The organism is Streptomyces sp. 4N509B (genome assembly GCF_052245655.1).
In the GTDB taxonomy this organism is placed as follows: Bacteria; Actinomycetota; Actinomycetes; order Streptomycetales; family Streptomycetaceae; genus Streptomyces.
Window position 1 is genome coordinate 399023 of the sequence record NZ_JBQQBZ010000001.1, and the last position, 88216, is coordinate 487238.

The 88216-nt window shown below is 72.1% G+C and carries 74 protein-coding genes and 3 tRNA genes (1 of these 77 only partly in view); 36 read left to right on the forward strand and 41 right to left on the reverse strand.

The features are described 5' to 3' along the window. From ACTWP5_RS01760 to ACTWP5_RS01780, 5 genes are all read right to left on the reverse strand, one after another. On the reverse strand, positions 1-1329 hold the 5' portion of the coding sequence (locus ACTWP5_RS01760) for an O-antigen ligase family protein (RefSeq protein ID WP_443218838.1). It extends 243 nt beyond the left edge of the window; the window shows 1329 of its 1572 coding nt (coding positions 1-1329); the start codon lies at positions 1327-1329; its stop codon lies off the left edge, out of view. A gap of 128 nt (positions 1330-1457) precedes the next feature. Continuing rightward, entirely contained in the window at positions 1458-3005 is a 1548-nt protein-coding gene (locus ACTWP5_RS01765) for an exopolysaccharide biosynthesis polyprenyl glycosylphosphotransferase (protein ID WP_443218839.1), read from the reverse strand. Beyond that, positions 3002-4282, reverse strand: coding sequence for a glycosyltransferase (locus tag ACTWP5_RS01770; RefSeq protein ID WP_443218840.1), 1281 nt, complete (start codon positions 4280-4282; stop codon positions 3002-3004). The genes ACTWP5_RS01765 and ACTWP5_RS01770 overlap by 4 nt, the downstream gene beginning before the upstream one ends. Positions 4283-4632: 350 nt before the next feature. Beyond that, positions 4633-5865: a DUF3344 domain-containing protein gene (locus tag ACTWP5_RS01775; RefSeq protein WP_443218841.1), complete on the reverse strand. Its 1233-nt coding sequence runs from the start codon at positions 5863-5865 to the stop codon at positions 4633-4635. A 286-nt stretch (positions 5866-6151) separates the two neighbouring features. Continuing rightward, positions 6152-6235, reverse strand: a tRNA-Leu gene (locus tag ACTWP5_RS01780). Between the two features lie 360 nt (positions 6236-6595). On the opposite strand from ACTWP5_RS01780, the gene ACTWP5_RS01785 reads away from it, so the two are divergent. The 6 genes from ACTWP5_RS01785 (at position 6596) to pknB (ending at position 14928) form a co-directional block, all read left to right on the forward strand. Beyond that, positions 6596-7462 (forward strand): FhaA domain-containing protein, encoded by an 867-nt coding sequence (locus ACTWP5_RS01785; RefSeq protein ID WP_443218842.1) that lies wholly within the window; start codon positions 6596-6598, stop codon positions 7460-7462. Positions 7463-7472: 10 nt separating this feature from the next. After that, entirely contained in the window at positions 7473-7985 is a 513-nt protein-coding gene (locus ACTWP5_RS01790) for an FHA domain-containing protein FhaB/FipA (RefSeq protein ID WP_443218843.1), read from the forward strand. Between the two features lie 133 nt (positions 7986-8118). Further along, positions 8119-9687, forward strand: a complete 1569-nt coding sequence (locus ACTWP5_RS01795) for a protein phosphatase 2C domain-containing protein (protein WP_443218844.1) — start codon at positions 8119-8121, stop codon at positions 9685-9687. A 43-nt stretch (positions 9688-9730) separates the two neighbouring features. Continuing rightward, on the forward strand, positions 9731-11137 hold the full coding sequence (locus tag ACTWP5_RS01800) for an FtsW/RodA/SpoVE family cell cycle protein (protein WP_443218845.1): 1407 nt from the start codon (positions 9731-9733) through the stop codon (positions 11135-11137). Further along, positions 11134-12618: a peptidoglycan D,D-transpeptidase FtsI family protein gene (locus ACTWP5_RS01805; RefSeq protein ID WP_443218846.1), complete on the forward strand. Its 1485-nt coding sequence runs from the start codon at positions 11134-11136 to the stop codon at positions 12616-12618. The genes ACTWP5_RS01800 and ACTWP5_RS01805 overlap by 4 nt, the downstream gene beginning before the upstream one ends. A 270-nt stretch (positions 12619-12888) precedes the next feature. Further along, positions 12889-14928 (forward strand): Stk1 family PASTA domain-containing Ser/Thr kinase, encoded by a 2040-nt coding sequence (gene pknB, locus ACTWP5_RS01810; RefSeq protein ID WP_443218847.1) that lies wholly within the window; start codon positions 12889-12891, stop codon positions 14926-14928. A gap of 63 nt (positions 14929-14991) precedes the next feature. Here pknB and ACTWP5_RS01815 read toward each other — a convergent pair whose 3' ends face one another. After that, the gene (locus ACTWP5_RS01815; protein WP_443218848.1) at positions 14992-15645 is read right to left on the reverse strand and encodes a DUF5324 family protein; all 654 of its coding nucleotides are present in this window, start codon (positions 15643-15645) and stop codon (positions 14992-14994) included. Between the two features lie 209 nt (positions 15646-15854). Here ACTWP5_RS01815 and ACTWP5_RS01820 point away from each other — a divergent pair, with 209 nt between their 5' ends. Continuing rightward, on the forward strand, positions 15855-16403 hold the full coding sequence (locus ACTWP5_RS01820; RefSeq protein WP_443218849.1) for a peptidylprolyl isomerase: 549 nt from the start codon (positions 15855-15857) through the stop codon (positions 16401-16403). 51 nt (positions 16404-16454) lie between these two features. Here the strand turns inward: ACTWP5_RS01820 and ACTWP5_RS01825 are convergent, their stop codons facing one another. Continuing rightward, positions 16455-17630, reverse strand: coding sequence for a glycosyltransferase family 39 protein (locus ACTWP5_RS01825; protein WP_443218850.1), 1176 nt, complete (start codon positions 17628-17630; stop codon positions 16455-16457). Positions 17631-17850: 220 nt separating this feature from the next. Between ACTWP5_RS01825 and ACTWP5_RS01830 the strand changes: the two genes are divergently transcribed. Next, on the forward strand, positions 17851-18735 hold the full coding sequence (locus ACTWP5_RS01830) for a rhomboid family intramembrane serine protease (RefSeq protein ID WP_443218851.1): 885 nt from the start codon (positions 17851-17853) through the stop codon (positions 18733-18735). A 317-nt stretch (positions 18736-19052) separates the two neighbouring features. On the opposite strand, the gene crgA is transcribed toward ACTWP5_RS01830, so the two are convergent. Further along, complete coding sequence (gene crgA / locus ACTWP5_RS01835) at positions 19053-19313, reverse strand: cell division protein CrgA (RefSeq protein WP_443218852.1); 261 nt, start codon at positions 19311-19313, stop codon at positions 19053-19055. Positions 19314-19532: 219 nt separating this feature from the next. Here crgA and ACTWP5_RS01840 point away from each other — a divergent pair, with 219 nt between their 5' ends. The 5 genes from ACTWP5_RS01840 to ACTWP5_RS01860 all read left to right on the forward strand — a co-directional run bounded on the left by ACTWP5_RS01840 (position 19533) and on the right by ACTWP5_RS01860 (position 23779). Then, positions 19533-19691 carry a hypothetical protein gene (locus ACTWP5_RS01840; RefSeq protein WP_443218853.1) on the forward strand — a complete coding sequence of 53 codons (159 nt, stop codon included), beginning with the start codon at positions 19533-19535 and terminating at the stop codon, positions 19689-19691. A 24-nt stretch (positions 19692-19715) separates the two neighbouring features. Next, complete coding sequence (locus ACTWP5_RS01845) at positions 19716-20396, forward strand: aminodeoxychorismate/anthranilate synthase component II (protein ID WP_443218854.1); 681 nt, start codon at positions 19716-19718, stop codon at positions 20394-20396. Then, complete coding sequence (locus tag ACTWP5_RS01850) at positions 20393-22111, forward strand: class E sortase (RefSeq protein WP_443218855.1); 1719 nt, start codon at positions 20393-20395, stop codon at positions 22109-22111. Before ACTWP5_RS01845 ends, ACTWP5_RS01850 begins: the two co-directional genes overlap by 4 nt. Positions 22112-22473: 362 nt before the next feature. Then, positions 22474-23133 (forward strand): class E sortase, encoded by a 660-nt coding sequence (locus tag ACTWP5_RS01855; protein WP_443218932.1) that lies wholly within the window; start codon positions 22474-22476, stop codon positions 23131-23133. A 46-nt stretch (positions 23134-23179) separates the two neighbouring features. Then, on the forward strand, positions 23180-23779 hold the full coding sequence (locus tag ACTWP5_RS01860) for a hypothetical protein (RefSeq protein ID WP_443218856.1): 600 nt from the start codon (positions 23180-23182) through the stop codon (positions 23777-23779). A gap of 51 nt (positions 23780-23830) precedes the next feature. On the opposite strand, the gene ACTWP5_RS01865 is transcribed toward ACTWP5_RS01860, so the two are convergent. From ACTWP5_RS01865 to ACTWP5_RS01880, 4 genes are all read right to left on the reverse strand, one after another. After that, positions 23831-24646 (reverse strand): FHA domain-containing protein, encoded by an 816-nt coding sequence (locus tag ACTWP5_RS01865; protein ID WP_443218857.1) that lies wholly within the window; start codon positions 24644-24646, stop codon positions 23831-23833. A 126-nt stretch (positions 24647-24772) separates the two neighbouring features. Next, positions 24773-26920, reverse strand: coding sequence for a protein kinase domain-containing protein (locus ACTWP5_RS01870; RefSeq protein WP_443218858.1), 2148 nt, complete (start codon positions 26918-26920; stop codon positions 24773-24775). Between the two features lie 83 nt (positions 26921-27003). Then, positions 27004-27810 carry an FHA domain-containing protein gene (locus ACTWP5_RS01875; RefSeq protein WP_443218859.1) on the reverse strand — a complete coding sequence of 269 codons (807 nt, stop codon included), beginning with the start codon at positions 27808-27810 and terminating at the stop codon, positions 27004-27006. A 306-nt stretch (positions 27811-28116) separates the two neighbouring features. Then, a tRNA-Ala gene (locus tag ACTWP5_RS01880) sits at positions 28117-28189 on the reverse strand. Between the two features lie 156 nt (positions 28190-28345). On the opposite strand from ACTWP5_RS01880, the gene ACTWP5_RS01885 reads away from it, so the two are divergent. Continuing rightward, positions 28346-28906 (forward strand): helix-turn-helix domain-containing protein, encoded by a 561-nt coding sequence (locus ACTWP5_RS01885; protein WP_443218933.1) that lies wholly within the window; start codon positions 28346-28348, stop codon positions 28904-28906. A gap of 153 nt (positions 28907-29059) precedes the next feature. Here the strand turns inward: ACTWP5_RS01885 and ACTWP5_RS01890 are convergent, their stop codons facing one another. The 10 genes from ACTWP5_RS01890 to dnaA form a co-directional block, all read right to left on the reverse strand. After that, entirely contained in the window at positions 29060-29209 is a 150-nt protein-coding gene (locus ACTWP5_RS01890) for a DLW-39 family protein (protein WP_443218860.1), read from the reverse strand. Positions 29210-29372: 163 nt separating this feature from the next. After that, positions 29373-29446 (reverse strand) — tRNA-Ile (locus ACTWP5_RS01895). Positions 29447-29494: 48 nt separating this feature from the next. Next, the gene (locus tag ACTWP5_RS01900; RefSeq protein ID WP_443218861.1) at positions 29495-30130 is read right to left on the reverse strand and encodes a DUF3566 domain-containing protein; all 636 of its coding nucleotides are present in this window, start codon (positions 30128-30130) and stop codon (positions 29495-29497) included. Between the two features lie 42 nt (positions 30131-30172). After that, complete coding sequence (gyrA, locus tag ACTWP5_RS01905) at positions 30173-32857, reverse strand: DNA gyrase subunit A (protein ID WP_443218862.1); 2685 nt, start codon at positions 32855-32857, stop codon at positions 30173-30175. A gap of 112 nt (positions 32858-32969) precedes the next feature. Further along, positions 32970-35102, reverse strand: coding sequence for a DNA topoisomerase (ATP-hydrolyzing) subunit B (gyrB, locus tag ACTWP5_RS01910; RefSeq protein ID WP_443218863.1), 2133 nt, complete (start codon positions 35100-35102; stop codon positions 32970-32972). 273 nt (positions 35103-35375) lie between these two features. After that, on the reverse strand, positions 35376-35996 hold the full coding sequence (locus ACTWP5_RS01915) for a DUF721 domain-containing protein (RefSeq protein WP_443218864.1): 621 nt from the start codon (positions 35994-35996) through the stop codon (positions 35376-35378). Then, the gene (gene recF / locus ACTWP5_RS01920; protein ID WP_443218865.1) at positions 35989-37122 is read right to left on the reverse strand and encodes a DNA replication/repair protein RecF; all 1134 of its coding nucleotides are present in this window, start codon (positions 37120-37122) and stop codon (positions 35989-35991) included. The genes ACTWP5_RS01915 and recF overlap by 8 nt, the downstream gene beginning before the upstream one ends. Positions 37123-37144: 22 nt before the next feature. Continuing rightward, positions 37145-38020 (reverse strand): phosphogluconate dehydrogenase (NAD(+)-dependent, decarboxylating), encoded by an 876-nt coding sequence (gene gnd / locus ACTWP5_RS01925; protein ID WP_443218866.1) that lies wholly within the window; start codon positions 38018-38020, stop codon positions 37145-37147. Positions 38021-38059: 39 nt separating this feature from the next. Continuing rightward, positions 38060-39199, reverse strand: a complete 1140-nt coding sequence (gene dnaN / locus ACTWP5_RS01930; RefSeq protein WP_443218867.1) for a DNA polymerase III subunit beta — start codon at positions 39197-39199, stop codon at positions 38060-38062. 1107 nt (positions 39200-40306) lie between these two features. Continuing rightward, positions 40307-42271 (reverse strand): chromosomal replication initiator protein DnaA, encoded by a 1965-nt coding sequence (gene dnaA / locus ACTWP5_RS01935; RefSeq protein ID WP_443218868.1) that lies wholly within the window; start codon positions 42269-42271, stop codon positions 40307-40309. A 402-nt stretch (positions 42272-42673) separates the two neighbouring features. On the opposite strand from dnaA, the gene rpmH reads away from it, so the two are divergent. From rpmH to ACTWP5_RS01980, 9 genes are all read left to right on the forward strand, one after another. Beyond that, positions 42674-42811: a 50S ribosomal protein L34 gene (gene rpmH / locus ACTWP5_RS01940; protein WP_443218869.1), complete on the forward strand. Its 138-nt coding sequence runs from the start codon at positions 42674-42676 to the stop codon at positions 42809-42811. A gap of 25 nt (positions 42812-42836) precedes the next feature. Next, complete coding sequence (rnpA, locus tag ACTWP5_RS01945; RefSeq protein ID WP_443218870.1) at positions 42837-43217, forward strand: ribonuclease P protein component; 381 nt, start codon at positions 42837-42839, stop codon at positions 43215-43217. Next, positions 43214-43501 (forward strand): membrane protein insertion efficiency factor YidD, encoded by a 288-nt coding sequence (gene yidD, locus ACTWP5_RS01950; protein ID WP_443218871.1) that lies wholly within the window; start codon positions 43214-43216, stop codon positions 43499-43501. The genes rnpA and yidD overlap by 4 nt, the downstream gene beginning before the upstream one ends. Before the next feature lie 12 nt (positions 43502-43513). Then, positions 43514-44674: a membrane protein insertase YidC gene (gene yidC / locus ACTWP5_RS01955; RefSeq protein WP_443218934.1), complete on the forward strand. Its 1161-nt coding sequence runs from the start codon at positions 43514-43516 to the stop codon at positions 44672-44674. 20 nt (positions 44675-44694) lie between these two features. Beyond that, positions 44695-45207 carry a Jag family protein gene (locus ACTWP5_RS01960; protein ID WP_443218872.1) on the forward strand — a complete coding sequence of 171 codons (513 nt, stop codon included), beginning with the start codon at positions 44695-44697 and terminating at the stop codon, positions 45205-45207. Further along, on the forward strand, positions 45204-45977 hold the full coding sequence (rsmG, locus tag ACTWP5_RS01965; protein WP_443218873.1) for a 16S rRNA (guanine(527)-N(7))-methyltransferase RsmG: 774 nt from the start codon (positions 45204-45206) through the stop codon (positions 45975-45977). The genes ACTWP5_RS01960 and rsmG overlap by 4 nt, the downstream gene beginning before the upstream one ends. Before the next feature lie 236 nt (positions 45978-46213). Then, entirely contained in the window at positions 46214-47308 is a 1095-nt protein-coding gene (locus ACTWP5_RS01970; RefSeq protein WP_443218874.1) for a ParA family protein, read from the forward strand. After that, on the forward strand, positions 47305-48423 hold the full coding sequence (locus tag ACTWP5_RS01975; protein WP_443218875.1) for a ParB/RepB/Spo0J family partition protein: 1119 nt from the start codon (positions 47305-47307) through the stop codon (positions 48421-48423). The genes ACTWP5_RS01970 and ACTWP5_RS01975 overlap by 4 nt, the downstream gene beginning before the upstream one ends. An 86-nt stretch (positions 48424-48509) precedes the next feature. After that, positions 48510-49133 carry a GNAT family N-acetyltransferase gene (locus ACTWP5_RS01980; protein WP_443218876.1) on the forward strand — a complete coding sequence of 208 codons (624 nt, stop codon included), beginning with the start codon at positions 48510-48512 and terminating at the stop codon, positions 49131-49133. Positions 49134-49216: 83 nt separating this feature from the next. Here ACTWP5_RS01980 and trxA read toward each other — a convergent pair whose 3' ends face one another. From trxA to ACTWP5_RS02015, 7 genes are all read right to left on the reverse strand, one after another. Beyond that, positions 49217-49546, reverse strand: coding sequence for a thioredoxin (gene trxA, locus ACTWP5_RS01985; RefSeq protein WP_443218877.1), 330 nt, complete (start codon positions 49544-49546; stop codon positions 49217-49219). Positions 49547-49630: 84 nt separating this feature from the next. Next, positions 49631-50620: a thioredoxin-disulfide reductase gene (gene trxB, locus ACTWP5_RS01990; RefSeq protein WP_443218878.1), complete on the reverse strand. Its 990-nt coding sequence runs from the start codon at positions 50618-50620 to the stop codon at positions 49631-49633. Positions 50621-50817: 197 nt separating this feature from the next. Then, positions 50818-51486 carry a hypothetical protein gene (locus ACTWP5_RS01995; RefSeq protein ID WP_443218879.1) on the reverse strand — a complete coding sequence of 223 codons (669 nt, stop codon included), beginning with the start codon at positions 51484-51486 and terminating at the stop codon, positions 50818-50820. A gap of 113 nt (positions 51487-51599) precedes the next feature. Continuing rightward, a complete protein-coding gene (gene sigM, locus ACTWP5_RS02000; RefSeq protein ID WP_443218880.1) occupies positions 51600-52343 on the reverse strand; it encodes an RNA polymerase sigma factor SigM in 744 nt (247 codons plus the stop codon). Between the two features lie 46 nt (positions 52344-52389). Next, positions 52390-53988 (reverse strand): serine/threonine protein kinase, encoded by a 1599-nt coding sequence (locus ACTWP5_RS02005; protein ID WP_443218881.1) that lies wholly within the window; start codon positions 53986-53988, stop codon positions 52390-52392. 200 nt (positions 53989-54188) lie between these two features. Continuing rightward, positions 54189-56462: a murein biosynthesis integral membrane protein MurJ gene (gene murJ, locus ACTWP5_RS02010; RefSeq protein ID WP_443218882.1), complete on the reverse strand. Its 2274-nt coding sequence runs from the start codon at positions 56460-56462 to the stop codon at positions 54189-54191. 37 nt (positions 56463-56499) lie between these two features. Then, positions 56500-58884: a DUF6049 family protein gene (locus tag ACTWP5_RS02015; protein WP_443218883.1), complete on the reverse strand. Its 2385-nt coding sequence runs from the start codon at positions 58882-58884 to the stop codon at positions 56500-56502. Between the two features lie 194 nt (positions 58885-59078). On the opposite strand from ACTWP5_RS02015, the gene ACTWP5_RS02020 reads away from it, so the two are divergent. After that, positions 59079-60569 carry a CCA tRNA nucleotidyltransferase gene (locus ACTWP5_RS02020; RefSeq protein WP_443218884.1) on the forward strand — a complete coding sequence of 497 codons (1491 nt, stop codon included), beginning with the start codon at positions 59079-59081 and terminating at the stop codon, positions 60567-60569. Between the two features lie 79 nt (positions 60570-60648). Here ACTWP5_RS02020 and ACTWP5_RS02025 read toward each other — a convergent pair whose 3' ends face one another. The 4 genes from ACTWP5_RS02025 to ACTWP5_RS02040 all read right to left on the reverse strand — a co-directional run bounded on the left by ACTWP5_RS02025 (position 60649) and on the right by ACTWP5_RS02040 (position 66945). Further along, a complete protein-coding gene (locus ACTWP5_RS02025; protein ID WP_443218885.1) occupies positions 60649-61968 on the reverse strand; it encodes an MFS transporter in 1320 nt (439 codons plus the stop codon). After that, a complete protein-coding gene (locus ACTWP5_RS02030; RefSeq protein ID WP_443218886.1) occupies positions 61965-63467 on the reverse strand; it encodes a glycosyltransferase family 87 protein in 1503 nt (500 codons plus the stop codon). Before ACTWP5_RS02030 ends, ACTWP5_RS02025 begins: the two co-directional genes overlap by 4 nt. Positions 63468-63715: 248 nt before the next feature. After that, a complete protein-coding gene (locus ACTWP5_RS02035) occupies positions 63716-64021 on the reverse strand; it encodes a hypothetical protein (protein ID WP_443218887.1) in 306 nt (101 codons plus the stop codon). Between the two features lie 182 nt (positions 64022-64203). Beyond that, positions 64204-66945: a transglycosylase domain-containing protein gene (locus ACTWP5_RS02040; protein WP_443218888.1), complete on the reverse strand. Its 2742-nt coding sequence runs from the start codon at positions 66943-66945 to the stop codon at positions 64204-64206. Positions 66946-67865: 920 nt separating this feature from the next. On the opposite strand from ACTWP5_RS02040, the gene ACTWP5_RS02045 reads away from it, so the two are divergent. Together ACTWP5_RS02045 and ACTWP5_RS02050 are read left to right on the forward strand one after the other, a co-directional pair. Further along, positions 67866-68510: a PadR family transcriptional regulator gene (locus ACTWP5_RS02045; protein WP_443218889.1), complete on the forward strand. Its 645-nt coding sequence runs from the start codon at positions 67866-67868 to the stop codon at positions 68508-68510. Positions 68511-68559: 49 nt separating this feature from the next. Then, positions 68560-69642, forward strand: a complete 1083-nt coding sequence (locus tag ACTWP5_RS02050; protein WP_443218890.1) for an inositol-3-phosphate synthase — start codon at positions 68560-68562, stop codon at positions 69640-69642. A 100-nt stretch (positions 69643-69742) separates the two neighbouring features. Here ACTWP5_RS02050 and ACTWP5_RS02055 read toward each other — a convergent pair whose 3' ends face one another. From ACTWP5_RS02055 to ACTWP5_RS02065, 3 genes are all read right to left on the reverse strand, one after another. Further along, complete coding sequence (locus ACTWP5_RS02055; RefSeq protein WP_443218891.1) at positions 69743-70774, reverse strand: alanine racemase; 1032 nt, start codon at positions 70772-70774, stop codon at positions 69743-69745. A 209-nt stretch (positions 70775-70983) separates the two neighbouring features. Then, a complete protein-coding gene (locus ACTWP5_RS02060; RefSeq protein ID WP_443218892.1) occupies positions 70984-72102 on the reverse strand; it encodes a lipid II:glycine glycyltransferase FemX in 1119 nt (372 codons plus the stop codon). Positions 72103-72429: 327 nt separating this feature from the next. Beyond that, on the reverse strand, positions 72430-72750 hold the full coding sequence (locus ACTWP5_RS02065) for a hypothetical protein (RefSeq protein WP_443218893.1): 321 nt from the start codon (positions 72748-72750) through the stop codon (positions 72430-72432). Between the two features lie 228 nt (positions 72751-72978). Between ACTWP5_RS02065 and rpsF the strand changes: the two genes are divergently transcribed. The 4 genes from rpsF (at position 72979) to rplI (ending at position 74759) form a co-directional block, all read left to right on the forward strand. Beyond that, positions 72979-73269: a 30S ribosomal protein S6 gene (rpsF, locus tag ACTWP5_RS02070; protein ID WP_443218894.1), complete on the forward strand. Its 291-nt coding sequence runs from the start codon at positions 72979-72981 to the stop codon at positions 73267-73269. 111 nt (positions 73270-73380) lie between these two features. Then, positions 73381-73953: a single-stranded DNA-binding protein gene (locus ACTWP5_RS02075; RefSeq protein ID WP_443218895.1), complete on the forward strand. Its 573-nt coding sequence runs from the start codon at positions 73381-73383 to the stop codon at positions 73951-73953. Positions 73954-74044: 91 nt separating this feature from the next. Further along, positions 74045-74281 (forward strand): 30S ribosomal protein S18, encoded by a 237-nt coding sequence (gene rpsR, locus ACTWP5_RS02080; RefSeq protein WP_241059930.1) that lies wholly within the window; start codon positions 74045-74047, stop codon positions 74279-74281. A gap of 28 nt (positions 74282-74309) precedes the next feature. Beyond that, positions 74310-74759, forward strand: a complete 450-nt coding sequence (rplI, locus tag ACTWP5_RS02085) for a 50S ribosomal protein L9 (protein ID WP_443218896.1) — start codon at positions 74310-74312, stop codon at positions 74757-74759. 117 nt (positions 74760-74876) lie between these two features. On the opposite strand, the gene ACTWP5_RS02090 is transcribed toward rplI, so the two are convergent. Continuing rightward, on the reverse strand, positions 74877-76250 hold the full coding sequence (locus ACTWP5_RS02090) for an MATE family efflux transporter (RefSeq protein WP_443218897.1): 1374 nt from the start codon (positions 76248-76250) through the stop codon (positions 74877-74879). A 716-nt stretch (positions 76251-76966) separates the two neighbouring features. On the opposite strand from ACTWP5_RS02090, the gene ACTWP5_RS02095 reads away from it, so the two are divergent. Then, positions 76967-79507, forward strand: a complete 2541-nt coding sequence (locus ACTWP5_RS02095; RefSeq protein WP_443218935.1) for a replicative DNA helicase — start codon at positions 76967-76969, stop codon at positions 79505-79507. Positions 79508-79589: 82 nt separating this feature from the next. On the opposite strand, the gene ACTWP5_RS02100 is transcribed toward ACTWP5_RS02095, so the two are convergent. After that, complete coding sequence (locus ACTWP5_RS02100) at positions 79590-80429, reverse strand: siderophore-interacting protein (RefSeq protein WP_443218898.1); 840 nt, start codon at positions 80427-80429, stop codon at positions 79590-79592. A gap of 165 nt (positions 80430-80594) precedes the next feature. Between ACTWP5_RS02100 and ACTWP5_RS02105 the strand changes: the two genes are divergently transcribed. Beyond that, entirely contained in the window at positions 80595-81050 is a 456-nt protein-coding gene (locus tag ACTWP5_RS02105) for a MarR family winged helix-turn-helix transcriptional regulator (protein WP_443218899.1), read from the forward strand. Positions 81051-81052: 2 nt separating this feature from the next. Beyond that, positions 81053-81844: a helix-turn-helix domain-containing protein gene (locus ACTWP5_RS02110; protein WP_443218900.1), complete on the forward strand. Its 792-nt coding sequence runs from the start codon at positions 81053-81055 to the stop codon at positions 81842-81844. On the opposite strand, the gene ACTWP5_RS02115 is transcribed toward ACTWP5_RS02110, so the two are convergent. The 3 genes from ACTWP5_RS02115 to ACTWP5_RS02125 all read right to left on the reverse strand — a co-directional run bounded on the left by ACTWP5_RS02115 (position 81831) and on the right by ACTWP5_RS02125 (position 84022). Then, a complete protein-coding gene (locus tag ACTWP5_RS02115; RefSeq protein WP_443218901.1) occupies positions 81831-82241 on the reverse strand; it encodes a VOC family protein in 411 nt (136 codons plus the stop codon). The genes ACTWP5_RS02110 and ACTWP5_RS02115 overlap by 14 nt on opposite strands. A 99-nt stretch (positions 82242-82340) precedes the next feature. Continuing rightward, positions 82341-83330 carry a GNAT family N-acetyltransferase gene (locus tag ACTWP5_RS02120; protein WP_443218902.1) on the reverse strand — a complete coding sequence of 330 codons (990 nt, stop codon included), beginning with the start codon at positions 83328-83330 and terminating at the stop codon, positions 82341-82343. Positions 83331-83335: 5 nt separating this feature from the next. Further along, a complete protein-coding gene (locus ACTWP5_RS02125) occupies positions 83336-84022 on the reverse strand; it encodes a DUF2269 domain-containing protein (protein ID WP_443218903.1) in 687 nt (228 codons plus the stop codon). A gap of 131 nt (positions 84023-84153) precedes the next feature. Here ACTWP5_RS02125 and ACTWP5_RS02130 point away from each other — a divergent pair, with 131 nt between their 5' ends. The 3 genes from ACTWP5_RS02130 to ACTWP5_RS02140 form a co-directional block, all read left to right on the forward strand. Next, the gene (locus ACTWP5_RS02130; protein ID WP_443218904.1) at positions 84154-85755 is read left to right on the forward strand and encodes a serine hydrolase domain-containing protein; all 1602 of its coding nucleotides are present in this window, start codon (positions 84154-84156) and stop codon (positions 85753-85755) included. A gap of 292 nt (positions 85756-86047) precedes the next feature. After that, entirely contained in the window at positions 86048-87253 is a 1206-nt protein-coding gene (locus ACTWP5_RS02135; protein WP_443218905.1) for a globin domain-containing protein, read from the forward strand. A 160-nt stretch (positions 87254-87413) separates the two neighbouring features. Continuing rightward, positions 87414-88216 (forward strand): pyridoxamine 5'-phosphate oxidase family protein (locus tag ACTWP5_RS02140; RefSeq protein ID WP_443218906.1); only part of this gene is annotated, 803 nt, incomplete at its 3' end.

Consider the following 88216-nt stretch of genomic DNA (forward strand, 5'->3'; position numbering starts at 1 on the left):
CAGTCGCAGTCGCAACCGCAACCGCAGCCGCTTGAGGCACAGCACGGCCACCGCCGCCCAGCAGCCGACGATGGTCGCCGCGCCGAGCAGTCCCTGCTCGCTGAGGAGCAGCAGGTACATGTTGTGGGGGGAGAGCAGTTCCTGGAGCTGGTACGCGCCGCCGGCTCCGCCCGTCTCCCCGCCGGCGGAGAGCGCCATCGTGGCGTGGCCGTCGCGGTGGGCGGCGAACTGCCTCGGCCCGACGCCGGTGAACGGCTCGTCCCGCCACATCGCGAACGCCGCCGACCACATGGCGTACCGGTCGGCGACGGACTGGTCCTGCACCGCGCCGCCCTTGTCCTCGTGCTGCTCCGTGTCGAAGCCGAACGCCTCGGTGAGGCTGTCGAAGCGCTCCCCGACCAGGCCGCCGCCCGCCCCGGAGCTCGCGGCGACCACCGCGCCACCCACCAGCAGCAGGCCGCCAGCGCACGCCGCGAGCGCCAAGCCCCGCCCACGACGCCCGCGCCGCCCGTCGCGCCCCGCCACGGCCGGCGGTTCCACCGGGCCCGACGGTCCGGTCAACGCCGAGGGCTTCCGTCCCCGTCCCCGTCCCCGCCCCTGCCACAGCCACCACGCGCTCACCACGCCGACGGCCCCCACCGCCGCCGCCGTCGCCAGCCACGCACCCCGGCTGAACGACACGGCCAACGGCACCAGCAACACCGCCGCCGCCCCCCACGCCGCCGGCCGGCACCACCGCGGCGCGCCACGCGGCGGCGCCAGCCCGAGCGCGAGCGCGGCGACGATCCCGTACGACACGACGGTGGCCATGCCCATGACGTGCTGCGCCCCGAAGGTCCCCACCGCCCGGACGTTCTGCCCCATGTACGAGGCGCCCGTCCCGGTCGCGTACTGCACCACGCCCACCGCCCCCTGCGCCAGCGCCAGGACCACCACGCACCCCAGCACCAGCCTCGCCTCCCGGTGCGAACGCAGCAGCAGCACCACCGCGAGCGGCACCAGCACGAACACCTGAGCGCAGCGCGCGAAGCCGGCGAGGCTGGCCACCGGATCGCCGGAGAGGGCGGTCACGACGGCCAACGCCACGCCGGGCGCGCCGAGCAGGAGCGCGGCCCGCGCGTCCAGCACCGGGCGCCCGCCACGCCGCCGCGCGACGACGACGACCACCGCGCAGCCCGCCACCAACACGGCGGAGGCCACGTCGGGGGCCCGGCCGGCAAAGCCGCCCGGCACGCACAGCGACGCCGCCACGGCCGCCACCACCAGGGCCGGCACACCCAGGCCCACCGGCACCCGCAAACAGGCCAGGGCCCGCGGCCCCGCCAGCACGCGTCGTCCCGCCCGCGCCCACAGCCCTGCCAACGCCCGCAGACCCACCAACGCCCGCAGAACTGCCCACCCCCGCAGCCCGCCCCGAAGGCCGGCCCGCCCCGGCAACGGCCACCTGCCGGCCACCCTCAACGCCCCCCGCAGCGAAGCCAGACGGCGGCGGTCCGCAGCAGGATGCGCAGGTCCTGCCAGAGCGACCAGCTGGCGATGTAGTGGTTGTCGAACCGGGTCCTGTCCTCGATGGACGTGTCGCCCCGCAGGCCGCTGACCTGCGCCAGCCCGGTCAGCCCGACCGGCGCCCTGTGCCGCTGCGCGTAGCCGGGGTAGGCCCGGGAGAAGCGCTCCACGAAGTGGGGCCGCTCGGGCCTCGGCCCGACCAGGCTCATGTCGCCGCGCACCACGTTCCACAGCTGCGGAAGTTCGTCGAGCGAGGTGCGGCGCAGCAGCCGCCCCACGGCCGACAGGCGCCGGTCCTCCGCGATGGTCCACCGCGTGGCGGCCTCGTGGTCGTCGGCGGGCCGCAGCGTGCGGAACTTCAGGATCGTGAAACGCCGCCCGTCCTGCCCCACGCGCTCCTGACGGAAGATCACCCCGGGCCCGTCGGCGAGCCGCACCGCGAGGGCGCAGCCGGCGAGCAGGGGCGCCGCGAGCAGCAGCACCGGCGCCGCGACGGCGACGTCGAGCGCCCGCTTCGCCATCCGCCGCAGCCGCAGCCGCAGCCGCCCGACACCCTGGCCGCCCGGCGGGTCGAGGCGGTGGCAGGCGAACCCCCACAGGTGGGCGGCGGCCCGGTGGCGGCGCGCGGCGGCCACGGCGCGGGCGACGACGGCGGCGCCCGGGTCCGTGTCGGCGTCCACCAGCCAGACGCGGCAGCCGCGTTCCCACAGCAGCCGGACGAGCCGGTCGCGCGGCGGGCAGGCGAGGACGACGTCGCGGACCCCGCCGTGCGCGACGGCGCGCGTCACGTCGCGGTGGGTGGTCAGGACCGGCAGCGGGGAGATCTCCGGCAGCCGGCTGGGGACGGGCCCGACGAGTCCGACCGGCCGCATTCCGTACTCGGGGTGCGCGGCGAGCGCGGCGGCGACGCGTTGCCCCGCCCGCCCGGTGCCGACGACGAGGGTGGGCCGCGGTCGACGGCGGGCCGCGCGGCGCCGCGCGTGGTAGACGACGGCGCGGCCGGCGCACGCCAGCGCCGCCTGGGCGGCGACGGCCGCCGCGAGCCGTGGCCAGGGCACCGCGGCCGACAGCACGGCGACGGCCAGGCACCAGGCGACGGCGGCGTGGCCGAGCAGGCGGGGCAGCTCGTCGAGGGCGGCCGAGGCCGGTCCGGGCCGATAGAGGAGTGCGGACGCGGCGGGGGAGAAGGCCAGCGCGAACAGCGCGATCCCGACGGCCGTGACCGTGGGCAACGGCGGGTCCGGCCGTGCCAGCGTCACGGCGGCGGCGAGGAGCGCGACGGCGTCGGCCGCGGCCAGCGCCAGCGCGGCACCGGCGCCGTGGTCGGGCCGGCGACGCGGATCACGCCGCCGCGCCCTCGGGGCGACGGGCGCCCGCGCGGGGACCCGGGGCGGCACGACCCGCGCCGTGACGGCCGGGCCGACGGTGCCCTCGGCGACGGCCCCGACCACGCGCTCCGCCGGTCCGGCCGCGCGCTCCGTCGTTCGGTCCGTACTCATGACGCCGTCGGCCTTCGCGACACCGTCCGCCCTCCGGCACCGCCGCGCACACCGCCGCGCACACCGTCCCGGACCTCGCCGAGTGCGTCACTCCCCGCCCGGCCCCCCCGGTCGCCCTCTCCCTCTCCCTTTCCCTCTCCCTCTCCCACGTCCACACCCAGCAGTTCGGCGTAGAGCCGGCAGCAGTCCGCCGCCACGCGCCGCACGTCGTGCGCCGCCCGCGCGTGCTCGCTCGCCTGCCGCGCCAGCACGCGGCGACGCTCCGCGTTCTCCAGCAGGCCGGCGAGCGCGCCGGCCAGCGCCCCCGCGTCGCCCGGCGGCACGAGGCAGTCGGCGGCGTGGCCCGGCGGCAGGCACTCCCGCCCGCCGCCGACGTCGGTCACCACCACCGGCCGACCCACCGCCATGGCCTCCAGGGGCGCCAGCGCCATGCCCTCCCACCGCGACGGCAGCACCACGAGGTCCGACGCCGCGTACCAGGGCCTGACGTCACTGGTGGGCCCGGCGAAGAGCACCCCGGGGACGCCCAGCCGGGTCGCCTGGCCACGCAGCCGCGACGCGTCGGGCCCGTCGCCGACGAACGCGAGCCGCGCCCCCGGCAGCCGCGCGGCCACCTCGGGCCAGGCCCGGAGCAGCACGTCCTGGCCCTTCTGCCGGCACAGCCGTCCCACGCACACGACCAGCGGGGCCCGTTGCGGCAGGCCGTGGACGGCGGCGAGGGCGGCCCGCGCCTGGCGGCGTTCGACGCCGTCGGCGGCGGGGAAGCCGTCGAGGTCCACGCCGCCGGGGATCACCGACCAGGCCGCGTCGATCCCCTCCCGCTCGCCGCGTGCCCGCTCACCCTCGCTGACGCAGACCACGCGGTCCGCCCACCGGGCGGCGTGGCGCTCCCAGGCGCGCGCGAGCCGCGCCGTGACGCCCTCGACCGCCTCGAAGGACCAGGCGTGCGGCTGGTAGACGGTGGGCAGCCGGCCCCGCACCGCGAGCCGCCCGGCGAGGCCGGCCTTGGCGCTGTGCAGGTGGACGAGGTCGGGGCGGGCCTCGCGGATGGCGCGGGCGGCGAAGAGCACCTCCCACGGCAGGTTCGGGCCGACCTCGCGGGCCGCGAGCCAGCACCGCACCCGCGCGCCCGCGGCGGTGGCGGCGCGCGCGAGGGTGCCGCCCGGCGGGCAGAGCACGACGGTCCTGATCCCGAGGGCCGCCTGTTCGCGCACCAGGTCGGCGACGGCGCGGGCGACGCCGCCCTCTCCGGGCTGTACCAGGTGCACGACGGTCACCGCCCGTGACCGTGACCGTGACAGCGACCGCGTCCCGCGCCCGACCGCCGGCACCTCCGGCCCCTCCGGCACCTCCGGCCGCTCCGGCAGCCTTCCGGCCGGACCGTCAACGGGGCGCCCCGCCGGCGCCGCCGCCGGCTCCTCGGGCACCTCCCGCGCCGTTGGCGCCTCCGGCACCGCCGACGCTCCTGGCGCCGTGGGCACGACCCACACCGTCGGCACCGCTGCCGCCGTGGACACCGCCGACACCATGGGCACTGCCGACACCATGGGCACCGCCGCCGTGGACGTGTCCGTGTCCGACACCGCAGACGGGTCCGCCGCCGAGGACCCCGCCGACAGCGCGGGCATCAGCGTCTCGCCCAGGACAGCGGCCGGGCCCGCGTCTCGGCCTCGGTCCGAAGGAGCGTCGCGCTCTCCTCGGATGCCTCGGCCTGGAGGAAGAGCGCGCCCACCTGGTACGTGTCGTCGCCGCTGGCGAAGCGCACCGCGAGCCGCCTCACCGGCCGGTCGGCCATCGCCTCCGACACGTCGAACACGTCGGCGTCGAAACCGAAGGTGTGGACGTGGGTCGGCTCCCTGCTCGGCTCCACGCCCGCCGCCTCGGCGGCCTGCCCGGAGATCGTGGAGTTCATCACGTCGTCGGAGGGGCTGGCGTCGTTCCCGAGCGCGACGGGGAGGGGCCGGCCGGCCGGGCCCGCGGCGGCTCCGTCGCCCGCCGTGCCGACCACGGTCGCGGAGTCCCCGGTCCGGCCCCGGTCCCCGCCGAACGCGACGACGCCGAGGCTCGCCCGCCCACCGGCCGCGGCCCGCAGCTCGTCGAAGGCGACCGTGGCCGCGTCGCCGGGACCGTCGAGCGACGCGAGGCCGTCCATGATCGCCAGCTCCCGCAGCGGCTCGTCCTCGTCCTCGTACGCGACCACCAGGGACCAGCCGCCCCAGCCGCCGGCCGGGGAGTTGCCCATCGCCACGTTGAGCTGCCCCACGGTGTACGAGCCGGACCCGGCGTGGCGCACGAGCTCGGTGACGTCGGCCGAGGCGGTGAAGCTCTCGTAGGCGCCGGTGTCGTGGTGTTCCACGGGCTCGTCGGCGAGCAGTTCCTTGTAGTTGCCGCGGGGTTCGGCGATCAGGACGCGCCCGCTGTCCGCGGGGGGTTTCTGTTCTCCGACGCGGATGTTGGCGCCCCAGTACAGCCGGGCGTACGCCACGCGGGCGCCGCTCGGCAGCTCCAGGTGGGCCTGGCTGGAGTTGTAGGTGTTCGGGTCGCTGTCGACGTCGACGTAGGCGGTGTCGTAGTCCGCCGCGCGCCCGCCCGAGCCCTGCTGCGCGCTGGCGCACGGAAGCACGCCGGGTCCCACGGCACGGCCGCAGGTGACGACGGTGTTCGCGGCGCTGACGATCCCCCCGTGGACGACGGCCCGGTACCGCTCGACGAACGCGTCCGATCCCGTCTCCGCCCTCGCCCCCGCTCCTGTCCCCGTCCCCGTCCCCGCTTCCCCTCCCACGTCGTCGGCGGCGACGGCTGTGGCGGGCGCCAGCATGCCCCCCAGGACGGCGACCACGAGCAGCCATAGAAAACGCATGGTTTCACCCTTCAGAACCCGGTTTCGACCTCCGGCAAGCGATGAAAACCATGACAGAAGAAAAAGGGGAAATCACGCAAAACGCGCTAAACACCCAACGCCAAAGAAAGACGTATCCCCTGATTTACATATCATTTGCCCCTCACGGACACCTCAGGCCCCGCCGGGCCCGGCTCCCCCACCCCCGCGACGGCCCCGCCGCCGCGCCCCGCGACCGGCCGCCCCCACTGCCCCCGGACAGCCGTCAGGCCCCGGCCAGAACTGGCCGGGGCCTGACGATCACGCGTGCGCGAGGGGGGAGTTGAACCCCCACGCCCTTTCGGGCACTGGAACCTGAATCCAGCGCGTCTGCCTATTCCGCCACCCGCGCGTGGGATGTCCGTGACCAACCCCACAGGTGGGGGAGGTCGTCGACACCAGAAGGCTAACACGCCCCGGGCCGTGCCCTCACCTGCGTTCTCGGCCGCCCCCACGCACCACACCACCCCCTCCCCTCCCCACCTCCACCCCAGCCTCACCCCCTGGCGTACTCATCCCCTCCCCACATGCGGGACACTGTTGGCAGGCTCCCCCTACGATCCCGTGGAGGGCGGAGAAGGGGCCGGACAGGGAGGACGGAGGAGCTCACCGCCGGGAACCACCTGATCGTCTCGCGCGTGGATACGATCAGTAAGCACGATCGCGCCAGCCGCGCCGGGACATCGGAGAGCAACGCAGAGGGAGGTGCACCATGGGCGTACTGAAGCGCTTCGAGCAGCGGCTGGAGGGCCTGGTCAACGGCACCTTCGCCAAGGTCTTCAAGTCCGAGGTGCAGCCGGTCGAGATCGCCGGCGCGCTCCAGCGCGAGTGCGACAACAACGCCACCATCTGGAACCGCGAACGCACCGTCGTCCCCAACGACTTCATCGTCGAGCTGAGCCCCAGCGACTACCAGCGCCTGGCCCCGTACGCCGCCCAGCTCGGCGACGAGCTCGCCAGCATGGTCCGCGAGTACGCCAAGCAGCAGCGCTACACCTTCATGGGTGAGATCAGGGTCCACCTCGCCCAGGGCGAGTCGCTCGACACCGGCCTCTACCGCGTCCGTAGCCGCACCCTCGCCGCCAGCTCCCCCGGCTCAGGCCCCGCCGCCCCGACGTACGGCGCCGCCGCGCCCCCGCCGCCGCCCTCGCAGCCTCCCCCGAGGCCGCCGGGCCCCGCCGGCCCCTCCGGTGCGCCCGGCCAGGGTGGATACGGGTACCCGCCGCGTCCCCCGCAGCCCGCCCCCGGTTACCCCGCCGCCGCCGGATCCCCGCCCTATGGGGCACGTCAGAACGCGCGCGTGCGCCGCTGGGTCGAGATCAACGGCACCCGCCACCAGATCTCGCGCGCCTCCCTGGTCATCGGCCGCAGCACCGAGGCTGACGTGCGCATCGACGACCCCGGGGTCTCCCGCAGACACTGCGAGATCCAGGCCACCCAGCCCGCCACGGTGCGTGACCTGGGATCGACGAACGGGATCGTGGTGGACGGGCAGCACACCAAACGCGCTACGCTCCGCGACGGCTCCCGGATCGTCGTCGGGAGCACCACCGTTATCTACCGCCAAGCCGAAGGGTAAGCGGGGGGCAATGTCTGAGCTGACCCTGACGGTCATGAGACTCGGCTTCCTGGCCGTGCTGTGGCTGTTCGTCATCGTGGCCGTCCAGGTCATCCGCAGCGACCTCTTCGGCACCCGCGTCACGCAACGCGCCGCCGTCCGCCGCCCGGAGCCGCAGCCGCCCCGACGCCAGCCCCGCCAGCAGCCCCCGCCGCAGGCCGGAGGGCGCGGCGGGCGGCAGCGCCGCGGCGCACCCACCAAGCTCGTCATCAGCGAGGGCTCGCTCGCGGGCACCACGATGGCCCTCGCCGGCCAGACGATCACCCTCGGCCGGGCCCACGACTCCACGATCGTCCTCGACGACGACTACGCCTCCGGCCGCCACGCCAGGATCTACCCCGACCGCGACGGGCAGTGGATCGTTGAAGACCTCGGCTCCACCAACGGCACCTACCTGGAACGGACGCGTCTGACCACCCCCACGCCCATTCCGCTCGGCACGCCGATCCGCATCGGCAAGACCGTCATCGAGCTGCGGAAGTAGGTCGGACCATGACGCCCAGGCGACTGACCCAGCCGACGCGGTCAGAACGGCCACCGCAGGCGGCGCGGCCGAAGCGGCCGACGCGGCGGGTCCGTGCGGCCACCGGAGCCACCGGAGAACGGGGAAGGCGCGCATGAGCCTGTCACTGAGATTCGCCGCCGGCTCCCACACCGGGATGATCCGCGACCACAACGAGGACTCCGGGTACGCCGGTCCCCGCCTGCTCGCCATCGCGGACGGCATGGGAGGCCAGGCCGCCGGCGAGGTCGCCAGCTCCGAGGTCATCTACACCCTCGTCCCGCTCGACGACGACATCCCCGGCTCCGACGTCCTCACCTCCCTCGGCGACTCCGTGCAGCGCGCCAACGAGCGGCTGCGCTCGATGGTCGCCGAGGAGCCCCGCCTGGACGGCATGGGCACCACCCTCACCGCCCTGCTGTGGACCGGTCAGCGCCTGGGTCTTGCCCACGTCGGCGACTCGCGGGCGTATCTCCTGCGCGACGGCGAGCTCACCCAGATCACCCAGGACCACACGTGGGTCCAGCGGCTGGTGGACGAGGGCCGGATCACCGAGGAGGAGGCCACCACCCACCCGCAGCGCTCCCTCCTCATGCGGGCCCTCGGCAGCGCCGACCACATCGAGGCCGACCTCTCCATCCGCGAGGTCCGCCCCCACGACCGGTACCTGCTCTGCTCCGACGGCCTGTCCGGCGTCGTCAGCCACGAGACGCTCCGCGACACCCTCGCCGCGTTCCAGCCCCCCGAGGAGACGATCAGGGAGCTGATCGAGCTGGCCCTGCGCGGCGGCGGCCCGGACAACGTCACCTGCATCGTCGCCGACGTCCTCGACATCGACGCCCAGGAGGGCGACACCCTCGCCCGCCAGCTCTACGACCGCCCCCAGGTCGTCGGCGCCGTCGCCGACTCGCAGGCCCTGCGCAGCGGCGGCGAGCCGGGCTCGCCGACCCCCGCGTCGCGCGCGGCGAGCCTCGGCAGGCCGGCCGCGCCACCACCGCTGGACCCGCCCACGGGCGTCTTCGGCACCGCCTTCACCGACGGGGACTTCGTCGCCACCCGCGAACGCCGCCGCCCGTGGAAGCTGGCCGCCGTCATCGGCCTGTCCCTGGCGGTGCTCGGCGCCGGCCTGTTCGCCGCGTACCGCTGGACCCAGACGCAGTACTACATCGCGCCCAACGGCACGCACGTCGCGCTCTACCGCGGCCTGAGCCAGGACCTCGGCCCGATCAGCCTCTCCAGCATCGAACGGGACTACCCGAACATCGAGCTGGAGCACCTCCCCGCCTTCCAGCGCAACCGCGTCGAGGAGACGATCTCCCCCTCCAGCCTGGAGGACGCCGAGCGCACCCTCGCCGACCTGGGCCGCCAGGCCGAGACGTGCCGCCTGCTGGCCGAGCACAGCGAGGCGCAGGAGCAGGACCAGGGCGCCGAGGGCGGCCAGGGCGACGCCGAGGGGGGGACCAGCGAGGACACCCCGCCCGGCGGCGCCGAGCAGAGCAACGAGCCGGAGACCCAGCAGACGGAGGACCCCAACTCCCCCTCCGACCCCGAGACCCCCGACGAGAGCGGCGAGGGCGACCGGGACCGGCCCACCGAGGAGCCGGACGCCGAGACCGACCCCGGCTCGACGACACCACCGCTCGACCCGGACCAACGGGAGATGGCCAAACAGTGCGGGACCTGAGTGACGCCGCGATGACCCGACAGCAGACGACGAGCACGAGCCCATGAGCGCCCCGACCGGCAACACCACCGTCTCCACCGGCGGCCTCCCGAGCCGTCGCAACACCGAGCTCGCCCTGCTCGTCTTCGCCGTCCTCGTCCCCGTGCTGGCCTACGCCAACGTGGGCCTCGCCCGGGACGAGGAGCTCCCCGCCGGCATGCTCGGGTACGGGCTGGGCATGGGCCTCATGGCGGGCGTCGCCCACCTCGTCGTGCGCCGCTTCGCGCCGTACGCCGACCCGCTGATGCTGCCCATCGCCACCCTGCTGAACGGCCTGGGCCTCGTCCTCATCTGGCGGCTCGACCAGGAGCCGACGATCACCACGCCCGAGCTCGGGGGCCCCGCCGCCACGGACCAGCTGATCTGGTCCACGATCGGCGTCGCCCTCTTCCTCGGCGTCCTCGTCTTCCTCAAGGACCACCGCATCCTCCAGCGGTACACGTACATCTCGATGGTCGTGGCGCTGCTGCTGCTGGTCTCCCCGATGACCCCCCTCGGCCAGGAGATCAACGGCGCCCGCATCTGGCTCGACATCCCCGGCGTGGGCTCGCTCCAGCCGGGCGAGTTCGCCAAGATCGTGATCGCGGTCTTCTTCGCCGGGTACCTCATGGTCAAGCGGGACGCGCTCGCGCTGGCCAGCCGCCGCTTCGCCGGCCTGTACTGGCCGCGCGGCCGGGACCTCGGGCCCATCCTCATGGTCTGGGCCATGAGCCTGATCATCCTGATCTTCGAGACGGACCTCGGCACCTCGCTGCTGTTCTTCGGCATCTTCGTGGTGATGCTCTACGTCGCCACCGAGCGCACCAGCTGGATCATCTTCGGCCTCCTGCTGTCCGCCTCGGGCGCCGTCTTCGTCGCCTCCACCAACGCCCACGTCGGTGACCGCGTCGACAACTGGCTCAACCCGCTGGCCCTCGGCGCGAACGACGGTGTCACCGAGACCGCCCAGGTGATGTACTCCTTCGGCGCCGGCGGCCTCCTCGGCTCCGGCCTCGGCCAGGGGTACTCCCGCCTCATCGGCGGCATCGCCCCCAAGAGCGACTACATCCTGGCCACCGTCGGCGAGGAGCTCGGGCTCGTCGGGATGATGGCCGTCATCCTCCTCTACGGCCTCCTCATCGAGCGCGGCCTGCGCACCGCCCTGGCCACCCGCGACCCGTTCGGGAAGCTGCTGGCCATCGGCCTCACCGGCGTCTTCGCGCTCCAGGTCTTCATCGTCACCGGCGGCGTCACCGGGCTGATCCCCCTCACGGGCATGACGATCCCCTTCCTCGCCCAGGGCGGCTCCTCCGTGATCGCCAACTGGGCGCTGGTCGCCCTGCTGCTGCGCATCAGCGACACCGCCCGCAAGCCCGCACCCACCCCGGCGACCTCCCTGGACGCCGCCGAGACCCAGGTGGTCCGCGTATGAACAAGCCCATGCGTCGGGTCGCGATCTTCTGCGGCCTGCTCATCCTCGCCCTGCTTCTGCGCGTCAACTGGGTGCAGTTCGTCCAGGCCGACGAACTCCAGACCGACGAGAACAACCGCCGCGTCGCCATCGAGCGGTACTCCCACCCACGCGGCAACATCATCGTCGACGGCGAGCCGATCACCGGCTCCGTCGAGACCGACGACCCGGACTTCCGGTACGAGCGCACCTGGACCGACGGCGAGATGTGGGCCCCGGTCACCGGGTACTCCTCGCAGGCCTTCGGCGCCAACCTGCTGGAGGGCGTCGAGGACGACGTCCTCACCGGGGACGACGACCGCCTCTTCTTCAACAACACCATCGACATGCTGACCGGCGAGGACCAGCGCGGCGGCAACGTCGTCACCACCCTGAACGCCGACGCCCAGCGCGCCGCCTACGAGGGCCTGGAGAACCTGCCGGGCGACGCGAAGGGCGCCGTCGCCGCCATCGACCCCCGCACCGGCGCCGTCCTCGCCCTCGCCTCGTTCCCCTCCTACGACCCCTCCAGCTTCGCCGGGTACGGCGCCGAGGACGCGGAGGCGTGGAACGCCCTGCTCGACGACCCCGACGAGCCCATGCTGAACCGCGCGCTGCGTGAGACGTATCCCCCCGGCTCCACGTTCAAGCTCGTCACCGCCGCCGCCGCGCTGGAGAACGGCCTGGTCGACGACGTGGACCAGGAGACCGAGACGCCCGTGCCGTACGTGCTCCCGGAGACCACGGGCCTGGAGATCCCGAACCCGATCCCCACCGCCCCCTGCGAGAACGCCTCCCTGCGCGTGGGCCTCCAGTGGTCGTGCAACTCGGTCTTCGCCCGCCTCGCCGACGACGTCGGCGCCGAGGCGATGCAGGACACGGCGGAGGACTTCGGGTACCACGAGGAGGCGCTCGACATCCCGGTCCGCGTCGAGCAGAGCTCCTACCCCGAGGACGTCCGCCCGCAGAACGCCCAGGCCGGCATCGGCCAGGCGTCCAACCGCGCCACCCCGCTCCAGGTCGCGATGTTCTCCGCCGCCATCGCCAACGACGGCGTGCTGATGGAGCCGTACATGGTCGACCAGCTCGTCGCCCCGAACCTCGACGTCATCGAGCGGCACGAGCCCCGCGAGATGTCCACGCCCCTGTCGCCGGAGAACGCCCAGGCCCTCCAGGACGCCATGGAGACCGTCGTCGAGGAGGGCACCGGCACCAGCGCGCAGATCGACGGCGTCCGGGTCGGCGGCAAGACGGGCACCGCCCAGCACGGCGAGAACAACGAGGAGCTGCCCTACGCGTGGTTCACCTCGTACGCGATCCCCGAGGACGGTGAGGGCTCCCCGGTCGCGGTGGCCGTCGTCGTGGAGAACGGCTCGGAGGACCGCGACGAGATCGGCGGCGGCCTCCTCGCCGGGCCCATCGCCAAGTCGGTGATGGAGGCGGTGCTGAACAGCCAGAACTGACGCCGGCCCCGCCGTCTCGGAGCGACGCCACGTGAGCAACGTAACGCGCCGTTCACCCCGACCGGCCGAACCGGTCCCCACGAACACACGTCACACACACCAGCGCCGCCACCTGGCCAGACCGGGTCCGGCGCGAATACCGGTTGGATATCGGCCGCCCACCTGTGGCCGGCACTCCCACGCTCGACAGGTACGGTAGCCCAGGGCTCGCGAGCCCCGGCCGGGCCGCCAGGGGGTGCGGTCCGGGACCAAACGGAGAGGGCTGGAAGCATGGAAGAGCCGCGTCGCCTCGGCGGGCGGTACGAACTCGGCCAGGTGCTGGGCCGCGGGGGGATGGCCGAGGTCTACCTCGCCCATGACACGCGCCTCGGCCGCACCGTCGCCGTCAAGACCCTCCGGGCCGACCTGGCCCGCGACCCCACGTTCCAGGCCAGGTTCCGCCGCGAGGCCCAGTCGGCCGCCTCCCTGAACCACCCCGCCATCGTCGCCGTCTACGACACCGGCGAGGACTACGTCGACGGCATCTCCATCCCCTACATCGTCATGGAGTACGTCGACGGCTCCACCCTCCGTGAACTGCTGCACTCCGGCCGCAAGCTGCTTCCCGAGCGCGCCCTGGAGATGTGCGTCGGCATCCTCCAGGCCCTGGAGTACTCCCACCGCAACGGCATCGTCCACCGCGACATCAAGCCCGCGAACGTCATGCTCACCCGCGGCGGCCAGGTCAAGGTGATGGACTTCGGCATCGCCCGCGCCATGGGGGACGCGGGCATGACCATGACGCAGACGGCCGCCGTGATCGGCACCGCCCAGTACCTCTCCCCCGAACAGGCCAAGGGCGAGACCGTCGACGCGCGCTCCGACCTCTACTCCACGGGCTGCCTCATCTACGAGCTGCTCACCCTGCGCCCCCCGTTCGTCGGCGACTCCCCCGTCGCCGTCGCCTACCAGCACGTCCGGGAGGAGCCGCAGCCCCCCAGCGTCTACGACCCGGAGCTCACCTCCGACATCGACGCCATCGTCCTGAAAGCCCTGGTCAAGGACCCGGACTACCGGTACCAGACCGCCGACGAGATGCGCGCCGACATCGAGGCGTTCCTCGACGGCCAGCCGGTGGCGGCCGCCGCCGGCATGGGGGCCGCCGCCTACGGCTACGACGACCGGCCGACCACGGCGCTGCGTCCCACCGACGCCCAGACCCAGATGCTCTCGCCGGCCAACGACCCGAACTACGGGCGCGACGGATACGACGACGACTACGGGTACAACGGCCGCGCCGACCGGCGCCAGCGCCGCAGTCACACCTCCACGATCCTGCTGGTGCTCGCCGCCATCCTCGTTCTCGTCGGCGCGGTCTTCGTCGGCCGCGCCCTCTTCGGGGGCGACCCGCCGGAGAGCACGATCGAGGTCCCCGAGATGCGCGGCATGACGCTGGAGGAGGCCCAGAGACAGGGCACCAACGGCGGCTTCGAGGTCGTGGAGGGCGAGAGCCGCACCTGCGACGACGTCGAGGAGGGGCTGGTCTGCGAGACGAACCCCGCCGCCGGCGAGGACATATCGCGCGGCGACACCGTCGAGCTCACCATGTCCGCCGGCCCCGAGGCCGTCGAGGTGCCCGACGTCGTGGGCGAGAGCGTCGAGGACGCCGAGGCCACCCTGGAGGACGCGGGCTTCGAGGTCGAGCGCGAGGAGCAGGAGAGCGACTCGGAGGAGGCCGGCACGGTCCTGGAGCAGGACCCCGGCGGCGGTGAGGACGCCGCGCCCGGCGCCACCATCACGCTCACCGTGGCCGTCGAGCCCGAGGGCGAGACGGTGCCGGACGTGGTCGGCTCGCAGCTGGCCGACGCGCAGGCCCTGCTGGAGGACGCGGGCTTCATCGTGACCGCCGTCCAACAGACGGACGACTCGCGTGCGGAGAACGAGGTCATCGACCAGAACCCGGACGCGGGCACCGTCCAGCCGCCCGGCAGCACCATCCAGCTGACCTACGCGGTGCCCTCGGAGCCGACGGAGCCGGCCCAGGTCACGATTCCCGACGTCACCAACCAGCCGTACTACGAGGCCGCCGAGGCCGCGCTGATCCAGGCCGGCCTCACCCCGGTGCTCCAGTGCAGCCAGCCCTCCGGCACGGTGATCGTCGAGCGCACCGACCCGCCCGCCGGCACCGCCGTCGACGAGGGCTCCACGGTCAACGTGTACTGCATCGAGGCCAGCGCGCTCGGCGGCGCGACCGGCGATCCCGGCGGCGGCACGGGCGACCCGGGCGGTGGCACCGGCGGTGACACCGGGACGATCTTCGGCATGGACTGACCGGCCGGAGGCGTCACCGGAACGCGACCACGGACGCGAACCCAGCGGCGGCGGGGAGCGGGCTCAGCCCGCCTTCCGCCGCCGTTCCGCTTCCGCTTCCGCTTCCGCCTCGGTCTCCCCGCGCATGTCCTCGGCCTGCTCCACGCGCTCCATGTCCTCCATCGTCTGCGTCTCCGCCTCGGCCTGGGCGGCCTCCTCCGCCAGCTCGGCGGGCGGCACCTCCGTGGCCGGCGAGGGCTCCACCAGCCACTCCGGGCTCGACTGCCGCTCCCACCACTTCCAGCCGGCGAACGCGCAGGCGGCCACCAGGCCCGCCACGCCGAGCCGCCGCGCCACGCGCACGATCCTCCGCCGCCGCTCCCTGCCCCGGATCACCAGCCGTGCCTCCCGCGGCGTGATCGCGCCACGCAGCGCCACCACCGCCACCTCGGACCTGGCCCTGGCCTCGCGGCTCACCGGTCCCGCGGCGGCCCTGGCCGCCTCCAGCCGGGGGGCCACCTGCTCGCCGTAGCCGGTGCGGGCGGCGCGCACCGCCCGCGCGGCGCGCGGGCCCACGTACGCCCCGGCGCGCCTGGCCTGGCGCACCGCTCCGGTGCCCGCGGTCACCGCGCCCGGCACCACGACGGCGGCGGCGCGCCGCATCCTCGTCGTGCCGCCGTTGCCCTGGCGCTCGCCTCGCACCCACTGCCCACGGCCTCGGTTCGATCCACAGCCCACAGTTCTCGCCTCCTTGATCATGATTCGCACTGTCTATACGTCTTATCTACTCGTGCATAAATCATGCCTGTTATGTCTGGTTCGGCTGACAAAAACGCGCGCCAGGGAGGTGGGCGTGTCGCGGTCTCGTGGCAGGATCAACGGTCGGGGGGAGCGAACGACCCGCGGACGACCCATCGCGGACCAGCGGCAGAGACGGAAGGCAGATCGTGGCAGAGCGGCTCTACGCCACCCTCAGGACCAACCGCGGCGACATCGAACTCCGGCTCTTCCCCGACGAGGCGCCCAGGACCGTGAGCAACTTCGTCGGACTCGCCGACGGCAGCCGCGAGTGGACCGACCCGGAGACCGGCAGGAAGTCCACGGCCCCGCTCTACGACGGCACGATCTTCCACCAGGTGATCAGCGGGTTCATGATCCAGGGCGGCGACCCCCTGGGCAACGGCACCGGCGGGCCCGGATACCAGTTCGAGGACGAGATCCACGAGGACCTGGCCTTCACCCGGCCCTACCTGCTGGCCATGGCCAACGCCGGGCCCGGACCGCGGCAGACCGGCACCAACGGTTCGCAGTTCTTCATCACCGTGGCCCCCACGACGTGGCTGACCGGCAAGCACACCATCTTCGGCGAGGTCAGCAGCCTCGCCAGCCAGCAGGTCGTGGACGACATCGCCGACACCCCCACGGACAGCCGCACCGACCGCCCGGTCCACGACGTGGTGATAGAGACCGTCACCATCGAGACCCGGAACGCCTGAGGCCGACGCTCCACGCGGACACCGCCCCGGACGCCGCGCGCCTCCCTCGGATCAGGGCGGCCCGGACCCGTTGAGCCAGAAGGCCCCGTAGACGGCCGAGGCCGCCGCCATCGCCACGAGGACGGCCCCGAGCACGCCGCGCCGCCGCCGCACCAGCAGCAGCGCCAGGGGCAGGAGCAGCGGGAACGCCGGGAGGAGAAGGCGCGGCTTGGACCCGAAGTACCCCGACGCGCCGACGGCGAGCAGCGTGACGACCGCCGAGTACACCCACGGCGCCGGATGGGGGAACCGCCGCAGGCCGACGAGGTGGACCCACACCACCAGGCCGAGGACCGCGGCCCAGACCAGTAGGCCGCCCAGCACCGCCGGCGCCCCCATCCCGTCGGCCACGGAGCGCGAGAACGCCCAGCCCCCGTCGAAGCCGTTCCCCCACTCGTCCTGGACGTCGAGGTAACCCAGCAGACGCCCGCGCTGGGCGCCGACCCAGAGCACGTAGCAGGCGGCGCCCAGCGGCGCGACCACGCAGCCGAGCAGCGCCCGCGGCCCGGGGGCGGGCTCGCCGTCCGGCGTCCGGCGCGACCCCAGCCACGCGACGCCCACGGTGACCAGCAGCGCCGCGGCCACGGCGAGGCCCACGGGCCGCGTCAGTCCGGCGAGCGCGGCCAGCACGCCCGCCGCGAGCCACCGTCGGGTCAGGACGCAGTACAGCCCCCAGGCGGCCAGCGCGACGAACAGGGACTCGCTGTACGCCATGGACTGGACGACGCTGACGGGGAGCGCGGCCCAGAGAGCGACGGCGACGAAGCCGGTCGCCTCGCTGTGGAGCGCCGTGGCCACCCGGAAGATCCCCCACGCCGCGAGGACCGACGCGACGGCGCTGATCACCAGGCCCGCGCGCGGCGGACCGAGCGGCGTCAGGGCCGAGAGAGCGGACTCTAACCAGGGATAGAGCGGGAAGAACGCCATGCTGGAGAGCTGCCGGCCGTCCTCGGCCCGCACGGTCACGTCGTAGCCGTCCTCGGCCACGCGCACGTACCACAGGGAGTCCCAGCGTTCCGAGAGGAGCACCCAGGGGTCCGCGCCCGTCCCGGCGCACCACAGCGCGAGCACGAGGACGCCGAGCACCTTGACCGACACGAAGAGCCCGAGGGCGGCGGCCAGCCACCGGGAGCCGTCGCGGGCCCCGTCCGTCCCGGCGTGGGGTTCCCTGATGTCGTTGGTCTGCACGGGGGAGTCCTCACGCGGTCCGGGGGCCTCGAAGGCGGATTCGATTCCGCCGCGCGTGCCAACCTACGGCACCGCCCGTCCCCGCATCCTTCTGACCTGCACGCGCCCCCCGCCACCCGGCGGCGGGGAACCAATCGGGCCGGCCGGCCGTAGGATCACCAGGGCGACACGGCACAGGACGGACCCGAGCCCACCCGCCGAGTGAAGGAACGCGATCGCGATGACGCAGCAGCACGGTCACCCGACGCCGGAGCCGGGCGTGGCCACCTGCTATCGCCACCCCGACCGCACCACCGCCGTGGGCTGCTCCCGCTGCGAGCGGCCCATCTGCCCCTCCTGCATGATCGCCGCCCCCGTCGGCCACCAGTGCCCCGAGTGCGTCCACGGGGCGGCCACCGTCCGCGCGGTGCGCGCGGCCCAGCCCCGCACCATCGCGGGCGCGACGGTCACCTCGGACACCGCCCTCGTCACCACGGTCATCCTCGGCATCAACGCGGTCGTCTTCCTCGCCGCCCTGATCGGCGGCGACCGTTTCGTCACCGACTTCGACATGATCGGGTATGCCTGGGACCCGCTCACGGGCACGTGGACCGGTGTCGCGGCCGGCGAGTGGTGGCGGCTGCTGACGTCGGCCTTCCTCCACCAGGAGATCTGGCACATAGCCCTGAACATGCTGGCGCTGTGGTTCCTCGGCCGCCCCCTCGAAGGCGTTCTCGGCCGCACCCGGTACGTGGCGCTCTACCTCATCTCGGGCCTGGCGGGCAGTACCCTCGAGTACGTCCTCGCCGCCCAGAACCAGCCGGCGCTCGGCGCCTCGGGCGCCATCTTCGGGCTCTTCGGGGCCACGGCCGTCCTGATGCGCCGCCTCAACCAGGACATGCGGCCGGTCGCCGTCCTCCTCGGCATCAACCTCGTCATCACCTTCGCCTGGAGCAACATCTCCTGGGAGGGCCACATCGGCGGTCTCGTCGCCGGCACCGCCATCGCGTACGCGATGGTCCACGCGCCGGCCAGGCGCCGCACCCTCGTCCAGGTCGCGGCGTGCGCCGTCGTGCTGCTGGTGATCCTCGTCGCCTGTCTGGTCCGCACGGCGCAGCTCCTGTGACCGCCGGCACCCCTGACGCGGGCGGCACCTCCGACTCGCGTGGCACCTCCGCCCGTGGAGCTCCGGCGACCGCGCAGCGCGACTGCGACGGGCGGCGGCTCTGGGATCGAAAAGTTTTCCACAGCCCCGGGCGGATCTTGTGCACGGCCACCCTGGGTGACCTTTCGGGGTGAGCTGGCGACTATCATCGCAGGTCAGAGGCTGTCCAGAACATGCCAGACGCGCTGCGCGGGCGGGAGTTCACCCGAGAGTTATCCACACCTTTCATCGGACTATCCGTCCAGCTGTGGATAACCCATCGCGCTACGTGACCTCCGTCACTTCCACTGGGTCGAGACGACAAAGCCCACCGCGATGAAGCCGAAGCCCACCACGATGTTCCAGTTCCCCAGAGCCTCGACGGGAAGATCTCCCTGAGTCACGTAGAACACGACGATCCAGGCGAGTCCGATCACGAACATCGCCAACATGAGCGGAGCCACCCATCGGCGGCCGGCCCTCATGTCGATCTTGGTGGCCTGCCGTTCCGGTGGAGCGTAGCTGTCCGACTTCTTCTTCCTGATCCGGGACTTCGGCACGAGAGGTACTCCTACGTCCTACGCGTAGCGGGGGGATCGTCCGTTAGCGTAGTGCGTCCGGACCCAATAAAGCAGCCCAGGGGCGGCACCGCGGGCCACAACCGTGAGCCCCATGCCAGTTTCGCCCCAGCGACGTACGCTTGGGTCCGTCACCCACGGGCGCACCCGTAGGCATCCGCGGGGGCGGCACGGCGGCAGCGAAGGAGGGGAACGCGAGCCATGTACGGCTGGATCTGGCGCCACCTGCCGGGCAACACCCTGGTGCGGTCGCTGATCTCCGCAGGTCTCGTGATCGGCGTGGTCTTCCTGCTCTTCCAGTACATCTTCCCCTGGGCCGAGCCGATCCTGCCGTTCAACGACGTGCCCGTCGAGGAATGAGCGAAGACGAGGTTGCCGTTACCCATGAGCCAGAGCCACTCCGACGCCGCGCCGCGCATCCTTGTCGTCGACAACTACGACAGCTTCGTCTACAACCTCGTCCAGTACCTCTACCAGCTCGGGGCCACCTGTGAGGTGCTGCGCAACGACGCCGTCACCACCCGGCACGTCGCCGAGGGGGACTACGCGGGCGTCCTGCTCTCCCCCGGCCCCGGCACCCCCGAGCAGGCCGGCGTCTGCATCGACATGGTGCGCCACTGCGCCGCCACCCGCACGCCCGTCTTCGGTGTCTGCCTCGGCCTCCAGGCCATGGCCGTCGCGTACGGCGGCGTCGTCGGCCGAGCGCCCGAGCTGCTGCACGGCAAGACCTCCGAGGTGGCCCACAGCGGCGAGGGCGTCTTCGCCGGGCTGCCCAGCCCGCTGACCGTCACCCGGTACCACTCCCTCGCCGTCGCCGAGGGCACCGTGCCCGAGGAGTTCGACGTCACCGCCCGCACCACGGGCCGGGGCGTCATCATGGGTCTGCGCCACCGCGAACTGCCGGTCGAGGGCGTGCAGTTCCACCCCGAGTCGGTGCTCACCCAGGGAGGCCACCGCATGCTGGCCAACTGGCTCGCCGACTGCGGCGACCCCGGCGCGGTCGCCCGCTCGCACGGGCTCGCACCGGTGGTGGGCCGCGTCGGCCACCGGGAGCCGGCGGCGTGACCAGAGGGTACCCGCCGGACGACGCGGAACGGGGGTGGACGTCCGACGGTGATCCCTCCTACGGCGACCCCTCCCACTCCTACGGCGAGGCGCCCTACGCCGACCCCTTCAGCGGCGCCTCGTACGGAGACGCCTCGTACCGCGACCCCTCCTACGGCGACCCCTCCTACGGCGACCCCTCCTACGGCGACGCCTCCTACGGAGACGCCTCGTACGGCGACCCGGGCTACGCCCACGGCTACCCCGAGCAGGCCGACCCAGGCGGTGGCGGCGCCTCCTTCGAGGCCACCGTCCAGTCCCTGAACGACCCCCTCACCGACCCCCTCCCTGGTCAGCGGACGACCGCCGCCGCCCCCGACCCGTACCCCGAGGCCACCGACCACGGCGGCGCGTACGGCGGAGAGTACGGGGACTACGACGAGTACGGGGCCGCGGTCACCGCCCCCGAGGCCGCCGGATACGCCGTTCTCGAACCCCAGCACGACCCGGAGACCGTCGGCCTCCACGTTCCCGAGCCGCCACCCCGCCGGGACGCCGACGGCGAGACCATAGGACTGCGCCGCCCCGAGGGGCCGCCCGACACCTGGGACCCCTCCGCCTCCGACACGTCCGAGGCCTTCGACACCGGCGGCGAATCCCGAGCCGGGGCCGACGCCGACACCGAGGCCGACGACGGGACCGAACCGGGGTCCACGTCCACCTCAACGTCCACGTCCGCGTCCACGGCCGACACGTCCGACTCCACGTCAGCCGTCGGCGGCCGAGCCGCCCGCCGCAGAGCCGCCGCCGCGGCGGCCGCCGCCGCCAGCGCCCGGGGCGGCCGCCGCCGCGCCACGCGCGGCCCCGCCTCCCCGACCGCCACGGCCACCGACTCCCGGCCGCCCGCCGGCTCCCGCGCCGCGTCCCGTTCCGCCTCCCGCCGTGCGGCCGGCTCCGCACCCGCCGCCGCAGCCGAGCCGCCCCCCGGCGCCGGTCGCGCCGCCCGCCGCAAGGCGGCGAAGGCGGCGGCCAAGGCCGCCCGCCAGACGGGCACCGCCCTCAGCAACGTCATCGGCGAGCTCTTCATCACGACCGGCGTCCTGCTGATGCTCTTCGTCGTCTACCAGCTCTGGTGGACGAACTACGAGGCCCGGGCGCACGCCAACCGCGAGCGCGAGGAGCTCCAGCAGGAGTGGGACTCCTCCGGGAACGGACAGGGCGACCCCGCGCGCGACCCCGGCGCGTTCTCCCCCGGCGAGGGCTTCGCCGTGCTGTACATGCCGACCCTCGACGTCGTCGTCCCCATCGCCGAGACCACCGACGAGGACTCCGTGCTGAACAACGGCATGGTCGGCCACTACGCGGAGGAGGACGGCCTGCCCACCGCGATGCCGTGGGACGAGGAGGGCAACGTCGGCCTCGCCGGCCACCGCAACACCCACGGCGAGCCGTTCCGCTACATCAACAGGCTGGAGCCGGGCGACCCGATCGTCATCGAGACGGCGGACGCCTACTACACGTACGCGATGACCAGCCGCCTGGACTCGACCTCGCCGTCCAACGTCGAGGTGCTCGATCCCGTCCCGACCCAGGGCGGTTTCACCGATCCCGGGCGGTACATCACACTCACCACCTGCACGCCGGAGTTCACCTCCACGTACCGTCTTATTGTCTGGGGAGAGATGGTCGAGGAGCGCCCGCGTCAGGACGGGTTGCCGGACGCCCTGGTCGGCTGAGCACGAGAGCGGAGGACACGGGGGTGCAGGAGCAGACGAGTGGCGAGGCCGCGGCCGAGGACGAGCACCGGAGCGGGGAGCGGGAGCGGGACGAGGCCGAATCCGAGCGGGAACGTCCGGACCTGGGCGAGGAGCCCGACCGGACCGACAACGACACCGACAACGACACCGACGACCGCACTGACGAACAGGCCGACGAACAGGCCGACGGCCAGGCCGAGTCGGAAGAGCGGAACGTCGCGGAGGACGACGAGAGTCAGCCCCCCGCGACGGCCGGCTCACCCCTGGCGCGCGCCCGCCGCACGCGCAGCGTCCGCAGGCGGCGCCGGCTCGCCGCCGTCGTCGGGGTCGTCGGCGAGGTGATGATCACGTGCGGCGTCCTGATGGCGCTGTTCGTCGTCTACTCCCTCTGGTGGACGAACATCATCGCCAACCAGCAGGCCAGCCGGGACAGCTCCGCCGTCCGCGAGGCGTGGGAGACCGGCGGGGACGACGGCGACGACACCACCCAGCCCCCGGTCTTCGACCCGGAGGACGGCATCGGCTTCCTCCACGTGCCGACGATGACGGGCGACGACATCCTCGTGAAGGAGGGCGTCGACCTCGACACGCTCAACGGCGGTGTCGCCGGGTACTACGACAACCCCGTCGAGTCGGCCATGCCCTGGGACGACGAGGGCAACTTCTCGCTCGCCGCCCACCGCGACGGCCACGGCGCCAAGTTCCACAACATCCACCGCATCGAGGAGGGCGACCCGATCGTCTTCGAGACGCGGAACAACTGGTACGTCTACCGCACCTACGCCATCCTCCCGGAGACCTCGAAGTACAACACCGAGGTACTCGCCGACGTCCCGGAGGAGTCCGGACGCACCGAGCCCGGCAACTACATCACGCTCACCACCTGCACCCCCATCCTCACCTCCCAGCACCGCTACATCGTCTGGGGCGAGCTCGACCGCGTCGAGCCGGTCGACGAGCAGCGCACTCCACCCCGGGAGCTGCGCGCGGGCACGGAGTAGGAGCGGCGCGGGAGCCCTCCCGACGGCGTGGCGCTACGGTCCGGGCATGACGCAGATGACGCAGATGACGCGGACGAAGCGGAAGCGGCCGGTGGTGTCGGGGGCGGCCGTCGCGCTCCTGCTCGGTCTGCTGGCGAGCTGCGGCTCGGAGAACGACACCGGGGGCGCGGCCGGGCAGACGGGCTCGGAGCAGACGGCACCGACGACACCCACGGCACCCGCGGAGTCGACGGAGCAGGCCGAACGCCCGGAGGAGGGGGAGGAGGAAGAGGAGGAGGAGCGGGAACCGTCCCCGCCCTCGCCCGACGAGACGCCCGACTCCGAGAACCCCGCGAACCCTGCGAACCCCGAGAATCCCGCGAACCCCGGGCCCTCCGGCGGCGACGAGCTCGACGACTGCCTCGACCTCGACTGCGAGACCACCGCCACCGAGGGCACCGAGATCCCCGCCGACGGCACCCACGGCATCACGCTGGTCACCGTCACGGAGCTCGGACCCGACTCCGTCGGCCTCCAGGCGACGGGCCCCGGCATCGCGCTCTCCTGCGGCGGCACGGCGTCGGCCTCCTGCGTGCTCAACGGCGTCACGATCGCCTTCGACGTCATCGACGGCGGCGAGGCGGTGGTCATCACCTTCACCCCGTGACGTCGGTTCCCCGTGACGGCCGGTTCCCCCCCGTGAGGACCGGCGGCCCGCTCACAGGTCCAGCTTCCGCTCCAGCTCCTCAAGGTCCGGCGGGACGAGGGTCGTGGAGTTGACCATCTCCGTCAGGAGGTTGTGCATCAGGGTGCTGTCGCACGCCTGGCCGCTCTCCCGGTCGTGCACGAGGTCCACCGAGAGCCGCCCGCTGGCGTGGAGCCGCCGACGCACCCCGCCCACCACCTCCTCCACCCGCCGCTTCGTCCACTTCCGTTCGCCCTCCGCCCGCAGCATGTTCAGCTGCTCCACCACCCGCCGGTAGACCAGCGGGCGGGCGCCCGGCCGGTACCGGATGTAGTCCTGCCCGAGGACGATCAGGACCAGCCGTTCCTCCTCCTCCAACGCCCACCGCTTCGGCGGCACCGTGGGCGCCTCCTGCCGCGTTCGCGGCCCGGTGTGCTCGTAGTCCGTGACGTACAGCTCGACCAGGTGCTCCCGGTACCCGGTGCCCCGCACGAAGACCGGCGTGTACCCGGCGGCCAGCGGGAACGGCCCCGTCGTGGTGTGCATCATGTGACCGCCGGCGAGCCGCAGCAGCTGCTGGCCGGTGTTCCGCAGCCACCAGCCACGGCTGCCTGCCTGGTAGGTGACCGTGCCGTGGACCCGGCTGACCTCCTGGTCCTCCCCGCCGACCGGAACGAAGTCCGTGCGGGGTGTCCCCCCGCGCCCGAAGCGCACCACCCGGCCCGGCCTCGGAGGCACGCGCACGCCCCCGGAGAGGGACCTGATCCGGAGCGTGCCGGGCGGCAGGGACTCCTCGCGGCCGGCGAGACGGGCCAGACTCTCGTGTGGGCGTCGGTACTGACTGGACATCAGAGGGTTCCCTTCTCCTCGGCTGCTCCCACTGTCCCCGCTCGCTCCGTGACCCCTCCCGGAGGACCGTGCGGCGCCGCATGCCGGCCGCGCCGCGGGCCCGCCGGCCGCGCCGTTCCGCCCGGGCTACGCCGACGCCGCGACGGCCGCCTCGGCGGCGAGAACGCTCGCCATCTCACACAGGCGCTCCGGCGACCGCTGCTCCCCGACGACGGTCACCACCAGCATCTCGACCTTGCTCTCCCCGTTCCGCTCGGTGAAGGACCGGTGCTCCACCCGCACCAGACAGCTGTCGGGGCCCTCGGCCCCCGGCGTCACGAAGGCGTCCCGGCCGCCCAGGACCGTCGGCGTGCCGTCGCCGCCGTCCAACGGGGTGCCCCGGTCGAAGTCGACCTCCGCCATCAGGTCCTCGCTCGTGCTGTGCCACTCGCAGTCCCAGCGGCCGAAGCCGACCTCCAGGTCGTCGAGGTCGACGGCGGGGAGGACGTCGGCCAGCGTGCCGCTGCGCACCAGGCCGCAGGCGTCGCGGCGCGCCAGCGAGGTGTCGGGGAAGGTGCGGCGCGGCAGCTCGCGCCCCTCGGCGTGGGCCGTGTCGACGACGGTGGCGGCGTGCTCGGCGGCGGCGTCGGCGATGGCGCACAGCGGCATCGTGCCCGTCTCGTCGTGGTAGTCGGCGATGACGACGACGGTGGCGGGGTCGTCGGGCAGCGACAGGATCCGCGTGCAGTCCTCCGCCTCGCCCGGGAGCTCGACGACGTCCACCGCGCCGACGCGACGGGTGGGCGCGTTCTCGGGAAGCGGGTCCTCGTCGAAGAGCACCTCGACGTCCACGGTGGCGTCGTCGTCGGGCTCGACGAGCATGTCGCAGCGCTCGAAGCCCGCGTACGCGGGGTCGACGAGGGTCGCGCCGAAGCGTCCGAGGGGCGCGCCCTCGATCAGGGAGCAGGGGTCGGCCGTCCTCGGGTCCCCGAGCACGGGCGGCGGCTCGCCGTCGGTCCCCGCCCCGCCCGCGTCGTCCGTCGGCCCTGGCTCCGGCCCCGGCTCCGTCCGCGGCCCCGAGGTCGCGTCGTCGAACGGCGGGATGCCGGCGAACGCCGCGACCGTGCCCGTCGCGAGCACGACCGCCAGGGCGAGGGCCGCCGTCACGACCACACGCCGGGTCCCCGAGGCGCGCCGGGAAGGCGTGGCCTCCTCCCGCACGGCGGCCGGGCCGGAAGCCCGATCGGCCTCGCCACCAGCACCGGAGCCAGCGCCGAGACCGGAACCAGGGACAGAAGCGGCGTCAGCGCCGGGAACCGCACCGCCTCCCGGCGCGGGCACGAGCGCCGCGTCCGGGTCGGCGACGGCCTGAAGGAGCGCCCTGGCGGTGGCGGCGTCGGGCCGCTCCTTCGGCCGCGGGCTCAGCATGGCCGTGAGCACCTCGCGCAGCGGCCCGACGCCCTCGGCGTCGATGTGGACGACGCCCTGCTCCGCCTTCCAGAACCGGTACCGCCTCTCCTCCTCCGCGTCCCCCTCGCCCCACTCCTCGCCGTCGTCCGCGCCCTCCGTGCCCTCCCCGTCCTCCGCGTCGTCCGCGTCGTCCGCGCCCTCCGTGCCCTCCCCGTCCTCCGCGTCGTCCGCGTCGTCCGCGTCGTCCGCGTCATCCCGCCGCGGCTCGTCACGCGGCGGCGATCCCGTGACCAGCGCGTGGAGCGTCGCCCCGAGGCAGAAGACGTCCGCCGCCGGCCCCGGCGGGTGCCCACGGACCAGCTCGGGCGCCGCGTAGTCGACGGTGAAGCTGATGGGCCCGTTCCGCTCCATGGAGTGGCGGAACTCCATGCGGAAGGCGGCACCGAAGTCGAGCAGCTTCGCGTCGCCGCGTTCGGTCAGGCCGATGTTCGCGGGCTTGACGTCGCAGTGGACCAGGCCGGCGGCGTGCAGCCGCGTCAACGCGTCGGCGATCTGCGCCCCCAGCCGCGCCGCCTGACGCGGCGTCATCGGCGGCCGGTCGGCGAGGCTCCCGCCGCGCACGTACTCCAGCACCAGCCAGTCGGCGCCCGCGATCTCCTCCTCGTGGAAGAAGGTGACGACGTGGGGATGGTCGAGCCCGGCGACGGCGCGGGCCTCGCCGCCGAGGTCGGGGGTCGGCTTGAGCACCACGTCCCTGCCGTGCCGCGTCTCGTGGGCGAGCCAGACGGGGCCGCAGCGTCCCTCGCCGATGGTCCTGAGGAGCTGGTACCGGCCGTACCTGCCGACGAGTTCGTCCCCGGCTTCCACGAGTATCCCCTCCGTCACCCCGTGTTCGTGCGCCGAACATACTGCGTGAGGGAACGGACGCGCAGCGCGTTGCGCGCAATCCTCACCGGAGGAACGTCAATTCACCCGAGGAACCCCTCGCCGAACCCACCGTGCCCCTCGCCGAGCCCGCCGCCGTGCTCCTCGTCGAGCAGCGCGAGGTCGGGCGGGATGAGGACGGACTGCTCGACGAGGCCGCGCAGCAGGTTGTGCAGCAGCGAGTTGTCCTTCGGGCGCGGCAGCCCCTCCTCCCACAGGATCTGGTACGGGAAACGGCCCGTGCGGTGCACCTGGTGCCGGATCGCCGTGACCTTCCGTTCGATGCGCTTCGCCGACCACCGGCCGTCGGGCACGATGTCGCTGAGCAGTTCCTCCGCCTCCCGGTAGGTGCGCGGGCGCGGGTCGGGTTCGTAGTGGAGGTAGCTCTCGCCGAGGACGGCCAGGACGAGCCGCGCGTCCGGGTCGAGCGGGCCGTACTCCTCGGTCGGCAGCGTCTCGACGCCGGGCGGCTCGGAGACCGGGCGGCGGAAGCGGTCCCGGTCGGTGATGTACAGCTCGACGAGGTGGTCGCGCTGCCCGGAGCCCTTCACGTACAGCCAGGTGTAGCCGGGGGAGAGCGGAAGGGGGTCCGTGGACTTGTGGACGTACAGGCCGCGCGGCATCCGCAGCAGCTGCCGCCCGGTGTTCCGCAGCCACCAGGTGCGCCCGCGGTAGGTCAGCTCGCCGTGGCGGCGGCTGACCCGCCGGTCGTCGGGGCCGACGGCGAGGTGCACCTCGGGGTCGTTCTGGGGGAAGTTCCGCCCGAAGCGGACGACGCGGCCGGGCTCCGGGGGGATGTCGATGTGGCCGGTGGTGGAGCGCGCGTAGAGCGTGCCCGGGGGTACGTTCATGGGGATCTCCTTCGCTTCGCGCGCCGATCCACACCAGGAGGCGTTCGGGCGCACGCCCAGCGTGCCCCGAAGCGGGCGGGAACCATCCCGCCGGAGCGGCGACGACGGTCGCTGTGGTGGGCGGCACGGACGTCGTCTGGGCGTCGTCGGGTCTCGTCGCCGCTGGTCGTGAGGGCTGTGGCTCGCTCGGGGGCGGTGGCATCACGCCAATCCTGCGTCGGCGCGCGGCGGCACGCCGGCGCCCGCGCGCCCCGGGGACGAGGTGTGCGTGAGGCGTGTGCGAGGTGTGGTGCGGAGGGGGAGAGGTGGACCGTAGGAGAGTCGAACTCCTGACATCCGCCATGCAAAGACGGCGCTCTACCAACTGAGCTAACGGCCCGGGGGCCCGCCGCGCGGGCCGCCGCCCAGGGTACCCAATCTTCCGGCCGGATTCCGACCGGGTATCGCCGCGGACCTCTCCGCATCCGTAGGATGACGCGCAGCTTCGCTCAGGCGAAGCCACCAGGGGAATCAGGGGAAAGCCAGGGGAGTGACGATGGACGTAAGCCACCAGGAGGCCACCGAGAAGGCCAGGGAGCAGCAGACGACCTGGTACGGGGAACCCCTGGGGACGCTGTTCCGGCGCCTCATCGCCGACCTCGGGCTCAACCAGGCCCGGCTCGCCGTCGTCCTCGGCCTCTCGGCGCCCATGTTGTCCCAGCTGATGAGCGGGCAGCGGGCCAAGATCGGGAACCCGGCGGTGGTCCAGCGGGTCCGTTCCCTCCAGGACCTCGCCGCCGAGGTGCGCGCCGGGCGGGTCAGCGCCGCCGAGGCGACCGCCTCCATGGAGGAGATCCGCCGCAGCGCCGGCGGCAACGTCCTCAGCCCCAACTCGACGGGCACGCGCGCCAGTTCGCTGGGAGTCCCGGCAAACCCGAGCAAGCGGATCGTGCGCGAGATCCAGGCCCTGCTGCGGTCGGTCTCCGACGCCACCGAGATCCAGAGCGCGTCGCGGCTGCTGGCCGACAGCCACCCGGAGCTCGCCGAGTTCCTCCGCGTCTACGGTGTGGCGCGGACCCGCGAGGCCGTCGAGCACTACGAGACCCACCAGGGCTGAGGCGCCACACCCCACCCACGACGGTCCACCCAGCCGGCCCACCCAGGCCGACCCACCCGGACACAAAGGCACGCGGGCCCGCAGGCCCGCGTGCACCGTCTTCACGGTTCGGTTCTGCCCCCCGCGCGTCTCCCCGCGCGCGATCGGGGCGGGTCAGGCGCCCGTGGCGGAGGGGGAGCCGGTCGTCGGCACGGAGTCGGTCGCCTCCGTCCACAGGTCCTGCTCGGCCTTGTCCGCCTGAATCTGGCGGTAGACGAGCAGACCGCCAACGACGGCCAGTGCGACCAGGAGGAGCTTCTTCACCGCGCTACCTCGTCCTTCTTCGACGTTCGACGTGATCTTCGTGATCTCGGTGATCTTTCGGGCGGGATCGTCAACCCGATGGGACCACTGGCGCCCGATGATACCCGCCCCACACACGCGAGACGCCCCCGGCCACGTGGGCCGGGGGCGTCGAAGCCGCCAGTGGGGCTAACAGGACTTGAACCTGTGGCCTCATCCTTATCAGGGATGCGCTCTAACCATCTGAGCTATAGCCCCGCATGCAGGGGAAAGGCTAGCGCATCCGCGCGCCGGCACCCAAATCCGTTACTCGTCCTCCGCGAGCGTGACCTCTATGCCCCCGACGAAACCGGCCGAGAGGTTGTACAGGAAGGCCCCGAGTGTCGCGAGTGCCGTGGCCAGGACCACGTCGATGACGGCGATCACGCTGGTGAACATCAGCACCCGCGGCAGCGACAGGAACGCCTCCAGGTCGAAGCCGCTCTCCTGGTCCGTCTCCGTGGCCTCGCTGATCGTCTCGCCGATGGTCGAGAAGACGCCCATGGCGTCCATCACCATCCACAGCACGCCCACCGCGATCACCGTGCAGATGCCCAGCGCGATTGACAGCAGGAAGCTGACCTTCATCACCGACCACGGATCGGCCTTCGCGACCCGCAGCCGCGCCTTGCGGGTGCGCGGCACCGTGCTCGCCCCCGTGCGCGGGCGGCGCACCGTCCGCGTGCGGCCGCCACCGCCCGAGCCGGACTGCTGGCGCTGCCCGCCGGCGTCACCCGAGGGGCGCGGCGGCGGGGTGCTCGGTGGCGTGCTCGACGGAGGGGAGCCCGGCGGCGTGCCCGGTGGGGCCGGGTACGCCTGCGGCGGGTGGTACCGCCCGTCGCGCTGCGCGTAGGCCGCGCCGGGGGTCTGCCCGGACGGGTCCACAGGTCTGGCACTGGTCATCGCGGCACCCCACAACTCGCCTCGTCCGGGACCGTGCTCACGCTACTCCTCGCCTCCGCCAGCGGCATCACGGGCACCGGCGTCGCCGTCCTCACCGGAGCCGCCCGCCTCGCTGACCTCGGAGGACTCGACGGCCTCGGGGGCCGCGACGCCCTCGGGGGCCTCGCCGAACCCGGCCGCCCCGTCCGCGTCGCCGCCGGGCTCCGCGTCCGCCTCGACCTCCTCGGCCTCCCGCCCCGCCTCGGCGTTGCGGGCGATGCCGACGACGGCGTCCCGCTTCCCCAGGTTGATCAACTGGACGCCCATGGTGTCACGGCCGGTCTCCCGCACCTCGTTGACCCTGGTGCGGATCACGCCGCCGCCGAGGGTGATGGCGAGGATCTCGTCCGTGCCCTCCACGACCAGCGCGCCCACGAGCGAGCCGCGGTCCTCCACGATCTTCGCCGCCTTGATGCCGAGGCCGCCCCGGCCCTGCACCCGGTACTCGTCGACCGCGGTCCGCTTGGCGTACCCGCCGTCCGTCGCGGTGAAGACGAAGGTGCCCTCGCGCACCACGTTCATCGACAGCAGCTCGTCGCCCTCGCGGAAGCTCATGCCCTTCACGCCCGAGGTGGCCCGGCCCATCGGCCGCAGCGCCTCGTCCGTGGCCGTGAAGCGGATCGACTGTGCCTTCCGGCTGATCAGCAGCAGGTCGTCCTCCGGACGCACCAGCTCGGCGCCGATCAGCTCGTCGTCGCGGCCGTCCTCCATCTCGCGGAGGTTGATCGCGATGACGCCGCCCGAGCGCGGCGAGTCGTAGTCCTTCAGCGAGGTCTTCTTCACCAGGCCGGACTTCGTGGCCAGCACCAGGTACGGCGCCGCCTCGTAGTCCCGCACCGCGAGGATCTCCGCGATCCGCTCGTCGGGCTGGAAGGCCAGCAGGTTCGCCACGTGCTGGCCGCGCGCGTCCCTGCCGCCCTCGGGCAGCTCGTACGCCTTCGCCCGGTACACCCGGCCCTTGTTGGTGAAGAACAGCAGCCAGTGGTGCGTGGTGGAGACGAAGAAGTGGTCGACGATGTCGTCCTCGCGCAGCTTCGTGCCCCGCACGCCCTTCCCGCCGCGCTTCTGCGCCCGGTAGTCGTCGGTGCGGGTGCGCTTGACGTAGCCGCCACGGGTGATCGTGACGACGATGTCCTCCTCGGCGATCAGGTCCTCGATCGACATGTCGCCCTCGTAGGGGATCAGCGCGGTGCGCCGGTCCTCTCCGAACTTCTCGACGATCGCCGCCAGCTCGGCGCTGATGATGCCGCGCTGCCGCACGGGGGAGGCGAGGATCGCGTGGTACTCGTCGATCCGCTCCTGGAGCTCGTCGTGCTCGGCCGTGATCTTCTGCCGCTCGAGGGCGGCCAGCCGGCGCAGCTGCATCTCCAGGATCGCGTTGGCCTGCACCTCGTCGATGCTGAGCAGCGAGATCAGGCCCTCGCGGGCCACGTCGACGGTGGCGCTGCGGCGGATCAGGGCGATGACCTCGTCGATCGCGTCCAGTGCCGCCAGCAGGCCGCGCAGGATGTGCGCCCGCTCCTCGGCCTTCCGCAGGCGGTACCTGGTGCGGCGCACGACCACGTCGACCTGGTGTGCCACCCAGCTGCGGATGAACGCGTCCAGGGAGAGGGTGCGCGGCACGCCGTCGACCAGGGCCAGCATGTTCGCGCCGAAGTTGGTCTGGAGGTCGGTGTGCTTGTAGAGGTTGTTCAGGACGACCTTCGCGACGGCGTCCCGCTTCAGCACGATCACCAGACGCTGGCCGGTGCGGGAGGAGGTCTCGTCGCGGACGTCGGCGATGCCGCTGACGCGGCCGTCCTTCACCAGCTCGGCGATCTTCAGGGCCAGGTTGTCCGGGTTGACCTGGTACGGCAGCTCGGTCACGACCAGGCACTGCCGGCCCTGGATCTCCTCGACCTCCACCACCGCGCGCATCGTGATCGAGCCGCGGCCCGTGCGGTACGCCTCCTCGATGCCCTTGCGGCCCACCACCAGCGCGCCCGTCGGGAAGTCCGGGCCCTTGATGCGCTCGATCAGGGCCGCGAGCAGCTCCTCGGGCGTCGCGTCCGGGTGCTCCAGGTACCACTGGGCGCCGGCGGCGACCTCGCGGAGGTTGTGCGGCGGGATGTTCGTGGCCATGCCGACGGCGATGCCGGCCGAGCCGTTGATCAGCAGGTTCGGGAAGCGGGACGGCAGGACCGTCGGCTCCTGGTTCCTGCCGTCGTAGTTGTCCTGGAAGTCGACGGTGTCCTCGTCGATGTCCCGCAGCATCTCCATCGCCAGCGGCGCCATGCGGCACTCCGTGTACCGCATCGCCGCCGCCGGGTCGTTGCCCGGGGAGCCGAAGTTGCCGTTGGAGTCGACCAGCGGCATCCGCATCGACCACGGCTGCGCCAGGCGCACCAGCGCGTCGTAGATCGAGGTGTCGCCGTGCGGGTGGTACGTGCCCATCACGTCGCCGACGACGCGGGCGCACTTGTAGTACCCGCGGTCGGGGCGGTACCCGCCGTCGTACATCGCGTACAGCACGCGGCGGTGGACGGGCTTCAGGCCATCCCGCACGTCGGGCAGGGCGCGCGAGACGATGACGCTCATCGCGTAGTCGAGATAGGAGCGCTGCATCTCCGTCTCGAGCGTCACCGGCTCGATCCGCAGGGTGCCCTCGGCGCGCTCGTCGTCGCCGGGGGGAGTGATGTCGTCGGCCATGGTTCTTCGGTCCGGCTTCCTTCGTGAACGGGCGGGGTGGGGGAGGGGGCGAGGGACGCGGGCGGCGGCGCCTGGCCGCCCGGGGGGCGGCGGCGGGCCCGCGTCCGGGCGGCTAGATGTCCAGGAAGCGGACGTCCTTCGCGTTCCGCTGGATGAACGAGCGCCTGGCCTCCACGTCCTCGCCCATCAGGATCGAGAACAGGTCGTCAGCGGCGGCCGCGTCGTCCAGCGTCACCTGGCGCAGCACCCGGTGGGCCACGTCCATGGTGGTCACCCGCAGCTCCTCGGCGTTCATCTCACCCAGGCCCTTGAAGCGCTGGATGGAGTCCTCCCTGATGCGGCGGCCCCGCTCGCGGCCCAGCTGGATCAGGCTGTCCCGCTCCCGGTCGGAGTACGCGTACTCGAAGTCGTCCCGCCCCCACTTGATCTTGTACAGCGGCGGCTGGGAGAGGAAGACGTGCCCGGCCTCCACGAGCGGCCGCATGAAGCGGAACAGGAGCGTGAGCAGCAGCGTGTTGATGTGCTGGCCGTCGACGTCCGCGTCCGCCATGAGGATGATCTTGTGGTAACGCAGCCTGGAGATGTCGAAGTCCTCGTGGATCCCGGTCCCGAAGGCCGAGATCAGCGCCTGGACCTCGGCGTTCTGCAGGACCTTGTCGATCCGGGCCTTCTCGACGTTCAGGATCTTGCCGCGGATCGGGAGGATCGCCTGGTACTGGGGGTCGCGGCCGGCCTTCGCGCTGCCGCCGGCCGAGTCGCCCTCCACGATGAAGATCTCGGACTTGGCCGCGTCGTTGGACTGGCAGTCGCTGAGCTTGCCCGGCAGGGACGCCGTCTCCAGCAGGCCCTTGCGGCGGGTCAGGTCCCGCGCCTTGCGGGCCGCCACGCGCGCCGTGGCCGCCTGGATGCTCTTGCGGACGATGTCGGACGCCTCGTTCGGGTTCCGGTCGAGCCAGTCCGCGAGCCGCTCGTAGACGATCTTCTGGACGAAGGTCTTGGCCTCGGTGTTCCCCAGCTTCGTCTTCGTCTGGCCCTCGAACTGCGGCTCTCCCAGCTTCACGGAGATGATCGCCGTCAGTCCCTCGCGGATGTCCTCGCCCGTGAGGTTGTCGTCCTTCTCACGCAGCAGCTTCCGGTCCCGCGCGTACCGGTTGACCAGCTGGGTCAGCGCGGCCCTGAAGCCCTCCTCGTGGGTGCCGCCCTCGTGGGTGTGGATCGTGTTCGCGAACGAGTAGACACCCTCGCTGTACTGGGCGTTCCACTGCATCGCGAGCTCCAGGGAAATCTTCCGCTCCTGGTCCTCGGCGTCGACCTCGATCACCGAGGGGTGCACCGGCTCGCCCTTGCGGGAGTTCAGGTGCCGCACGAAGTCCGCGATGCCGCCCTCGTAGTGGAACGTCACCGTGCGGGGCTGCTCGTCGCCCTCGGCCGAGGCCGTGTCGGCGCCGGCGGTCTGGATCGCCGCCGCCCGCTCGTCCGTCAGCGAGATCGTGAGCCCCTTGTTGAGGAACGCCATCTCCTGGAAGCGGCGCGACAGCGTCTCGAAGGAGTAGTCAGTGGTCTCGAAGATGTCGCCGTCCGCCCAGAACGTCACCGTCGTCCCGGTCTTGTCCGTCGCCTCGTTCCGGGCCAGCGGAGCCGTCGGCACACCCAGCTTGTAGTCCTGGGTCCAGCGGTAACCGTCCGTGCAGACCTCGACCGCGACCTTCTGCGACAGCGCGTTGACCACCGAGACGCCCACGCCGTGCAGACCGCCGGAGACCGCGTACCCGCCGCCGCCGAACTTGCCGCCGGCGTGCAGCACGGTCAACACGACCTCGACGGCGGGCTTGCCCTCCGAGGGGACGATGCCCACCGGGATGCCGCGTCCGTTGTCCACCACGCGCACGCCGCCGTCGGCCAGCAGCGTCACGTCGATCGTGTCCGCGTGCCCGGCCAGCGCCTCGTCCACCGAGTTGTCCACGACCTCGTACACGAGGTGGTGCAGGCCACGCTCGCCGGTGGACCCGATGTACATGCCCGGTCGCTTCCGGACCGCGTCCAGCCCCTCCAGCACCGTGATCGCGCTGGCGTCGTACGACGGAGCGCCCTCGGGGGACTCGGTCCCAGCGGACTCAGCCACAGCGGACTCGGCAACGGGAGACTCGGCAACGGGCTCGGCGGGGGCACCAGCCCCCTCGGGAACCTGTGTGTTCTTGTTGGCATCGCCGGAATCGGCCACGAAGCGCCCTTTCTGGCACAGCACAAGCCGGCTATCGAGTACACGGGGTACCGGAGAGCGGCTGCGTCGTTCGACATGGCCCGCAACGGGGCGGGTGGCTCCAGTCTACCCGCAACGGCAACCGTAACGGGGGTTTGCCGGGCTTCCAGGCCGCATATGCCGCCCTCAACCCGCATCCAGTGACTCCCCATATGCGGACCGGCCCCCGCACGGCCTCACAGCGCCGCTCAGCGCTTCCGGCCGTCAACCTTCCGCGACGTGACCCACGTCACTTTCGCCCCCCGCCGCCCGACAGCCTCAGCCGTAGGTGTCCCCGGGACCCCGGCTGCCCGGCGCCCGCCAGCCACCCCCGCCGCGACCCCGCCCCTGGCCAGGGCCACCGCCCGAGGGACCGAGCACCCTGATCGACCGCACCGAGCCCTCCCCCACCACCCCGTTGACCCGCCCCAGCAGCTGCGGCAGCAACAGCCGCACCTGCGTGGCCCACGCCGTCGAGTCACACCGCACCGTCAACACCTTCGCCGCCTCGTCGTACCCCAACGGCACACAGTGCTGCGCCAGGTCCACCCCCACGACCTCGCGCCACCGACCGATGACGCCCCCGACCGCCAACGGCGCCTCCCAGCCACGCTCCGACGACAGCCGCGCCACCGCCGCGCCCAACGGCACCGGGTCCCGGCCTCCGGGACGCGCCCCCGACCGCAGGCTGCCACCGCGCCGCACCTGACGGCGCTGACGCGCGTCCGCGCCCCGCGCCAACGCCTGCTCCCGCGCGGCCCGCAGCGCCGCCCGCGCCAGGTCCACCCCGCCCAACCCCGGCGTGCCGCCCTCCCCGACGGCGCTCCCGCCCACGCCGTTCCCCTCGGCGGCGCTCTGACCGGCGGCGCGCGCGTCGGCCGCCCCCTCGCCGTCACTCACGCTCCACCCTCCCCTCGGACACCGCGAACCGAGCCCCCGCCAGGACCCCCGGCACGTCCTCCGGCACCGCCGCCGTCACCAACACCTGCTCACCCGGCGCCACCAGCTCCGCCAGGCGGACCCGACGCCGCGCGTCCAACTCCGCGAACACGTCGTCGAGCACCAGCACCGGCTCGGGCCCCTCCTCCCTCAACAGCCCGTACGACGCCAGCCGCAGCGCCAACGCCAGCGACCAGGACTCGCCGTGACTCGCGTACCCCCGCGCGGGCAGCTCCCCCAACCGCACCAGCACGTCGTCCCGGTGCGGCCCCACCAACGTCACACCCCGCTCGATCTCCCTGCCCCGCGCCTCCCCCAACGCCCCCAGCACCACCTCGTACAGCTTCTCCCGCGACACCTCCGCCGCCGGCCCGTCCTCCCCCAACGACCACCGGTACTCAAGCCCCACGGGGCCGCCCCCCGGCGCCAGCCGCTCGTACATCCCGTCCACCAGCGGCGCCAACGCCGCCACCAACGCCAGACGCTGAGCCAACACCTCCGCCGCCACCCGCGCCAGGTGCTGGTCCCACACGTCGAGCGTCGACAGGTCCACGCCCCGCCCGCCGTGCCGCCGTGCCACCGCGGCCGTCCGCAACAGGGAGTTCCGCTGCCGCAGCACCCGCTCGTAGTCCGACCGCACCCCCGCCATGCGCGGTATCCGCGCGACCGACAGCTCGTCGAGGAACCGCCGCCGTTCCCCCGGGTCCCCCTTCACCAGGTCGAGGTCCTCCGGCGCGAACAGCACCGAGCGGACCACCCCGAGCACGTCCCGCGGCCGCACCGGTGCGGAACGGTTCAGCCGCGCGCGGTTCGCGCGGCCCGGGTTCAGCTCGATCTCGACCAGCTGGCTGCGTTCCCCCTCGGTCACCGCCGCCCGCACCACGGCCCGGTCCGCCCCCGCCCGCACGAGCGGGGCGTCCGACGACACCCGGTGGCTGCCCAGGGTCGCCAGATACCCGACCGCCTCCACGAGGTTCGTCTTGCCCTGCCCGTTCGCCCCCACGAACGTCGACACCCCGGGCTCCAGCGCCACCTCGACACTCGCGTAGGACCGGAAGTCGGCCAGGGACAGATGCGTCACGTGCACCGGCCGCACCGCCCCCGCACCGCTACCTGCTCTCCACCGCGTGGCCCCCGAACTGCCCCCGCAGCGCCGCGACCATCTTCATCTGCGGCGAGTCCTCCTGGCGCGAGGAGAACCGGGCGAACAGCGACGCCGTGATCGCCGGCAGCGGCACCCCGTGGTCCACGGCCGCCTCCACCGTCCAGCGCCCCTCGCCCGAGTCCGCCGCGACGCCCCGCAACCGCTCCAGGTGCTCGTCGTCGTCCAGGGCCCTCACCGCCAGGTCCAGCAGCCACGAGCGGACCACCGAACCCTCGCGCCAGGACCGGAACACCTCCCGCACGTCCGTCACCGCGTCCACGCTCTCCAGCAGCTCCCAGCCCTCCGCGAAGGCCTGCATCATCGCGTACTCGATGCCGTTGTGGACCATCTTCGCGAAGTGCCCCGCGCCGACCCGTCCCGCGTGGACCGCGCCGAACTCCCCCTCCGGCTTCAACGCGTCGAAGATCGGCTGCACCCGCTCGACCAGCTCGGCGTCGCCGCCGTACATCAGCGCGTAGCCGCTCTCCAGGCCCCACACCCCGCCCGACACACCGCAGTCGAGGAAGCCGACACCGCGGGCGCCCAGCTCGGCGGCGTGCCGCTCGTCGTCCGTCCAGCGGGAGTTCCCCCCGTCCACGACGATGTCGCCCGGCGACAGCAGATCGGCCAGCTCGTCGATCGTCGACTGCGTGGCCTCGCCGGCCGGCACCATCAGCCACACCACCCGGGGCGCGGCCAGCGTCTGCACCAGCTCCTTCAGGCTGCCGACGTCGGAGACCTCGCGGTCGTGCGCGTACCCCACCACCGTGTGACCGGCGCGGCGCAGGCGCTCCCGCATGTTCCCGCCCATCCTGCCCAGACCAACGAGACCCAGCTCCATCAGCACGTCCTCCGCTCAGCTACCACCAGCCACCATCGTTCAGCCCGACAGGCGGACCGGCATGATCAGGTACTTGTACGCGTCGTCCGACTCCGCGTCCGCCGCGGGCCTGCCCGTCAGCAGCGCGGGCTTCGTCGAGGTCGTGAACGACAGCTGCGCCACCGGGGCGTCGATCGCGCTCAGGCCCTCCAACAGGAAGTTGGGGTTGAAGGCGATCGAGATGTCGTCGCCCTCCAGCCGGGCGTCGACCCTCTCCACAGCCTGTGCGTCGTCGCTGGATCCGGCCTCCAGGGTCAGCACGCCCTCCTCGAAGCTGAGGCGCACCGGGGTGTTCCGCTCGGCGACCAGCGAGACGCGCTTGACCGCCTCGACGAACGGCGCCGTCTCGATCACGGCCACCGAGTTGAACTCCGTGGGGAAGAGCGTGCGGTACTTCGGCAGGTCGCCCTCCAGCAGCCGCGTCGTCGTGCGGCGGCCCGCGCCCTCGAAGCCGATCAGGCCCTCGCCCGCGCCGGAGCCCGACAGCGCCAGCGCCACCGTCTCCCCGCCGCTGAGCGACTTCGCCGTGTCCAGGAGCGTCTTCGCCGGCACCAGGGCGACGGCCTTGGTGTCCGCCGCCTCGGGCTTCCACAGGAACTCTCGGACCGCGAAGCGGTACCGGTCGGTGGAGGCGAGCGTGACGACGTCGCCCTCGATCTCGACCCGGACACCGGTCAGCACCGGCAGGGTGTCGTCCCGGCCGGCGGCGATCGCGACCTGGGAGACGGCCGCGGCGAAGACCTCGGCCGAGACGGTGCCGGTGGCGGTCGGCATCTCGGGGAGCGCCGGGTACTCCTCCACAGGCAGTGTGTGGAGTGTGAACCGCGAGGAGCCGCAGACCACGGTCACGCGCACGCCGTCGGAGGAGACCTCCACCGGGCGGTTCGGCAGGGAACGGCAGATGTCGGCCAGGAGGCGACCGGAGACGAGGACCGTGCCCTCCTCCTCGACGTCCACGTCGACCGCGACGCGCGCCGAGACCTCGTAGTCGAAGCCGGAGAGGCTCAGCCTCCCCTCGTCGCCCTGCTCCGCCGTGAGCAGCAGGCCCGCGAGAACCGGCACCGACGGACGGGCCGGCAGGCTACGGGCGGCCCACGCCACCGCCTCCGCGAGCACATCGCGTTCCACCCGGATCTTCACTTCAGCCGCCTCCTGCGTCTCCTGCTCGCTGCGTCGCCTCTACGGTCCCACGGGCCCTGGGCCCAGCGGGTCGTACGGGGTCCTGAGGGGCTCCAGTCTGGCGCACGGCACTGACACTAGGCGCTCTCATGAGTCAAATCGACCGGGGCGGGGTAGACCGACGCCGGGCCGAGTTGTGCACAGCCCCCACTTCCAACCGAGTTCGCCGGCTTATCTCTGTAGTCGTAGTAGTAGGGGCTGTGGAAACGGTGGAAAACCTCGTTCCCCCAGCTCACTCGCCGTTTTTTATCCACCGGGCCTGTGGGCGGAGCGGTGGATGAAGCAGGGGTCCCTGTGGACGCCGCCTCGTTGTGCACAGGCCATCCCCAGGCAGCGGCCACTTCTCAACAGCCTCGTCCCCAGAAACGGCCGCGCTTTCAACAGGGTTCGGTGGGCGCCCGTGTGAGCTGTTTCACTCGTAGCGGTGAGGCGCCGCGTTGCGTTGCCGAACAGTGGACAACTCTGTGGATTGAGTGTGCACAACTGGCCCTTCCCTGTGGGTACCAGCAGGTACCCGGTGGATGACGCTGCGCGCGCCTCTCGGGCCCGGTGGTGTGTCCACAGGCTGTGGATGATCTCTGTCCCCAAATCCACAGCCCGCTGAGCTGGGCGTTCGTCGTCAGTGGGTCGCGGGTGTGGACGGGGGTGTGCATGGCTGACGACGCCCACAGGGTGTGGACGAGCCGAAGGCGCCTGAGCTGTGGATGACGTCGACCTCCCGGCCGGTAATCGAACAGCACCGGGCGCCGCACGGGCGCGGCGGGGTGGCCTCGGAACGAGAACGACGGCGCGGGGAGGCGACGGGAAGGGGCACGAAGGCACCGCGAGCCGCCGCGCGAGGAGACGCCACGGGAGGGCACACGGGGAAGCCGTGGAGGCGGCGGCGGGCGGAGAGGCGGCGGAAGGGCGGAGCCGGACGCCACATGGCTGGTTCGGCGCGGGCGCTGGCGCGGAAGGGGCGCCCGACAGCGTCGGAGGCGTGGGTGGCTCTGGGGGCCTTGGGCGGCTGCACACGCTGGGGCCGCGCCGTGGGACCGCCGCCGCCATGGGCCGCCGTGGAAGCTCGGGTCAGCCGTTCTTGATGCGGTTGGTGAGCTCGGTGACCTGGTTGTAGATCGAGCGGCGCTCGGCCATCATCGCCCGCACCTTGCGGTCGGCGTGCATGACGGTGGTGTGGTCCCGCCCGCCGAAGTGCTGACCGATCTTCGGCAGCGACAGGTCGGTGAGCTCCCGACACAGATACATGGCGATCTGCCGGGCCGTCACGAGGATCCGGCTGCGCGAGGCACCCGCCAGGTCCTCGACGGTCAGTCCGAAGTAGTCCGCCACCGCGGCGCTGATCGCGTCCGCGGTGATCTCCGGAGCCGTCTCCTGCCCGCCGGGGATGAGGTCCTTCAGGACGATCTCGGTGAGCCCGAGGTCGACCGGCTGGCGGTTGAGGCTGGCGAAGGCCGTGACGCGGATGAGGGCGCCCTCCAGCTCCCGGATGTTGCGGGAGATGCGGGAGGCGATGAACTCCAGCACCTCGGGCGGCGCGTTGAGCTGCTCCTGCACGGCCTTCTTGCGCAGGATCGCGATGCGGGTCTCCAGCTCGGGCGGCTGCACGTCGGTGATCAGGCCCCACTCGAACCGGTTGCGCAGCCGGTCCTCGAGCGTGATCAGCTGCTTGGGTGGCCGGTCGGAGGAGAGCACGATCTGCTTGTTGGCGTTGTGCAGCGTGTTGAAGGTGTGGAAGAACTCCTCCTGCGTCGACTCCTTGCTGGCCAGGAACTGGACGTCGTCGACCAGGAGGATGTCCATGTCGCGGTAGCGCTTGCGGAAGGCGTCCGCCTTGCCGTCGCGGATGGAGTTGATGAACTCGTTGGTGAACTCCTCCGAGCTCACGTAGCGCACGCGGGTGCCCGGGTAGAGGCTGCGGGCGTAGTGCCCGATGGCGTGCAGCAGGTGGGTCTTGCCCAGGCCGGACTCGCCGTAGATGAACAGCGGGTTGTACGCCTTCGCCGGTGCCTCGGCGACGGCCACGGCGGCGGCGTGGGCGAAGCGATTCGACGCGCCGATCACGAACGTGTCGAAGAGGTACTTGGGGTTGAGGCGCGCCGTGGGCTCGCCGGGGCCCGTCGCGGGGGCGGGCTGGGCGGCGAGCGGTCCGGGCGCGCCGGTGGGGACCGGGGCCTGGGCGGCGGGACGGCCGTAGGGGGCGTGCTGCCGGTAGGGAGGCTGCGGGTAGTGCGGCTGGTGCCGCTCCTCGTACGGCGGCTCGTGCCGCGGCGCCGGCTGCCAGCGTGCCGGTGGCACGGTGGGAGGCGCGTGAGGGTGGTCCGGGTAGGCGGGGCGGGCGGTGGGCAGCTCGCGGCCGTCGTACGCGTCCCGCTCGTACCCGTCGCGGTCGTATCCGTCCCGCTCGTACCCGTTCGGCTCCTGACCGTCACGCTCATAGCGGTCGCGGTCGTACGTCTCGCGGTCGTAGCCGTCGTATCCCTGGTAGCCGTCGTAGTTCTCGTAGCGATCGCGCGGCAGCTCATGCGAACGGTCGTGTGGTTCGCGGTGTGGCTCCCGGTGCTGCTCGCGATGAGGTTCACGAAGGGGTTCGCGGTGAGGCTCGCGGTGTGGTTCGCGATGAGGTTCGCGATGAGGTTCGCGGTGCGTGGCGGGCTCGATCGCGGCGGGTCGCTCGGCGAGTGGCTCCGGCGGCGCGCCCGCGCTGGCGGAGATCGGCGAGGACGGCGAGGGCACGGGGCCGGCGGCCTGTCCGGGTGCCTCGGGTGGCGGCGCGGTGACGGTGATGGCGAGCCGGACGGGCTGGCCGCACTCGCGGCTGAGCGTGTCACTGATGAGAGGGGCCAGGCGGCCTTCGAGCACACTCTTCGCGTACTCGTTGGGAACGCCGAGAAGAGCGGTGCCGGAGACCAGGGCGAGGGGCTGGCAGTCCTGGAGCCACCGGTGGTCCTTCGGCTCCAGCCGCTGGCTCTCGGAGAGCATGGACGTCAGTGCGCGTGGCCACACCGCGGAGAGATCTACGGGTAGGTCAGCCACGAGGCACGCTCTCTCACTCGCTGGGGTGGTGCTGGACCGGTGCGGCACCGTCGGTGTGGCGCCGGGGGCAGCCGGGAAGGATGCCGAGTTCAGCCACGGTAGTCAGCGCGGTGGTCGCGCAGCAAGTCGTTGTCCACAGGCTGTGTACACCGTGGGGTGGGGCTCACGCAGGGGTGGGTATGGGCGGAGTTTGACCGGGGGGATGTCTCGCGCGTACCTTTTCCAGGTCGAGATGTCGATGGCTGCTGCCGCCTGCCTGCAATCCGCTGAACCGCTCCGGCACTTCTTGTGGGCTGACGGTTACAGCCAGTCGACGTATCGGTCGACACATCCTTGGTCCAGTGTTGAGCCCGTGTCGGCGGCCCTGAGCCGGACACGGAAGACGAGTCGGGAGCCCCTGAAGTGAGCAAGCGCACCTACCAGCCGAACAACCGGCGCCGGTCCAAGACCCACGGCTTCCGGCTGCGGATGCGGACGCGGGCTGGCCGTGCCGTCATCGCCAACCGTCGGTCCAAGGGCCGCGTCCGCCTGTCGGCCTGAGCCGCTTCGGCCACAGGTCCATGCGGTGCTGCCCTCCGAGAATCGGCTGCGGCGGCGGGAGGACTTCGCGACCGCGATCCGGCAGGGACGCAGGGCCGGACGTCCGCACCTGGTCGTTCATCTGAGCCGCGCCGCGGACCACGCGAGCGACACGGACCCGCACGGGACCGGGCAGCCCCCGGCGCGTGCGGGTTTCGTCGTCAGCAAGGCCGTGGGCAACGCCGTGGTACGTCATCGTGTGCAGCGTCGGTTGCGTCACCTCGTACGTGACCGACTGAGGGTGTTGCCCGCCGGTAGCCTGGTTGTCGTACGGGCGCTGCCGGGTGCGGGTGACACCGCTTTCGGTCAGCTGGCCCGGGAGCTCGATGCCGCGCTGGAGCGGCTGGTGGGAGGGCTGCGGTCGTGAAGTACCCGCTGCTGCTGTTGATCAAGCTGTATCAGCAGACGATCAGCCGTCTGTTGGGCCCCGTCTGTCGCTACTATCCGTCGTGCTCTCACTACGGGTACCGGGCCATCGAGGTGCATGGCGCCGTCAAGGGATCGCTGCTGACCGCGTGGCGCATCCTGCGCTGCAACCCGTGGTCGCGTGGCGGCGTGGACCATGTCCCTCCCCGGAAGCGCCCCGTCTGGCATCAGCGGCTGCGTGGTGCCGCGCGTGACCGCTCTGTCAACCCTGCCCAAGGAGCCTGACCCGTGGACACGATCAATTCGATCCTCAGTCCCCTCTATATCGCCGTTTCCTGGATCCTGATCCAGTTCCACAGTCTGTACAGCCTCTTCCTCCACGAGGACAGCGGCTGGGCATGGGGCCTGTCGATCGTCTCCCTGGTGGTCGTCGTCCGGATCGCGCTGATCCCGCTCTTCTTCCGGCAGATCAAGGCGACGCGGAACATGCAGGCGTTGCAGCCGCAGCTGAAGAAGATCCAGGAGCGGTACAAGAACGACCGGCAGCGTCAGTCCGAAGAGATGATGAAGCTGTACCGGGAGACGGGGACCAACCCGTTCGCGAGCTGTCTGCCGATCCTGGCGCAGTCACCGTTCTTCCTGGCGCTCTTCCAGGTGCTGAACCACGTGGCCAACCGCGACACGGTGGGCGTCCTCAACCAGGACCAGGTGGACAGCGCGCGCGAGGCCACGGTGCTGGGAGCGCCGATCGCGGCTCGCTTCATGGACAGCGCCAGTGAGATCGCTGACCTCAGCGCCTCGCAGGGCACCGTTCGCGTCGTCACCGTCGTGATGATCCTCCTGATGTCGGCCTCGCAGTTCTTCACCCAGCGGCAGCTGATGACGAAGAACGTGAACCTCGACGTCAAGACGCCGTTCATGAGTCAGCAGAAGATGCTGATGTACATCTTCCCGATCATGTTCGCCGTCTTCGGTATCAACTTCCCCGTGGGCGTCTTGATCTACTGGCTGACGACCAACGTGTGGACGCTGGGCCAGCAGATGTACGTGATCAAGCGGAACCCCACCCCCGGCAGCATCGCCTACAAGCAGCGCGAGGAGCGGCTGCGCCGCAAGGGGAAGCTGGCGGAGGAGCCCGTTCAGGAGGAGACGAAGCGGTCGGTCGAGTCGGCGCGGGCCGCCAGGAGCCAGCCGAAGCGGCAGACGAAGGCGCAGCGGCAGACCGGCGGGCGTCAGCCGCAGCAGACCAGGCAGCAGCCCAAGCAGCAGAGCAGTGGCAAGCCGCACTCCTCGGACGACGAGAAGCAGTCCCAGAACGGCAAGCAGCAGTCCCAGAACGAGCAGCCGCGCAACCGGCAGGCGAGTGGCCAGCCGGCCAGGAACCAGCAGGCCCGTAAGCAGCAGGCGAAGAAGTCCCAGAGCGGGAAGCCGAAGCCGTCCGCGAAGAGCAAGAAGTAAGCACTCGAAGGAGTCCCCCCGTGACGGACACGGACACCACCTCGACCGCTGGCCAGGGCACGGATGTCCTGACTCGCCTTGAACAGGAGGGCGAGATCGCGGCCGACTATCTGGAAGGACTGCTGGACATCGCCGATCTGGACGGCGACATCGACATGGATGTCGAGGGTGATCGTGCGGCGGTGTCGATCGTCACTGAGGGCGGAGGCCGCGATCTGCAGAAGCTCGTCGGCCGGGACGGCGAGGTGCTGGAGGCGCTGCAGGAGCTGACCCGGCTCGCGGTGCACCGCGAGACCGGGGAGCGGAGCCGGCTGATGCTGGACATCGCCGGGCACCGCGCGCGGAAGCGAGAGAAGCTCACGGCGCTGGCGCAGAAGGCGGTGGAGGAGGCCAGGGAGGCCGGCGAGCCGGTGAAGCTCCAGCCGATGACCCCGTTCGAGCGCAAGGTCGTGCACGACGCCGTTGCCGCGGCCGGGCTGCGCAGTGAGTCTGAGGGCGAGGAGCCGCGGCGGCGCGTGGTTGTCCTGCCATGAGTCCTGCCACGGGTGAGGAGCCCCGGAAGGCTGGGAAGCCTGAGGGCTCCGGGGGCGGGGCGCCGGGTGGTGCCCCGCCGGAGCCGCCGGCGGCGGCGGTGACGATCTTCGGCGATCGGCTGCCTGACGCCGTGCGGTATGCGGAGCTGCTGGCCCAGGCGGCGGCGGAGCGGGGGCTGATCGGCCCGCGCGAGGTGCCGCGACTGTGGGAGCGGCACATGCTGAACTGCGCGGTGCTGTCGGAGGTCGTTCCCGAGGGCGTGACCGTCTGCGACGTCGGGTCGGGGGCAGGGCTGCCGGGGATCCCACTGGCCTTGGTGCGCCCGGATCTCCGGATCACTCTCCTGGAGCCGTTGCTGCGGCGGACGAACTTCCTGCGGGAGGTGGTGGAGCTGATCGGGCTGGAGCGCGTCACCGTCGTGCGAGGGCGGGCCGAGGAGGTGCTCGGCAGCTTCGAGCCGGTGCATGTGGTGACGGCGCGGGCGGTGGCGCCACTCGATCGGCTGGCGGGCTGGGGCGTACCCCTGCTGCGGCCCTACGGCCAGATGCTGGCGATAAAGGGGGAGACGGCGGAGGAGGAGCTGAAGCGGGCGCGGGCCGCGCTGGCCAAGCTCGGTGTGGTGCGCTCCTCTGTCGTTCGCGCGGGGGTCGGCGTGGTGGATCCCCCGGCGACCGTGGTGCGCGTGGAGGCCGGAGAGTCTCCCGGGGGCGTTCGCTTCGCGGCCAAGCGGGCGCGGGCGGCGCGTATGCGTCCGATGCGGTGGCGCTAGGGCGCTAGGGAGTGTCGGCCCGCTCGGCGTTGCCGTGCGTGGGCATCGTGTTTCACGTGAAACGCCGATCGTTGTTGCAGGGAATCATCAGCCGGGGTCGACTTGCGGCGGAGCCGCGGGGGCGGCGTTCTCGGAGTGAGAGGCTTCGGGAGGCACCCGATCGGGGGGCCGCCGTATCCACAGGCGGTTCGTTGTCCACAAGTAGGTCGACCTCGCTGGTTCGCAACCCCCAGGACATGGCAGGCTTTGAGTCCACGAAGGCTGCGCGTGTCGAGGAGAGTGAACCATTGCGGTCCGACGCCAACATCGCTGGGCCGACGGCTGATCCGGTCCCCGGCCCTCGGTCTGGTCCCCCGCCGGTCGACGAGGGGATGTCGCCGGGTGAGGGGACGGACGCGCCAGGGGGCGCGGTCGACATCGCGCCGGTGGCGCCCACTCCCTCAGGAGACGTGCCGGGTCGAGCGGCTCAGCGGGCGGTCGAGGCGATGCACCGTGCCGGGGGTAGCCTGCCCAGGCCCGAGGAAACCCGGATCATGGTCGTTGCCAATCAGAAGGGTGGCGTGGGGAAGACCACCACCACGGTGAACCTGGCGGCCTCGCTGGCGCTGCACGGTGCCCGTGTCCTGGTGATCGACCTCGACCCGCAGGGCAACGCGTCGACGGCGTTGGGGATCGACCACCACGCCGACGTGCCCTCGATCTACGACGTTCTGGTGGAGAGCAAGCCGCTGTCAGAGGTCGTCCAGCCGGTGCGGGACATCGAGGGTCTGTTCTGCGCCCCGGCGACGATCGACCTGGCCGGTGCCGAGATCGAGCTCGTGTCGGTCGTCGCGAGGGAAAGCCGCCTTCAGCGGGCGATCTCCGCCTACGAGCAGCCGCTGGACTACGTCCTCATCGACTGCCCGCCCTCGTTGGGGCTGCTCACGGTCAACGCCCTGGTCGCGGGCGCCGAGGTGGTCATCCCGATCCAGTGCGAGTACTACGCGCTGGAGGGGCTCGGACAGCTGCTCAGGAACGTCGAGCTGGTGCGGGGGCATCTGAATCCCGAGCTGCACGTCTCGACGATCCTGCTGACGATGTACGACGGACGGACGCGGCTCGCCTCCCAGGTGGCGGAGGAAGTGCGTGGACACTTCGGCGCCGAGGTGCTGCGCACGAACATTCCTCGCTCGGTACGGATCTCCGAAGCTCCGAGCTACGGGCAGACCGTCCTGACGTACGACCCGGGCTCCAGCGGATCGCTCTCGTATCTGGAGGCGGCTCGGGAGATCGCGCTGCGGGGGCCCATCCCGCGGCAGGAAGCGCAGAGCCCGGTGGAGGGGCGACAGTGAGTGAACGACGGAGAGGGCTGGGCCGTGGGCTCGGCGCGCTGATCCCCGCCGCGCCGAAGAACGCCGACGATGTGGACGGGGTGCCGGCCGCGATGCCGGTGCTGACGGCGGGCCGCCGGGGCACGACGGGGATCCCCGAGCCGGCCGCCGGCCAGTTCCCCGACGACGTGGCGCCGGGGACGGAGCCGGCTCAGGGCTCGCCACCGGCAGCGTCGCGGGGCCAGGGCGCCGGGTTCGAGCCTCAGCCGGTGGCGGGGGCCCATTTCGCGGAGCTGCCGCTGGACGCGGTGATGCCCAACCCACGGCAGCCGCGAGAGGTGTTCGACGAGGACGCCCTGGCGGAGCTCGTCACCTCGATCAAGGAGGTCGGTCTCCTCCAGCCGGTCGTCGTGCGGCAGGTGGCGCCGGAGCGGTACGAGCTGATCATGGGCGAGCGCCGCTGGCGGGCCTGTCGCGAAGCGGGTCTGGAGGCGATCCCCGCGATCGTCCGGGCCACCGAGGACGACCGGCTGCTGCTCGACGCGCTGCTGGAGAACCTGCACCGCGCGCAGCTGAATCCGCTGGAGGAGGCGGCCGCCTACGACCAGCTGCTGAAGGACTTCAACTGCACCCACGACGAGCTGGCCGATCGGATCGGCCGGTCGCGTCCCCAGGTGTCGAACACGCTGCGGCTGCTGCGGCTCTCCCCCGAGGTGCAGCGGCGGGTCGCCGCCGGGGTGCTGTCGGCGGGGCACGCTCGGGCCCTTCTGTCCGTGTCCGATTCCGAGGAGCAGGATCTGCTGGCGCGCCGGATCGTGGCCGAAGGGCTGTCGGTGCGAGCGGTCGAGGAGATCGTCACGCTGCGGGGTGCGGGGACGAAGACGACCGCGCGGCCGAGGGGGCCTCGGGCGGGCAAGAGGATCTCTCCCGCCCTCGACGGCTTGGCGCATCGGCTCTCGGACCGATTCGAGACGCGGGTGAAGGTGGATCTGGGTCAGAAGAAGGGCAAGATCGTCGTCGAGTTCGCCTCGATGGAGGACCTGGAGCGCATCCTCGATCAACTCGCGCCGGGCGAGGGCCCGGTGCTGGCACAGCAGATCGCCGCGCCGGAGGAGTCGCCGGACGAGGAGGGCTGAGCCTAGGCCGCCGGTCCGGACAGAGCGGCGGGAGGGAAGCTCGCTGGGTGCGGGCCGCTTCGACGCCCCATGGATACGATGGATCCATGGGGCGTCAGCTTGTGCCGCTCACGCTGGACCACCTGTCGTGTCTGCCGTCTCGTTGCCGCGCCTGCGTCTTCTGGGAGCTTGATGCGGTCCGCGGCGCGGCGGCCCTGGGGCGTGGGCTTTCCTCACGGGAGAAGGAGGCATGGCTCTCCGCCGTGCTGCGCGAGTGGGGCAGCTGCGGTCGCCTGGTGCTGGTCGACGGTGAGCCCGTGGGGTTCGCGCTCTACGCGCCGCCCGCGTACGTTCCTCGCGCGGGGGCGTTTCCCACGAGTCCCGTCTCCGATGACGCTGCACTGCTGATGACCATGTGGGTCGGGGCCGGGCACCAGTCGGAAGGGTTGGGCAGGACTCTCGTCCAGGCCATGGCGAAGGACCTCATGACACGGGGCTTTCGCGCGATCGAGGCGTTCGGGCATGCCGGGCCGGGTGGACGAACGAGCGACCGATGCGTTCTGCCGGTGGGATACCTACTGAAGGTGGGCTTCGAGGTCCTCCGGCCCCACCCGGTGTATCCCCGGCTGCGGCTGGAGTTGCGGACAGCGGTGTCGTGGCGGACGGACGTGGGTTCGGCCCTTGGGCGCCTGTGGGGGGCTCGGCCCATCACGGCACTCCATCCGCTCTGACGTGTCCACCACTGCGGTGGCACCGAACGTGACAGCGGGCGGTGTGGTTTCACGTGAAACCACACCGCCCGCTGGCGTTGGGGTCAGCTCAGGATGTCGCCGAGCTCGCGCTCGATGGCGACCTTCGGCTTGGCGCCGACGATCGTCTTGACGACCTCGCCGCCCTGGTAGACGTTCATCGTGGGGATGGACAGGACGCCGTACTTGGCGGTCGTCTGCGGGTTCTCGTCGGTGTTGAGCTTGGCGATGACGAGCTTGTCGCGGTGCTCCTCGGCGATCGCCTCCAGGGCCGGGGCGACCTGGCGGCAGGGACCGCACCACTCGGCCCAGAAGTCGACCAGGACCGGCTTCTCACTCTTGAGGACCTTCTCCTCGAAGTCGGCGTCGGTGACGGTCACGGTGGCACCGGCCATGGTGCTTCTCCTTAACTGTGGATTCTGTGCTTGTCGGCTTGTGGTGATGGAGGGAGGGCGTCGGTCGTAGGTCGGGCGACCGGGTCAGACCTGAACCTCTGCTTCGACGGCGGCGTCGGCCTCGGTCGTGCTGCCTGAGTCGGCCAGGGCGGCCAGGTACCGTTCAGCGTCGAGCGCGGCGGCGCAGCCGGTGCCGGCAGCCGTGATGGCCTGCCGGTAGGTGTGGTCGACGACGTCACCGGCGGCGAAGACACCGGGGATCTTCGTCCGGGTCGACGGGGAATCCACCCGGAGGTACCCCTCCTCGTCCAGGTCGAGCTGTCCGGTGAACAGCTCCACGCGGGGGTCGTGGCCGATGGCGACGAACAGCCCGGTCGCCGGGAGCTCGGCCGTCTCCCCCGTCACCGTGCTGCGCAACGTCAGGCCCGAGAGCTTCCCGTCGGTCTCGTGGATCTCGTCCACGACGCTGTCCCACCGGACCGAGATCTTGGGGTCGGCGAACGCACGGTCCTGCATGGCCTTGGAGGCACGCAGGCTGTCACGTCGGTGGATGATGGTGACCGAGCGGGCGAACCGCGAGAGGAAGGTGGCCTCCTCCATCGCGGTGTCGCCGCCGCCAACCACGGCGATGTCCTGCTCACGGAAGAAGAACCCGTCGCAGGTGGCGCAGTAGGAGACGCCACGCCCGGAGAGCTTGTCCTCCAGGGGCAGGCCGAGCTTGCGGTGCTGGGATCCTGTGGCCACGATGACCGCCTTGGCACGGTGCACGACGCCCGAGGTGTCCGTGACGGTCTTGATCTCTCCGCTGAGGTCCACGGCGACGACGTCGTCCGGGATCAGCTCGGCACCGAACCGCTCGGCCTGAGCCCGCATGTTCTCCATCAGGTCGGGACCCATGATCCCGTCCCGGAAGCCGGGGTAGTTCTCCACGTCGGTGGTGTTCATCAGCGCACCGCCCGCGGTGACCGCTCCCTCGAAAACGAGGGGGCGGAGTGACGCACGCGCGGTGTAGAGCGCCGCGGTGTATCCGGCGGGTCCGGAGCCGATGATGATCACGTTGCGGACGTCGCTCACGGATTCTTCCTTGTCTCGGGTGCCGTCATAGGTGCCGTGTTCGGGTGCCATCCATTACCGCGCCCGGGGTACCCATCGGGGTCCCAGTGCGGTAACGGATCCTAGGGTCCCAGACATTCCCGGGGCGAACGGGATGGCGAGCAGAGTGTGTCACCCCGTGCCGTGCCGGGCCGGGCCGCGTGATGCCCGGGACGGCGTCACTGCTGATCGTTCAGGCGGTAGCTACCCTGAGCGAGCAGGTCGCCCGGATTCTCGTCCGAGGCGTCGACACATGCTGCGGCGACGGCGAACGCGTCCACATGGTCACTCCTGGTGGGGTGACTGAAGACCACCAGGTACGCGTCCTGGCCCTCGAACCTCTCTCGCGCGGCGGCGAGCGGCCTGCCACTTCGGTCGATCGCGTCCCGCACGCAGCCGGGAACCGAAACGGAGAGCTCTTCCTCTGTCCCGTCGCCGCTCGCGTCGCTGGGAGAGTACGACTCGTCGTCGCCCTCCAGCCGCGTCAGGTCGAGCTCGCCGGCCAGCAGCTCGCGCACGGGGGCTTCCAGCGGGTCAGACGACGTGCCGTTCTCGGCCTGGCCGGAGTCGGCGGCGACACCACCGCCACCGGCGTCAGTGGCGGTCATGTCGACCGACCGGAGCAGAATGCCGGCCAGACCGACTGCCACGAGGGCCGCCGCGGCGGCCAGCGCAAGCTGGGGCCACCGCCACCGTCGCGTCTGCGGCCTCACCGTTTCACGTGAAACGGTGACGCTCGACGCTTCCGCCATCAGGGCGGCGTCGATACGAGCGGCAACGTCTGACGGCATCGACGGCGCGGGAAGGGCACCCAGCTCGTGTGTCACCAGGGCGAGGTCGTCCAGCACACGGGAGCAGGTGGCGCAGTGGGCAAGGTGGTCGCGGAGCGGAGCGGCTTCCTCCTCGGGCAGCAGTTCCGCGTCGAGGGCGGCGATCTCCGCGGGCTCCGGGTGTAGGTGGGTCATGGTGCCTGCTCGCCTCCTCCCTGCGATGTTTCCTGCCGGAGGCCGGCCTGTCTCGGTGGTGGGACGGATGCCCTGGGCATCTGGTTCCCCTCCAGCGTGCCTGGCCGACCGGAGGCGGCTCCGTCCACCCCGCCGTCGGGCGGTTCGGTGGGCGTGGCGCGAGGGTGGAGGTGACGAATCAGGGGGAGGAGCCGGGCGCGGCCTCGTGCGCAGCGACTCTTCACGGTGCCGACGGGGATCTGGAGGATTCCTGCGGCCTCGGCCACCGGATAGCCCTGGACGTCGACCAGGACGAGGGCGGCGCGCTGCTCGGGGGGAAGCGTGGCGAGGGCGTCGGTGAGCTCGTGCCGCAGGTCCTGCCGCTCCGCGGTCTCGGCGACGGACTCGTGGGGTTCCAGAAGGAGCTCCAGCCGATCGGGCTCCGGTATGGGGCTGGCGCGGCGGCTCTTCGCCTTGCGGGCGCGGTCCAGACAGGCGTTGACCGTGATGCGGTGGAGCCAGGTCGTGACGGCGGCCTGCCCCCGGAAGGTGTGGGCCGAGCGATAGGCGGAGACGAAGGCGTCCTGGAGCGCGTCGGCGGCTTCCTCCCGATCGCCGAGGGTCCTCAGGGCGACGGCCCAGAGACGGTCCCGATGGCGGCGGACGATCTCGGCGAAGGCGTCAGGGTCGCCGTCGACGTGCTGCGCCAGGAGGTCGCTGTCGCTGATGGAGCTGGATTCGTCCGCGGTGTGGCTGCCCACCTGCGGAGCCTCCCCTCTCCCCTTGCTCTCTGCTCGGCTCACCGGCTCAGCTCGACACGGAGACGCCGGTGATCCGGCCACGATAGTTGCCGTCGTTCCCCATGGGGAGCTCGGTCAGCCAGACGAGGACGAACCGCGTCTCGACCGCCTCGTCGGCGCGGAGGGTGAGGGACTCTCCCGTGCCCTGGGCGAGGAGCGTGAAGTCCTCCTCACTGCTGGGCATGGTGGTGGCGTCGGGGCTGGCGACACGGAACTCGACGCTGGTCGAGCCGACGGCGTCGACGGAGAGGGAACGGATCCGCTGAGAGGTGCCGAGGTCGAGCACGAGGCCGACACCGGGCTTCAGATTGCCGAAACCCGGCCCGAAGTAGTTGCTGGTGTGCCAGGAGGTGGAGGGGTCGTCGTCGATGATCCCGGAGACCTCTTCGGCGTTCTCTTCTCCGGCTTCGTCATAGGGATCGAAGTCGATGACCTGCTCGACGGCGAGAGGCTCGGAGCCGGCGGGTTCCGTCGGTTCGACGGGCGGGGCGGTCGGCGGGGCAGGGTCAGGCGAGGAGTCGCCCGTCATGAGGGCGTCGGCCAGCTGCCAGCTGCCCAGGCCGAGCGCGGCGATAAGCAGGGCGGAGACTCCCCACTTGAGGGCGGCTCCGGTGCGGCCGGGGAGCGTCACCGGCTGTGTGGCCGTGGCGGGGTGCGGGAGCGGCGGCGTGCGGCCCGGGGTGCCCTGCTGGAATCCCGGGCGTGCGAAGCTCGGCAGCTGGCTCGGCGTGGGATCGGGCGGCGGGATGCGGGGCAGGGCCGCCAGTTCCTGCGCGAGATCCTCGGGGGTGGTGCACGGCGGCAGGGCGGTCGCTGCCGTCGCGCCGTCGTTGACAAGCGCACGCATGGCGAGGCCGGACAGTCCACGGTGGACGCCCGCCCGGACCTGTTCGGGAGCCGCGGGGTGGCCCTTGGCGTGGATGACGCCGTCCAGGCCGTAGGCGCCCTCGGGGTAGGGCCAGCGTTGCGTGAGGGCGGCGTAGAGCAGGGCGCCGATGGCTTCCGTGTCGGTGCGCTCCGGATCGGAGGCCTCAATGCCGCGCAAGGCGGCGTCGACGGCCAGGCCGCGGATGCGGTACTGGCTGGGGCCGGCGCGGAGCACGGTCGCCGGGGTGAGGCGCAGGTGCGCCAGACCGTCGCGATGGGCGGCGGCCATGGCCTGGGAGACCTGGGTGGCCAGTGCGTGGGCCTCGTGGGCGTCGAGGGGCCCGGAGTTCAGCAGCGTGGCGAGGGACACGGCGTCGGGCAGCCACTCGTGGACCACGTGGACCCGGGTGTCACCCTCGACGGCGTCGAGGACCTGAACGAAGCGGGGGTCGCCGAGGAGGGACGCCGAGCGGGCGGCGGCGGCGACCGCGTGGGCCCGTTCGTGGTCGGCGGGCAGGATGTGGACACCGACGGCGCGGCGCAGCTTCTCGTCGACGGCACGCCAACTGCTGAAACCGTCCAGACGGGTGATGCACTCCTCGAGGCGGTACCGCCCCGCGAGTTTGTGGCCGCTGTGGAGCTCGGATGGGTCGCCTGTGGGGGATGGGCTCTGGGCGTTGGTGTGGCTGTCGTTCGCCGAGCGTTGCGGCGGGCTGGTCGCCGTGCTCCGTTCCGCCACCGTTGTTTCCGCCTCCCCGGTCGTGGCTGTCGCTTGGCAGGTTCGCTGCCAGAATCATTGTGCCGGTACTCCGTCACAGTGCACGACATGTGGGTGCCGCCAGAGGTTGTACGGGCGGGTGTGGGCGTCGTGTGTGGGTTCGTACGTTCGCGTCCGACCGGCGGTGGGTAGGGACGGCTGGGTCCCGGCGACACTGCTGGTCAGCGTCCCAGACGGGCGCGGACCATGCCCACCAGAGTCGTCAGCTCCTCGATCCGCATGCGGCGTGCGGCGAGGTAGAACACGACCAGGAGGGTGAGTCCCCCGAGTGCCAGGGCGGCCAGGGAGCCGATGAGGCCCTCCCCGAGCGCCTGCAGGACCGCGAAGCCCACGCCGCCGCCGAACAGGGCCGCGGGGAGGCTGGCGCCGGCGAGACGAATGTATGTGCGGGCGACACGTGCGCCGTCGAGGTCGGTACGCATGCGGCGGCGCAGCCTGCGCCAGGCGACGTGCACACCGAGGGTGTAGGCGATGCCGTAGCTGAAGGCGATCCCGGCGACGACCCAGCGGTCGGGCAGGGCCAGGAAGGCGAGGCCACTCAGCACGATCCAGGCGGCCGAGACGACGACCGTGTTGTAGAAGGGGGTGCGCGTGTCCTCGTAGGCGTAGAAGGCGCGCAGCACGACGTACTGGGCCGAGAACGGGATCAGGCCCAGACCGAAAGCCATGAGGACGTAGCCGAAGGAGCGGGCGCCGGACTCGCCGGCGGCGCCGAAGAGGAGCGTACAGATCGGCACGCCCAGGGCGAGGAACGCGAAGGCGATGGGAACGATGGCCACGGCTGAGGTCCGCAGGCCGTGGGAGAGGTCGTCGCGGACTGCCGCGGTGTCGCCGTCGGCGGCGGAGCGGGAGAGACGGGGCAGCAGGGCCGCCATCACGGAGACCGTGATGATCGCCTGGGGCATCTGCCAGATGAGCAGAGCGCTGGTGTAGGCGATGTAGCCGGTGCCGGGGTGGCCCGCCAGCTGGGCGTCCTCGCCGGCGGCGGTGGCGAGCTGCGTGATGACGACGAGCCCGGCCTGGTTGGCCAGGACGAACAGCACGGTCCACTTGGCCAGGCGGGCGGCCTTCCCCATGCCGTGACCCCGCCAGTCGAAGCGGAGCCGCATGCGGAAACCGGCGGCGCGCAGGTAGGGGATCATCGCCAGGGCCTGGACGGCGAGGCCCAGGAGGGTGCCGATGCCCAGGAGCCGGACGCCTTCGGGGGTGATGGTGGCGACGCCGAGCTGGGAGTTGCTCTGGGTGCCGTACACCCACAGGAACATGCCGAAGGTGAAGATGACCACGACGTTGTTGAGGACCGGGGTCCACATCATCGGGCCGAAGTGTTCGCGCGCGTTGAGGATCTGGCCGAGGACGACGTGCACGCCCATGAAGAAGATCGTGGGCAGGCAGTACCGGGCGAAGGTGACGGCGACCTCGTTGGCGGCCGGGTTGTCCGCGATGGTGGCCGACATCAGGCCCACCAGCAGGGGGGCGGCGAGCACGGCGGCGACGGTCAGGCCGCCGAGGGTCACCATCACGAGGGTCAGGAGCCGGTTGGCGTACGCCTCGCCTCCGTCGGCGTCGTTCTTCATGGCCCGCACGAGCTGGGGAACGAAGACGGAGTTCAGGCCGCCGCCGATGGTGAGGATGTAGATCATGTTCGGCAGGGCCCAGGCCACGGTGTAGGCGTCGCCGAGGAGGGCAGCGCCGAGGGCGGCGACGAGCACCAGCTGGCGGACGAAGCCGGTGATCCGGGAGACCAGGGTGCCGGCGGCCATGATCGCGCTGGACTTCAGCAGGCTGCCGGCGCGGCCGGGGCGGCGGCGGGAGGTCGGCGGCTGCTCCCCCGCTACCGGTGGGTGGGCGGATCGCTGCGGGGGTGCGCTTCGCTGTGGTGGGGCCGGGCGGGCGGCTGGTGGCGGCGGTGGGACGGGGGGCGCCGGAGGCCGCTGTGGCTGCCAGCTCTCCTGCCAGCCCTGCTGCTGGTGTGGCGGCTGCTGGTGCGGCGCCTGTGGGTGTGACGGTGGTGGGGCGTGGTGCTGCGGGGCGTGGTGGGGTGCCGGGTGCGCCGGGCCGTCCTGGGCCGGGTAGGGGCCGGGCTGGTCGCCGGCCGGCGGCGGCTGCCAGGCCCCTGGAGGCTGCTGCGGCAGAGGACCGCGAGGGCTCGTCTGCTGGTCGCGGAAGAGGTGGGCGAAGGCCTCGTCCAGGCCCTGCTGCGGCTGGTGCGGCTGCTGGGGATGCTGCGACTGGTGCGGGTGCTGGTAGTGCGGGTGGTGCTGCGGCTGGTGCGGCTGGTGCGGCCACGCACCCTGGGCCGGATCGTCGTACGGAGAGCCGGGCGCGCCCGGCTCGTGGCCTGGCGGGTTCTGGCTGCCGGGCGTGCCAGGGCCCGGGGGCGTGTCGCCGCCACCCGACGCCTGGCCGTGGTCACGGTCGTACGGCGCTTGCATCGCTGGCCACCTTCTGGATCGCGGGCCGGAGACCGGCTCAGTCGTTGCGCCCCAGCTTCTCACCCTCGGGCAGGGTGCTGGTGCTGTCCTCGCGGGTGTCGGACGAGGGCGCATCCTCGTCCTGCCCCGAAGACGCCCCGGTCGACTCCTGGAGGCGGGCGGCGCGCTTGCGCTGGGTGTACATGCGGATGCCCGCCAGCACCACGAGAAGCAGGCCCAGGGCGATCACCATCATGACCACGGGGGTGATGGAGGTGACGTCCGCTCCGAAGGTCATGGGCTCGCCGTAGGGCTTGCCGTCCTCGGTGTAGAGCTGGGCCGTGAGGCGGGACTCGCCGTTGGCGTTGGCGGTGGTGGAGAACTTGAACGACTGGCTCTGGCCGCCGCTGATCGTGATCTCCTGCCGTTCGCTGACCTCCAGGCCGAGCTCCCGGCTGGAGGTCAGCTCCAGCGTGAGGCCCGTCACGTCCTGCACCAGGTTGTTCTGGACAGTGACGGGAATCGTGGCGCTGCGGCCCGAGAGCGTGACGGGAGACTTCTGGATGAGGTGGACCTGGCCGGTGAGGCCGACGAGGTCGCTCTGTAGGTCGATGCGGTACGACTCGGCCTCGACGGCGTTTCCACGCCAGGAGACGGACATCTCGCGGCGGATCGCGTTGCCGTAGGGCACGGTGACGCGGTCGGGCTCGGTGAGGATCACGGCGAAGTCGTCGAGGGTGCGCTGGGTCTCCCGCATCGCCTGGAAGGCGCTGGTCGGCAGCTCCTGGGAGCGCAGCGCGTCGGGGTACTGGCCGGGGCCGGGCACCCGCTGGTTGGCCGCGGGATCGGGCTCGGCGTGGGCTGCCTCGGTGAGCGGGACGAACGAGACCCAGCCGGCGTCCTCCTCCATCGCGGTGAGTGCGTTGGCCATGGCCTGGGCCTGCGTGGTGGAGAGGGTGCGCTGGGGCGCGAGCACCACGCTGCGGGTGTACCCGGGATCCTCCTGGCTGATGCCCAGGGTCTGGGAGAACAGCTGCTGCTGGGCCAGCGAGGAGCGGGACTGACGCGTCATGTCGCCCTCGAACAGGGTCGACAGGCGGGCGTCGGAGACGACCGCGGTGGTACCGCCGCCGATGGGACGGGCGGCGGACGGCGTGTACCCCAGCTCGCCGGGGCCCATGCTGTCGCTGCGGGCGATGACCGCGCTCGCGCCGGCGGAGGTGGCGACGGAGACGATCGACGGGTCGATCGCGCCCTCGACGGGCCAGGCGAAGTCGGTGCTGGGCTCCACGTCGAGGATGGTGTCGAGGGTGACGTGGGCGGTCTCGGTGGCCTTCTTCAGCTGCCACAGCGCGCCGGGCACGTCGCCCTGGTGGGCGAGGGAGGCCAGGTCGGGGTCACCGAAGGGCAGGGCGATGACCTCGCTGTCGGCGACCACCTCCTTCAGCATGCCCAGCCAGGCGTTGGCCTGGGCCTGGCCGTCCCCGGGGACCAGGCTGCCGTCCTCGGTGAAGACCTGGTACTCCTCGGTCATGGCGTCGACCGAGGCGAGCAGGTCCGGGTCGATCACCCAGGTGACGGGGAGACGCGAGCCGAGGGTGACGAGCTGGTGGAGGCGGCCGCCGGGGGAGATCTCGGTCAGCAGCGACTCGTCACGGAAGGCCGGCGTCTGCTGCTCGGTGGAGTCGGTCTGCGCCGTGAGATGGGTGGTGGAGATCAGCGGCCAGAGGACGGTCAGCTCGGTGGTCGACGGCTCCTGGCCGCCTTCGGGCACCCACGGCAGCACCGTGCGGCCGATGCCGAGTGGCTGTTCCCACTGGGCTTCCTCGGTCTGCCCGGTGAGGATCACCCCGATCTGGTAGACGCCGGTGTCGCCGAGGGCGAACTCCGACAGCGGCACCCGGAGCGAGAAGGTGCGGGACATGCCGGGGGCGATCGTGTCGATGTCCTGGCTGTGGCCACGGATGATCGTGCCGTCGAGCGCGACGTCGAAGCCCGTGCGGGAGGTGGCCTGGTCGATGGCGTCGCGACTGGTGAGGGGCATGCCCTGACGCGCCGCGACCCAGCTGCCGATGATCGGGGAGTCGCCCTCGTTGGTGAGGGTGCCGCGGATGGTGAGCTCGTCACCCTCCTCGGGGACCGCCGGGCCGATGTCCGTGATCGCCACCGTGGCGGTCCGGGACCCCGTGCCGAGCGGTTCGCCGGTCGACTGCGCGGAGGCCTCGCCGGGCTGGCTGAGGGCCGGCTGGCTGAGGGCGGGCTGCGCGAGAACGTCGGCCTGGGCGAGAGCCTCGGCCTGAGCGAGGACGTTGGTCTGGGCGAGGGCCTGGCTGGGGAGCAGGCTGCCGGTCAGCGTCGCGAGGGCGACCAGCAGCGCAAGGAGGGCGCCGAGCCGGCGGCGGAGGAGCAGCGCGGGACGGGCGCTGGACGCCCTCTGAGTCACCTGTGTCACTGAGCCACCTGTGCCACGCCTGAAGCCCCGTTCGTCGTGCGACCCGCCGACACCCCGCCGACAACCCGCCGACATGGTAACGATGATCGACCCACACGCGTGCCGCTGGCCCGGGGCGCTCTGGGCCCGCTCTGGCCCCGGGTGGACGGTTCCCGGCGAGGGCGGGCCACGTACCCTGTGCTGTTGTGCCGAACGACAGGAACCAGTCGAACGACAGGACCCCCACCCAGGACCGGGCCGCCGACCCCCGGTCACAGCGGCGAGCGGTGGCTGAGCTGCTGCGGGTGGCACCGGTGGCCGACGATCTCGCCGCTCGCTTCGTGAGGGCGGGCTTCTCGCTCGCTCTGGTGGGTGGCTCCGTCAGGGACGCGCTGCTGGGCCGGCTCGGTAACGATCTGGACTTCACCACCGACGCGCGGCCTGAGGACGTGCTGCGGATCGTGCGGCCCTGGGCCGACGCGGTGTGGGACGTCGGCATCGCGTTCGGCACTGTCGGATGCCGTAAGAAGGCACCAGACGCCGCGGGCGGGCGGGACTTCCAGCTGGAGATCACCACCTATCGCTCCGAGGCGTACGACCGGGACTCGCGCAAGCCGGAGGTGGTCTACGGGACCTCCCTCGAAGAGGACCTGGTCCGTCGGGACTTCACCGTGAACGCGATGGCGGTGGCCCTCCCGCACAAGGAGTTCATCGACCCGCATGGCGGCCTCGGCGACCTCGGACGGAAGCTGCTGCGCACCCCGAGCACGCCGGAGGAGTCGTTCTCCGACGACCCGCTGCGGATGATGCGCGCGGCGCGCTTCGCGGCGCAGCTGGAGTTCACGGTGGCCCGGGAGGTGCGGGCCGCGATGTCGGCCATGGCCGACCGGATCTCCATCGTCTCGGCCGAGCGGGTCCGGGACGAGCTGAACAAGCTGATGCTCAGCGATCACCCGCGGACCGGAGTCACGCTTCTGGTGGAGACCGGCCTGGCGGACAGGGTGCTGCCGGAGGTGCCGGCGCTGCGGCTGGAGCGGGACGAGCACCACCGACACAAGGACGTCTACGAGCACAGCCTCACCGTGCTGGAGCAGGCCATCGCGCTGGAGGACGACGGCCCTGACCTGGTCCTGCGGCTCGCGGCGCTGCTCCACGACATCGGCAAGCCGAAGACGCGGCGCTTCGAGGACGACGGGCGGGTCTCGTTCCACCACCACGAGGTGGTGGGGGCGAAGCTGGCCCGGCAGCGCATGACGAAGCTGAAGTACCCCAACGAGATGATCAAGGACGTGTCGCGCCTGGTCGAGCTGCACCTGCGGTTCCACGGCTACGGCACCGGGGAGTGGACGGACTCGGCGGTGCGGCGCTACGTGCGCGATGCCGGGCCGCTGCTGGACCGCCTCCACAAGCTCACCCGCTCGGACTGCACCACACGGAACAAGCGGAAGGCCCTCGCGCTCTCCCAGGCGTACGACGGGCTGGAGGAGCGGATCGCGCGGCTGCAGGAGCAGGAGGAGCTCGACGCCATCCGACCCGATCTCGATGGCAACGAGATCATGGAGGTGCTGGGCGTCGGTCCCGGGCCGATGGTGGGGCGCGCCTATCGGCACCTGTTGGAGCTACGCCTGGAGCACGGCCCGCAGGACCGCGAGGCGGCCGTGGCGGCGCTGAAGGAATGGTGGGCCGCGCAGTCCTGAGAAACGGCCGCGGCGAGGAAACCCGGACCGGGCGCCGTCGCGTCGCCTTCCTGGGTGGCTCGGCGGCGTTCGGAGCGTGTCAGGGACGGCCAGAGGCGATCGTTTCACGTGAAACAGCCCGGCGGTGGAGCCGGTACACCACGACGGCCGTGCCCGCGTAGAGAGCCGAGACGCCGAGCAGCAGGGGCACGGAGCGGCCGTCGTGCGGGAGCACGAGGGCGGTCAGGCCGGCTGCGGCCACGAACGCGACGTTGAAGAGCATGTCGTACAGCGAGAAGACCCGACCGCGGTAGGCGTCCTCGACCGAGGACTGCACCACGGTGTCCGTGACGATCTTGGCTCCCTGCGAGACCACGCCGAGGAGGAAGGCCGCGACGAGCGTGGGCACGGGGCGGAAGAAGAGACCGAGGGCCGGCACCATCACCGCCGCCAGGGCGGCGCAGCTCGCGAACCAGCCCAGGCGCCCCAGCCTGGCCACCGCCCAGGGCGTCACGAGCGTGGCCGCGAAGAATCCCGCCCCGGAGACGGCGACCGCGGCGCCGAGAAGCGCGATGCCGTCACCGTCGCCGTCCCCCCACGCGTAGCGCGTCAGCATGAGCACCATGACCAGGAGTGCGCCGTAGCAGAAGCGCGTCACTCCCATCGCGCCGAGGGTCCACGCCGCACGCGGACGCTCGGCGAGGTGACGGAAGCCGAGAAGGAGTCCTCGGGCTGTGCTCGCCAGCGCCGTGGTCAGTCGCGCGACGACGGTGGTGGGGTCGGGGCCGAGGAGTCCTCGCGCCATGCGGAGGGCGGCGAGTCCGGCCAACAGGTAGACGGCGCCCGCCATGGCCACGGCGAGCGCGTCCTCGGCACCCGTGGTGCGGGGGAGAGCCTGCGCCAGGACGGCCACGCCGGCGCCGATCGTGGCGGCCAGGGTGCCCGCCGTGGGACTGAGGGCGTTGGCGACGACCAGGCGCTCGCCGTCGACGACACGCGGGAGGGCGGCGGAGAGGCCAGCCAGGATGAAGCGGTTGACCGCCGTGACGGAGAGAGCGGAGAGGTAGAAGATCCAGTCGGGGACGCCGCTGAGGATCAACAGGCAGGTGGCGGTGGTGAGCAGCGTACGGAGCAGGTTGCCGTAGACCAGGACCTGGCGGCGGTTCAGGCGATCCAGGAGCACGCCGGCGAACGGACCGAGCAGCGAGTAGGGCAGCAGGAGCACCGCCATGGCGGCGGCGATGTCGGTGGGCGTCGTCTGTTCCTCGGGTGAGAAGACGACGTACGTGGCGAGGCCGGCCTGGAAGAGGCCGTCGGCGAACTGGGAGAGCAGCCGAACGGTGAGCAGGCGACGGAAGCCGGGGAAGCGCAGCAGGGTGCGGAGGTCGGTGGCGACCCCGTCGTGCCGGTCGCGTTTCACGTGAAACGTCTCGGGTCCGGGGGGAGAGACGCCTTGCTCGGTGGACCGTCGTGGCCCGAGCCCCACTGGACGTAGGGGCGGGGGTGCGTCGCGGCGGGCTGCCATCGGTGGTGGCGATCGGGGACGCCGTCGAGCACTCCGCCGCCCGGATCGTCGGAGCCGTCGCGCCGCACCGGATCGTGCTCGGGACGCAGCACGTCGCGGATGATGAGGGCGCAGAGATAGAGCGTGCCCGCGAGGTGGATGAGAATCGCGAGGTGGTACCCGCCCGGAGGCAGGCCGTGCTGCGCGCCGCCGTTGGTGTACGCGAGGTACATCCAGATGCTGAGGAAGTACAGCACCTCGCAGGCCTGCCAGATGAGGATGTCGCGCCAGCGAGGTCGTGCCAGGACGGCGAGTGGGATCAGCCAGAGCACGTACTGGGGGGAGTAGACCTTGTTGGTGAGGATGAAGAGGGCGACGACGAGGAAGGCGAGCTGGGCGAGCCGGGGCCGACGGGGAGCGAGGAAGCCGAGGAGCGCGATGCCCACGCAGCCGATGAGGACTGCCGCGGTGGCCGCGGTGTTGACGGTGTCCGAGGTCAGGGAGAGGCCGGTGCGGTGGTCCAGCACCAGCCAGACGGAGCCGAAGTCGATGGGCCGCTCCCGGCTGAACGTGTAGAACGTCACCCAGCCGTCCCAAGCACCCAGCATGAAGGGGAGGTTCACGGCCAGCCATGCGGCGGTGAAGGCGGCGGCTGTCTGCGCGAAGGCCCGCCAGCGCCGGGCGCGCCAGCAGAGGATGAGGAGCGGGCCGAGGAGCAACACGGGGTAGAACTTGGCCGCCGTCGCCAGGCCCAGCAGCACGCCGGCGGCCACGGGGCGGGAACGGGACCACATCAGCAGGGCGGCACAGGTCAGGGCGCCGGCGAGCAGGTCCCAGTTGATGGTGGCGGTCAGGGCGCCGGCCGGGGCGAGCGCGACCAGCAGGCCGTCCCAGGGTCGACGGGGCTGGATCCGGGTCACGCAGACGGCGATGATGACCGCGCAGGCCATGAGCAGGCCCGAGTTGACGAGCCAGTAGAGCTGCTCGGGCCGGGGGCTGTCGCCGCCCTGCGGGGTCAGCCAGTCGGCGAGCTGCATGAACAGGCCGGTGAGCACGGGGTATTCGAGGTACTCCATGCTGCCGGAGAGATGCTCGGGGATGCGGTCGACGTACGGGATGACGCCGTCGGCGAAGCCACGGCCGTTGTACAGGTGGGGGATGTCGGAGTAACAGGCGTGGGTGTACTGGGCGGCGGGTCCGTAGAACCAGCCGCTGTTGTAGCACGGCAGCTTCTGCACCATGCCGAGGGCGAAGGTGCCGATCGCCACCAGGGCGACGACGCGGACGGGAGTCCACCAGCCGCCGCCGGGGATGGCCCGCCGGCCCGCGGGGCCGCCGATCAGCTCGCTGCCGGCGGCGGCCACCTCGTCGTGGGCGGTCGGCAGCACGGTGGTCCGGGGGGCTGGATGGGCCATGGCCCCATCTTGCCGTACGGGGTGGCCCGCGCCCGCCCACTCCCCGTTCGTTCCCTTCGCACGGCTCACACGGCGCACACAGCTCGTCCAGCTCGTGCAGCTTCGTACGGCCCGAGTAGCCCGTACAGTCCGAGCAGCCTGTGCGGCCTTGCAGCTCAGGGTTGGCGGTTCCACACTGCGGTCACCATCTGTGCTGAACACGACGCGGAGCGTGCGGGGCTCTCGCGTCGTGGTCAGTCACCGTGGCCTCAGGACGTGCTGACGTGCCGCCGCGTGCGGGGCTCGCGGGCTCTCAACGTCGGCGTGGTGGGTGGGTCGACGGAGCAGGACTTGTTCTCCTGCGCCGAGATCGTGATCAGCCCCGCCGCGTAGGCGCGCGCGCCGAGAGCGACACGGCCGGTGGCTCCCAGGTACGTCATGAGCCACTGCACCCGACGCTGCACACTGCGGTGGCTCAGGCCGACACGGTAGGCGACGCGGGCATCGTCGTAGCCGCGCGTGAGCAACTCCAGGATGCGCAGGTCGAGGGCGTCTGGCCGCTGCCGTTCACCCATGACACTCCCCCCTCCCTCTGACGCGGGACTCGTCCCCGCGTGTACGGCACATCGAGTCTGTCACACGGCCCAGACGTCCGTCTGGCCCGACATGGAAGGGCCGGGCGGGTGACGCAATTACGCCACCCGCCCGGCCCGGACGACGGGTCGGGCCCGTCAGCCGCGTGGTCGGCCGCCGTGTGTCAGCCGCCGTCCTCGCTGTTGCCGCCACCGCCGATGATCCAGCCCCCGGAGTCACCGGAGCTGCCCTCGTTGCCCTCGCTGGTGCCTGTGTCGGCGCCCTCGTCCGTGCCCTCCGTGGTGCCTTCCGAGGTGCCCTCCGACTCGCCCTCGGTGGTGCCCTCGTCGGCCCCCTCGTCGGTGCCGCCCGTCTCACAGTTCCAGTAACACGTCTCGGTGGGATCCGGTTCGGGGCTGGTGGGATCGGCCGTGTCGGTCGGGTCCGGGTCGGGGGACTCCTCCTCCGTCGGGTCCGACGACGGGTCGGGCTCGTCCTGATCCGGCGGCGTCACCGGCAGATCGGGCTCCGGGGCCGTGGCGCCACCGCCGTAGACGACCTCACCGAAGTCCGGCACGTCGCGGAACTCCTCGGCGTCGTGGCCGGCGGTGGCCTCCTTCATGAAGTTCACCCAGACCTCCAGCGGCAGCGAGCCACCGTTGATCCGATCCAGGCCGGCCGTGTCGTACATCGACATGAAGCCCATCTCCTCGCCCTCCGCGAGGTCCTCGCGGCTCTCGGGCATCCGCCACATGCCGATGGCGGTGGAGAGCTCCGGGGTGTAGCCGACGTACCAGGCGCTCTTGTTGTCGTCGGTGGTGCCGGTCTTGCCGGCCGACGGGATGCCGATCTCCTGCGCCCCCTGGCCGCTGCCGTTCTCCACCACACGGGCCAGCGCCTCGGAGACGGTGTCGGCCACGTCGGGCTCGAACGCCTCCTCGGTCTGGTCGAAGTCGGAGCCCTCGTGCTCGAAGACCGTGCCCGTGGCGTTCTCCACGAGCGTGACCGAGTACGGGTCGGCCTGCTCGCCGTGGGCCGCGAAGGTGGCGTAGGCCGAGGCCATGCGGATCGGTCCCGGCGTGGAGACACCCAGGGCGAACGAGGGCACCCGGTCGGTGTGCGGGCCGAGGCTGTCCTCCAGCAGGCCGGCGTCGACCGCGGCCTCGGCCACCATGTCGGGGCCGATGTCCATACCCAGCTGCACCATGGGCGAGTTGGCGGAGACCTCCATCGCCTCCCACAGCGTGATGTCGCCCTGGGAGTCACCCTCGAAGTTGGCCTGTCTCAGCCTGATGGTCTCGCCGGTCTCCTCGTCCTGACCCTCCCAGACGGTGCCGTCGTAGTTCCTGATCAGCAGGCCGTCCTCGCTGCGATAGACGCTGTCCAGCGAGATGGGCGTGCGATCCTCCTCGCCCTGGTCCGGCCCCTCGTCCGGGTTCCTGATGCCGTCGCGCAGGGCCGCCGCGATGACGAACGGCTTCATCGTCGAACCGACCTGCGCCATGGGGCTGTCGGCGTTGTTCACGTAGTGCTGGAGGTAGTCCTCGCCGCCGTAGATCGCGACGATCGCGCCGTCGCCGGGGACCACCGAGGCGCCGCCGAACTGGACGAACCGGTCCTCGTCGCGGGCCTCCGGGTCGATGTACTCGTCCATCACCTGCTGGACCGCGGACTCCATGTGCCCCACCAGCTCCTTGTCGAAGGTGGTGTGGATGCGGTACCCGCCCCGGGCGAGCTCGTCCTCGCTCAGGATGTCGTTGTTCATCAGGTAGTTGTCGGCCAGCAGCGTCAGATACCCGATCTGGCCGGCCTTCTCCTGGGACGGCGTCATCGGGTTCGGCATCGGGAACGTGTCGTACTCGCTCCGCTCCGCCTGCGACAGCGTGCCGACGTCGACGCGCCGGTCCAGCACCCACGACCAGCGGTCCTCGGCGGCCTCCAGGATCTCCTGGTCCGGCTCGTCACCGCCGTTCACGAACGGGTCGTAGTTCCCCGCGCCGTTGAGGAGGGTGGCCATGTACGCGCACTGACTGGCGTTGAGCTCGGAGGCGTCCTTGCCGTAGTACGCCTGGGCGGCGGCCTGGATGCCGTACGTCTGGCCGCGCCCGAAGTACGAGGTGTTGAAGTACCCGGCGAGGATGTCCTCCTTGGTGTACTCGGCGCCGACCTTGATCGACAGCAGCAACTCGCGGGCCTTGCGCGAGAGCGTCTGCTCCTGCGACAGGTACGTGTTCTTCACGAACTGCTGCGTGATGGTGGAGCCGGACTGGACGTCGCCGCCGCGCGCCATGTTGAGCACCGCGCGGCCGATGCCGATCGGGTCGATGCCCGGGTCATCCCAGAACGTGTCGTTCTCCGCGACGATCGCCGCTTCCTGGCACGCCGCGGGGATGTCGGTGATCTCGACGTTCTGCCGTGTCAGGCCGCCCTCGCCGCCGGAGGTCACCATCTGGCTGCCGTCGGCCCAGTAGTACGTGTTGGACTGGGAGAGGGCCAGGGTGTTCTCGTCGGGGATCTCGACCATGGCGTAGGCCACACCCACCAGGCCGATCAGCATGCCCATGAAGGTGAGGGTGGAGCCGAGCACCTGCTTCCACGACGGCACCCAGCGGCGCAGGCCGGTGTATCCCGAGCGCGGATAGTCGATGAACCGCTTCTTGCGCGGCGGCGCCGCCCGGCGTCGCCTCCCGGCTCCGCCGGCCACGCCTTCCGCCGCACTGGCGGCGCGTCGTCTCCCACCACCAGCGCGCTGCGCCGCGCGGCGTGCCTCCGCCCGGCTGCCGTACGGGCGCTCCGGTGTGGCGCCCGGGGGCGGTGGAGGGGGCGCGGGCTTCTCGGCCCGGGGGGCCGGGGCGGCGCGCCGGCCGGACGGCGGCGCAGCGCGGCGGCCGCGGGACTGCGGCGGCTTGCGACGGTGCTCGCTCATGGGGCAGCTACTCCTCGGACGGACACGGAACACCTGCTGGGCAGGCTCTCAGACGGCATCCTTCTCCCCCGGCGCGTGCCTGGCCCTCCACACGGCTCCTGGCGCACGAAACCTGGAACGAGGACGTCCACAGGCATCCCAGGGTTCCCGGCGGTGGTGTTCTGCACGGCCCCAGAGTACGCAGCGTCAAATCCCTCAACTCTGCTCGGATGGCATTTATTTAACGCATATCGCTCCGATCGAAGTGGAGATGTGACCGCCGTCACCCCGCTTTCCGGCCCGCCGGAGGCTGGTGGCGGGCCTGTCCGACAGGTCGCCGGACCTGGTCTTCTGCCTCGTCGGCCCGCGACGTTCTGCCTCGTCGTACCGGGTCGTGGCACCGGGCGGCGGGTCGGGGCGGGTCGGGTCGGCGGGGTGGGCCCGTGACGGGTGCGCGCGGAGGCGTGGTGGCGGCTTGCGGGCGACGTGGTGGCGGCCTGGTGGCGGCTTGGTGGCGACGGCAGGCGGGAGAGGGCGGCAGAGGAGACGCCAGAAGAACGGAGGCAGAGGCACGGAGGCAGAGGCACGGAGGCAGAGGCGCGGAGACAGAAGCGTGGACGCCGGAGGAGGGGCCGCCAGAGGAGAGAGGACAGGAGGGCGCCGAGGTCGGCGGTGCGGCGAGCCGGGAGGGAGGGAAGGGGCCGGTGGTCGCAGGACGAGGGTGTGGCAGCCCGGGCGGCGGGCCAACGGTTGCGGGCCGGGGAGCCGGAGGCGACGACAGTTCATCGGTGGGGAGCCCGAGGAGGGAGTGCTTGCCGGAGCGACCCCACCCGGTCTATCGTTGCGATGTATCGGACCGATACATCGGGGCGATAGGCGTCGCTCGTGGATTCGAAAGGCGAGCCACGGCGACCAGCCGACGACGGGAGGTGGCTGCCCTGGTGAGCCGGCGCTCAGGGGTGCTGGAGTTCGCCGTGCTCGGGCTCCTACGGGAGTCCCCGATGCACGGGTACGAGCTCCGCAAGCGGCTGAACACCTCCCTCGGCTTCTTCCGCGCCTTCTCCTACGGCTCGCTCTACCCGTGCCTGAAGGAGCTGCTACGGCAGGGCTGGCTCGTGGAGGAGCAGTCGGGCGCCGCCGAAGAGAGCCGGCCGGCACTGACCGGCCGGCGCGCCCGGATCGTCTACCGCCTCACCGCCGAGGGCAAGGAGCGATTCGAGGAGCTGCTGGACCAGACCGGGCCCGACGCGTGGGAGGACGAGCACTTCGGCGTCCGCTTCGCGTTCTTCGGCCAGACCTCGCGGGACGTGCGCATGCGCGTGCTGGAGGGACGGCGGAGCCGCCTGGAGGAGCGCCTGGCGACGATGCGGGCCTCCCTGGCCCGCACCCGCGAGAAGGTCGACGCCTACACGCTGGAGCTCCAGCGCCACGGCATGGAGTCGGTTGAGCGGGAGGTGCGCTGGCTCAACGAGCTCATCGAGAGCGAGCGCGAAGGGCGCGGCGAAGGGCGTGACCACAGCGGGTCCGAGAACCCCGAGGTCGGGGTCGAGCAGAACGACACCGACAGGAACACCGACATCACCTGACTACCCCCGCCATCGGGGGTCAGGACGACACACACAGGGAGCAACCGGAATGGGTTCGGTTCGTGTAGCCATCGCCGGCGTGGGCAACTGCGCCGCATCGCTGGTGCAGGGCGTCGAGTACTACAAGGACGCCGCCCCGGACAGCCGGGTCCCCGGTCTGATGCACGTCACCTTCGGTGACTACCACGTCTCGGACGTCGAGTTCGTGGCGGCGTTCGACGTGGATGCCAAGAAGGTCGGCATCGACCTCGCCGAAGCCATCGGCGCCAGCGAGAACAACACCATCACCATCTGTGACGTCCCCCCCACCGGCGTGACCGTGCAGCGTGGCGAGACCCACGACGGCCTGGGCCGGTACTACCGCGAGACGATCGTCGAGTCCGACGAGGAGCCGGTGGACGTCGTCCAGGTCCTCAGGGACACCCGCGCCGACGTCCTGGTCTGCTACATGCCGGTGGGCTCCGAGGACGCGGCCAAGTACTACGCCCAGTGCGCCATCGACGCCGGCGTCGGCTTCGTCAACGCCCTGCCCGTCTTCATCGCCGGGACCAAGGAGTGGGCCGACAAGTTCACGGCCGCCGGGGTCCCGATCGTCGGCGACGACATCAAGTCGCAGGTCGGTGCCACCATCACCCACCGCGTGATGGCGAAGCTCTTCGAGGACCGCGGCGTCATCCTCGACCGCACGATGCAGCTGAACGTCGGCGGCAACATGGACTTCAAGAACATGCTGGAGCGTGACCGCCTGGAGTCGAAGAAGATCTCCAAGACCCAGGCCGTCACCTCCCAGATCCCCGACCGCGACCTGGGAGAGAACAACGTCCACATCGGTCCCTCCGACTACGTGGCGTGGCTCGACGACCGCAAGTGGGCGTACGTCCGCCTGGAGGGCCGCGCCTTCGGTGACGTGCCGCTGAACCTGGAGTACAAGCTGGAGGTCTGGGACTCGCCGAACTCCGCGGGCGTCATCATCGACGCGATCCGCGCGGCGAAGATCGCCAAGGACCGTGGCATCGGCGGCCCGATCCTGTCGGCCTCCTCGTACTTCATGAAGTCCCCGCCCGTGCAGTACTTCGACGACGTGGCGCGCGAGAACGTCGAGAAGTTCATCCGCGGCGAGCTGGAGCGCTGATCCGGCCGCCACGGCGGGAACGCACACGGAAGGGCCCCGGGAGCGCGAGAACCCTCGCGGCCGGGGCCCTTCCGTCCCGGGGAGCGTCCCGGGACGCGGGTCAGACGTCGACGACCCGGTCCACCTGCGTCGTCGTGTGGCGGAGGATCGCCTTCAGCTCGTCCCCCACCTTCGGCCCCTTCGCCTCCGCCGGCACGAACAGGATCGACACCTGCATGTGCGGCGGCTCCGCGAACCACCGCTGCTTGCCGTCCCACAGGAACGGCGAGAGGTTCCGGTTCACCGTCGCCAGGCCCGCGCGCGCCATCCCCTTGGCCCGCGACGTCATCCCGTGCAGCGCCTTCGGCGCCTCCAGGCCCACACCGTGCGAGGTCCCCCCCGCCACCACCGCGAGCCAGCCGTCGCCCGGCGCCTTCTGCTGCCGGTACCCGAAGCGGTCCCCCTTCGCCACGGGCGTCACGTCCAGCACCGCGCCCCGGTACTCCGTCGCCCCGTGGTCCCCGAGCCACAGCCGCGTCCCGATGCGCGCCCGGAACCGCGTCTGCGGGAACTGCTGCCGCAGCCGCAGCAGTTCCTCCGCCGTGAGGTGGCTGACGAACATCGTGTCCAACGGAAGCCGCGCCGCCCGCAGACGGTCCATCCAGCCGATGATCTCCTCGACCGCGTCCGTGCCGTCGGTGCGGTCCAGCGGCAGGTGGATCGCGAAGCCCTCCAGCCGCACCTCCTCCAGCGCCGCCTGGAGCTTGCCGAGATCCCGCGGCGTCACCCCGTGCCGCTTCATCGAGCTCATGACCTCGACCACCACCCGCGACCCGACCAGCCCGTACACGCCGTCAACCGACGAGGCGGTACGAATCACCCGATCCGGCAGGGGCACCGGCTCCTCACCACGCCGGTAGGGCGTCAACACGAGCAGGTCGCCGCCGAAGCGGTCCTTCATCGGCGCCGCCTCGTACGTGGTCCCCACGGCCAACATCTCGCAGCCCAGCAGCCCCACCTCCTCGGCCAGCCGATCGTGTCCGAAGCCGTAGCCGTTGCCCTTGCACACGGGCACCAGGTCAGGGAAGTCAGCCGCCACCGACCGCTGGTGCGCCCGCCAGCGGTCCGTGTCCACATAAAGGGTGAGCGCCATGGCCGGGGAGACCCTCTCTCGTGTTGTGCTGCGTCGTGCTCGTTCTGCTCGTCGTGGCTCGTTACGTCAGTCTGCTCGTTCTTCTCGGTTCGCGCTGGCGTACTGTCCGTACATCCCGCGCTGGCTGTCCGTACCGTCTGTCCATGCCGTTCTCCGCGCCGTTCTCCGCGGCGCGCTCCGCCTCGCCGTCGCCGTCGCTGTCGCCGTCGTCAGCGCCGTGACATGTAGATGTCCAGCGCCTTGTGAAGAAGCTTGTTGAGCGGGAAGTCCCACTCGCCCAGGTACTCCGCGGCCTCCCCGCCGGTCCCCACCTTGAACTGGATCAGGCCGAAGAGATGGTCGGTGTCCTCCAGGGAGTCGCCGATGCCCCGAAGGTCGTAGACGTCCGCCCCCATCGCGTGCGCGTCGCACAGCATGCGCCACTGCATCGCGTTGGACGGGCGCACCTCCCGCTTGTGGTTGGCGGAGGCACCGTACGAATACCACACGTGCCCGCCCACGATCAGCATCGTGGCCGCCGCCACCGGCTCCCCCTCGTGCAGCGCGAGGTAGAGCCGCATGCGGTCGGAGTCCTCGGCGTTCAACGAGCGCCACATGCGCTGGAAGTACATCAGGGGGCGCGGACGGAACCGGTCGCGCTCCGCCGTCACCTCGTAGAGCGCCTGCCACGTGGGCAGGTCGTCGTACCCGCCCTGGACGACCTGCACCCCGGCCTTCTCGGCCTTCTTGATGTTGCGCCGCCACAGCTGGTTGAAGTCCTTCATGACCTCGTCGAGGGAACGGCCCCGCAGCGGGATCTGGAAGACGTACCGCGGCTGGACGTCCCCGAAGCCGGCACCGCCGTCCTCCCCCTGCTGCCAGCCCATCCGCCGCAGCCGGTCCGCCACCTCGTAGGCCTTCGCCTCGCGGAACGTCGGCTCCACGTCGCGTAGTCGCTTCGCCTCGGGGGACTGGATGCCCGCCTTGACCGCCGCGGCGTTCCACCGCCGGATCACCACCGGGGGGCCCATCTTCACGGAGAAGGCGCCCTGCTTCTTGAGGTGGTCGAGCATCGGCTTGAGCCAGTCCTCGAGGTTCGGCGCGTACCAGTCGATCACCGGACCCTCGGGCAGGTACGCCAGGTACCGCTTCACGCGCGGCAACTGCCGGTAGAGGACGAGCCCCACACCCACCAGCCGGTCCGAGCGGTCGAACCAGCCCAGCGACTCCGAACGCCACTCCGCCTTCACGTCCCCCCACGCCGGCACCTGCATGTGGCTGGCCGAGGGCAGCGAACGGATGTACGCCAGATGCTGGTCGCGGCTGATGGTCCGCAGGGTCAGGCTCATACGGGCGCTCCTTAAGGCGTCAGTCCCAGGGTCCAGGCGCAAGGTCTGGCCGAAGCCTAACCGCGCCGCTGGTGCCGCGGGACGACACCGTGAGGGCCACCCTTTCGCACGCCGCCGGGCGCCCGCCAGCCAGGTGGACACGGACCGCCGTCCGACGCGCCGCTCACCTCCCGCGCGCCGCGCCGGCCCTCGACGGCCTCAACGGCCCTCAGCCACCCCCGACAGCCCTCGACGACCCTCCACGGTCCTCGACGAGCCCGCTGTGGTGGCTCGGCGCTTCGGCGCTTCAGCGGTGCGAACGGCTCGGCGGTTCGGTGGTGCGACGGCTCACCCGAGGAGGCCGCCGAAGGGGCCGCCGTGGGCGATCCCCAACGCCAGCCCGACGGCGGACGCGCCGAAGCCGATGATCAACAGGAAACGCTCGGCCGTCGTGACGGACACCAGCTGCCCGTATCCCCCCATGGCGATCCCGACGATCCCCACCCACGAGCTGACCAGGTGCAGACCCGGCGCGAGGGTGGTCAGCGCCGCGATCGCGCCCAGCACCACCGTGACCACGGCGAACGTGTTCTCCCGGGGGTGATCGTGGCCGTCGGTGTTCAGAGCGTTCAGCACGGAGAGCGGACCGTGATGCGCTGCCTGTGTCATCAGGCACCTCCAGACTCCTGACGCCGACGCGGCGCCGCGCATACGCATACCCGACGTGTCCAGACTGCTCCCTGTCCCGGGCTGATTTCAACCGGAAGAGGAAGACCGGGTACGGTGTACTGTCCGACCGGTGTCCGGCCCCGCGCCCGGCACCGACACGGAACGCATCACGACCCTCCTGCCACGGAACGCCCGTGGCCGCACAGTCCAGAGGAGGTGGGTTTTCGCATGCGTCACTACGAGGTGATGGTGATCCTCGACCCTGATCTGGAGGAGCGCGCCGTCGCCCCCCTGATCGAGAACTTCCTGTCCGTCGTCCGTGACGGCGGTGGCAAGGTCGAGAAGGTCGACACCTGGGGCCGTCGCCGCCTGGCGTACGAGATCGAAAAGAAGCCCGAGGGCATCTACTCCGTCATCGACCTGCAGGCCGAGCCCGGCACCGTCAAGGAGCTCGACCGCCAGATGAACCTGAACGAGTCGGTCCTGCGGACGAAGGTCCTGCGCCCCGACACGCACTGAACCTCGGCGCCAGCGGCCCCCACGGGCCAGGTCCCGTCAGGGGCCAGTGTCAGAGCCATACGTAATCATCGCAGCATCAGCAGTTACCCCCCCCGCCGAGAGGTTCTACCAATGGCAGGCGAGACCGTCATCACGGTCGTCGGCAACCTCGTCGATGACCCCGAGCTGCGCTTCACCGCATCGGGTGCGGCCGTCGCGAAGTTCCGCGTCGCGTCCACCCCCCGCACCTTCGACCGGCAGACCAGCGAGTGGCGGGACGGCGAGACGCTGTTCCTGACCTGCTCCGTCTGGCGGCAGGCCGCGGAGAACGTCGCCGAGTCGCTCACCAAGGGCACTCGTGTCATCGTCCAGGGCCGGCTCAAGCAGCGGTCCTACGAGGACAGGGACGGCGTCAAGCGGACGGTCATCGACCTGGAGGTCGACGAGGTCGGCGCCAGCCTGCGCAACGCCACGGCCAAGGTCACCCGGACCGCCGGGCGCGGCGGCCAGCAGGGTGGCGGCGGTGGCGGCGGCTGGGGTGGACCCGGCGGCCAGGGCGGCGGCCAGCAGGGCGGCGGCCCCGGCGGCGACCCGTGGGCGACCGGCGCTCCCGCCGGCGGCCAGCAGGGCGGCGGCGGTGGCGGCGGCTGGGGTGGCGGTGGCGGTGGCGGTGGCGGCGGGTACTCCGACGAGCCGCCCTTCTGACCTGGGCCCGACGACGGGACCGGACCCCGGGCCGGACCTGGGCCTGGCCTGATCCGACCTGACCGGAACGACTGAAGAGACCGAAGAGACCATGGCGAAGCCACCCGCGCGCAAGCCCAAGAAGAAGGTTTGCGTTTTCTGCAAGGAAAAGATCACCTACGTCGACTACAAGGACACGAACCTGCTGCGGAAGTTCATCTCCGACCGCGGCAAGATCCGTGCCCGCCGAGTCACCGGCAACTGCACCCAGCACCAGCGTGACGTCGCCACGGCCGTGAAGAACAGCCGCGAGATGGCGCTGCTGCCGTACACCTCGACCGCCCGCTGACACGAGACCTGAGGAGGGTGGCAAAGCTATGAAGATCATCCTGACCAACGAGGTCTCCGGTCTGGGCACGGCCGGCGACGTCGTCGAGGTGAAGGACGGGTACGCCCGGAACTACCTGCTCCCGCGGAACTTCGCGATCCGCTGGACCAAGGGCGGGGAGAAGGACGTCGAGCAGATCCGCCGGGCGCGGAAGATCCGCGAGATCGCCTCCGTCGAGCAGGCCAACGACATCAAGGGCCAGCTGGAGGGTCTGACCGTCCGGATGAAGGTCCGGGCCGGCTCCGGCGGTCGCCTGTTCGGCTCCGTGACGCCCGCCGACATCGTGAACGCGGTCAAGGGCGCCGGCGGTCCCGACGTGGACAAGCGCCGCATCGAGCTCGGCACGCCGATCAAGAGCCTCGGCGCCCACCGGATCGCGATCCGGCTGCACCCCGAGGTCGTCGCCAACGTCGGCCTCCAGGTGGAGGCGTCGAAGTAACGCACACGGTCCACGCCGACGTGACGCCTCGGGGCGTGTCCACGGACACGCCCCGAGGCGTTTCCGGTCGGTCGGCGGCGTTCCGGCCGGTGGACGGGAGGGCGGCGGGGCTGGACGCTACGCCCGCACCGCGCCCGTGACCACCCAGCGGCCCGTGCGGGCGCGCAGCCCCAGCGTGACGAGCCGGGTGCCCATCATCAGCCCGGCGATCGCCCACCACAGCGTGGTCACGCCGCCGCCGAGCCGGGGAAGAAGCAGCGCGACCGGGGCGAAGAGCGCCAGGGTCAGCAGCATCGCTCCCGCCAGGTACGGCCCGTCGCCCGCGCCCATCAGCACCCCGTCGAGCACGAAGACCACCCCCGCTATCGGCTGCGTCACCGCCACCACCAGCAGCAGCGTCAGCAGCGTGTCGCGGACGGCCTCGTCGTCCGTGAACAGGCGCAGCAGCAACGGGCTGGTGGCGGCCGTCAGCCCGCCGAGCACCACGCCCGACACCACGCCCCACCCCACCATCCGGCGGCAGGCCGCCCGCGCGCCCTCGGCGTCGCCGGCGCCGAGAGCGCGCCCGATGATGGCCTGGCCCGCTATGGCGATGGCGTCGAGGACGAAGGCCAGCAGCGTCCAGATGGTGAGGGCGAGCTGGTGGGCGGCCATGTCGGTGTCGCCGAGGCGGGCGGCGACGGCCGTGGCCACCAGCAGCACGGCGCGCAGCGAGAGGGTGCGCACGAGCAGCGGAACGCCGGCGCGGGCAGTGGCGAGCACCCCGGTGACGGTGGGGAGGAGCGAGGCGCCGTGGCGGCGGGCGCCGCGCACGACGACGCGGAGGTAGGCGGCGGCCATGGCGGCCTGGGCCAGGACCGTGCCCCAGGCGGAGCCGGCCACGCCCCAGCCGAAGCCGTAGATGAACAGCGCGTTCAGCGCGGCGTTGGCGGCGAAGCCGGCGACGGCCACGTAGAGGGGGGTGCGGGTGTCGTGCAGGCCGCGGAGGACTCCGGTGGCGGCGAGGACGATCAGCATGGCCGGGATGCCCAGCGCGCTGATCCGCAGGTACGTGACGGCGTGGGGCGCCGCGCTGGCCGAGGCGCCGGCCGCCTCGACCAGCGCGGGGGCGGTCGGGACGATGACGACGGCGAGGAGGACGCCGAGGAGGAGGGCCAGCCAGATGCCGTCGATGCCGTGCCGGAGGGCGGCCGACAGGTGCCCCGCGCCCAGGCGGCGGGCGACGGCCGCCGTGGTGGCGTAGGCGAGGAAGATGAAGATGTTCACGCCCGTCGTCAGCAGCGCGGCGGCGACCCCGAGGCCGGCGAGCTGGGGGGTGCCGAGGTGGCCGACCATGGCGCTGTCGACGAGCAGGAAGAGCGGCTCGGCGACGAGCGCGCCGAAGGCCGGCAGGGCGAGCGCGAGAATCTCGCGGTCCTGCCGCCGCCGCTTCCGGCGGTGATCCCCGTCACTGCGCGTAGCGGAGAGGGTGCTCGGCAGGGTGTGTGGCATGATCCCGATCCAAGCATCCACAGGTAATGGGTGCAAGGGGATTCTGTCACTTACTTTCGGGCTGGGGCGGTGTGACGGTCGGCGTTCCCTGTCGTGATCTCGACGAGTGAGCCAAAGTTTTTTCCACCCACAGGCGGTGGATGGTGATTGCGCAGGTCAGGCGGCATGCTGCGCGATCTTGATCGAGTCGTCCACAGCGTCGTCCCCTGCTTTGTCCACAGGAAACGCCGCACTGTCCACAGGGTCTGATCTGATGTCCACATCAGCCTGTGGATAACTTGGTTGGCCCCCCGCCCTCTCCCCCTTAGCGTTGGTCCCCGCTTGCCTGGGTGTCGCCCGCGCTTCGGACAGGGCTCGACGCGCCGTAACCCTGGTGGGCGGCTGACTGTCAGTGCTGTGCCGTATGAAGGACCCGTGCGAAGGGCAGGCCCGGCTCGGCCGTCAGCCGAGCGGGAGCCGAGGCCGGGAGGAGGTGGGGAGAGGTGGCTGAGGACCTGGGCGGGCCCTCGTGGGATCGCGCGGTGGGCGCCGGCGGCGGCGACCGGCCGACGATGACGCGCCCCCGTCGGGGAGACGCGGGCGCACCAGGAAGGAACGGCTCGGCGGGCCCGGAGGACCCCCCCGAGCCGGACGAGCCCGGCGGGGCGGGCGAGCCCTCGGCGTTCGAGCGCATGCCCCCGCAGGACCTGGCGGCGGAGCAGGCCGTGCTGGGCGGCATGCTGCTGTCGAAGGACGCCATCGCGGACGTCGTGGAGGTGCTGCGCGGCCAGGACTTCTACAAGCCGGCGCACGAGGTGATCTACGCCGCGATCCTCGACCTCTACGCCAAGGGCGAGCCGGCCGACCCGATCACCACCTCCGACGAGCTGACCAAGCGCGGAGAGCTCGCGAAGGTGGGCGGCGCGGGATACGTCCACTCCCTGGTGAACACGGTCCCCACGGCGGCCAACGCGGACTACTACGCGGGCATCGTCCGCAACCGGGCGGTCCTGCGCCGGCTCGTGCAGGCCGGCACCCGCATCACCCAGATGGGATACGCGGCCGACGGCGACGTCGACGACATCGTGGACGCCGCGCAGGCCGAGGTCTTCGCGGTCACCGAGCAGCGCACCAGCGAGGACTACCTGCCGCTGGGGCAGATCATGGAGGGCGCCCTCGACGAGATCGAGGCGATCAGCAACCGCAGCGGCGAGATGACGGGCGTCCCCACGGGCTTCACGGACCTGGACTCCCTGACGAACGGCCTACACCCGGGCCAGATGGTCGTGATCGCGGCCAGGCCCGCCATGGGCAAAAGCACCTTGGCGCTGGATTTCGCTCGATCCTGCTCGATCAAGCACAAACTGCCCAGTGTGATCTTCTCCCTGGAGATGGGGCGGAACGAGATCGCGATGCGGCTGTTGTCGGCGGAGGCGCGGGTGGCCTTGCACCACATGCGGTCCGGCAGCATGACCGACGAGGACTGGAACCGCCTGGCTCGCAAGATGGCCGAGGTCAACGAGGCGCCGCTGTACATCGACGACTCGCCGAACCTGACGATGATGGAGATCCGCGCCAAGTGCCGCAGGCTGCGCCAGCGCAACGACCTCCAGCTCGTCGTGATCGACTACCTCCAGCTGATGCAGTCAGGCGCCAGCCGGCGTCCCGAGAGCCGTCAGCAGGAGGTCTCGGAGATGTCGCGGAACCTCAAGCTCCTGGCGAAGGAGCTGGAGGTCCCGGTGGTGGCGCTGTCCCAGCTGAACCGTGGCCCGGAGCAGCGCACGGACAAGAAGCCGATGGTCTCTGACCTGCGGGAGTCGGGCTGTGTGACGGCGGGGACCCGCGTGCTGCGCGCCGACACGGGGGCCGAGGTCTCCATCGGGGAGCTGCTGCGAAGCGGTGAGCGGGACGTTCCCGTGTGGTCGGTGGACGAGCGGCTTCGGCTGGTGCCGCGGACGATGACCCACGTCTTCCCGAGCGGGACCAGGGAGGTCTTCCGGCTCCGCCTGGCCTCGGGCCGGGAGATCGAGGCCACGGCGAACCATCCGTTCCTGACGTACGAGGGGTGGACCTCGCTGGAGGACCTGGCCGTGGGAACACGGGTCGGTGTGCCACGGCGGTTGGACGCTCCGTCACGGACGGCCGCGTTTCCTGAGCCGGAGGTGGTGATGCTGGCCCACCTGCTCGGCGACGGCTGCGTGGCGCCGCGGCAGCCGATCCACTACACGAGCAACGACGAGGCGAACCTCCGCGCCGTGGAGGAGGCGGCCGAGCACTTCGGTGTGACGCCCCGTCGCGTGCGCCAGTCCTCGTGGTGGCACGTGTACCTGCCCGCGCCGGGGCGGGTCGGACGTGGTCGTCGGAATCCGGTGGCCGAGTGGCTGGACCGGTTCGGTCTGTACGGCAAGCGGGCACACGAGACGTTCCTTCCGCCCGAGGTCTTCGCGCTCCCGGACGAGCAGGTCCGTCTCTTCCTGCGACACCTGTGGGCCACGGACGGATCGGTGACCGTCTCCGGTACGGGCGCGGTGCGCGTCTACTACGCGACGACGAGCGAGAGGCTGGCACGTGACCTTCAGCTGCTGCTTCTCCGGGTGGACGTGCGGGCCCGGTTGAGGCGGGTGGGAAACACCAGGGGACGGCCCGGCTGGACGGTGGACATCTCAGGAGCGGACGACCAGCGGCGTTTTCTGGACGAGGTCGGCGTGCACGGGGCGCGTGCACGGCACGTGCTCTCGGCCAGGGAGCGGCTGCGCGGCGTCCGCGCCAACACGAACCTGGACACGGTGCCTCGGGAGGTCTGGGACGCGATCCGGGAAACACTGCGGGACCAGTCCCTCACGGTCCGGGCGTTCCAGGCCTCGTTGGGCACGCGGTACTGCGGATCCTCCCTCTACCGCTCCGCGCCCAGCCGGGGACGGCTGAGCCAGGTCGCGGAGATCCTGCGCGACGAGGACCTCCAGCTGCTGGCCACGAGCGACGTCTTCTGGGACAGCGTCGTCTCCGTCGAGAGCATCGGCGAGCAGGACGTCTACGACGCGACCGTGCTGGGCACGCACAACTTCGTCGCCAACGGCATCAGCGTCCACAACTCGATCGAGCAGGACGCTGACATGGTGATCCTGCTTCACCGGGAGGACGCCTACGAGCGGGAGTCGCCCCGGGCGGGGGAGGCGGACCTGATCGTCGCGAAGCACAGGAACGGTCCCACGGCGACGATCACGGTGGCGTTCCAGGGGCACTACTCGCGGTTCGTGAACATGCAGGGGGGCTTCTGACGCGGGGGGTGGGAAGCGGGAGATGGGACGCGGGAGGCCGGGGCCGTGAGGGCGCCGCCGGGCGCCGGGGTGGGTCAGGAGGTCAGGAGAAGGGGGCCGCTTCCTGTTCGCGTTCGATCCGCTCGTTCCACTCGGCCTTCGAGGACTGCCAGCCGTCCTCGTTGGTGCCGTGGCGCCAGTAGCCGGAGATGGACATCTGGTCGCGGGCCAGACCGCGGTCGTGGCGCAGGTGGCGGCGGATGTCGCGGACGGCGTGGGCCTCGCCGTGGACGAAGGCGTGGACGGTGCCGGGCGGGAAGTCGAGGGCGGTGATCGCGGGCAGCAGGGTGGCGCCGGGGCGCTCCTGGCCGGCCTCGCGGGTCAGCCAGGTCAGCTCGACGGAGCCGGGTGAGTCGATCGTCTGTCGCTCCTCGGGTCCGGCGACCTCGATGAGGACGGTGGCCGGCGCGCCGGCGGGCAGGGCCTCGAGCGCGGCGGCGATGGCGGGCAGGGCGGCCTCGTCGCCGGCCAGGAGGTGCCAGTCGGCCTTGGGGTCGGGGGCGTAGGCACCGCCGGGGCCGGAGAGGTGGAGGACGTCGCCCGGCTGGGCGGCGGCGGCCCACGGGCCGGCGACGCCCTCGTCGCCGTGGTGGACGAAGTCGATCGTGAGCTCGCGGGCGGCGGGGTCCCAGGCGCGGACGGTGTAGGTGCGGGTGAGGGGCCACTGGTCGCGGGGCAGCTCGGCGCGGATGGTGGCGAGGTCGAAGGGGGTCGGGTAGGCGACGCCCGGGATCGGGAAGAGCAGTTTGACGTAGTGGTCGGTGTAGCCGTCGGTGCCGAAGGCGTGCAGGCCGTCACCGCCGAGGACGACCCGGATCATGTGGGGTGTCAGGCGGTGGGTGCGCAGGACCCGGCCGTGGTGGGTCTGGGGTGAGCGTGCCATGGATGAGCCCCCTGGTCGTGAGCGACGGTGCGTGACGTCGAGGACGTCAGTGGAGGACGTCAGTGGCATCAGTGACGTCAGGGACGTCCGCGACGTTCCTAAGGTTAGGGTCACCTAACCAGGTGGACAGGTCAACTTCGCTGGTGTGGCGCTAGGGTCGGAGCCATGGGCACGGCGGACGAACGGGTGCCGGAGCGGCTGTGGTCCACGCCGAGCTGGCTGTTGACGCATGCCGCGACGCACGCGGCGCGGCTGGTGTCGGAGGCGTTCGTGTCGGTCGGGGCGCGCCGGTACCACTTCGCGTTGTTGGCGGCGCTGGCGGAGTTCGGTCCGGCCAGTCAGGCGGCGCTGGGGCGGCGGTGCGGCATCGACCGCAGCGACGTCGTGGCGGCGCTCAACGAGCTGGCGGAGCTGGGGCAGGTCGTGCGGGAGCCGGATCCGGCGGACCGGCGGCGGAACGTCGTCACGTTGACGACTGAGGGTGAGCGGCAGCTGGCGCGGGCCGACGAGGCGCTCGCAGGGGCGCAGGGCGCGCTGCTCGCGCCGTTGGCGGAGGGTGAGCGCGTGGAGCTGGCGCGGCTGCTGGCTGTGCTGCTGGCACACCATCGTGAGGCGTCCTGAGCGTGTACCGGGAGCGGCCTTCCGCGATCGCGGGCGCGGTGGTGTGGTGGAGCGCCCCCGAGGCCGACGGCGCCGTGGGGCGGGTGCTGCCCGACGGGTGCATGGACCTGATGTGGTCCGAGGACCGGGGTCTGGTGGTGGCCGGACCGGACACGCGGGCCCACGTGCCGGAGGTCGGGGACCGGGCGCCGTACGTCGGGGTGCGTTTCCCGCCCGGGGTCGGGCCGGACGTGCTCGGTGTCCCGGCGTGTGAGCTGCGGGATCTGCGCGTGCCGCTGGCGGAGGTGTGGCCCGGACGGGAGGTGCGGGAGCTCACCGACCGTTTCGAGCGGTCCGGGTGTGCCGGGGGCGGTCGAGGCGGCGGGCCGCCCCTTGGCGTCCCGGGTGACGCCCCGGGCGGTGTGGCGGGCGGCGGCCGGGCCGGCGGGTGGCCGGGTGGGGCGGCGGCGGTGGCCGGCGTGTTGGAGGCGGTGGCCGCGCGGCGCCTGGTGCGGGCGCCCGAGGCGGAGCCGTGGCGCGACGCGGCGGTGGCGTCGCTGGCGCGGGGGCGGAGCGTGGCCCAGACGGCCGACGCGGTGGGGCTGAGCGAGCGGCAGCTGCGCCGCCGCAGCCTCGCCGCCTTCGGCTACGGGCCGAAGACGCTGGCGCGGGTGCTGCGGATGCGGCGGGCGCTGGCCCTGGCACGGCGGGGAGTGGCGTTGGCGGAGGTGGCGGCGGCGTGCGGCTATGCCGACCAGGCTCACCTCGCGCGCGAGGTGAGGGCGCTGGCCGGCGTGCCGATCACGGCGTTGTAGCCGGGGGCAGGGGGGCGAAGAGGTCGACGCTGTTGCCGTCGGGGTCGCGGACGATCGCGTAGCGCTGTCCCCAGAAGGCGTTCCAGGGGGACTTCTCGCCCTGGTATCCGGCCTGGGTGAGCTCGACGTAGAGCGTGTCGACCTCGGCGTGACTCTCGCAGAGGAACGCGAGCGACTGGCGGGGGCGCCCGCCCGTGGGCGGGCTCCACTCGGGGTGGAAGGACCGGACGGTGTCGGCGGTGTCCCAGGCGAGGCGCAGCCCGCCGGGGAGGGCGACCTCGACGTGGGGTTCCTTCTCGGCGCCGGGCGGGATGTCGACGCCGAGGCGGCGGTAGAAGGCGAGCGAGGCGGCCATGTCGTCGGTGACGAGTCCGACGAGGTCGAGTCGTGGTGTCATGCCGGCAGGCTAGGTGGCCGGCGTGTGGCGGGTCTTGAACGAATCGGACGCTCTCGCACGATCGGCGGCTCTGTGGCTCGGCGGCTCGGCGCGAGGGTGTCAGCCGAGGGCGACGGAGTAGGGCGCGTAGCGCCGGGTGGCGTCGCCCGGGAGGTCGGGGACGCCGCGGACCATCAGCGCGGTCTGGCCGGCGTCGGCGAGGCCGCGGTCGCGGAGCCAGGCCGCGAACGCCGGGTGCGTGCCCGCGTCGACGTCGACGCGCAGCGGAACGCCCGCGGGGGCGGCGGCGGCCAGTCGGGTGAGGAGCGCCTGGGCGGTGGGAAGGTCGTCGGCGACGAGCGGCCCGACCACGGTGGTGTCGGACGTGGGCCAGGCCGCGGCGTAGCCGGTGAGGCGCCCGCCGGGGGTGGCCTCGGCGACGAGGAACTGGTCGGCGAAGGACGGCAGCCGGGTGAGGAGGCCGGTGCGGTCGGCGCCGAAGGCGAGGAGGTCGTGCGCGAGGAGCGCGGGCAGGTCGGCGGCGACGGCCGGGCGCACCGTCGAGCCCGAGCCCGTGACATCCGTGACATCCGTGACACCCGGTGTGGCCGGGACGGCCGGGGCCTTCGGGCCGGTGAACGCGCCGCGCAGCAGGGTGACGGTGCCGACGGAGACGAAGCCGAGGCGTTCGTAGAGCGGCCTGCCGTAGGAGGTGGCGGTGAGGAAGGCGGCCGGGGTGTCGACGGCGGCCAGCGCGTGGCGCAGGAGGCGCGCCCCGAGTCCGCGGCGTTCGCAGCGAAGCGCCACCAGCATCATGCCGATGGCGCTGATCGCGTCGCCGTGTGCCGCCGCGCCGCGCGGGAGCCCGCCGTAGGGGGTGACGACGACCGCGGCGACGAGTCCGCCGTGCGGGTCCCCGGGCGGCGCGTCGATGCCGTAGCCCTGGCCGGCGGTGAGGAGGAGCCGCCACTTGTGGTCCTCGGGCGGCCAGCCGCGGTCGGCGGCGAGGTCGACGCAGGCGGCCAGGTCGGCGGGGGTGAGCCGGCGGATGGGGAGGGCGGCCAGGGTGTCCGGGGCGTTGGTGGCGTGCGGAGCGGCGTCGGTCGTCACGGGGGTCAGCCTGTCTGACGGTGTGTGGCGCCTGCGAGTGGTTTTCCGTTACCGATCGGAGAACGTCGGGAACGTGCGCCGCCGCCGTCATGGGTGGCGCCCTCGGCGCCCACGGCGCGTTCGGCGCGTTCGGTGCCCCGGGCGACCGTGCGGGCGCGGGCGCGCTGGTCGCGGGCGTGCTGCCCTCGGCGGGTGAGGCCCCAGGGCTTGAGGTAGGAGATGACGGTCATGAAGAGGTAGAGGGCGAGGGAGACGGACGGGGGGAAGAGCAGGCCGCTCGTGTCCGTGACGGTCCCGCCGGCGTCGACCTCGGCGGCCGCCTCGTTGATGCCGGCCCGGAACGCGAAGGTGGAGGCGGTGGCGGCGATCAGGGTGAGCCAGAACTTGGTGTACACCCAGCGGTGGTGGGCCAGGCCCCACGGGGTGCCGAGCGCCAGGACGAGGCCGGTGGCGAGGGTGGTGAGGGCGAGGGGGACCAGCAGCCAGTCGCCGAAGAGCTTCATGGCGCGGTAGGCGGACGCCGCCACCTCCGGGGTGTCGGCGGTGGCGCCCGTGACCGCCAGGAGGAGCAGGCTCAGGCTGAGGCCGAGCCAGCTGACGGAGACGGTGACGTGGGTGATCAGGACGGCCCGTCGGGCGGGGCGCGGGAGATGGGGCAGGGCGGATGCTCTGGCTGCGCTGGCGCGTGTCATGGGTTCACCGTGCCGTCGGGCGGGGCGCGGGTCGTCTGACGGCGGGAGTAACCGTTCGTACTCGCTGACGAGTACGCGCGACGCGGCGTTATTCGCTGGCGTGGGGCGGGAGCCGGTCATAAGGGTGGAGCATGACGCGAACGACAGACGGCTTCGACGGCCCTGACGACTTCGACCGACGCGACGATCCGCGTGAACCCCGGCGCGGGTCCGCGCACGCGAGTGGGCCCTTCGACGGGCTGGTGGACGGGTGGGAGGACCTGCCGCTGCTGTCCGGCACGCGGCGGGCGTTGGCGCACCGGGTGGCGGTGGAGCAGGCGGGCGGGCGGACGCCGTCGGTGGTGGCGGGGGTCGTGCGGCACGGTCGGCTCGTGTGGCGTGGCGGGCGCGGCGAACTCCCCGGCGCGGCCGACGCCGTGGACGCCCCCGACGCCGTGGACGGCCCCGACGCCGTGGACGTGCGTGACGTCGCGGACGCCCCCGACGTCGCGGACGTGCAGTACCGCATCGGCTCGATCACGAAGACGCTGACCGCGCTGCTGGTGATGCGCCTGCGCGACGAGGGCCTGATCGACCTCGGCGACCCGCTCGGCGCGCACCTGTCCACGCCCCACGCCGGCGACGCCACCATCGCCCAGCTGCTCTCCCACGCCTCCGGCCTGGCGGCCGAGCCGCGCGGCCCCTGGTGGGAGCGGACGCCCGGCACGCTGCGCCCCGAGCTCGCGGACCTCTTCGGCGAGCCACCCCACGAGACCCCCCGCAAGCACCCCACGGGCCGGCGTCACCACTACTCCAACGTCGGCTACGCCCTGCTGGGCGCCCTCGTGGAGAGGAAGCGGGACGCGCCGTGGGCGACAGCGCTGCGCGAGGAGGTGCTGGAGCCGCTCGGCATGCGCCGCACCACGTTCCTGCCGGTCGCGCCGCACGCCACGGGCTGGGCGGTGCACCCGCTCGCGGAGCTGCGGCAGCCGGAGCCTGCCGCGGACACGGGCCTGATGGCGCCGGCGGGCCAGCTGTGGTCGACGGTCGCGGACCTGGCGAGGCTGGCGGCGTTCCTGCTGGCGGGCGACGAGCGGGTGCTCGGCGCCGCGAGCCTGGCGGAGATGCGGACGCCGGCGGTCCCGCCCGAGCCGGGGGCCTGGGAGTCGTCCTACGGCCTCGGCCTCCAGCTGTGGCAGCGCGGGGAGCGGCTGCTCGTCGGGCACGGCGGCTCGATGCCGGGCTTCCTGGCGGGCCTGTGGACCTCGCCCGGCGAGGGCCTGGCGGCCGTCGCGCTGACGAACGCGACGTCGGGGCCGTTCACGGGGGCGCTGGCGGCGGACCTGGTCGCGGAGGTGGCGGCGCGCGAGCCGGCGCTGCCCGAGCCGTGGCGGCCGATGCCGGAGGCGGAGGTGGACCAGGAGCTGCTGGCGCTGACCGGGCCGTGGTACTGGGGGACCCACGGGTACGAGCTGCGGCTGCGGTCCGGCCGGGAGCTGAGCCTGGTGTCGGCCACGGGGGCGGCGACGGGCCGCTGTTCGCGGTTCGTGCCGCGGGCCGTGGCGGACGGCGGTGGCTGGATCGGGCAGGACGGCTACTTCGCGGGGGAGGTGCTGCGGGTGGTGCGGCGGCGGGACGGCTCCGACGCGGTGAGTCACCTGGACCTCGGGACGTTCGTCCTCACGCGGCGCCCGTACGACCCGGAGGCGGACGGGGTGCCGGGCGGCGTCGATCCCGCAGGTTGGAGGGCGTGAGGCGGGCGGGAGGCGGCGCGCGGCGGGTGGGAGGCGGCGCGCGGCTGCCCGCAGGAAACGGACGAAGAGGTGATTCTTCGCTAACTTCTCGTTTCCATGAGGGGGTTGTGTCTCAGCCCCATAACGGTAGGGTCAGTTCCATATCCGAGTGACGCAAGGTCGTCGTGCAAACGTTCAGAAACGTTCAGGCGAGATCGTTCAGAACGGATTGAGGCGGACCGAGAGTGGTCGCGGGGGCTCGCGGCGGGTGCCGGTCCTGGTGACCGGACGTTGATCGAGACGAGGCAGGGTCATGACCGCGATATGGGCCGACGACGGGGCGGCGACCACCGGCGCTGTGAGCCCAGGCGGCGGCACGGGGCCGGGCGGCGCGCCACCCTCCCGTGACGCCGTCCTCATCCGGCGCACCCTCGCCGAGATCGAGCCGGTCGCCGACCACGTCACCTCGTACTTCTACGCCCTGCTCTTCCTGAACCACCCCGAGCTGCGGGACATGTTCCCCGCCGCGATGGACTCCCAGCGCGACCGGCTGTTCGGCGCGCTGCTGACCGCCGCCGAGCGCATCGACGACCGGGAGCGGCTGGTGCCGTACCTGGAGGCCCTCGGCCGCGGCCACCGGAAGTACGGCACGCGCCCCGAGCAGTACCCGGCGGTCGGCGAGTGCCTGATGGCCGCGCTGGAGCTCTACGCGCCGCGCAGCTGGGGCCCGGACACCGAGGCGGCCTGGGTGCGGACGTACACCCTGATGTCGCAGACCATGATCGACGCCGCGGCCGACGACGAGGCCGTGGCGCCCGCGTGGTGGCACGCGGAGATCGTGGCGCACGAGCGGCGCACCGCCGACATCGCCGTCGTCACCGTCCGCCCCGACCAGCCCTACGGCTACCGCGCCGGCCAGTACACGGCGATCGAGACGCCGTGGTGGCCCCGGGTGTGGCGGTACTACTCCTTCGCCAGCGCCCCCCGCGACGACGGCACCCTGTCGTTCCACGTGAAGGCGGTCCCGGCCGGCTGGGTCTCCCGCGCGCTGGTGCACCGGGCGCGTCGCGGCGACGTGGTGCGGCTCGGCCCGCCGGCCGGCGCGATGTCGGTCAACCACGACTCGGACGACGGACTGGTCTGCGTCGGCGGCTCGACGGGCATCGCGCCCATCAAGGCGCTGGTGGAGGACGTGGCCGGGTCCGGCAGGAGACGCCCCGTGGAGGTCTTCTTCGGGGCCAACCGGGACGCCGAGCTCTACGCGCTGGACGACTTCCTGGACCTGGAGCGGCGCCACCCGTGGCTGTCGGTGCGGCCGGTGGTCGCGGAGTTCGCCACGCGCGGCTTCGCGGGCCGGCTTCCGGACGCGGTGCGGAAGTTCGGGCCGTGGCCCGGCTGCGACGGGTACCTCTCGGGGCCGCCGCTGATGATCCGCAAGGGCGTCGACGCGATGCTCTCGGCCGGCATTCCCGCCGACCGGATATGGCACGACTTCACGGGGACGCTGAGTGTGAGTTGACCGTGTGCGTGTGACCCGTGCGGCGCGTGGGGGCCGCGGGCCGCGGGGCCACGGAGCGGGGAGCGCGAACGGTGAACGGGGAACGGGAACGGGGCGAGAACGAGCGACGAGCGACGACCAGCGAACAGCGTGAGAGCGCTTGAGGAACGGCATTTAAGGCATGGATGACACAGCGGGGACATCGCAGTACGCGGGAAGCGCGGGAAGCGCGGGAGGCAACGGACAGGCGCCGCGGGTGTCGCCGTCGCCGCCGCTGCCGGCCCGTGACGACCGACCGGGCAGCGACGGCGAACACGCCCTCCAGCGACGGCTGGGAAGCGAGGCGCGCGCCGACCGCTTCTACCGCGAGCAGATGCTGGACCACCTCAACGAGCGGATGTGCGAGTTCGTCGCCCGCCAGGAGTGGTTCTTCCTGGCCACCGCCGACCGACACGGCGAGTGCGACAACAGCTTCCGAGCCGGCCCCGCCGGCTTCCTGCGCGTGCTGGACCCGCGCACGCTGATCTTCCCCGAGTACCGGGGCAACGGCGTCCACGCCTCCCTCGGCAACATCGCGGAGAACCCGCACGCCGGGCTGCTGCTCGTCGACTTCGACCGGGCGCGCATCGGCCTGCACGTCAACGGCAGGGCCCGCATCGTTCCCGACGCCGAGATGCGGGCCGCCCACCCCGACCTGCCGGTCGACCCGGTCCCCGGGCGCCGCGCCCAGCTGTGGGTGCGGGTGGAGGTGCAGGAGGCGTACATCCACTGCGCCAAGCACATCCCGCTGATGGTCAAGGGCGGCAGCCACGCGGCGGCGGACTGGGGTACGGACGACTACAAGCGCAAGGGCGGCGACTTCTTCGGCGCGGCCAGGGACGCCCAGGCCAGGGCGGCGAACGCGGAGGCGGAGGCGGGAGCGGCTCCGGCGTCGCCCCCCGTTCTTCCGCCTCCCCCCGCCCCCGTGGCCCCCGCCCCCGTGTC

Excerpts from the sequence above, each read along its gene's own strand:
- ACTWP5_RS01860 (WP_443218856.1), top strand. The coding sequence starts at position 23,180 with ATGACGCAGATGACGCAGATGACGCGGACGAAGCGGAAGCGGCCGGTG.
- ACTWP5_RS02060 (WP_443218892.1), bottom strand. The coding sequence starts at position 72,102 with ATGAGCCTGACCCTGCGGACCATCAGCCGCGACCAGCATCTGGCGTAC.
- ACTWP5_RS02125 (WP_443218903.1), bottom strand. The coding sequence starts at position 84,022 with ATGACACGCGCCAGCGCAGCCAGAGCATCCGCCCTGCCCCATCTCCCG.
- ACTWP5_RS01845 (WP_443218854.1), top strand. The coding sequence starts at position 19,716 with ATGAGCCAGAGCCACTCCGACGCCGCGCCGCGCATCCTTGTCGTCGAC.
- ACTWP5_RS02135 (WP_443218905.1), top strand. The coding sequence starts at position 86,048 with ATGACCGCGATATGGGCCGACGACGGGGCGGCGACCACCGGCGCTGTG.
- ACTWP5_RS01805 (WP_443218846.1), top strand. The coding sequence starts at position 11,134 with ATGAACAAGCCCATGCGTCGGGTCGCGATCTTCTGCGGCCTGCTCATC.
- ACTWP5_RS01830 (WP_443218851.1), top strand. The coding sequence starts at position 17,851 with ATGACGCAGCAGCACGGTCACCCGACGCCGGAGCCGGGCGTGGCCACC.
- rpsF (WP_443218894.1), top strand. The coding sequence starts at position 72,979 with ATGCGTCACTACGAGGTGATGGTGATCCTCGACCCTGATCTGGAGGAG.
- ACTWP5_RS02055 (WP_443218891.1), bottom strand. The coding sequence starts at position 70,774 with ATGGCGCTCACCCTTTATGTGGACACGGACCGCTGGCGGGCGCACCAG.
- rplI (WP_443218896.1), top strand. The coding sequence starts at position 74,310 with ATGAAGATCATCCTGACCAACGAGGTCTCCGGTCTGGGCACGGCCGGC.
- ACTWP5_RS02050 (WP_443218890.1), top strand. The coding sequence starts at position 68,560 with ATGGGTTCGGTTCGTGTAGCCATCGCCGGCGTGGGCAACTGCGCCGCA.
- ACTWP5_RS02130 (WP_443218904.1), top strand. The coding sequence starts at position 84,154 with ATGACGCGAACGACAGACGGCTTCGACGGCCCTGACGACTTCGACCGA.
- rsmG (WP_443218873.1), top strand. The coding sequence starts at position 45,204 with ATGAGTCCTGCCACGGGTGAGGAGCCCCGGAAGGCTGGGAAGCCTGAG.
- ACTWP5_RS02065 (WP_443218893.1), bottom strand. The coding sequence starts at position 72,750 with ATGACACAGGCAGCGCATCACGGTCCGCTCTCCGTGCTGAACGCTCTG.
- ACTWP5_RS01840 (WP_443218853.1), top strand. The coding sequence starts at position 19,533 with ATGTACGGCTGGATCTGGCGCCACCTGCCGGGCAACACCCTGGTGCGG.
- ACTWP5_RS02075 (WP_443218895.1), top strand. The coding sequence starts at position 73,381 with ATGGCAGGCGAGACCGTCATCACGGTCGTCGGCAACCTCGTCGATGAC.
- ACTWP5_RS01875 (WP_443218859.1), bottom strand. The coding sequence starts at position 27,810 with ATGAACGTACCCCCGGGCACGCTCTACGCGCGCTCCACCACCGGCCAC.
- rpsR (WP_241059930.1), top strand. The coding sequence starts at position 74,045 with ATGGCGAAGCCACCCGCGCGCAAGCCCAAGAAGAAGGTTTGCGTTTTC.
- ACTWP5_RS01790 (WP_443218843.1), top strand. The coding sequence starts at position 7,473 with ATGTCTGAGCTGACCCTGACGGTCATGAGACTCGGCTTCCTGGCCGTG.
- ACTWP5_RS01980 (WP_443218876.1), top strand. The coding sequence starts at position 48,510 with ATGGGGCGTCAGCTTGTGCCGCTCACGCTGGACCACCTGTCGTGTCTG.
- gnd (WP_443218866.1), bottom strand. The coding sequence starts at position 38,020 with ATGGAGCTGGGTCTCGTTGGTCTGGGCAGGATGGGCGGGAACATGCGG.
- ACTWP5_RS01970 (WP_443218874.1), top strand. The coding sequence starts at position 46,214 with ATGGCAGGCTTTGAGTCCACGAAGGCTGCGCGTGTCGAGGAGAGTGAA.
- ACTWP5_RS02030 (WP_443218886.1), bottom strand. The coding sequence starts at position 63,467 with ATGGCCCATCCAGCCCCCCGGACCACCGTGCTGCCGACCGCCCACGAC.
- ACTWP5_RS02040 (WP_443218888.1), bottom strand. The coding sequence starts at position 66,945 with ATGAGCGAGCACCGTCGCAAGCCGCCGCAGTCCCGCGGCCGCCGCGCT.
- ACTWP5_RS02100 (WP_443218898.1), bottom strand. The coding sequence starts at position 80,429 with ATGGCACGCTCACCCCAGACCCACCACGGCCGGGTCCTGCGCACCCAC.
- ACTWP5_RS01785 (WP_443218842.1), top strand. The coding sequence starts at position 6,596 with ATGGGCGTACTGAAGCGCTTCGAGCAGCGGCTGGAGGGCCTGGTCAAC.
- ACTWP5_RS01800 (WP_443218845.1), top strand. The coding sequence starts at position 9,731 with ATGAGCGCCCCGACCGGCAACACCACCGTCTCCACCGGCGGCCTCCCG.
- ACTWP5_RS01900 (WP_443218861.1), bottom strand. The coding sequence starts at position 30,130 with ATGACCAGTGCCAGACCTGTGGACCCGTCCGGGCAGACCCCCGGCGCG.
- ACTWP5_RS01865 (WP_443218857.1), bottom strand. The coding sequence starts at position 24,646 with ATGTCCAGTCAGTACCGACGCCCACACGAGAGTCTGGCCCGTCTCGCC.
- ACTWP5_RS01765 (WP_443218839.1), bottom strand. The coding sequence starts at position 3,005 with ATGAGTACGGACCGAACGACGGAGCGCGCGGCCGGACCGGCGGAGCGC.
- ACTWP5_RS01795 (WP_443218844.1), top strand. The coding sequence starts at position 8,119 with ATGAGCCTGTCACTGAGATTCGCCGCCGGCTCCCACACCGGGATGATC.
- ACTWP5_RS02105 (WP_443218899.1), top strand. The coding sequence starts at position 80,595 with ATGGGCACGGCGGACGAACGGGTGCCGGAGCGGCTGTGGTCCACGCCG.
- ACTWP5_RS02090 (WP_443218897.1), bottom strand. The coding sequence starts at position 76,250 with ATGCCACACACCCTGCCGAGCACCCTCTCCGCTACGCGCAGTGACGGG.
- trxA (WP_443218877.1), bottom strand. The coding sequence starts at position 49,546 with ATGGCCGGTGCCACCGTGACCGTCACCGACGCCGACTTCGAGGAGAAG.
- ACTWP5_RS02035 (WP_443218887.1), bottom strand. The coding sequence starts at position 64,021 with ATGGGTGAACGGCAGCGGCCAGACGCCCTCGACCTGCGCATCCTGGAG.
- ACTWP5_RS01885 (WP_443218933.1), top strand. The coding sequence starts at position 28,346 with ATGGACGTAAGCCACCAGGAGGCCACCGAGAAGGCCAGGGAGCAGCAG.
- ACTWP5_RS01855 (WP_443218932.1), top strand. The coding sequence starts at position 22,474 with ATGATCACGTGCGGCGTCCTGATGGCGCTGTTCGTCGTCTACTCCCTC.
- murJ (WP_443218882.1), bottom strand. The coding sequence starts at position 56,462 with ATGCAAGCGCCGTACGACCGTGACCACGGCCAGGCGTCGGGTGGCGGC.
- ACTWP5_RS02115 (WP_443218901.1), bottom strand. The coding sequence starts at position 82,241 with ATGACACCACGACTCGACCTCGTCGGACTCGTCACCGACGACATGGCC.
- ACTWP5_RS02095 (WP_443218935.1), top strand. The coding sequence starts at position 76,967 with ATGCTGCTGTCGAAGGACGCCATCGCGGACGTCGTGGAGGTGCTGCGC.
- gyrA (WP_443218862.1), bottom strand. The coding sequence starts at position 32,857 with ATGGCCGACGACATCACTCCCCCCGGCGACGACGAGCGCGCCGAGGGC.
- ACTWP5_RS01775 (WP_443218841.1), bottom strand. The coding sequence starts at position 5,865 with ATGCGTTTTCTATGGCTGCTCGTGGTCGCCGTCCTGGGGGGCATGCTG.
- pknB (WP_443218847.1), top strand. The coding sequence starts at position 12,889 with ATGGAAGAGCCGCGTCGCCTCGGCGGGCGGTACGAACTCGGCCAGGTG.